The organism is Gemmata sp. SH-PL17 (genome assembly GCF_001610855.1).
Taxonomy (GTDB): Bacteria; Planctomycetota; Planctomycetia; order Gemmatales; family Gemmataceae; genus Gemmata; species Gemmata massiliana.
In genome coordinates this window covers 633,691-749,033 of the sequence record NZ_CP011271.1, presented here as the reverse complement: position 1 = coordinate 749,033, position 115,343 = coordinate 633,691, and the positions used below count along the sequence as shown (strand labels likewise).

The 115,343-nt window shown below is 65.1% G+C and carries 96 protein-coding genes, 1 tRNA gene and 2 pseudogenes (2 of these 99 only partly in view); 54 read left to right on the top strand and 45 right to left on the bottom strand.

What is annotated here, in order from left to right; all coding sequences use genetic code 11:
• The 3 genes from VT84_RS02990 to VT84_RS02980 all read right to left on the bottom strand — a co-directional run.
• A protein-coding gene (locus tag VT84_RS02990) for an RNA polymerase sigma factor (RefSeq protein ID WP_052553550.1) crosses the window boundary here: on the bottom strand, nucleotides 1-554 show its 5' portion. Its footprint begins 16 nt before the window's first position; 554 of the gene's 570 nt are visible here — the first part of the coding sequence; it begins with the start codon at nucleotides 552-554; its stop codon lies off the left edge, out of view.
• Nucleotides 555-900: 346 nt separating this feature from the next.
• A complete protein-coding gene (locus VT84_RS02985) occupies nucleotides 901-1,830 on the bottom strand; it encodes a reverse transcriptase domain-containing protein (protein WP_082838448.1) in 930 nt (309 codons plus the stop codon).
• Nucleotides 1,831-1,832: 2 nt separating this feature from the next.
• Complete coding sequence (locus tag VT84_RS02980; protein WP_082838447.1) at nucleotides 1,833-2,570, bottom strand: slipin family protein; 738 nt, start codon at nucleotides 2,568-2,570, stop codon at nucleotides 1,833-1,835.
• A 526-nt stretch (nucleotides 2,571-3,096) separates the two neighbouring features.
• On the opposite strand from VT84_RS02980, the gene VT84_RS02975 reads away from it, so the two are divergent.
• A complete protein-coding gene (locus VT84_RS02975; RefSeq protein ID WP_082838446.1) occupies nucleotides 3,097-5,328 on the top strand; it encodes a tetratricopeptide repeat protein in 2,232 nt (743 codons plus the stop codon).
• Nucleotides 5,329-5,550: 222 nt separating this feature from the next.
• On the opposite strand, the gene VT84_RS02970 is transcribed toward VT84_RS02975, so the two are convergent.
• Entirely contained in the window at nucleotides 5,551-6,582 is a 1,032-nt protein-coding gene (locus VT84_RS02970) for an IS630 family transposase (protein WP_157469131.1), read from the bottom strand.
• A 200-nt stretch (nucleotides 6,583-6,782) separates the two neighbouring features.
• Nucleotides 6,783-7,136: a transposase gene (locus VT84_RS02965; RefSeq protein WP_157469129.1), complete on the bottom strand. Its 354-nt coding sequence runs from the start codon at nucleotides 7,134-7,136 to the stop codon at nucleotides 6,783-6,785.
• 276 nt (nucleotides 7,137-7,412) lie between these two features.
• On the opposite strand from VT84_RS02965, the gene VT84_RS02960 reads away from it, so the two are divergent.
• The 4 genes from VT84_RS02960 to VT84_RS40435 all read left to right on the top strand — a co-directional run bounded on the left by VT84_RS02960 (nucleotide 7,413) and on the right by VT84_RS40435 (nucleotide 10,503).
• A complete protein-coding gene (locus VT84_RS02960; RefSeq protein WP_082838444.1) occupies nucleotides 7,413-8,399 on the top strand; it encodes a hypothetical protein in 987 nt (328 codons plus the stop codon).
• A 363-nt stretch (nucleotides 8,400-8,762) separates the two neighbouring features.
• Nucleotides 8,763-8,912 carry a hypothetical protein gene (locus VT84_RS37995; RefSeq protein WP_157469127.1) on the top strand — a complete coding sequence of 50 codons (150 nt, stop codon included), beginning with the start codon at nucleotides 8,763-8,765 and terminating at the stop codon, nucleotides 8,910-8,912.
• Between the two features lie 499 nt (nucleotides 8,913-9,411).
• Nucleotides 9,412-10,341 carry a hypothetical protein gene (locus VT84_RS02950; RefSeq protein WP_082838442.1) on the top strand — a complete coding sequence of 310 codons (930 nt, stop codon included), beginning with the start codon at nucleotides 9,412-9,414 and terminating at the stop codon, nucleotides 10,339-10,341.
• Between the two features lie 45 nt (nucleotides 10,342-10,386).
• Nucleotides 10,387-10,503 (top strand): EF-hand domain-containing protein, encoded by a 117-nt coding sequence (locus VT84_RS40435; RefSeq protein ID WP_239465652.1) that lies wholly within the window; start codon nucleotides 10,387-10,389, stop codon nucleotides 10,501-10,503.
• 25 nt (nucleotides 10,504-10,528) lie between these two features.
• On the opposite strand, the gene VT84_RS02945 is transcribed toward VT84_RS40435, so the two are convergent.
• The 4 genes and pseudogenes from VT84_RS02945 to VT84_RS40430 form a co-directional block, all read right to left on the bottom strand.
• Nucleotides 10,529-11,047 carry a hypothetical protein gene (locus VT84_RS02945; RefSeq protein WP_082838441.1) on the bottom strand — a complete coding sequence of 173 codons (519 nt, stop codon included), beginning with the start codon at nucleotides 11,045-11,047 and terminating at the stop codon, nucleotides 10,529-10,531.
• Nucleotides 11,048-11,129: 82 nt separating this feature from the next.
• On the bottom strand, nucleotides 11,130-13,199 hold the full coding sequence (locus tag VT84_RS02940) for a catalase (protein WP_082838440.1): 2,070 nt from the start codon (nucleotides 13,197-13,199) through the stop codon (nucleotides 11,130-11,132).
• A gap of 504 nt (nucleotides 13,200-13,703) precedes the next feature.
• Nucleotides 13,704-14,032: pseudogene (locus VT84_RS42100) on the bottom strand (cupin domain-containing protein).
• An 18-nt stretch (nucleotides 14,033-14,050) separates the two neighbouring features.
• Nucleotides 14,051-18,745 carry a PAS domain S-box protein gene (locus tag VT84_RS40430; protein WP_239465648.1) on the bottom strand — a complete coding sequence of 1,565 codons (4,695 nt, stop codon included), beginning with the start codon at nucleotides 18,743-18,745 and terminating at the stop codon, nucleotides 14,051-14,053.
• Nucleotides 18,746-19,124: 379 nt separating this feature from the next.
• Here VT84_RS40430 and VT84_RS02925 point away from each other — a divergent pair, with 379 nt between their 5' ends.
• From VT84_RS02925 to VT84_RS02910, 4 genes are all read left to right on the top strand, one after another.
• Nucleotides 19,125-20,300, top strand: coding sequence for a zinc-dependent alcohol dehydrogenase (locus VT84_RS02925; protein ID WP_082838438.1), 1,176 nt, complete (start codon nucleotides 19,125-19,127; stop codon nucleotides 20,298-20,300).
• Between the two features lie 22 nt (nucleotides 20,301-20,322).
• Nucleotides 20,323-21,234, top strand: a complete 912-nt coding sequence (locus VT84_RS02920) for an SDR family oxidoreductase (protein WP_082838437.1) — start codon at nucleotides 20,323-20,325, stop codon at nucleotides 21,232-21,234.
• Nucleotides 21,235-21,344: 110 nt separating this feature from the next.
• On the top strand, nucleotides 21,345-22,133 hold the full coding sequence (locus VT84_RS02915; RefSeq protein WP_082838436.1) for an isochorismatase family protein: 789 nt from the start codon (nucleotides 21,345-21,347) through the stop codon (nucleotides 22,131-22,133).
• A gap of 59 nt (nucleotides 22,134-22,192) precedes the next feature.
• Nucleotides 22,193-22,759, top strand: coding sequence for a ferritin-like domain-containing protein (locus VT84_RS02910; protein WP_082838435.1), 567 nt, complete (start codon nucleotides 22,193-22,195; stop codon nucleotides 22,757-22,759).
• A 71-nt stretch (nucleotides 22,760-22,830) separates the two neighbouring features.
• Here VT84_RS02910 and VT84_RS02905 read toward each other — a convergent pair whose 3' ends face one another.
• The 5 genes from VT84_RS02905 to VT84_RS02885 all read right to left on the bottom strand — a co-directional run bounded on the left by VT84_RS02905 (nucleotide 22,831) and on the right by VT84_RS02885 (nucleotide 26,108).
• The gene (locus VT84_RS02905; protein ID WP_082838434.1) at nucleotides 22,831-23,151 is read right to left on the bottom strand and encodes a hypothetical protein; all 321 of its coding nucleotides are present in this window, start codon (nucleotides 23,149-23,151) and stop codon (nucleotides 22,831-22,833) included.
• Between the two features lie 89 nt (nucleotides 23,152-23,240).
• On the bottom strand, nucleotides 23,241-23,900 hold the full coding sequence (locus VT84_RS02900; RefSeq protein ID WP_082838433.1) for an HAD family hydrolase: 660 nt from the start codon (nucleotides 23,898-23,900) through the stop codon (nucleotides 23,241-23,243).
• Between the two features lie 8 nt (nucleotides 23,901-23,908).
• Entirely contained in the window at nucleotides 23,909-25,063 is a 1,155-nt protein-coding gene (locus VT84_RS02895) for a Gfo/Idh/MocA family protein (RefSeq protein ID WP_082838432.1), read from the bottom strand.
• 127 nt (nucleotides 25,064-25,190) lie between these two features.
• A complete protein-coding gene (locus VT84_RS02890; protein WP_082838431.1) occupies nucleotides 25,191-25,742 on the bottom strand; it encodes a general stress protein in 552 nt (183 codons plus the stop codon).
• 129 nt (nucleotides 25,743-25,871) lie between these two features.
• Nucleotides 25,872-26,108 carry a hypothetical protein gene (locus VT84_RS02885; protein WP_082838430.1) on the bottom strand — a complete coding sequence of 79 codons (237 nt, stop codon included), beginning with the start codon at nucleotides 26,106-26,108 and terminating at the stop codon, nucleotides 25,872-25,874.
• A gap of 228 nt (nucleotides 26,109-26,336) precedes the next feature.
• On the opposite strand from VT84_RS02885, the gene VT84_RS02880 reads away from it, so the two are divergent.
• A complete protein-coding gene (locus VT84_RS02880) occupies nucleotides 26,337-28,907 on the top strand; it encodes a CheR family methyltransferase (protein WP_082838429.1) in 2,571 nt (856 codons plus the stop codon).
• A 22-nt stretch (nucleotides 28,908-28,929) separates the two neighbouring features.
• Here VT84_RS02880 and VT84_RS02875 read toward each other — a convergent pair whose 3' ends face one another.
• On the bottom strand, nucleotides 28,930-29,487 hold the full coding sequence (locus VT84_RS02875) for a response regulator (RefSeq protein WP_082838428.1): 558 nt from the start codon (nucleotides 29,485-29,487) through the stop codon (nucleotides 28,930-28,932).
• A 208-nt stretch (nucleotides 29,488-29,695) separates the two neighbouring features.
• On the opposite strand from VT84_RS02875, the gene VT84_RS02870 reads away from it, so the two are divergent.
• From VT84_RS02870 to VT84_RS02855, 4 genes are all read left to right on the top strand, one after another.
• Complete coding sequence (locus VT84_RS02870; protein ID WP_082838427.1) at nucleotides 29,696-30,742, top strand: chemotaxis protein CheB; 1,047 nt, start codon at nucleotides 29,696-29,698, stop codon at nucleotides 30,740-30,742.
• Nucleotides 30,743-30,765: 23 nt separating this feature from the next.
• On the top strand, nucleotides 30,766-31,890 hold the full coding sequence (locus VT84_RS02865) for a PAS domain-containing sensor histidine kinase (RefSeq protein WP_162271568.1): 1,125 nt from the start codon (nucleotides 30,766-30,768) through the stop codon (nucleotides 31,888-31,890).
• Between the two features lie 151 nt (nucleotides 31,891-32,041).
• Nucleotides 32,042-32,521, top strand: a complete 480-nt coding sequence (locus VT84_RS02860) for a response regulator (RefSeq protein WP_082838425.1) — start codon at nucleotides 32,042-32,044, stop codon at nucleotides 32,519-32,521.
• A gap of 132 nt (nucleotides 32,522-32,653) precedes the next feature.
• Nucleotides 32,654-33,322: a response regulator gene (locus tag VT84_RS02855; RefSeq protein ID WP_082838424.1), complete on the top strand. Its 669-nt coding sequence runs from the start codon at nucleotides 32,654-32,656 to the stop codon at nucleotides 33,320-33,322.
• Between the two features lie 306 nt (nucleotides 33,323-33,628).
• Here the strand turns inward: VT84_RS02855 and VT84_RS02850 are convergent, their stop codons facing one another.
• The 3 genes from VT84_RS02850 to VT84_RS02840 all read right to left on the bottom strand — a co-directional run bounded on the left by VT84_RS02850 (nucleotide 33,629) and on the right by VT84_RS02840 (nucleotide 35,852).
• Nucleotides 33,629-33,838 (bottom strand): hypothetical protein, encoded by a 210-nt coding sequence (locus tag VT84_RS02850; RefSeq protein ID WP_082838423.1) that lies wholly within the window; start codon nucleotides 33,836-33,838, stop codon nucleotides 33,629-33,631.
• Between the two features lie 412 nt (nucleotides 33,839-34,250).
• Entirely contained in the window at nucleotides 34,251-34,634 is a 384-nt protein-coding gene (locus tag VT84_RS02845) for a hypothetical protein (RefSeq protein ID WP_157469123.1), read from the bottom strand.
• A gap of 873 nt (nucleotides 34,635-35,507) precedes the next feature.
• The gene (locus VT84_RS02840; RefSeq protein ID WP_082838421.1) at nucleotides 35,508-35,852 is read right to left on the bottom strand and encodes a response regulator; all 345 of its coding nucleotides are present in this window, start codon (nucleotides 35,850-35,852) and stop codon (nucleotides 35,508-35,510) included.
• Nucleotides 35,853-36,117: 265 nt separating this feature from the next.
• Here VT84_RS02840 and VT84_RS02835 point away from each other — a divergent pair, with 265 nt between their 5' ends.
• The 3 genes from VT84_RS02835 to VT84_RS02825 all read left to right on the top strand — a co-directional run bounded on the left by VT84_RS02835 (nucleotide 36,118) and on the right by VT84_RS02825 (nucleotide 40,252).
• Complete coding sequence (locus tag VT84_RS02835) at nucleotides 36,118-37,170, top strand: hypothetical protein (RefSeq protein WP_082838420.1); 1,053 nt, start codon at nucleotides 36,118-36,120, stop codon at nucleotides 37,168-37,170.
• Between the two features lie 90 nt (nucleotides 37,171-37,260).
• A complete protein-coding gene (locus tag VT84_RS02830; protein ID WP_082838419.1) occupies nucleotides 37,261-37,521 on the top strand; it encodes an excisionase family DNA-binding protein in 261 nt (86 codons plus the stop codon).
• A 148-nt stretch (nucleotides 37,522-37,669) separates the two neighbouring features.
• The gene (locus tag VT84_RS02825; RefSeq protein WP_157469121.1) at nucleotides 37,670-40,252 is read left to right on the top strand and encodes a hypothetical protein; all 2,583 of its coding nucleotides are present in this window, start codon (nucleotides 37,670-37,672) and stop codon (nucleotides 40,250-40,252) included.
• 156 nt (nucleotides 40,253-40,408) lie between these two features.
• Here VT84_RS02825 and VT84_RS37965 read toward each other — a convergent pair whose 3' ends face one another.
• From VT84_RS37965 to VT84_RS02815, 3 genes are all read right to left on the bottom strand, one after another.
• Nucleotides 40,409-40,897, bottom strand: a complete 489-nt coding sequence (locus VT84_RS37965; RefSeq protein ID WP_157469119.1) for a hypothetical protein — start codon at nucleotides 40,895-40,897, stop codon at nucleotides 40,409-40,411.
• Between the two features lie 451 nt (nucleotides 40,898-41,348).
• A complete protein-coding gene (locus VT84_RS02820) occupies nucleotides 41,349-41,744 on the bottom strand; it encodes a hypothetical protein (protein ID WP_082838126.1) in 396 nt (131 codons plus the stop codon).
• 17 nt (nucleotides 41,745-41,761) lie between these two features.
• Entirely contained in the window at nucleotides 41,762-42,163 is a 402-nt protein-coding gene (locus tag VT84_RS02815) for a transposase (RefSeq protein WP_082838127.1), read from the bottom strand.
• A gap of 111 nt (nucleotides 42,164-42,274) precedes the next feature.
• On the opposite strand from VT84_RS02815, the pseudogene VT84_RS42095 reads away from it, so the two are divergent.
• A pseudogene (locus tag VT84_RS42095) lies at nucleotides 42,275-42,595 on the top strand (tyrosine-type recombinase/integrase); the annotation flags it as partial.
• Between the two features lie 273 nt (nucleotides 42,596-42,868).
• Here the strand turns inward: VT84_RS42095 and VT84_RS02805 are convergent.
• A tRNA-Asp gene (locus VT84_RS02805) sits at nucleotides 42,869-42,942 on the bottom strand.
• Nucleotides 42,943-43,301: 359 nt separating this feature from the next.
• On the opposite strand from VT84_RS02805, the gene VT84_RS02800 reads away from it, so the two are divergent.
• The 3 genes from VT84_RS02800 (at nucleotide 43,302) to VT84_RS02790 (ending at nucleotide 46,794) form a co-directional block, all read left to right on the top strand.
• Nucleotides 43,302-43,784, top strand: a complete 483-nt coding sequence (locus VT84_RS02800) for a GNAT family N-acetyltransferase (RefSeq protein ID WP_052553564.1) — start codon at nucleotides 43,302-43,304, stop codon at nucleotides 43,782-43,784.
• 76 nt (nucleotides 43,785-43,860) lie between these two features.
• Nucleotides 43,861-45,693, top strand: a complete 1,833-nt coding sequence (glmS, locus tag VT84_RS02795) for a glutamine--fructose-6-phosphate transaminase (isomerizing) (RefSeq protein ID WP_082838417.1) — start codon at nucleotides 43,861-43,863, stop codon at nucleotides 45,691-45,693.
• A 192-nt stretch (nucleotides 45,694-45,885) separates the two neighbouring features.
• Complete coding sequence (locus tag VT84_RS02790; protein ID WP_082838416.1) at nucleotides 45,886-46,794, top strand: acyl-CoA desaturase; 909 nt, start codon at nucleotides 45,886-45,888, stop codon at nucleotides 46,792-46,794.
• Between the two features lie 27 nt (nucleotides 46,795-46,821).
• On the opposite strand, the gene VT84_RS02785 is transcribed toward VT84_RS02790, so the two are convergent.
• Both VT84_RS02785 and VT84_RS02780 read right to left on the bottom strand, forming a co-directional pair.
• Entirely contained in the window at nucleotides 46,822-47,598 is a 777-nt protein-coding gene (locus VT84_RS02785) for a hypothetical protein (RefSeq protein ID WP_082838415.1), read from the bottom strand.
• A 37-nt stretch (nucleotides 47,599-47,635) separates the two neighbouring features.
• Nucleotides 47,636-49,324 carry a glycosyltransferase family 39 protein gene (locus tag VT84_RS02780; protein ID WP_052553572.1) on the bottom strand — a complete coding sequence of 563 codons (1,689 nt, stop codon included), beginning with the start codon at nucleotides 49,322-49,324 and terminating at the stop codon, nucleotides 47,636-47,638.
• A gap of 204 nt (nucleotides 49,325-49,528) precedes the next feature.
• Here VT84_RS02780 and VT84_RS02775 point away from each other — a divergent pair, with 204 nt between their 5' ends.
• The 5 genes from VT84_RS02775 to VT84_RS02755 all read left to right on the top strand — a co-directional run bounded on the left by VT84_RS02775 (nucleotide 49,529) and on the right by VT84_RS02755 (nucleotide 55,189).
• Entirely contained in the window at nucleotides 49,529-50,350 is an 822-nt protein-coding gene (locus tag VT84_RS02775; RefSeq protein WP_052553574.1) for an HAD family hydrolase, read from the top strand.
• 65 nt (nucleotides 50,351-50,415) lie between these two features.
• Nucleotides 50,416-51,201, top strand: coding sequence for a polysaccharide biosynthesis/export family protein (locus tag VT84_RS02770; RefSeq protein ID WP_052553575.1), 786 nt, complete (start codon nucleotides 50,416-50,418; stop codon nucleotides 51,199-51,201).
• A gap of 453 nt (nucleotides 51,202-51,654) precedes the next feature.
• Nucleotides 51,655-53,688: a WD40 repeat domain-containing serine/threonine protein kinase gene (locus VT84_RS02765; RefSeq protein ID WP_052553577.1), complete on the top strand. Its 2,034-nt coding sequence runs from the start codon at nucleotides 51,655-51,657 to the stop codon at nucleotides 53,686-53,688.
• A gap of 55 nt (nucleotides 53,689-53,743) precedes the next feature.
• A complete protein-coding gene (locus VT84_RS02760) occupies nucleotides 53,744-54,910 on the top strand; it encodes an SMI1/KNR4 family protein (protein ID WP_082838414.1) in 1,167 nt (388 codons plus the stop codon).
• Entirely contained in the window at nucleotides 54,911-55,189 is a 279-nt protein-coding gene (locus VT84_RS02755; protein ID WP_082838413.1) for a hypothetical protein, read from the top strand.
• Nucleotides 55,190-55,278: 89 nt separating this feature from the next.
• Here VT84_RS02755 and VT84_RS02750 read toward each other — a convergent pair whose 3' ends face one another.
• Together VT84_RS02750 and VT84_RS02740 are read right to left on the bottom strand one after the other, a co-directional pair.
• Nucleotides 55,279-56,637, bottom strand: a complete 1,359-nt coding sequence (locus VT84_RS02750) for an acetyl ornithine aminotransferase family protein (protein WP_082838412.1) — start codon at nucleotides 56,635-56,637, stop codon at nucleotides 55,279-55,281.
• Between the two features lie 797 nt (nucleotides 56,638-57,434).
• Entirely contained in the window at nucleotides 57,435-58,937 is a 1,503-nt protein-coding gene (locus VT84_RS02740) for an aldehyde dehydrogenase family protein (protein ID WP_082838410.1), read from the bottom strand.
• A 193-nt stretch (nucleotides 58,938-59,130) separates the two neighbouring features.
• Here VT84_RS02740 and VT84_RS02735 point away from each other — a divergent pair, with 193 nt between their 5' ends.
• Nucleotides 59,131-60,330: a lactate racemase domain-containing protein gene (locus tag VT84_RS02735; protein WP_052553585.1), complete on the top strand. Its 1,200-nt coding sequence runs from the start codon at nucleotides 59,131-59,133 to the stop codon at nucleotides 60,328-60,330.
• Nucleotides 60,331-60,347: 17 nt separating this feature from the next.
• On the opposite strand, the gene VT84_RS02730 is transcribed toward VT84_RS02735, so the two are convergent.
• From VT84_RS02730 to VT84_RS02720, 3 genes are read right to left on the bottom strand one after another with little or no spacing between them, the layout of a single operon-like run.
• Entirely contained in the window at nucleotides 60,348-61,106 is a 759-nt protein-coding gene (locus tag VT84_RS02730) for an SDR family NAD(P)-dependent oxidoreductase (protein WP_052553587.1), read from the bottom strand.
• A gap of 2 nt (nucleotides 61,107-61,108) precedes the next feature.
• Entirely contained in the window at nucleotides 61,109-61,621 is a 513-nt protein-coding gene (locus tag VT84_RS02725; RefSeq protein WP_052553589.1) for a DUF1802 family protein, read from the bottom strand.
• A gap of 32 nt (nucleotides 61,622-61,653) precedes the next feature.
• Complete coding sequence (locus tag VT84_RS02720) at nucleotides 61,654-62,652, bottom strand: NAD(P)H-dependent glycerol-3-phosphate dehydrogenase (protein WP_082838409.1); 999 nt, start codon at nucleotides 62,650-62,652, stop codon at nucleotides 61,654-61,656.
• A 228-nt stretch (nucleotides 62,653-62,880) separates the two neighbouring features.
• Here VT84_RS02720 and VT84_RS02715 point away from each other — a divergent pair, with 228 nt between their 5' ends.
• Nucleotides 62,881-63,105 (top strand): hypothetical protein, encoded by a 225-nt coding sequence (locus VT84_RS02715; protein WP_052553846.1) that lies wholly within the window; start codon nucleotides 62,881-62,883, stop codon nucleotides 63,103-63,105.
• Between the two features lie 199 nt (nucleotides 63,106-63,304).
• Here the strand turns inward: VT84_RS02715 and VT84_RS02710 are convergent, their stop codons facing one another.
• Both VT84_RS02710 and VT84_RS02705 read right to left on the bottom strand, forming a co-directional pair.
• On the bottom strand, nucleotides 63,305-64,051 hold the full coding sequence (locus VT84_RS02710) for an ABC transporter permease (protein ID WP_082838408.1): 747 nt from the start codon (nucleotides 64,049-64,051) through the stop codon (nucleotides 63,305-63,307).
• On the bottom strand, nucleotides 64,052-64,837 hold the full coding sequence (locus VT84_RS02705) for an ABC transporter ATP-binding protein (protein ID WP_082838407.1): 786 nt from the start codon (nucleotides 64,835-64,837) through the stop codon (nucleotides 64,052-64,054). It abuts the gene before it with no gap.
• A gap of 299 nt (nucleotides 64,838-65,136) precedes the next feature.
• Here VT84_RS02705 and VT84_RS02700 point away from each other — a divergent pair, with 299 nt between their 5' ends.
• The 7 genes from VT84_RS02700 to VT84_RS02670 all read left to right on the top strand — a co-directional run bounded on the left by VT84_RS02700 (nucleotide 65,137) and on the right by VT84_RS02670 (nucleotide 73,259).
• Entirely contained in the window at nucleotides 65,137-65,778 is a 642-nt protein-coding gene (locus tag VT84_RS02700) for a hypothetical protein (RefSeq protein ID WP_052553597.1), read from the top strand.
• A gap of 10 nt (nucleotides 65,779-65,788) precedes the next feature.
• A complete protein-coding gene (locus tag VT84_RS02695; protein WP_082838406.1) occupies nucleotides 65,789-67,072 on the top strand; it encodes a GIY-YIG nuclease family protein in 1,284 nt (427 codons plus the stop codon).
• A 275-nt stretch (nucleotides 67,073-67,347) separates the two neighbouring features.
• Complete coding sequence (locus tag VT84_RS02690) at nucleotides 67,348-68,601, top strand: hypothetical protein (RefSeq protein WP_082838405.1); 1,254 nt, start codon at nucleotides 67,348-67,350, stop codon at nucleotides 68,599-68,601.
• 620 nt (nucleotides 68,602-69,221) lie between these two features.
• Nucleotides 69,222-70,253 carry a methyltransferase gene (locus tag VT84_RS02685; RefSeq protein ID WP_082838404.1) on the top strand — a complete coding sequence of 344 codons (1,032 nt, stop codon included), beginning with the start codon at nucleotides 69,222-69,224 and terminating at the stop codon, nucleotides 70,251-70,253.
• A gap of 61 nt (nucleotides 70,254-70,314) precedes the next feature.
• On the top strand, nucleotides 70,315-71,328 hold the full coding sequence (rfbB, locus tag VT84_RS02680; RefSeq protein WP_082838403.1) for a dTDP-glucose 4,6-dehydratase: 1,014 nt from the start codon (nucleotides 70,315-70,317) through the stop codon (nucleotides 71,326-71,328).
• Nucleotides 71,329-71,427: 99 nt separating this feature from the next.
• Nucleotides 71,428-72,156 (top strand): sugar phosphate nucleotidyltransferase, encoded by a 729-nt coding sequence (locus VT84_RS02675; protein WP_082838402.1) that lies wholly within the window; start codon nucleotides 71,428-71,430, stop codon nucleotides 72,154-72,156.
• Between the two features lie 446 nt (nucleotides 72,157-72,602).
• Nucleotides 72,603-73,259, top strand: a complete 657-nt coding sequence (locus VT84_RS02670; protein WP_082838401.1) for a hypothetical protein — start codon at nucleotides 72,603-72,605, stop codon at nucleotides 73,257-73,259.
• Between the two features lie 134 nt (nucleotides 73,260-73,393).
• Here VT84_RS02670 and VT84_RS02665 read toward each other — a convergent pair whose 3' ends face one another.
• Nucleotides 73,394-74,458 carry an NAD(P)/FAD-dependent oxidoreductase gene (locus VT84_RS02665; protein ID WP_052553609.1) on the bottom strand — a complete coding sequence of 355 codons (1,065 nt, stop codon included), beginning with the start codon at nucleotides 74,456-74,458 and terminating at the stop codon, nucleotides 73,394-73,396.
• A gap of 198 nt (nucleotides 74,459-74,656) precedes the next feature.
• Here VT84_RS02665 and argA point away from each other — a divergent pair, with 198 nt between their 5' ends.
• Nucleotides 74,657-75,952 carry an amino-acid N-acetyltransferase gene (gene argA / locus VT84_RS02660; RefSeq protein WP_052553610.1) on the top strand — a complete coding sequence of 432 codons (1,296 nt, stop codon included), beginning with the start codon at nucleotides 74,657-74,659 and terminating at the stop codon, nucleotides 75,950-75,952.
• Nucleotides 75,953-76,066: 114 nt separating this feature from the next.
• On the opposite strand, the gene VT84_RS02655 is transcribed toward argA, so the two are convergent.
• Nucleotides 76,067-77,062, bottom strand: coding sequence for an AAA family ATPase (locus VT84_RS02655; RefSeq protein ID WP_162271567.1), 996 nt, complete (start codon nucleotides 77,060-77,062; stop codon nucleotides 76,067-76,069).
• Nucleotides 77,063-77,384: 322 nt separating this feature from the next.
• Between VT84_RS02655 and VT84_RS02650 the strand changes: the two genes are divergently transcribed.
• The 3 genes from VT84_RS02650 to VT84_RS02640 are packed head-to-tail and all read left to right on the top strand — an operon-like array spanning nucleotide 77,385 to nucleotide 81,861.
• The gene (locus tag VT84_RS02650) at nucleotides 77,385-79,127 is read left to right on the top strand and encodes an Hsp70 family protein (protein WP_082838399.1); all 1,743 of its coding nucleotides are present in this window, start codon (nucleotides 77,385-77,387) and stop codon (nucleotides 79,125-79,127) included.
• Nucleotides 79,124-80,443 carry a hypothetical protein gene (locus VT84_RS02645; RefSeq protein WP_082838398.1) on the top strand — a complete coding sequence of 440 codons (1,320 nt, stop codon included), beginning with the start codon at nucleotides 79,124-79,126 and terminating at the stop codon, nucleotides 80,441-80,443. The genes VT84_RS02650 and VT84_RS02645 overlap by 4 nt, the downstream gene beginning before the upstream one ends.
• Nucleotides 80,443-81,861, top strand: a complete 1,419-nt coding sequence (locus tag VT84_RS02640; RefSeq protein WP_082838397.1) for a J domain-containing protein — start codon at nucleotides 80,443-80,445, stop codon at nucleotides 81,859-81,861. Before VT84_RS02645 ends, VT84_RS02640 begins: the two co-directional genes overlap by 1 nt.
• Before the next feature lie 79 nt (nucleotides 81,862-81,940).
• Here the strand turns inward: VT84_RS02640 and VT84_RS02635 are convergent, their stop codons facing one another.
• From VT84_RS02635 to VT84_RS02625, 3 genes are all read right to left on the bottom strand, one after another.
• Entirely contained in the window at nucleotides 81,941-82,804 is an 864-nt protein-coding gene (locus VT84_RS02635; RefSeq protein WP_082838396.1) for a tetratricopeptide repeat protein, read from the bottom strand.
• Nucleotides 82,805-82,916: 112 nt separating this feature from the next.
• Complete coding sequence (locus VT84_RS02630; protein ID WP_052553620.1) at nucleotides 82,917-84,170, bottom strand: PQQ-binding-like beta-propeller repeat protein; 1,254 nt, start codon at nucleotides 84,168-84,170, stop codon at nucleotides 82,917-82,919.
• Nucleotides 84,171-84,294: 124 nt separating this feature from the next.
• Entirely contained in the window at nucleotides 84,295-85,503 is a 1,209-nt protein-coding gene (locus tag VT84_RS02625) for a lysophospholipid acyltransferase family protein (RefSeq protein ID WP_052553622.1), read from the bottom strand.
• A 230-nt stretch (nucleotides 85,504-85,733) separates the two neighbouring features.
• On the opposite strand from VT84_RS02625, the gene rpmB reads away from it, so the two are divergent.
• The gene (gene rpmB / locus VT84_RS02620) at nucleotides 85,734-85,994 is read left to right on the top strand and encodes a 50S ribosomal protein L28 (RefSeq protein WP_052553624.1); all 261 of its coding nucleotides are present in this window, start codon (nucleotides 85,734-85,736) and stop codon (nucleotides 85,992-85,994) included.
• Nucleotides 85,995-86,069: 75 nt separating this feature from the next.
• On the opposite strand, the gene VT84_RS02615 is transcribed toward rpmB, so the two are convergent.
• Both VT84_RS02615 and VT84_RS02610 read right to left on the bottom strand, forming a co-directional pair.
• Nucleotides 86,070-86,462 (bottom strand): hypothetical protein, encoded by a 393-nt coding sequence (locus VT84_RS02615; RefSeq protein WP_052553626.1) that lies wholly within the window; start codon nucleotides 86,460-86,462, stop codon nucleotides 86,070-86,072.
• Between the two features lie 100 nt (nucleotides 86,463-86,562).
• Nucleotides 86,563-86,847, bottom strand: coding sequence for a hypothetical protein (locus VT84_RS02610; protein WP_052553627.1), 285 nt, complete (start codon nucleotides 86,845-86,847; stop codon nucleotides 86,563-86,565).
• 445 nt (nucleotides 86,848-87,292) lie between these two features.
• On the opposite strand from VT84_RS02610, the gene VT84_RS02600 reads away from it, so the two are divergent.
• The 3 genes from VT84_RS02600 to VT84_RS02590 are packed head-to-tail and all read left to right on the top strand — an operon-like array spanning nucleotide 87,293 to nucleotide 91,386.
• Nucleotides 87,293-90,268, top strand: a complete 2,976-nt coding sequence (locus VT84_RS02600; protein ID WP_082838395.1) for a hypothetical protein — start codon at nucleotides 87,293-87,295, stop codon at nucleotides 90,266-90,268.
• Between the two features lie 57 nt (nucleotides 90,269-90,325).
• Nucleotides 90,326-90,850 carry a dual specificity protein phosphatase family protein gene (locus VT84_RS02595; RefSeq protein ID WP_052553633.1) on the top strand — a complete coding sequence of 175 codons (525 nt, stop codon included), beginning with the start codon at nucleotides 90,326-90,328 and terminating at the stop codon, nucleotides 90,848-90,850.
• Nucleotides 90,851-90,870: 20 nt separating this feature from the next.
• Nucleotides 90,871-91,386 carry a dual specificity protein phosphatase family protein gene (locus tag VT84_RS02590; RefSeq protein ID WP_082838394.1) on the top strand — a complete coding sequence of 172 codons (516 nt, stop codon included), beginning with the start codon at nucleotides 90,871-90,873 and terminating at the stop codon, nucleotides 91,384-91,386.
• Nucleotides 91,387-91,446: 60 nt separating this feature from the next.
• Here VT84_RS02590 and VT84_RS02585 read toward each other — a convergent pair whose 3' ends face one another.
• Nucleotides 91,447-91,872 (bottom strand): hypothetical protein, encoded by a 426-nt coding sequence (locus VT84_RS02585; RefSeq protein WP_052553636.1) that lies wholly within the window; start codon nucleotides 91,870-91,872, stop codon nucleotides 91,447-91,449.
• Between the two features lie 211 nt (nucleotides 91,873-92,083).
• On the opposite strand from VT84_RS02585, the gene tssA reads away from it, so the two are divergent.
• The 8 genes from tssA to tssG all read left to right on the top strand — a co-directional run bounded on the left by tssA (nucleotide 92,084) and on the right by tssG (nucleotide 101,652).
• Entirely contained in the window at nucleotides 92,084-93,208 is a 1,125-nt protein-coding gene (gene tssA / locus VT84_RS02580; RefSeq protein WP_052553638.1) for a type VI secretion system protein TssA, read from the top strand.
• A gap of 117 nt (nucleotides 93,209-93,325) precedes the next feature.
• Entirely contained in the window at nucleotides 93,326-93,841 is a 516-nt protein-coding gene (gene tssB, locus VT84_RS02575) for a type VI secretion system contractile sheath small subunit (protein WP_052553640.1), read from the top strand.
• A 148-nt stretch (nucleotides 93,842-93,989) separates the two neighbouring features.
• Nucleotides 93,990-95,486, top strand: coding sequence for a type VI secretion system contractile sheath large subunit (tssC, locus tag VT84_RS02570; RefSeq protein ID WP_082838393.1), 1,497 nt, complete (start codon nucleotides 93,990-93,992; stop codon nucleotides 95,484-95,486).
• A 122-nt stretch (nucleotides 95,487-95,608) separates the two neighbouring features.
• Nucleotides 95,609-97,186: a type VI secretion system contractile sheath large subunit gene (gene tssC / locus VT84_RS02565; protein WP_082838392.1), complete on the top strand. Its 1,578-nt coding sequence runs from the start codon at nucleotides 95,609-95,611 to the stop codon at nucleotides 97,184-97,186.
• A 41-nt stretch (nucleotides 97,187-97,227) separates the two neighbouring features.
• Entirely contained in the window at nucleotides 97,228-98,019 is a 792-nt protein-coding gene (locus tag VT84_RS02560; protein WP_082838391.1) for a type VI secretion system accessory protein TagJ, read from the top strand.
• A gap of 2 nt (nucleotides 98,020-98,021) precedes the next feature.
• Nucleotides 98,022-98,510, top strand: coding sequence for a type VI secretion system baseplate subunit TssE (gene tssE, locus VT84_RS02555; protein WP_052553648.1), 489 nt, complete (start codon nucleotides 98,022-98,024; stop codon nucleotides 98,508-98,510).
• Nucleotides 98,511-98,671: 161 nt separating this feature from the next.
• On the top strand, nucleotides 98,672-100,549 hold the full coding sequence (tssF, locus tag VT84_RS02550; RefSeq protein WP_082838390.1) for a type VI secretion system baseplate subunit TssF: 1,878 nt from the start codon (nucleotides 98,672-98,674) through the stop codon (nucleotides 100,547-100,549).
• Nucleotides 100,550-100,605: 56 nt separating this feature from the next.
• Entirely contained in the window at nucleotides 100,606-101,652 is a 1,047-nt protein-coding gene (gene tssG / locus VT84_RS02545; RefSeq protein ID WP_082838389.1) for a type VI secretion system baseplate subunit TssG, read from the top strand.
• A 3-nt stretch (nucleotides 101,653-101,655) separates the two neighbouring features.
• Here the strand turns inward: tssG and VT84_RS02540 are convergent, their stop codons facing one another.
• Both VT84_RS02540 and VT84_RS02535 read right to left on the bottom strand, forming a co-directional pair.
• Entirely contained in the window at nucleotides 101,656-102,465 is an 810-nt protein-coding gene (locus tag VT84_RS02540; protein WP_082838388.1) for a HEAT repeat domain-containing protein, read from the bottom strand.
• A 112-nt stretch (nucleotides 102,466-102,577) separates the two neighbouring features.
• Nucleotides 102,578-104,005 (bottom strand): 3' terminal RNA ribose 2'-O-methyltransferase Hen1, encoded by a 1,428-nt coding sequence (locus VT84_RS02535; RefSeq protein WP_082838387.1) that lies wholly within the window; start codon nucleotides 104,003-104,005, stop codon nucleotides 102,578-102,580.
• A gap of 153 nt (nucleotides 104,006-104,158) precedes the next feature.
• Between VT84_RS02535 and VT84_RS02530 the strand changes: the two genes are divergently transcribed.
• Nucleotides 104,159-105,136 (top strand): hypothetical protein, encoded by a 978-nt coding sequence (locus tag VT84_RS02530; RefSeq protein ID WP_082838386.1) that lies wholly within the window; start codon nucleotides 104,159-104,161, stop codon nucleotides 105,134-105,136.
• Nucleotides 105,137-105,894: 758 nt separating this feature from the next.
• Here VT84_RS02530 and VT84_RS02520 read toward each other — a convergent pair.
• From VT84_RS02520 to VT84_RS02505, 4 genes are all read right to left on the bottom strand, one after another.
• Nucleotides 105,895-106,779 (bottom strand): DUF58 domain-containing protein, encoded by an 885-nt coding sequence (locus VT84_RS02520; protein WP_052553660.1) that lies wholly within the window; start codon nucleotides 106,777-106,779, stop codon nucleotides 105,895-105,897.
• A 64-nt stretch (nucleotides 106,780-106,843) separates the two neighbouring features.
• Nucleotides 106,844-108,505, bottom strand: a complete 1,662-nt coding sequence (gene glpK / locus VT84_RS02515) for a glycerol kinase GlpK (RefSeq protein WP_082838384.1) — start codon at nucleotides 108,503-108,505, stop codon at nucleotides 106,844-106,846.
• Between the two features lie 93 nt (nucleotides 108,506-108,598).
• Nucleotides 108,599-111,745 (bottom strand): bifunctional serine/threonine-protein kinase/formylglycine-generating enzyme family protein, encoded by a 3,147-nt coding sequence (locus VT84_RS02510; RefSeq protein ID WP_082838383.1) that lies wholly within the window; start codon nucleotides 111,743-111,745, stop codon nucleotides 108,599-108,601.
• A 131-nt stretch (nucleotides 111,746-111,876) separates the two neighbouring features.
• Nucleotides 111,877-112,473 (bottom strand): sigma-70 family RNA polymerase sigma factor, encoded by a 597-nt coding sequence (locus VT84_RS02505; RefSeq protein ID WP_315850295.1) that lies wholly within the window; start codon nucleotides 112,471-112,473, stop codon nucleotides 111,877-111,879.
• Nucleotides 112,474-112,774: 301 nt separating this feature from the next.
• Here VT84_RS02505 and VT84_RS02500 point away from each other — a divergent pair, with 301 nt between their 5' ends.
• Both VT84_RS02500 and VT84_RS02495 read left to right on the top strand, forming a co-directional pair.
• The gene (locus tag VT84_RS02500) at nucleotides 112,775-114,013 is read left to right on the top strand and encodes a serine/threonine-protein kinase (RefSeq protein WP_082838382.1); all 1,239 of its coding nucleotides are present in this window, start codon (nucleotides 112,775-112,777) and stop codon (nucleotides 114,011-114,013) included.
• A 200-nt stretch (nucleotides 114,014-114,213) separates the two neighbouring features.
• Nucleotides 114,214-115,343 carry the 5' portion of a thiamine pyrophosphate-binding protein gene (locus tag VT84_RS02495; RefSeq protein ID WP_082838381.1) on the top strand. It continues 763 nt past the right edge of the window, so only the first 1,130 of its 1,893 coding nucleotides appear in the window; the start codon lies at nucleotides 114,214-114,216; its stop codon lies off the right edge, out of view.

Sequence of the window (115,343 nt, the reverse complement as noted above, 5' to 3'; positions counted from 1 at the left end):
GGTGAGGTGCCGCGCGAGAGGAGCCGCCGGACGAGGCGCTGAACGGTCTTTTCGGACAGTTGGAACATGGCGGCGGTGTCGGCGTGGGTGTGTCCGTCGCGCAACATCTGGAGCATCTGCCGCTCGCGGTCCGAGAGGCCCGCCGTCAACCGCTCCCACTCGTCGTCGGCGAGGACCGTTTCGCTGGGGGTCGGACCGCGGCCGGTCGGGTCACTGACCTGGGACACCGGGACGTCGCGGTTGAGCCCGACCTTCTGCGTCGTCTGGTGCCGATATTCCTCGGTCACCTTGTGCCGGGCCATCTGAGACAGGTACGCGACGAGCCCGCCCTCGTCCCGGAGGTCTTCTCGGTCGATCGCGGCCCGGAAGAAGGACAGCCACACGTCCTGGGCGAAGTCCTGGGAATCGAACCGCATTCGCATGCCCGCTGCCAGTCGACGCCGAACGGCCGTCCGGACGTGCGGCAGGTACCGGCGCACCAGTTCCGCGGTGGCAGCGGGGTCGCGCCGCCGACACGCTTCCAATAGCGACAGCAGGTCGTCGTTTCCGGACATGTGGAAGGTGTGATGCGGGGTGAAGAGCGAGCTTTATATAGTTTGGTGATCTCGCTCGCAAACGCAAGCGCGTTTGGATGGATCTCCGGAAGCCAAACTAGATCATAATTTCTGTAAACGCTACCCCTCTCACGTCCCGCGCCGATACGCTCACAGCAGAACCGCGTCGCAGGCACCTCGCAGCGTTGAAGTTACGCTTCACGCGCCCGTTCAATCAATACTTTCGCTCGACTGTTGAACACAGCGGAGCCTTCGTTAAGGAAAATCGCGCGGGAAAACTTCCCCGCGGCCGATTATCAGTTCATCCGCAACAGGAATTCCGGGTAAACACCAACGCCGCTCGGGTTTACCCACGGCGAGGCGGGCGCGTGGCGACCATCGCTGCGTACCCGCGGTAACCTTTCAATCGCTCGGTGTCGGCCGGGGTCGCGCGGCGCGCCAGCGCCCGCATTATTTGCCGAATGCGTTCCGGCAAGCGCACGCCCCCAGAACGGGTCAGAACCGCCCCTGTCACCTCCGGCTCGTCACCCCGGCGATGCATGTGCCACCCCTTCTTCGGGTGCAACTCGTAACCGAATTCGTGGAGTATTGCACGCACCCCGCGCTCGAAGTCCGAGGGCGGGTCGAACCCCGCGGGCCAACTGAACGCCAGGTCGTCGCAGTATCGTGTGTATCGCGCGCACGCGGCCGTCGCACGTCGGGTCAGTTTCGCGTCCATTTCGGTGTTGAGGAAATTACTCAGTCCCGGGCTAGTGGGCGCCCCTTGCGGAAGTCCACCACAATCGGTCGTAAGCAGCGTCAACAGCCGGGCCGTCTCGCTATCGACGCGCTCGCGCCACCACATCTCGACACGATCGGCCCGCGTACTCGGGAAGAAGTCCCGAATGTCCGCGGTGATTACGATTTCCGCGCCGGCGTGTGCCCACACATGGTCCGCGGTGGACTTGCCCCTCTGGTACGCGACCGCCGCGGGGTGCGGTTGCTCGGTCGCGAAATACCGAGCGACGATCTCGCACTGGAGGCGCTTGAGACGCGGGTCCGGCTCGGCAATCGCGCGCCGGCCGCCGTCGCGTTTCGGTTTGTGGAATCGCCGGTAGCGGAAGTGTGGGTGAAGCGCGTCGGCCGCGATGATGTTGCGCAGCATCTCTGTCGGAAGGCCGAGGCGGGCGAGCCGCTCCGCCCAATCTGCCTCACAGGAAACGGAAGCCCGATCACCCGTTCGCCCCGAGCGCCCGCCCGTGAGCGTTCGCCAAAACGGGGTGAAGATCGGCCACATGGTTACCCCTCGTTTCGGTCGCGGCGCGGAGCGAACAGATCGGCCAGGTTGGGCAGCACGACCACGTTACCGCCCTTACCGGCCAGAGCCAGCAGCGCGTCGAGTTCCTGCATCCGGGCGACTTCGGGGTTCTCGGCCAGGAGCTTCGCCGTGTTCGCTCGCGCCCGCGCTGCGGCCACTTCGTGCCGCGCCTTGACGAGATCCGCGCGCCCGGTTCGGTCGGCTTCCACCTCCAGCATCAGCACGCGCTGGACCTCACGGGGGAGAATCACGTCCCGCAGCCCCACGCGACTCAGCTCGACGCCGTAGCGCCGGGCCGGTTCCGCCGCCAAGCGGAGCAACTCGGTTCCGATTTCCGCGCGCCCCTCCAACAACTGATCGATGGTCCGAGCGGCGACGACGTCGCGCAGTGCCAGTTGGAGTTCCTGGTGCAGTTGTTCGGAGTAATTCTCAACCGCGTGCAGCGCCAGCGCCGGATCGGTGACGCGGTATTGCGCCACCAACGTGACTCGCACTTCAATGCGATCCGCCGTGAGAAGCCCCTGCCCCGGAACGACGTGGCTCGTCTCCCGGAGTGAGACTTTGGCGACCTCCACGCGCTCCGACCGCCCGAACTGATAGCGCCCCGGTTCGAGCGTGCGTTCGAGGCGCCCGTCCCGGTAGAGCAGGCCGCGCTCGAACTCGAACACCGTGATCTCTTTGCGGAACCCGAACGTGGTCCGCTTCATCGGGGCCATCATGTGTTCGATTCCGTGTTTTTTAGCCGAGCCGGACCGACGGTCGCGTGAGCACGTACTGCGAGGGGACACGGGTTGACGCCGCGGACTCCGAACCGCGTGGCGGCTGGATATCGGCGGCGGGTATCCCCCGTGGCGCAAGCCCGGTTTCCGTGTCGCCCGAAGGCAAAAGCGACCGAACGATCCGGCTCGGAACGCTCCCCGGCCGCATCAAGCGGTCGGGGAGAACAAGTGGCCAATGCGCGGAACACACGACCCGCATTCGGGGTGCGCCGCTTCCACCACGCTCACTTTAGATGCCCCTTCGAGACGGGACAACGGAATGTGTTCGTGAAAGCGCGCCGCTCACCGAGGTTCTCGCGATCCCTATTGTTCCCCGATTTGACCGGTTTCGCCAGGGGCTCGTTTGCGGCTCCTTCATCGCACGGGTTTCGCGACCGAAGCGCTCGGTGTTCGCGTTGGCACGCGGACCGATCGCGGCTATTATCCAGCGACTTGCGGGCGCGTTCCCTACGCAGCGAGAATCGCTATGGTCGCGAGCTTGTTTGTCGGTGCCGTGCTGTGTGTATCGGCCGAACCCGCTGCGCCGGGGATGACCGAGGCCCACCGCGACGCGCTCGCGCGATTCGGCGCGGGCATCTGGAACCTGCGCCGCGAGCGCCTGCTGACCGCCGCCAAACAACTCGAAGCCGCCGCCAAACAAGACCCGGACGCGGTCGAACCGCTCCGGGAACTCGCCAAACTCTACGCTCAACTCGGGCGCGACCCGGAAGCCATTAAACTCGCGCGCAAGATCATCGACAAAGACCCGGACGACTACGATACCGCCCTCCTCCTGGGGCGCGTACTCTCCAACGTGGGCGAAACCGAAGGCGCACTGATCGCGGTCAAGCTCGCGTGCCAGAGCAAAGCCCTCACCGAGCGCCCGGAGAAAGCGGTCCGTGCCTTCCGCGATCTCGCCGCGCTCAGTGAGAAGGCTCAGGAGCTCCCCACGGCCGAAGCCGCGCTCCGCAAAGCAGTGGGCCTCGTCACCGAGGGGCGCGCGGCGGTCGTCGCGCTGGCCGCGTTCACGCCGAAGGAGGCCGATTCCGAGGCCGCTGACTGCCTCGAACAACTGGGGCATCTGCTCGTGAAGCGCCGAAAGTTCGCTTCGGCGGTCGAGGCATACACCGACGCGGCCAAGCTCTTCGCGGACCCCAAGAAGGCCGACGACGCGCTCAGCGCCGCGCGGCTGAACTGGAACCTCTCGGGCGCGCTCCAGGCCCAGGGTGACGCCACGACCGCACTCAAGCACCTCGAAGATTTCCTTAAGCTGCGGCCCCAAGCGCCGGAACCGTACCAGCGGTTCGCGAAACTGCTCCGTGCCGCCAATCGTAGCGACGACGTCGTTCCGCAACTGCGAAAATTGGCCGAGCGCGACGAAAAGAACCGCTCGCTCGTCGCGGTCCTCGCGGCGGAAATGGCGAGCGACCCGGCTTCGCGGCGCGAGGCGGACGAACTGTTCAAGGCGCTGACGGGTCTCACGGCCGATCCGAAAGTGATCGCCGTCATGGTGCGCGCGCACCTCGACACGCGCCGGCCGGGAGAGATCATTGCGGACCTCGATCGCTCGTTCGTGCTCCTCGAAGAGAAGAAGAAAGACAAGCCCGAGGCGCCCGTCACGGCCGAAGCGAAGGCGTTCGCGGCGGAGAAGGCGCGAGCCATCGCCGATGCGTTCCAAAACGACGCGGCCGGCGTTTCCGCGCTGCTGCGTGCTGCCGCCGAGGAACTCCGCGCCGGCACCAAGCGGAACCACGGCACGTACTACTTCCTGGGCACACTCGCGAGCCGGCACCATCGACTCGACCTCGCCGCCGCACAATACCGTCAGGCCGCGCTCCGCGCCCCGAAGGAGTCGCAGGTCGATGCGTACTCGGCGCTCATTGAGGTGCTGTGGTTCGCGGGGAAGCCGGGCGAAGTAGAAACCGTGTGCCGCGACGGATTGGACTCGCCGGGCATCCAGATCGCGCCCGTGTTCTTCAACTACCATCTCGCCCGCGCCCTGGCCGAGCAAGGTAAAGCGAGCGCGGCCATCGCCACCGCGGACAAAGCGATTCTGCAAGCCGCCGACACGGATCGCCTCGCGGTGCGGTTGGGGAAGCACCGGGTACTGCGCATTCTCGGCCAGTGGAACGACGCCATCGACTACGGTAAAAAACTCACCGAAGAATTCGATTCACCGAGCGATCGGCCGAAAGTGCGGTACGCACAATCGGGGGCCTATTGGGGCGCGAAGAAATCGACTGAGGCCGAAGCACTCTTGCGAGCGATCCTCGACGACGACGCGGACGACGCGACCGCGTGCAACGATTTGGGCTACCACCTGGCGGAACAAGGGCGCAACCTTGATGAAGCCGAGCGCCTCGTCCGACATGCGATCGAACTGGACCGCATCGAGCGCCGGAAGTCCGGCAGCGTCGAATCGGATAGCGCCGCGTACCGCGACAGTTTGGGTTGGGTTCTTTTCCGCCAGGGCAAGTTCGTGGACGCGCGGGCCGAACTGGAAAAGGCACTCACTCTCTTCGGTGGAGACACGGACGCGACTGTCTGGGATCACCTGGGCGACGTCCTGTTCCGGTTAGACGAGAAGCCGAAAGCCAAGGGCGCCTGGGAGAAGGCCAAAGAACTGTACGAAGCGGACCTCCGACCCTCGGCACGCGGAAGGCAAGACGGGCGGCTTGATGAAGTGAAGCGGAAGCTGGCCCGCATTCCACGGGAGTGACGAAACCCGTCTCAAGCAGATCGCGAAAAAACGAGCACCTTTATGACTCGGCGCACGCAACAATTCGTGCCGAATCGTGTGGAACGGTCAATTCTTCCCGTAGCCGGTTTCTGCCGACGAATTTCAATCCCGTGAACGAATGCGCGGAGGTTGCGGGCGGTCTTCTCGTAGCGGGTGACAACACAGCGATATTACCGGTTCCCGCGTGGGGAACGTTCCCAATCAAGCAGTGAGTGTTAAGCCGGGTAGTCGCGTTTCTTCGATGAACGCTCTCAACAGGTCCGGTCGATGTTTTACGGTGATCAGCTCCTCGACCACATGATCCCAGAGCTCCTGCTTGTCGTTGGCCGCTAGGTTTGCCAATCGACCGTACTTGGTCCAACCCCAGACGCCCTCGTCCGGGTTCAACTCCGGGACGTAGCCGGGGAAGTCCTCCACCACCACGCCCGGGTGCTCCGCCAGCCACGCCTGGACCGCCTTCGATTTCGAGTGGATCGGGTTTCGGTCCCAAATCACCGTCAGCGGACCCAACCGCCGGTGCAACGTCTTCAGGAACGCGACCATGTCCTCGCCGTGAACGTTGTGGTCGAGCAACTCGAAGTACAGGCCCGGGCGCCCGACCACCGGGCGGAGTGTGATGCAACTGATGGCCGACCACTTGTCCCGCCGGTCCCAGGCGCTCAACACCGGCGTCTTCCCCCGTGGGGCCAGCGTGCGCCGGACGGTCGGGGTCAGGAAGAACCCGGACTCGTCGAGGAACACGTAGTACGCCTTGCGCCCGAACGTTTCCCGGACGATCCGGGGGAACTCGTCGGCGACCCATCGGGCCACCTCCTTGTCGTTGCGCTCGCGGGCCTTGCGCCGGGGCTTCTGACTGGTCCACCCGAGGCGCCGCTTGAGGATCTTGCGCACGTGCTCGGGGTGATACTCGATCCGGAAGTGGTGCTCGATCAGCCGTGCGACCCGCGCGGCGGTCCACAACTCGTTGTGCCATCCGTTGGCCTTGGCTCCCCGGACTAGTAAGGCCTCCAACGTCCGGAGGTCGTCGTCGCTCAGTCCGGGTGCCGGTCCGGATTGGGGCTTGGCAGCCAAGCCACCCGGCTCCCGCGCGGCGCGCACCCACCGGGAAATAGTCTTGATGTGAACGCCCAGCACCTGGGCGACGGTCTTTCGGGATTGACCGTCGGCTACGGCTTGCACGGCCCGCTTACGGCGGCGTTCCAGTTCCTCAGCGGTTCCAATTGGTCGGCTCATATACGGTTAGAGGCACAGAGCAAGCGGAGGGTGCGTTACCAAAGCTGGAGCCGGTAGTTGGCCTTCGACCAGAACCGCTCGACCGAGTTGCGATCCTTGTACCGGTCCCTGCCGATGTCTCGTTGCACGGTTCGGTTCTTCCGACCGGGAATCATCGCCTCAGCCCGCCGGCCTCGATGCCGTTCACTAACTCTTGCGGCTCATGAGGCATCAGAGGTGATCCGGAGGATAATTCTCAGTGTGTCCGGTACGGCTTCTTTGAGGTTGTAGGCCCACTGAAAGATGGCGACGTACTGGTCGAGGTAGTGCTTGCTAATCCCTCGGAAGGTGCGCAGCGCGGTCCACAATCCTTCGCGCGTGTTGTCATGCACTTCGCGAATCCCGTCCCCGTCGTCATCTCGAGCCCGCTCCCGTTGACCGGGGGCGTGGTTCACCGTCGCGCGCCCGCGGTTGTTCCGAGCTAACCGGGCGTACCCGTTCCACTCGTCCGTGTACACCATCGCCCCTTCAACCGTCGACGGGGTGCCTATTGTTTGGGGCGGTGTTGAGCTCACGCTGACCGTCGAATACACCACCGAAGCCGAGCGCCTGCAGTACGAGCGGGCGATCGCCTACGTTCAGGAACGGAATCGTTTGGGAGCCACCGCTGCTCCCGGCACCGTTCTGGACACGTGCGAACTCTTCGCCCTCGAACGGGGTCGCAAACTCCTCCGCGAGAACCTCGCGGGCACCCTTCAGGCCCGCATCGACACCTCCCCCAAAAAGTCCCCGACTATCGCTCCAAAGGGAAGACGCGCCGGGGCGCGACCACGGCCCTGGGGCCGGTCAATGTGCATCGCCCCTACCTTTGGGATCCGGCGCAGGGCGGGCTGTTCCCCGCCGATGAACTGTTGGGCGTGGATGGGTTACTCACCCGGCACGCCCGGCGCTTGGTCACGCTCGCGGGGATCGACCACTCTTTTGCCCGCGCCCAACAGGTGCGGGCCGAGTTCTGCGGTTGGGAGGTGGATGACGACGTGATTCGCCAGACCACCCACGCCGAAGCCCGACGGGTGGCGGACCAACGCCCCGAACGGAACGACGCGATGCCGTTCGAGAAGGCCGACGGGGAGATCGACGTGTTGATCGATGCGGGCAAGGTACACGCTCACGGGGTGGCGGGATGTGAAGTGCGGCTTTTTTTGAAGCGGAAGCCGGGTTCGGGCGCCACGCCCGACGAATGGGATCAACGCGACCTTCCGTCGCCGACCGTTCGGGCGGTGGTTGCCGCCATCGAAGAGGCCGAGCATTTCGGGCACCGGTTGCGTCGGGAATCGGATCGACTGAACGTCACGACGCACCCCTCGGTGACGGTGCTGGGCGATGGGGCGGAATGGATTTGGAATCTCGCTTCGGACCACCTCCCGCAAGCGGCGGGGGTGTTGGATATTTACCACCTGTTGGAGCACGGTGGCAGAGCGATGAAGGGGATGGGCGGGAGTGAGGAGGTGATCCGAACCCGGTGCGCGCCGGCGCGGCGAGCGGTGCTACGGGAGGGGAAATCGGGCTTCGAGCGCTGGTTGGGGGGAGCGTTTGCGGAGCTCTCGACGGCGACTTCAATGGAGCCGCTGTTGGACCTGGCGGCGTATGCGGCGAAGCACCCGACGCGGTCGGGTTATGCGGAGCGCTTTGCGCCGGGTCGAAGTATCGGCAGTGGGGCGGTGGAAGGGGGGATCAAACAGTTGTTGAATCTGCGAATGAAGCGGACCGGCGCGCGTTGGCGGGTCGAACATGCTGGCCCGTTGGTTAAACTCCGAGCAATCAATCAAATAAATTAACGACAATTACTCTGGAACGCCGCTTAACAAGAACCGACCCAAACAATAGGGGCACCCGCCTCATGAGCCAACTTTTTTGAAAATCCCGTAGGTGGTACCATCCGACCCCGGCCAAACGACCAAGGCCCCTGTTCCTCTCGACCGTGTCATTTTCGTGCCCACGGTTCAGTGCCCGATTCCCCGTTGGGCCGAGAAAACGTCGGAGAGCCCGAATTCTCCCTCAACCGGCTCAAGTGGTGGCTTCAGGACGAACTGGCCGACTTCAACGCCGTCCACCCGACCGGCAGCGGGTCAAGGCGCACGATTTCCGCCGGGCGGTGGCCGAGGCACGGAAGCTCGGCATCCCCCCTGGAGATGGCGGCGATGGCGTTCGGGTACAACCCGATGACCATGCGCGCGCACTACATTGCCCTGGACGAGACGGCGGTCGCCGACGAAGCCCTCACCGCCATCGCCGGGACCACGCGGGTACCGACCGTACCTGCACCGCCCGAAGTTCCGAAGGCGGGTTGATTCACCGCCGGCTTTCCGTCGCCACTCGCCGCCGAGTTTGGCGGGGACTCACAGGGAACGAGGGGGATTGCCGGGGAGCGTTTTTATTTGAGGGGGATTCTCGGCGGCGGGGCAGATTCGGGCAGAAATCGGGAAACGAAAAACTCCGCAAGTGCTTATCCTTGCGGGATTTCTGTTTAGCGAGGACGACGGGACTCGAACCCGCAACCACCGGATCGACAGTCCTCTGACAGCGCAACTGATTTCCAAGAAATCACTGCACTTCAACAGATCTCGTCTGTGAATTTGCACATAGTTTGCACGGACATATCCGAGGCTATCCCTTCCGCACTCGTGACCGCTTTGTTGACACTAACCGAGTGCTTAACGCCTGTCGAGCGACGCACCCTTGCTCACTTACTGCTCGCAGGCACGAAGACAGAGCAATAGGCCCTTGAATGAATTGATCGAGCGGGCAGCGGGGCATTTGCGCAGAACGTAGTACACACCGGGAGCAAAAATGGGCTGGGAGGTACGACACGGCGGGCACCGATACCTGTACCGGAACCGCCGTGTGAACGGGAAGCCGGTCAAGGAGTACCTCGGTGCCGACGATCGGTTCGGGACGGGCGTGCTCCTGGCATGCCAACTTGAGCAACTTCAGGCTCGCGCCGCGGAACGGCGCCGGCTTCTTCGCGACGCACACACCGCGTTCCGGGATCGAATCGACGACCTGCTCCACGCGACCGCTTCCGCCAACGCCGACCTGCGCACGCTGACCGAGGGCACGCTTTACGCACTGGGGTACCACAAGCACAATCGGGGAGAATGGCGCATGTCGCGCGAACTGACGCACCTGAAGAACGCGCTCGAGAAGTTGAAGCACGGCACCGAGGGACCGAAGCCCCTCATCCGGTTCGAGGCACCCGAGAACGACGCCCAAGCGCTCGCGTTGTTCGCGAAGGCCCGGGCTGGGGACGCTGAGGCCAAAGGGAAGGTCGGTACACTGCTCCGGGAGCGCCGGTGGGTGGATTCGTTCGGGAACTTGGGGCGTCAAGCGACCCGGCAGTTGATCCGCAAAGCCGCGGGCGGTGACCCGATCTGGGAAACCGCGATCACCGAGCACATCAGCGCCATGCGCACCGAACTCCTCGGAACGAATCCGACCGCGCTCGAAGAATTGCTCGTGCGCCGGGTTCTCAACGGGTGGATCACAACGCACGCGCTGGAACTGGAACTCGCGATTCGCCCGCCGACGAGTGAAAAAGGGTTCGAGTACCTGGACCGCGCGTTGGGTCACGCACAGAAGCGGTTCACTGAAGCCGTGCGCGAGTTAGCCCGGGTGCGCCAGCTCCGTGCCCCAGCGATCCTCGCACAACTGAACGTCGCCGCGGCCCAAACCGTCGTAAACAACGTACCCAATAACCATCCAGGGTTTGATTCTCGATGAACACCCGGCGGGTGAGACGTGGGTTGGGCGTCGAGAAGCGATCGGGTGGCACACATCCGATCGACGTGGGCGAACGAGATCATGGGCGAGGTGGACCGGGACGGCGACGGGGCCATCTCATGGGCCGAGCTCGAGTCCGTGTTCCGGGCCAACAAGTCCTAGCGGCCGATGCCGCGGCCCGAGCCGGTCATTCGCCCCCCCGACGATCGCGCTCGGGGCCTGGGACGTTGTCGTTATCGGCCAGCTTCTTCGCGACGAGGATCGGCGCGGGGGGAATCAGGGCGAAGTTCAGCGGGCGCCCCGGGAACGTACCCTCTCGCGCTCCGACCAGCGCGACATCGACCGTGGCCACATACAAGCGGACCCCGTGAACGATCGAGCCGGGGCCGGAACCGAACCGCACGATCCGCAGGTGCCCCGCCGGGAACCCCGCGAACGGCCGGTCGTTACAGCACCCCTGGACGTCCATAAGGAGTTCCTCGGCGTGTCCGATTTCGATACGGTGGCATAGCGCCTCGCCCGGAATGGTTACGGATGGCAAGTGCGTTCCTGACGCGAACGCTTCGCGCACGGCTTCCTCGAACGGGCGGAAGCGGAGCGCGGGCACCGGACCGGCTGCGGGCGTTGCCGCAGTCAACCGAGGGCCGAGGCCGAACGGGAGCGCCAGCCCGATGGTGGCGAGAACGGAACGCCGGTCGTGAGCCATTGTGATTACTCCCACGAAAACGCGAAGAGGTGTGAAGTGGGGCCAGAGGCCAGACGCGGCCCCCGGCCCGATGGAGGTCGGGTTACCGTTCCGCGGCGGCGCGGTCCCAGAACCGGAGCTTGCGGCACGCCGCGACGAACGTGTCACAGTCGCCCGCCTTGTTCAGTGGCACGAACCCTTCGTCCCGCGCCACCCCGGCCTTCTCGAACAGCGCGGCGGCTCCCGCCGAGTACCCCACGAACTTCCGGTGCGCGGTCGCGTCGGCGATGAAGTCCCGGGCCGCCGGCAACTGGGCGAGGGCCGTCGCTCCGTCCTTGGACGGCAGGACCACGACGGCGTCGAACAGGACCGACGGTCCGCCCTCGAGCTTCTCGTCCGCGTCGTGCCAGGTGCCGGCCGAGTCCTTCACTCCGCCCACCTCCGGGGCGACGAGTGCGAGCACCGCGCCCTCGGCGGTCAGCGTCTTTTTAAGGGCACCGAGTATCTCGGCGTCGACCCCGTCGGTGACCAGCGCGCCAACCTTGCGCCCGGCGAAGTTCTTGGGGCCGTTCTTGAGGATGCTCAACTTGTCCGACGGCTTCAGGTCTTGGCGCGTCATCTTTGCAGCCGGGGCCGGCTTCGGCATCTCCTTCAACCGCAGCCCCTTGGCCACTGTGTCGGCGAGCCCGGTGTCGATGTTCAGCAGGTGCGAGACCATCCGCGCGCGGATCGCGAGGGTCTGCACCTTGCTCAGCTCGAACACGAGCGCGTTGGCGATGTGGGCCTGCTCGATCGGGGTCTGGCTGATGTAGAACTGTCGGGCCTGACTGTAGTGGTCCGCGAACGTCTCCGACCGCGCGCGCACCTTGGTGCCCTCGACCGGCTCGGGGTAGCTCCTGTACCCCCGGTCCGGGGCCTCGCGCGGGCCGCCGGCATCGCCCCACGAGTTGGGCTCGTAGTTGGCGCGCCCCTTGGGGTTGCGCATCGCCATGTGCCCGTCCTGTTGGAAGTTCAGGACCGGGCACTTCGGGGCGTTGATCGGGATGTGCGTGAAGTTCGGGCCGCCCAGCCGCTTGAGCTGCGTGTCGAGATACGAGAAGTTCCGGCCCTGGAGGAGCGGGTCGTCGGTGAAATCGATCCCGGGCACCACGTTCTGGGTGCAGAACGCGACCTGCTCGGTCTCCGCGAAGAAATTATCCACCCGGCGGTCGAGCACCATGCGGCCCACGATCTTCACCGGCACCTGCTCCTCGGGGACGATCTTGGTCGGATCGAGCACATCGAACTCGAACGCCTTGGCGAACGCGTCGTCGAACAGTTGCACCCCGAGGTCCCATTCCGGGAACGCGCCCGCGCCGATGGCGTCCCACAGGTCGCGCCGGTGGAAGTCGGGGTCGGCCCCGTTGATCTTCACGGCCTCGTTCCAGACCACCGACTGGAGCCCGAGCTTGGGCTTCCAGTGGAACTTCACGAACGTGGGCTTGCCCGCCGCGTCCACGAGGCGGAACGTGTGGACCCCGAACCCCTCCATGAACCGGAACGAGCGCGGGATGCCCCGGTCCGAGTACACCCACATGACCATGTGCATGGACTCGGGAGTGAGGGAGATGAAGTCCCAGGCATTGTCGTGGGCGGTAGCAGCCTGGGGGAACCCGCGGTCCGGCTCCTCCTTGAAGGCGTGAACCATGTCCGGGAACTTCATCGGATCTTGGATGAAGAACACCGGGATGTTGTTGCCGACGAGATCCCAGTTCCCCTCCTTCGTGTAGAACTTGGTGGCGAACCCGCGCACGTCGCGCGCGAGGTCGGCCGAACCCTTGCTCCCGGCCACGGTCGAGAACCGGACGAACGTGGGCGTCTTCTCGCCCTTCTTGAACACCGCGGCCCGGCTCACCGCTTCCAGTTCGCCGTTGCTCTCGAAGTACCCGTGCGCGCCGAACCCGCGGGCGTGGACCACGCGCTCGGGGATGCGCTCGTGGTCGAAGTGGAACAGCTTCTCGCGGAAGTGGAAGTCCTCGAGCAGCGCCGGCCCGCGCGGACCGGCTCGGAGCGTGTTCTGGTCGTCGGAGACGGGGACGCCCTGTTGGGTGGTGAGAACCGGAGTGTTGCCCTGCGCGGTCTGGTGCGTTTCGCCACCTTTGCTCCCGGCCGGAGCGCTCTTCGGTTGGGTCATATCGGTAGTCCTGCTGGAATATCGGTGCGAGTTGAAAAACGGGTGACGAACGGGTTGCAAATCGCGCTCCCAATGATCAGTCGATCGTGTCAGGATTTCGAGCAGCGGGTGATTCAGTTCCGCATGAAGGGCGCGCGATGTTTGCAGATAGGGATGTAGTTGACTGTGATTCTGTGTAGCGGCGCGCCACACGATAGGAAATGTTCGAGAGGCGTGTATGCGGCCGGGCCGACGATCTTCACGGTCTTGTCGTACCTTCCAAAGAAGTACGAATTTGTGGGCGGTGTTTGGGCAGTATCGTTCTCGATCTCGTGGAGCACGCCTTATCAGAGTGCTTCTCGGCTTCGCGGTACGGCACTGTGATTACTCTCGGTGTTCGAACGTGCTGGCAGCCGATCGCCCAAGCCGATGGCTGAGGCCAACGCGGTAGATCTCGACACGTTCGAGGAGATCGTTGGCACGCCCGTGTAGCAGCAGATGGAAGACGAGTTCAGCGAGTAGTCCTCAATCCGGTTTCCCTGCAGGTAGTTCGTCGCCATCGGCCGTGTACGCCGGGGCACGTACACGTTGAGCGTCCGGAGCGGCGCGTCTCCCGTGTTCCTGACCTCGTGTCGCTCGCCTCGCGGGATCAGTACCAGCGTTCCCTCGCTCAGTTCTACCCGCCGACTTTCGACAACGGCCACGCCGGTGCCGCTCGTGACGTAGAGCCACTGGTCCGTTCCTTCGTAGCAATTGTCCGGCCCGCCCCCGGCTTCACCGGGCGCGAGCGTCATCTGCGCAGCCTGGGAGTGCGCGTCCCCGAGGACCACTTTGAACCCGTGGCCGAACTGCAGGTGCGCGTGTTGCGTGTGTCACCCCCTCGCCTGTACCCCGGCCACGATGCGGTCCAGTTCGCCCGGGGCGGCCGGTTTCGTTAGGTGGTGGTCGAACCCCGCCTCCCGGGTCCGGCGCCGGTCCTCGTCCTGCCCCCAGCCCGTGAGTGCGGCCAGCGTTATTCCTTGCAGTTCTGCACTCTCGCGGACGCGGCGTGCGACCTCGTACCCGCTCATCCCTGGCAACCCGAGATCGAGCAATATGAGTTGGGGGCGAAAGGTGGCGAGCAATTTAAGAGCTTCAGGGCCGTCGTGTGCGGTTCGCACCCGGTGCCCCGGTATCTCCAGCAGCATGGCCATGCTCTCGGCCGCGTCCCGATTATCGTCCACTACCAGGATGTCGAGCGGGCACCCCGCGGTCCCGGTCCCTGCCACGTGCGTAGTCGTCGAAGTCTCGGCCGGGATGACGGCCAGTGGCATGCGAACGGTGAACGTGCTCCCTTGGCCGAGCCCGGGGCTCTCCGCGCGCACGCTCCCACCGTGCATCTCGACCAGGCGCTTGACCAGGGTCAGCCCGATTCCCAGCCCGCCCTGGCTCCGCTCCAGCGATGTGCCCACCTGGGCGAACATCTCAAACACTTTCGGGAGCATGTCTGCCGGGATGCCCACTCCCGTGTCCGCCACCTGGACCACCGCTTCGGCCCCATCTCGCTGTGCGGACAGCACGATTCGCCCGCCCAGGGGCGTGTACTTGGCAGCGTTGTTCAAGAGGTTCGCCAACACCTGAACCAGTCGGGTGCGGTCGGCGCTCAGAGTAAGCGGCTCGGCCGGGATTCGCAAAACTAACTCGTGTCCACCGGCTTCCACCGCTTGCCGGCTCGTCTCCACTGCGGCGTCGACCACGGTCCGGATAGGAAAGAGCTCCTTCCGCAGCGCCACCTTACCGCTCGACACCCGGGCCACGTCCATCAGGTCGTCGATCAGGTGGGCCATGTGCCCGAGTTGCCGGTCCATCATGGTCAGGGCGCGCCCGGCGGCCTCTCCGGTCGCCCCGCCCAGGCGCAGGATCTGTACCCCGTTGCGGACCGGGGCGAGCGGGTTCCGCAGTTCGTGCGCGAGCGTGGCCAAGAACTCGTCCTTGCGCCGGTCCTGCTCCTGGAGGGCGCGGTAGAGCTGAGCGTTTTCGATCGCGACGGCCACCCGCTCGGCCAGGTTCTGGGCCACGCGCAGCTCGTCAGGCCCGAACCGGCGGCGCGGGGACGAGCTGAGGAACGTTATCCCGCCGATTACCCGACCGCGGGATATGAGCGGCACGCACAAGTACGACCGGATGCCCAGATCGCGCAGTTTCGCGAGCCGCTCCGGACCCTGCGGGGCGGTAGCTGGGTTGGTTTCGGTTATGTCGGGCACCACCTCCGGCTCGCCCGTTCGCAGAACGTGTGGAACGACTCCCGCGGCACCGTCCGCCGGGCGGAACGCCAAGTCCGCGTTCCGGGCGGAGGACACGTCATTCGATTCGGCGGCGGTGACCGCCAGCCGCTCGCGCGTGCCGTCCTCGCCGATCATGTCGACCACGCACCAGTCGGCGAACCCACCGACGGCCAGGTTCGCGATCCGGTTGAGAGTGCTCTGGTAGTCCACCAACTCGGCCAGCGAAGCGCTGGCATCGACTAGGAACTGCACCGCCTCTTCCGCCCGTTTTCGAGCGGTCACGTCTCGGAACACCTTGCCGAACCCGTGCAGTGCCCCGTCGTCTCCCCTTAACGGAACCATAACCCCGTCGGCGAAGAACTGGCTCCCGTCCTTCCGCACGTGCCACCGCTTGTCTTCTGCACGCCCCTCGCGGGCCGCCTGCTCCATCTCCCTCGCGGGCATTCCGGCCGCCCGGTCCTCGGGTGTAAAAAGCACGTCGGCCGGCTTCCCGAGCACATCGGCGGGGCCGAACCCGGTGATGCCCTCGGCCCCACCGGCCCATTCGATTAATCGCCCGTCCCGGTCGGTGACCACTACCGCGTAGTCACGCGCCCGGTCGACCAGGAGTTGGAACCGTTCGTCCTTCTCCCGTAACCGCGCCTCGGACCGTTTGCGGTCCGAGATGTCGTTGAACAGTACCCCTACCTGCCGGCCCCCGGGGTAGCCGACCCGGAACGCGGACACGTCGTACCACCGGTCGAGGTCCGCCACCCGGTCGGTTCGGCGGAACGGCTCGCCGGTCTCAGCCACCCGCGCATAGGCCTCGATCCAGTGACCCTCGTGGGTGGGCATCACTTCGCGCGCCGTCTTGCCGACGACGTTTCGCAGTCCGGTGTGGGCTTCGAGGGCCGGGTTGACCAGCAGGTAACGGTAGTCGACCGCCCGGCCCGCCCCGTCAAGCACCGGTTCGACCACGCAGTACCCCTCGTCCATCGACTCGAACAGAGACCGGAACCGCTGCTCGCTCTCGCGCAACCGTTCCTCGGCCCGGCGCCGCTCGGTTACATCCTGCATCGCCCCGACCAGGCGGACCGTCTTCCCGTCTTCGTGGATCGCGTACCCGCGGTCGAGTACGGTAGCGTAGGTGCCGTCGGCCCGCCGGAACCGGTACTCGTCGGACCAGTTCGCGCCACCGTGATCGATGATGGCGTGAATCCCGGTGACCACCCGCTCCCGGTCGTCCGAGTGGATGTGCTCGTACCACCACGTGGCGTCCGGCCCCACGTCCCCCGGGCGGTAGCCGAACAGCGCGCCGACGCCCTCGTTCCACCACACGGCATTGGTCCGCATGTCCCAGTCCCACACGGCGTCGTTGGTCGCGCGGGCGACGATGGCGAATCGGTCGTTGCTCTCGCGGAGCGCGGCCTCGGCCCGGCGCTGGTCGGTCACGTCCAGGGTCACCCCGTCGAACCGCTTCGGCGCGCCGGTCTCGTCGTAGTATGTACCCCCGATCGCCCGGATCCACTTCTCGGCCCGTGTCTCCGGGTCCACCGTGCGGTAGTGGACGTCGTACCCGGTGCGCGCGGCGACGCTGCGCTCGATGGCCACCCGGGTCGGGCCGCGGTCGTCCGGGTGGATGCGGTCGTAGAACGTGTCGATCGTGACGCGGGCCTCTGGCGGCAACCAGAAGTGCGCCTTGACCCGCTCGTCCCACTGGAGCACGTCGAACGGTAAGTCGCAGTACCAGAACCCGATTCCGGACGCCCGGACCGCGTAGTCGAGGCGCGCGCGACTCGCGGCCAGGGCGTCCTCGGCGCGCTTGCGGTCAGTGATGTCTACCACTACCCCGGCCCACCCGACCGCCTCACCACCCGCGGCCCGCTCGACCGCCCCGCGCGCGAGCAGCCACCGTTCTCCGGTCGGCCCGGTCACCCGGTACTCGCTGCGGAACGGCGCGTCGGTGTCGAGCGTGTGCCGGATCTCCGCGCCCACTCGGCCCCGGTCGTCGGGGTGAATGGCGGCCAGGAAATCGCTCACCGGGGCGGAGGCGTGTTCGTCCGCAGTGACCCCGAAGAGGGCCACGAAGTTGCGGTCCCCGGTAACGCGGTCGGCGGTAACGTCCCAGTGGTACGTGCCGACCTCACCGGCCTGGAGCGCGGCCGTCCGCGCCCGCTCTACTCGTTTGGCGGCGGTCACGTCGCGGGCGATCTTGGACGCCCCGATGATGTAACCCTCGACGTCCCGGACGGGGGAGATGGTCAGTGACACGTCCAGTCGTCGGCCGTCCTTCCGCACCCGCTGCGTCTCGAAGTGTTCGATCCGCTCGCCTCGCCCCAGGCGCTCCAGAATGCCCCGCTCCTCATCGAGCCGGTCGGGCGGGACGACGAAGGTGATCGACTTCCCGACGGCCTCGACCGCGGTGTACCCGAACACGCGCTCGGCCCCGCGGTTCCACGACCGGATGGTGCCGTCCAGATCCTTGCCGATGATGGCGTCGTCGGACGATTCGACGATGGCTGCGAGCCATGCTTGGACGGCCTCCGCCCTCTTGCGCTCGGTAATGTCACGGAACACCAGCACCGCGCCGTCGACGGCGCCGTCCTCCCACCGGATGGGTGCCGCCGAGTCGTCGATCGGGCGCTCGGTGCCGTCTCGGGCGATGAGGATCGTGTGGTTCGCCAGCCCGACGATCGTCCCGGTCCGGAGCGCCCGCAGGGCCGGGTTCTCGACTTCCTTTCGGCTCGTCTCGTTGACGATGCGGAACACTTCGGTCAGCGAACGCCCGCGGGCGTCGGTGGTCGGCCACCCCGTGAGGTGCTCGGCTACCGGGTTGAGGAACGTGACGTGCCCGGCCGCGTCGGTGGCGACGACGCCGTCACCGATGCTGGCCAGCGTCGTCCGCCAGAGTTGCTCACGCCTGGCCTCGCGGGTACGGCGGGCCAGTTCGACAAACACCGATACCTTGGCCCGCAGGATGACGGGTATGAGCGGTTCAACCAAGCAGTCCACGGCTCCGAGCGCGTATGCTTTCTCGACTGAGAAGCCGGTGCTCGCGTCGGAGCCAAAGAAGATGATGAGTGCCTGCCGCCCACGGCCGTGGGCGCGGATCTGCTCGGCCACCTCGAACCCGGACAGGCCAGACATCTGGACGTCGAGGAGAATGACTGCGAAGTCGGCCTCGAGCACCCGCTGGAGAGCTTCTTCACCGGAGCCGGCGCGGACGAGCGTCTGGCCGAGGGCGCCGAGCGCGGTCTCGAGGGCGAGCAGATTTTCCGGCCGGTCGCCGACGAGCAGGATGTTGGCTGGGGCGCTGTTAATCACCGAATCCTCTGCCGGGCGGGTCATTACGGTGCGGCCACAGGATCGAACGTGCGACCGGTGCGCGGAAGGATCATTTTACTGGCTCGTGGCGGCCCCTCAACGGTGCGTTGAGGGGGCCTCGCGTCCCGTGAGGCCTCGTTCCTGTCCCGGCCGTTCGCATTTTCCGAGAACCCGACTTCTCACACGACCGAAACGCGCTGTTGCGTGGCCGCCGGCTCGAGCCACTGCGGACCGATTAGGACGCGCGGCGTCAGGATAAACCGCGTTTCTGCCAATGTCGTGCCACGGGCGCAAATGTTGCGGAGGTGAGCCGCTTACCCCGGTCGGGCTGCGGGGCGCACCGCTTCCGCGGAACTCCCAGCCCAGCCGAGGATCATCCATGAAGGCGCTGTGCTGGCACGGCAAGGGCGACGTGCGGGTCGATACCGTCCCCGACCCCAAGATCGAGAGCTCCCGCGACGCGGTCATCAAAGTTACTTCTACGGCCATTTGCGGGTCGGACCTGCACCTGTTCGACGGCTACATGCCGACGATGGAGTCGGGCGACATCCTCGGCCACGAGTTCATGGGCGAGGTGGTCGAACTCGGCTCGGCCGTTACCAATCTGAAGAAGGGCGACCGCGTCGTCGTCCCGTTCACAATGGCGTGCGGCTCCTGCTTCTTCTGTAAGAAGCAGCTTTTTTCCTGCTGTGACAATTCCAACCCGAACGCCAAGGTTGCCGAGGAAGCGATGGGCCATTCACCCAGTGGCCTGTTCGGGTACTCGCACATGCTCGGCGGGTTCTCCGGCGGGCAGGCCGAGTACGTCCGCGTGCCGTTCGCCGACGTCGGGCCGTACAAGGTTCCCGACGGGCTACCGGACGAGAAGGTATTGTTCCTCACCGACATCTTGCCCACCGGGTACATGGCCGCCGAGCAAGCCGACATCGAGCCGGGCGACACGGTCGCCGTGTGGGGGTGCGGTCCCGTGGGCCAGTTCAGCATTCAGAGCGCCTGGCTGTTCGGGGCCGGGCGGGTAATCGCCATCGACTGCGTGCCCGAGCGCCTGGAAATGGCCGAGCGGCTCGGGAAGGCGGAAGTGATCGACTTCATGAAAGTCGAGGGGAGTGTGTACGACCGGCTCCAGGAGCTGACCGGCGGGCGCGGCCCGGACCGGTGCATCGACGCGGTCGGAGCGGAAGCCCACGGCTGGGGCAGCACCCCGGCGGTGGTGGACCGGGTAAAGGCGGCGGTCGGCCTGGGCACCGACCGGCCGGCCGCGTTGCGGCAAGCGATCATGTGCTGTCGGAAGGGCGGCACGGTGTCGGTCCCCGGAGTGTACTCATTCGTGGACCAGATGCCGATGGGTGCGTTCATCAACAAGTCGCTGGTCATGAAGACCGGGCAGACCCACGTCCACCGGTACCTGAAGCCGCTGATGGAGAAGATCCGGAAGGGCGAGATCGACCCGTCGGCCATCATTACCCACCGGCTCCCGCTGGCCGACGCCCCGAAGGGGTACACGACGTTTCGGGACAAGAAGGACGGGTGCGTCAAGGTCGTCCTCAAGCCGTGACCATTCCATTCAGAGGAACCCCATGTCCACGAAACTGAAGAAGATCCAGGACCAGGTGGTGGTCGTCACCGGCGCGTCGTCGGGCATCGGCCTAGCGACGGTCGAACTGCTGGCCGAAAAGGGTGCGTCGGTCGTCCTCGCGGCCCGGAGCGGGAACACGCTGAACGAGGTCGTCGCCCGCATCACCACCAAGGGCGGGAAGGCAGTCGCTGTTTCGTGCGACGTAACCGACCGCGCACAGGTGGAGAAGCTGGCCGCATCGACGGTCGAAAAGTACGGCCGAATTGACACGTGGGTGAACAACGCTGGTCTGGGTGTGTACGCGCGGGCAGACGCGGATCAGGACGCCGACGCCCGCCGCATCTTCGACGTGAACTTCTGGGGCGCGGTGTACGGCTGCCAGGTGGCACTGCCGCACCTGAAGTCAGGCGGGGCGCTCATTACCGTGGGCAGCGAAGTCTCCGACGCCTCTGCCCCACTCATGGCGATGTACGTAGCGAGCAAGCACGCCATCAAAGGGTACGTTGACGTGCTTCGGCTGGAAGTGGAGGACGTGGATAAGTTGCCGGTCGCGGTCACACTGATCCAGCCGACGGCTGTGGACACGCCGTTCCCGCAGCACGCCGCCAACCACCTGGACCGGGAGCCGAAATTGCCCGATCCGATGATCGAGCCGAAAGACGTGGCCGAGGCGATTCTGCACGCGGCCGAGCACCCGACGCGGGAGAAGAAGGTCGGGGCCATGTCGGTCGTCGGCACCACGCTGGCGAAGCTCCTGCCCGGAGTGCTCGACACGATGGCGGCCGGGCGGACCGGCGACATGATGTCCGACGAGCCGCCGCGGAATCCGGCTGGTGCGCTGCGACAATCCAGCGAGGTGATCGGTACGGCCGGCCGGACGCACGGCACCAAGGAGCCCAAAAAGGGAAGTTAGCACGGGACTGTTCTCCGCTTCAGTCAAAGCCGCACCCGAGGTCACGCCGGCTGCCGCGACCGCGGTGATCGAGGCCGCGAATGAAGAAGGCCTAGGCGCTCGGCGTTCCGATGAACGTCGCAGTGGTAGACGAAGGTGCCAACCTGGTGGCGTTCGTCCGTATGGATGGGGCGTGGCAGGGGAGCATCGAGATCGCCCTGAATCCCGAAACAACTGCGAAAGGTCACCACTTGCTGCTGTCGAGCGGGTACGCAGCTTTGCTGCGCTGGGAGCAGTTGCCCGAGGAGCGAGTCATGCCCGGTATGAGCGAGAACTTACACGGGAGCGCGCCGGACCGTAGTCCGGTAGCCCTGGTTCTGGTCGACGTCATCAACCCGCTTGATTTCCCGGAAGCCGATCAGTTGCTCCGGTTCGCGATTCCTGCTGCGGACCGACTGGCTGAACTGAAACAGCGCGCGAAGCGGGCCGGAGTGCCGGTGGTGTACGCGAACGACAATTTCGGGCGCTGGCGCTCGGACCTCTCGACCGTGGTTGAGTGTTGTCGGGAACCGGGGTGCAAAGGCGCCGCACTTGTTGAGCGCCTCCGGCCCGAGCGCGACGATTACTTCGTGCTGAAGCCCAAACACTCGGCGTTCTTCTCGACCACGATGAACACGCTCTTGCGGTACTTGGGCGTTCGGACCGTGGTGCTGGGCGGGTTCGCGGCGGACATCTGCGTCCTGTTCACGGCCAACGATGCCTACATGCGCGACTTCCGCATCGTGATCCCGAGCGACGGGGTGGCATCGAACGATTCCGCTGACCGGGACGCGGTCCTCGCTCTGATGCGCCGGGTACTGAAGGCCGAAACGCCAAAGGTCGACGAGATCGACTTCGTCGCTCTCGCGAAGGAACCGTGATCGGTCCACGAAATGCTGAACGACACGCCGGTCGATTTCGCCCGTTATCGGAGTTACATATGCCTCTCGATTCGCTCCACGACCTGTACGTGAACGAACTCAAGGATCTATACAACGCGGAGAACCAGCTCATTAAAGCCCTCCCGCGGATGGCCAAAGCCGCGACCGCACCAGAACTGCGCGCCGCGTTCGCCGCGCACCTGGAGGTGACGCGCGGACAGATCGAGCGCCTGGACCGGATCTTTAACGGCCTCGGGGTCAGCCCGAAGGGAAAGAAGTGTAAAGCAATGGAGGGCCTGATTGCAGAGGGTAAAGAGGTGATGGAAGAGGACGGCGAGGACGAGGTCATCGATGCGGCCCTGATCGCCGCGGCCCAGCGGGTCGAGCACTACGAGATGGCCGGTTACGGGTGCGTCCGCGCGTTCGCAAACCTTCTCGGGTACGCGGACGCGGCGGCACTACTCCAGAAAACGCTTGATGAAGAAGGCGAGGCGGACAAGAAACTCACCGAACTCGCCGAGTCCGTCATTAACGTCGAAGCCGAACAAAGTGACGGCGAAGAGCACGAACCTGTAAGTAAGACTGCGCGAGGCGGGCGTTCCCGGCCGAAGGTAACCCGGAAGTAATCGTAACTGCCTCCGAGATGCGTCGGAATCGCGCCCCGCTCCATGTTCGTTTGGAGCGGGACGCGTCGCGTTCACACGGCGAGTTTTAACCCCTGGTACCACTCTCGGTACGGTGTGTTGACCGCCATGTGCCGGTTGTAGTCGGAGGCGCCGTCCGTCCACCAGACCGGCCCGCGTTCACCGAGCCCCACTTTCGCGCTCTGAACTTGGCGCCGCGCCCGACGTCGTTCTGCTTCTGGCGCGTGGGCGGATCGGCGTAGTGCGGCGCGGGCTCGCCCCAGTTCCCCCATCAGGCGCTCGCGCTCGTCTGCCGCGAGCGCCGGGTTGGTCATCCGCCAGAGGCGCCCGCGGACGACGAAGTACCGCCCGTCCGGGGTTACGGGATACATCATTGTTGACCTCGCTTTCCGCTTACATCTGAGAAGGTGCTGCGTGTCGGGTGATAACTTCGGGAAGCACCGGACCGGAGCTACTTTCTACCTCACGACGCGAGCGGCGACTGGTTGAGGTGACGGGTTAGATCGGCCGGGTCGTCGAACACCGCATCGGCTCTGAGATCGATGTCGCTCCACCCACCGCACCGGAGCGCGATTACCCGCACCCCGGCCTTGCGTGCGGCTTCGACGTCGTAGGGCGTGTCCCCGAGGAGAGCGACTTCGTCCGGTGCGAGCCCGATTTCACCGAGAGCCGCATGGACAATGTCTGGGTCCGGCTTGGACCGCTCCGCGTCGTCCGAGGACGTGGCAGTTTCGATCACCCGGTCCGCGCCGCACACCTTGAGGAGCGGGTCGAGTTCGTCTTTCTTGGCCGAACTCGCCACACCCAGTTTCAGCCCGCGCGCTTTGAGTTGACGGAGCAGTTCCTCCGCACCGTGACACGCGCGAAGTTTGGGAAGGTACTCGCTCAAGAAGATCGCGGCACGCCTGTCGCCGATCGTCTTCCCCTCTCGGGACTCGGCGTCTAACCCGCACACCTTCGGGAGCAACTTGTCTCCGCCCATCCCGATCAGCGGGCGGACCGTTTCAAATGCAACTACCCGTCCACTCTCACTCAGAGCCTTCACCCAGGCGTGCGCGTGTGCGTCGTTGCTCTCGACGAGCGTGCCGTCGATGTCCAGCAGTACCCCACGAACGGATCTCATCGGCGCCCTCAGCGTTTGACTTTGACCGCACGCCCGTTCGCTGCGGACTCGTGAATTGCTTCGATTGCCAGCACGTCCGCAAGCCCTTCTTCGCCCGGCGTAACCGGTTCCTTGTTCTGGAGAACGCACTCGGCGAAGTGGTCCATCTCGGCCGCGAAGTGGTTCACCGGCTGTACTTTGATCTCTTCCCGACCCGACGATCGCGCCACAGCGAGCTTTTGCCCGCGGTACCCGAATGCGTTGTCCAGTTCGATGAACCCGGTGCTCCCGTTTACTCGGAACCACCGGCTCTCGGCCGCATCGAACCCGCAGTCGCAGTGGGCCAGCGCGCCGGACGGGAAGCGCAGCTCGAACGCGACGCTTCGAGGTACTTCGCGGAAACGCGGATCGTCCTTCGGCTCGTCGGCGAACGCGGTGACCTCGGTCGGTTCCTCGCGCGTGATGTACCGGGCCGCGTTCAGGCAGTAGATGCCCACATCCCCGACCGGTCCGCCCCCGAGCGCCTTGCTGAGCCGGATGTTCGGTGCCTTCGTCACCTGGCAGTTGGTCGCGAGAATGGTACGCACGGCGCCGATGGCATTGTCGGCACACAGCTTCATTGCGGCCCGGTTGAACGGCTCGTAGTGGAGCCGGTACGCGATCATCAGCTTCCGCTTCGCGTCCTTGGCCGCGGCGATCATCGCCTTACAGTCGGTCGAGGTCGGTGCCATCGGTTTTTCGCACAGCACGTGCTTGCCCGCCTTGAGCCCGCGGACCGTGTACTCGGCGTGCATGCTGTTGGGCAGCACGATGTATATGGCACCCACGGCGGGGTCGTCGCGGAGCCGGTCGTAGCTCTCGTAGTCGTAGATGTGCTTCGGGTCGATGCCGTAGGCCGCCGCGACCCGCTTCGCCTTGTCCGGGTGCCCGCTCACGAGCGCGGTAGGGCGCGCGAGCTTGCACTGCGCGAACGCGGGCATGATCTCTTCCAGGGCTAGTTGGCCCAATCCCACGATCGCGAACCCGACCGTTTTCTCGGCCAGCTCGGGCAGCTTCAGATCGGGCGGTTGCTTGTCCGGCGGAGCGAGGGGCGGCTCCTCTGCGCCCGCGAGGAGTCCCGTTCCCACGAGTCCGGCGGAAGCGGCCATAAAGGTGCGGCGCGTGTGATCGGCGGAAGCGGCCATAACGAACGGACCTCGCGTTGGTGGGCTGTGGTCCGTGTGCAACTCCCGCGCCCCGGTCCCATCGGGAAAGTGAGTACGGTGAACTGGGCGATACATCTTTCTTCCCAAGCCGCCGAGGACGATTGCCTCAGTACGGGGTAGCCGGCAGTGCGTTGCCGGGAATCGAGGTTTCGGCCGATGGGCGGTTGATCGCGCCGTGCTCGTCGAGCAGGTTCCGAACGTGAGCGGCGTTCATCGTGCGAACCGTCACGACCACGCGCCCGGTTTCCAGTTCGGATGCGTGCCACTGAGCTTCGTCTTCGGGAATCCCCGCTCCCACCAGCGCGCCGACGATTGTGCCGATACTCGCACCGGCCCCGGCGCTAGCGAGTAATGCCACGATTGCTCCACCCGCGAGTACCGGCCCGAGCGGAGACATCAGCCCCGCGGCGACGGCCGTTCCGAAACCCAGCCCGGCGATCCCACCGACCGCGGCCCCGATCCCGGCGCCCTCTTCCCATTGCGTGTTGGTCGGGTCGCCCGAGAACCCCAGCCGGTCGTCCGGCCCGAACACGCCGATCTGTTCATTCTGGTACCCCGCTCCCCGCAGCGCCTCAATCGCCCGGCGAGCTTCCGTGTAGTCGGGGAACACCCCGGCCACGGTGACCATTTCCGCACTGCTCATATTGCTCTTTTTCATGTCATTGTCCTTCTCACCCGCTGCGGAGCCGCGCCCGCGTGAGAAACGCGAACCGCCCCACTCAATCGGTGTGCAACCTGGGAGCCAACACGGGCGGTGGTTCACCGAAACTGCTACTTGGACCCGGTATCACACCCGGTCGCGCAGAGCGGTGGCCCCGACGTGCTTGGCGCAATTCGCGCAGCAGTAAACGATTCCATCGTGTTCGACGCCGTGGCCAACGACCCGGCAGCCGCAATGTGCGCACTCCGGAGCCAGCGCGTGAATCGCACACTCGAACGAGTCGAATGTGTGCGATTCGCCCGTGGTTTCGGTAACGGTGAAGGCTTTATCGTACTCGTTGCCGCACACTTCACACTTCCCCATTGCTCGTCCTCCCAGTGAGTGGCCGCGCTTGCGACCGATATCGTGCGATGACAGCCACAAGCATGGCGCAGCAAATCACGCGCCCGCAGATTCGTACTCGCGGTCGCCAAATCACGCGCCTCGACGAGATACCTCGTCGTGGTCTGAAGTAACGGCTTGATTCCAGATTCCGGGCCGTAAAAAAAGTACAAGGCGCTATAGGCGCCCGTGCCCCATCGGAGCCCGTTCATGTCCGCTACCGAGCTTCCCACACCGGACGATCAGCCTGGTAATCCGTTCCTCGTCGCCGGTGTTGGCGCTTCGGCCGGCGGGTTGGAAGCGTATACCGAGTTACTCGAAGCACTTCCGGCCAGCCCGAACTTGTCACTGTTACTGGTCAGTCACCTCGATCCGGGGCAAAAGAGCCATTTGGTCGAGATCCTTTCGCGCGTCAGCCGGATGCCGGTGCAGGAAGCGGCCGAGGGAATGAAGGTCGAGGTCAACAGCGTTTATGTGATCCCGCCGGGCACCACAATGACCCTCGTCGATGGGCACCTGACGCTCACCGCGAGGCCGCCGCGCAACGTTCAGCACATGCCCATCGATCAACTGTTCCGGTCGCTCGCGGCCATCCAAAAGAGCCGCTCGGCCGCGATCGTTCTGTCCGGGAACGGGAGCGACGGGGTGATCGCGTTGCAGGCGATCAAGGCGGCGGGCGGGGTAACGTTCGCCCAGGAAGAGCAGTCGGCCAAGCACCCGAGCATGCCCCGGGCCGCCGCGCTCGATGGCAACGTCGATCACATCCTGCGCCCACGCGACATCGCACGCGAACTGGAACGCATCGCCCGACACCCCTACGCCCAGACCGAAGACACACCACCCGACGCCCCCGCGGTTCCCGCGCGCGACCCGGTCGCCGACATCATCGATCTGCTGCGCAACCGGACCGGGGTAGACTTCACGCACTACAAGCAGACGACCATCCGCCGGCGCATCATGCGCCGGATGGCGCTCCGCAACTTCCAGTTACCGACCGAGTACCTGGCTCTGCTCCGCACCGACGCGACCGAGGTCCAGAACCTGTACCAGGACTTCCTGATCCGCGTCACGCAGTTCTTCCGCGACCCGGAGGCGTTCGAGGCGATCAAGGAGAGGGTGTTCCCCGCGCTACTGAAGAACCGGCCAGCCGGCAGCCCGGTGCGCATCTGGGTCGCCGGGTGCGCGACGGGGGAAGAAGCGTATTCGTTGGCCATGTGCCTCCTGGAATACCTCGACGGCCGCGCGGAGGTCACCAGCGCGAAGATTCTGGCCACGGATTTGAACGAGGTGGCGCTGGAGAAGGCCCGCGCGGGGCTGTATCTGGACAACATTGAGATCGACGTCTCGCCGGAGCGCCTCCGCCGGTTCTTCGTTCGCACCGAAGGACACTATCAGATCAGCAAGGCGGTGCGCGAGTTGTGCGTGTTCTCCCGGCACAACATGGCGACCGATCCGCCGTTCAGCCGGATCGACCTCGTGAGCTGCCGGAACGTGCTGATCTACATGGACGCGGCCCTCCAGAAGCGGGTAATGCCGCTCCTGCACTACGCGCTGAACCCCTACGGGATCTTGTTCTTGGGTTCGTCGGAAAACGTCGGCGGCGCGGCCGATCTGTTCGAGGTCGTGGACGCCAAGCACCGATTGTTCGCCCGCAGCTCGGCCGCGAGTATGCCGCTGGACTTTAACGCGAGCGTGTCCGCCGAGGGGCGCCCGCGCCCGGTCGGGCGCGAGGAGGGGCAGCCGTTGTGGACCGCACTGGACGTGCAGAAGGAAGCCGACCGGGTACTTCTGGCCCGGTACGCCCCGGTCGGCGTCGTCGTGGACGAAACGATGACGGTGCTCCAGTTCCGCGGGCGCACCGCGTCGTACCTGGAACCGGCGCCGGGAATGGCAACGCTGGACCTGTTCCGCATGCTGCGAGAAGGGCTTCTGGCCGAAGTCCGGGCCGCTACCAATCAGGCCAAAGCGGAGAATGCGGTTGTCACCCGCGAGGGCATCCAACTGACCGAGGGCACGACCGCACGCACGGTCCGCGTTGAGGTTGTACCGTTTAAAGTTCCGCCGTCCGGCGTGCGGTTCTTCCTGATCCTGTTCCAGGACGCACCCCAAGCCGATCGGGTACCGTCCCCACCCGCCGAAGCTCAGCCGACCCAAAACGATCTCAAAGTGGCCCAACTCCAACAGGAGATCGGTGCCCTTCGCGAGTACCTCCAGTCGGTCATCGAAGAACAGGAGAGCACCAACGAAGAACTGAAGAGCGCCAACGAGGAGATCCTGTCGGCCAATGAGGAGCTACAGAGCACCAACGAGGAGCTTCAAACCGCCAAGGAGGAAGCACAATCGGCCAACGAGGAGCTCTCGACGGTGAACGAAGAATTGCGGCACCGCAATTCCGAACTGGCCCGGGTAAACAACGACCTCGTGAACCTGCTGAGCGGGGTTGGGTTGCCGATCGTCATGGTCGGGCGCGACCTGCGCATCCGGCGATTCACTCCCCTTGCGGAGAAGGCATTCAACCTGATCGCGACCGACGTCGGGCGCCCGATCAGCGACATGAAACCGAACCTGCGGCTCGACGACTTCCCGGGGATGATCGCCCGCGTGATCGATTCCCTCACTCCGTTCGAGGGTGAAGTCCAGGACGGGAGCGGGCACTGGTTCTCGCTCCGCATCCGGCCGTATGTCACGCTGGACAGCAAGATTGATGGCGCGTCGATCGTGCTCGTGGACGTCGATGCCATCCGCCGCCAGATCGTACCCAAGGAAGCACCCGGCTCCTGAATGAGTGCGCGTATGCCCAAAACTATCTCAGTAGAGTTCGCAACGCGGACACGAGTTCTTCAGGGTCGGGGAACGGTTTCGGGATCACTCGGACGGCGCCGAGTTCGCGTAAATCCCGTGCCGAGTACCGGTCCCCGGAACCGGACATAAACACGGCCCTTACGTGAGGGGCGATTCGCTTCAATTCCGCAAAGGTTCGCGGACCGTCCCACAAGTCCGGCATCTGGACATCGATCAAAACGAGTCCAATGTTGGTCCAGGCCCGGTACCGCGTAACGGCTTCGGGACCGGAAGTCGCGGAAAGCACATCGAACCCGGCGTGTACGAGCACGCGAGTGAGGAAACGCAGTACGCCCCCCTCATCGTCCACGACTAGGACGACCGGGCGCGGGACACCACACATCTCGACGCGCTCGGTAATCTCGCGCCGGCGCGCGTCCATCGCGTCGGTCATTTGTCGGATGAGTGCGGTCGCTCGCCCGAGGGCGTCCACAGATTCGGACCAGTGCCCCTCCTGGCGCAATGTCGTCGCAGTGCGAAGTAACTCGCACGCTTCGCGCGTAAGTGCGGCGTGATCCATCGGGGGAAATGTCGGGGAAGAAATCCGGGTGGACAAGTAGCCCTTTCAGAATTGGTACTCGGACCGAAGAGGCAAGTCGGGAGAGTCCCTCGCCCGCGTTTTTGTAAGCCGCACCGATATCTTGTGTTAGACAATTTCGGCAGGTTTTTTGCTACTTTCTATCGACGTGGTTTCGATCACGAGTACGCCGTTGACGGGCGGAAAGGCGATGACGGTTCGCGATATTATCGTTGTTGGTACTTCGGCCGGCGGAACCGATGCGTTGGTTCATCTCGTGCGCGGACTCCCCGCGGGGTTCCCTGCGAGCCTGTTCATCGTGTGCCACATCCCTTCCGGCGGGCGCAGTTCCCTGCCCGAGATCCTGAGCCGGTCCGGATCGCTCTTAGCTACCCACGCCGAAACAGGCGAATTCTTCCCCGGTCACATCTTCGTCGCGCCCCCGGACCACCACCTGGTCCTGGAACCGGGGGCACAGATGAAATTGATGCACGGCCCGCGCGAGAACAGCCACCGGCCGGCAATCGACCCGCTGTTCCGTTCGGCCGCCCGGCACTACGGCACGCGGGTCATCAGCGTCATCCTCACGGGTTCCCTGTCCGACGGGACAGCGGGCACCCTGGCGGTGCGCGGCGCGGGCGGAATCGCCGTGGTGCAAGACCCGCGGGACGCCCTCGTCGCGGCCATGCCGCAAAGCGCCAGCCAGATTGCCGGGGCCGATCACGTCGTTCCTCTAGTGGATATGCCCGAACTGCTGATTGATCTCGTGCGTGGACCTATGCGGGTACAACCGGGAGCGGGTACCATGAGTGCGCAATCGAACGACCCGATCGAGCGCTCGTCCGAAATCGTCGAGCAAACGATGCGGTCGCAAGCCCACGGCGAGCGCCGCGGACAGGTGTCCATGTTTACGTGCCCCGAGTGTGGCGGGGCGCTGTGGCAAACGGACGAACCGCGCCTGATCCAGTTCCGCTGCCACGTGGGTCACTCGTATGACGCCGAGGTACTCCTCACGGAACAGACGGACGCCCTGGAAGCCGCGCTCTGGACCGCGGTGCGGACTTTCCGGGAGAAGACCGTGCTTACCCAACAACTGGCGACCCGCGAGCGCGAGCGGGGGAACGAAGACGGTGCCAAGCGGTTCGAGGAACAGGCTTCGCAAACGGCTCGGTACGCGAATCTGATTGTGGAGCACGTTCTCCACGCGAGCGGGAGTAACGGTGTTTCCCCTCCCGACGTTGACGATCGGGCACCATAAATTCCGCATTGGGAGACGGAATAGTGGGTCGAGGCGCAGAACCACTCACGGCGCACGAAACGGCGGGGCCGGACGAACCGTCAGCGGACTTGTTAGCTCAGAGCGTGCGTTTCCAAGAAGCTTTTGAGTTCGCTCCGGATTGCCAACTGGTGACGAACCCAGTGGGGCTTATTCTGGAAGCGAACCACGCCGCGGTCGCGCTCATCGATCACCGGAAAGAGTTCCTGATCGGCAAGCCGCTGCCCCTGTTCGCAGCCGAAGGCTCGCGGTCACGTTTTTACGAGTGTATCTGGCGCCTCGACCAGGGCGCGCCGAATGATGCGTTCGAGTCGCGGGTGGTGCGCCGGGGTGACGGTCCACGCGACGTCCACGCGGTGGCACGAGCCGGTGAGCGCCGGCCCGGTTCCCGAACCCCGGCAATGATTCACTGGATCATTCGAGACGTGACGGAGTGGCGCCGGTCCGAAGCGACCCGGGCCGAGCTCCAGCGCCGGCTGACCACGGCGCAAGAAGACGAGCGCCAGCGCGTGGCCCGCGACCTCCATGACGGCACCGGTCAGATGCTCACCGCACTGTCGCTGGGCTTGCGCGCGGTCCGGGACGCCGGGCCACTCACCCAGGAAGCCCACGCTCGTTTGGACCACGTGCAGCACCTGATCGACGAACTGGCACGACAGGTCCACGATTTGGCGACGGCTCTCCGGCCGGCCGCTCTGGACGATTTGGGGCTCGAAGCGGCTACCCGTCAGTTCGTCGTGAACTGGTCCAAGCGGGCCAAGGTGCCGACCGATTTTCAGATCATCGGGCCGCACGGTCGGCGCTTTCCTCCTGAGATCGAAACCGTCCTCTTTCGGGTCGTACAGGAGGGGCTCACGAACGTCGCCAAGCACGCCGGCGCGGGCCGAGTCGCGGTGATGATTGGTTCAACCGCCGAGAACGCGGTCGCGGTTGTTGAAGACGACGGTACCGGTTTTGACATGGAAGGCGTAGCCAAAATGTTACTCCCGGGGGAAGCGCCTACGGGTCACGTCCAGCTCGGAATACTCGGGATGCGCGAGCGCGTCGCGCTCGTTGGAGGAACATTAGAAATCGAAACGACTCCCGGTCGCGGTACGACTGTCATTGCCCGCCTTCCTCTACAGCCCTAGCGCTCGAAACTCCGACCACAGCTCAGGTTGGAGATTGTCAGGATTTTCCCGACGCACTTTAGTCCCTTCCCGACAGACAAGCGATTGCAAGCAGGCCAATATGACTTGAGTTCTCAAATTGCCCCCTCTCGCACGGCAACTTGGATCACACATGTCAAGTCACCCATTCACGCAGTACCCGCTCCTGGTACTAGTCGTCGACGACGACATAGATACGGTCGAGAGCCAAGCCGATCTCCTCAGCCTTCAGGGACACACAGTGCGCACGGCCCGGAACGGCGAAGAAGCACTAACCTGTGCCGAGACCGAGCGCCCGGACGTTGTGCTCCTTGATATCCGGATGCCGGGTCAGAACGGGTGCGACGTGGCGCGCGCCATTCGTAAGAACTGTGCGGGCAAGCGGCAGCCGATTATTATCGCCGTGACCGGGTGTAGCAGCGAGGACGATCTGCGCCGGTCGGAGGGCGCGGGGTTCGATTTGCATCTGGTGAAGCCGGTCGAACCGGCGATACTCGTTGGTGTGCTCGAACGAATCCGGCGCCTCCTCACGCCGCCGATCCCCGCGGCAGAGCTCGATCACCCGTCCGAAGATCCCCCGGACGGTTGGCAGGGGCGCCACTGCTGCGTTTAGTCCCCCAGCTTTACTGCTCGCCCTACCGACGGCGCGCCGACAAATGCCTTTCAGCACCTCGCGTGACCGGGACGCCCATTCCGAATCCGGCTGCTGATTCCCTTCGATACCGCAACCATTCCGGGTGTCGTTATGAATCGAATCCGCGTATTCCTGGCCGACGACCACGCCGTTGTTCGCGAGGGCCTCAGATCGCTCATCAATTCACAACCCGATATGGAGGTCATCGGTGAAGTCGCCGACGGCGCAGAAGCCGTGGGGCGTGCAATTGAACTCGCTCCCGATGTCGTTGTAACCGACGTGTCGATGCCCGGGTTGAACGGCGCCCAAGTGACCGAGCGCCTGCGCGCCGCGCGCCCGGGCCAAAAGGTTCTCGTTCTGACGGTTCACGAGGACAAGGAGTACCTGCGCCGCCTCCTCGAAGCCGGCGCGGTCGGGTACGTTCTGAAGCGCGCGGCGTCAGTCGACCTTGTTAGTGCGATTCGTGCCGTTGCCGAAGGAGGGACGTACCTGGACCCGTCGCTCGCAGGGAGCGTCGTGGATGACTTCGTTCGCCCCGCGTCCGACCCGGTCCCCGCGGACCTCAGCCAGCGCGAGGAAGAGGTCGTCCGGTTGATCGCGCTCGGGTACAGTAACAAGGAGATCGCAGCGCAACTGAAGCTCTCGGTCAAGACGGTCGAAACGTACAAGGCGCGCTCGATGGAGAAACTACAGATTGAGAGCCGCGTGGGGATCGTGCGTTACGCGCTCCGGCGCGGGTGGCTCACCGAGCCGAACGAGGGAACCACAACTCACCCGTAACCACTCGCCGGACACACGAAGGCAACCGACGTGTGTGATGAGCTCACGCTGTTCTTACCGCGATGTATCGTTCCGTGGTCAGTAACGCTTCGCGAACAGTCGCGAAGGTCGGGACGTTCCACGCTGTCGGCCGCGCGCACATGCGCAATTTTCTCGGGCTAGCACCTTTGTTGCCGAGAAACGCGCATATTAGGTCGCACTCGGCTGCCTACAAGTCATTCCGCCTCAGCCATCGCTCGCCCACTCGACTCTGCCGGACTCAAACTTGCCCCTTACGAAAAGACTGGAAGCGCAATGCCTCCCAATTCAATCTCCCTGTGGGTCAGGATCCGGAACGAGATCGTCCTCGTGTTCCATCTTTAACTCGCTCACCTCCCAGTACACCCACCAGTGGTTCAACAGCCCCGTCGAAATGGGAACCGGGTCGCGCACAAGGCCGCGCTCAATAATCGCCGGGTTCCCGACCCGGATTACGTAATCGCCCGCACGAAACTTCGGCTCTCCGGCATCGCTCATACTATTTACACTCACACGACCAAGGACCGAATCGGCATATTTCATGCACCTTGATCCGCCCAAACGTGCAATCCAAATGCCAAATGATTGTGCCTCTCGGCGGACGTGTTTGCGGCGATAGTCGCGCCACTGGGAGGACGTTGCGTGACAGCAACCCGTACCCTCTCCCGGCCAACCACCAACTGCCACTAGAGCCGCGAGGAACTCGCGTGCGATCTCTTCTGACTTAAGGCCCCACTAACGCGAAGAGCCGGCGGGAAACGCTCCCGCCGGCCAAACGCCCGTCCCGGATAAAAACGGGCGGCTCCAAGAGACAAGCCCATAGCAAGAAATGTGCGGGGCACTGTCAGGAAAATCCCGCTCCCCTGATCTATTGTTGCGCACTTGGCACGCGGGCGGAGATCCTGGTGACTCACGTCAAGGTGTACTGAAATTGCCGGAGCAGTGCTACGAGCGTGTCCGTAGCGGCGGGCGGTCTCACGATCGCGTCGAACCCGAAATCATCGGCCAACCGCAGCCCGGCCTCATGAGCGCCGGTCAGGGCTATGAATGCGTGCAGGTGCCCGCGCAACCGCCGCGCAACCCGCGTGATCTCGAACCCATCCAAACCGTGCACGAGCAGACCCGTGAAGATCACATCGGGCAAGTCGCCAGCGATCTCGCGGAGCGCGGCCGGTCCCGCGGTGACACCTTTCGCACGGTAGCCACAGAGAGCGATATCAGTTCGACGCAACTCCCGGCGTGTCCGTGTCGTCGTCCACAACCAGAACGTGTGGGTGGTCGAGAACTGTGGCACGATCGGCTCGGCGCGCACCAGTTTGTTGTCCGCGATGACCCTTTGGGCTGATCGGAGTGTCTGGTCGCGCGCGGCGCGTTTCGGATGGCTTGGCAATGTTGGAATGGCAGAGGCCCCCGCTCGCGAGCGGAGGTCCGCGAGAAACGTGCCGGTATCCAGTTCGATACAGGGCGCTAAGGGCAGCGCTCATCAGACTCTAGGGGAACAGCGGGCGCGTCCCGGCATTTCTTCGGCGTGAAACAAATCTGGCCATTGCGTTTATTGCACGAGATCCGCAACAACGATCACGTGCGTGTGGACGGTGTCTCTGCATGGGGATCTGAAGGCCGAATTTGGCTGCCGCCTTCTCGGTGCATTTGGGGCATCGGTACACGGTGTTGCGGCTAAACTTCCCGGTGCCCGCATACACCCCCCGCATCTCGGTCAGCGTCACCAGTACGAACACCGCCACTTTACCACAATGGCACCGGCGCTCGAACGGGCCGGACGGGAGCCGCGAAAGTGTGCGCGTGACCGGTGCAGACGGGAGGAGCGAGTACGAACGGGTCGGCGGGCGCTTCTCTTGGACCGGCCCCTCCGACCAAGCCATCGCGGCCTCGAACCGATCCGCGTCCCGCACGAGTCGGCCTTCGGCAATTACTCCGCGTGATTGGCGGAGCAGTAGGTCGCTTTCCTCAATGGCCCGCCGCGCGTCTCTGAGGCATGCCTCCCTCGAATAGCGAAGAGCGTTTAAGCGGTCGAGTAGCGCCACCGGTAAGACGTCATTGGTGGGAGGCACGACGCGCCTGCGATACGAGTAGCCTTTGCGACAATACGCTGCACTCATCATGACCGATCAAATGCCCGCGGCAAGTGGAACGCCCACAAGATCGATTACACACGATCAACCAGTGCGAGCAATTTGACCGGTTCGACTGGCTTGACTAAGTACCGGTCGAACCCGGCTGCCTTGATCCGCTCCTGACTCACGTCGTTATCCAACGCGGTAACGGCCACCTGCATCAGGGGCAGGGCACCCGTTTGGGTTCGCAGCCGCACGGCCAGTTCGTCTCCGTCCATTTCGGGCATAGTCAAGTCGAGCAGGCAGAGTATGGGCCGGAACTCGGTCGCCGCGACGAGAGCGGCCTTGCCGGAGTAACACGCGCGAGCCCCGAGCCCGACGACGCGGAACAATTCGACGGCCGAGTCAGCAACGTCGGAATTATCGTCCGCGCACAGGAATCGCCGGGCGGACTCGGGGCGCGACCTTAATCACGCCACGAAAAAAACTACTGACATTCCACGATCATTCAGCAGCGGGCACAATACAAATTTCATTCACCTAGCGTCGGATGTCCCGAGTAGACACAAAATGACGCACCACGTCAGGTTTTGTCACGAGCACACTTGCAAATATACATAATGTCAGTTAACTTTTGTTGTCGGGTTCGAGCCCACCAGACGGCGTGAAGAGGCGCCCCGGCGCAATTACGGAGGTTCCCCCGTGTCCGCCCAAGTTGCGAACCCGGGGATCACGGACGTTCCCCCGCCCGTTTTCCAATTACTGCCACCCGTGACCGACGACCTGCACGTCGTGCATTATGTGGCAGGTCCGCGGGTCGACGAGCACGCGCCGACACCGCCGGTGGCTGCAATCGTTGTGCAGCACATGCTCACCGGTATTCGGCCAACGTTCACCGCACTCACTGAGGCCGAGGTCGCCGGAATATCACCCGGCGAGTTCGCGGCCCGGCTCCCCGACCTCGAGCGCGAGGTGCTCGGCACGTTTGCCGATTACACAACCAACCGGCCCCGTGCGGTGTGGGTACACTGGCGCATGCGCGACGCGGTGTTCGGGTTCGACGTTCTGGCCCAGCGCGCCCGGGTGCAGAACGTCCCGGGTCACGGCATCCCGCCGGAGCGACGGTTCGATCTCTCGTACTACCTGTCGCGGCGGTTCGGGGACGCGTTCGCCCCGCGCCCGCGCCTGTGGAACGCGGCCCGGCGGAACCTGGGCGAGATCCCTGACCTACTCGAGCCCAGAACACAAGAACTGGCCTGGGAGCGCGGTGACCACGCGGCGGTATTACGGGCGGTGACGGCGAGTGTGGAGGCCATCTCCCGGTTGTTCGATCGGGTCCGGGCCGAGCAGTTCGTGAGCGGCGAGGGGGAACCAGATCAAGGAGCCGATCCACGTGTTCCTGTCGATACGATCTCACGCACGAGCCCCGCACTGATCCGGCCGGACCGCCTCCCATCGTCTCCGGGGCCGCACATCAAATTGCACCGCGACCTGTTCGACCCCACCCGGCTGACCGAACGGCACCGGGCCCTCCTCGCCGAACTGCTCCGTGCAGAGGCGTTCGACCGCAGTTCGTGTGTGAGCACCCGCGATCTGGCCCGCGCGGTCGACGGTCCGAGCGCAAAGGAGACTTCGTTCAAGCACCCGGTGTCCGAGCTACGTGGCTGGGAGTGTATCGATACGGCGGAAGGGCGCGGGGGCGGCGCGTGGCTCACTCCCACGGGCCGAGCCATTGCCGAGGGCGCCGGCCCCTGAGTAAACGGTGCGCGAAACTGAGCGCTCCGTTCCACGAACCGTGCGCTCAGTTTCCTGCCTGTTTGTGAGACACGGTTCGGTCGAATACCTGTGTACCGGGGGCACACGACCCCGGCCCCCGACACAGGAGCCCGTTGTGAACCCGCCCCCGCCCCCTCCGACTTCGTCGGGCGCCCCCCGCGCCCACACGGTTCGCCCTGGCCGCTCGACGAGGCCGCGGCCTACCTCCAGATCTCCGCGCGTCACTTACACCGCCTCCTCGACGCCAACAAAGTCCGGTCTGTGCGCCTCGGGCGCCGCCGGCTGATCCCCGATACCGAGGTCCAGCGCCTCGCCTGCGACGGGTGCTGAGCGCCGGGCACACCACTGATCCGCTCAGATGACTGCGCCCAACCAATCAAAACATATCCGCCGGGTCGCCACAACTACCGAGGCCTGGTGCTCTACGCACCGGCGCAACGACGCGCCGTTCATTACGGATTCAGGGACGATGAGTCACATGCGACGAGAGAAACTGACCGCGGTCACACCCGAGAGCCCGTGCCCGGTGTGCGCGGGCGACCATAAGTGCTCCGTGGGCGACGAGGGACTGATCCTGTGCGGGCGGCGCGACGGCCCGGTAACGGGATTCGACCACCGAGGGCCGTCCCCGGGCGACGCGCAGTTCCACATCTACCGCCGCTACGATGCGTCAACCCCGAACCGGCCAAGCAAACCCAACAAACCCAATACATCTCGTGATTGGGGTGTGATTGCCCGCGACTACGCCGCGCGGTTCGACGCCGACGCACGCGCGGAACTGAGCACACGCCTCGAACTGCCGCCCGAGGTGTTCGGCGCGCTCCCGCTGCTCGGCGTGTGCGGCCGGTCGATGAGCGGGCGCACGTACACGTTCCCGGAGTGCTCAAGCGACGGGCGCGTGATCGGACTGTCCACGCGCGAGCCGAACCCGGACGGCCCCGACACCAAGAAGATGATCGCGGGCGGGAAGCGCGGGCTGACGATCCCCGACGGATGGCGCGAGCGTACCGGGCCGGTACTCCTGGTCGAGGGAGTGTCCGATACGCTGGCGCTGACTGCGGCCGTGTTACCGGCACTCGGGCGTCCCTCGAATACGGGCGGCGTCGCTCATCTGGTCGCGCTACTCGGCAACGTGTCACCCGAGCGCCTGATATACGTGATCGGCGAGAACGATCAGAAGGAAGGAGGCCCCTGGCCCGGGCGGGAAGGGGCCGAGCGCACGGCCGCGGCGCTCGGGGCCGCACTCGGGCGCCCGGCGCTGGTTGCGATGACCCCGACGGGCGCCAAGGACGTGCGCCAGTGGCTCGCGGCTCGCACGCGCGCGGGCGCCACGTGGGACGTTGCCGGGCACGAACTGGTTGCGGAACTTGGGCGAGCCGCGGAACCGCCCCCGCGGCGCGAGCGCCCGGAAATCGTCGTCACGACCGAAGAACACGTGGTCAATGACGCGGCCGCGGACGCACTGGCAGGTGCCGACGGGATCTACCAGCGCGGCGGGCAATTGGTGCGCGTGTTGCGCCTCGACGAACCGACCCCGTCCGGGGCCGCGGTTCGGGTTCCAGCGGACGCGACCGTAATCCGCGAGCTGGGACCGGCCCTGCTGCGCGAGCAGTTCACCCGGGTCGCGAACTGGGTCAAGGTGGTGCCGGACAAGGAGGGCGGTACGGAATACACCCCGACGCACCCGCCCGCGTGGGCGGTCCAGGCGGTTCACGCGCGCGGGTCGTGGCCCGGGGTGCCGCGCCTCGACGCGGTGGTCACGCACCCGGTCCTGCTCCCCGACGGAACGCTCCTGGCCGCGAGCGGGTACCACCGCTCGATCGGGGTGCTGGTGTGCCTGCCCGACCGCATGACATTAACGGTACCCGACGTTCCGACCCGTGCCGACGCGGAGGCCGCGGTCGCGCGGCTCACGGACACCGTGTGCGACTTCCCGTTCGAGCGCCCCGAGCACCGTGGGGCGTGGCTCGCGGGCCTGCTCACCCCGCTCACGTGGTTCGCGTTCGACGGCCCGGCCCCGTTCTTCCTCATTGACGGGAACGTGCGCGGGGTGGGTAAGGGGTTGCTGGCGGACACGATCGCGCTCCCGGTCTTGGGGCGCCGGTTCTCGGCGATGACCTACACCCCGGACCGGGAGGAGCTGCGCAAGCGCATCACGAGCGTTGCGGCCGAAGGCGAGCGCATGGTTCTCCTCGACAACCTGGCCGGCCCGATCGGGAACGACCAGCTCGATGCGGCGCTCACCGCGGACCGGTGGAAGGACCGGTTATTGGGCGGGAATCGGGTGTACGACGGGCCGCTCAACGTGGTCTGGTACGGGACCGGGAACAACTGCGAGTTGCGCGCCGACACGAGCCGGCGCACGTGCCACATCCGCATGGAGTCGACCGACGAGCGCCCCGAGGACCGGGGCGGGTTCAAGTACCCGCGCCTGCGCGAGCACCTGCGCCGGAACCGGGACGCACTCTTGTCCGCGGCGCTGACGATCCTGCGCGGGTGGGTCGTCGCGGGGCGCCCGGCAGACGGGTTACCGCCGTGGGGCAGTTACGAGTCGTGGTCCGAGGTGGTGCGCGGTGCGGTCGTGTGGGCCGGATTACCGGACCCGGCCCTGACGCGGATCGCGCTCCAGACGGCCGCGGACCGGAACGCGCTGGCGATGGGCGCGCTGTTGCGGTGCCTGCTCCGGCGTGACCCGGAGCGCCGGGGACTGACCACCGCAGAAATCGTAGAGGCTGCGAAGGCCGATCCCGAGCTGCGGGCCGAGGTCGAGGATCTGGCCGGGCGGTTGGACGCGCGGCCCTTGGGGTACGCGCTCCGGTCGTTCGCGCGGCGCAACTTCGAGAACCTGTTCCTGGACCGGGCCGCGCACACGGGGCACGGGGTCCGGTGGGCCGTGTACCCGATGGGCGAGTTCCGTGCCCCACGCGCCCCATCGTCACCATCACCACCATCGCCACCCGAGTACGACGAACCCGATGATGATGGTGATGGTGGTGATGATCCGGACGAGGCTCCACTCGCCGATTGCTTGTTCGATGACTCCCCCGGGCTCCCGGATTGATCAGGCTACCACTCCGCGGAGTGGAAATAATCGTCGTACCCGCGCAATACCTTGGTAGAACGCACGGCACCAAGTAGGTACGATTCATTCACCCCGATCGGTTTGAGTTGCAGGTTCGAGAACTTCGCACTGAACCGGTTGATGCCCCCCAAGGAGTCAATTCCGATGGCAGCGAAGCCGTTCAAGAAACAGACGACTGTGTGGAAACTCAATGGCAAAAAAGTGGCTCCGGATACGCCCGGGGCCGAGAAAATTACTACTGAATCCGCCAAATGGTACGGCACGGTAGCGGGCCGGCACGTTCCTTTGTGCCGCGACAAACAAGCGGCCGAACGCACGCTGCGGAAACGGGAGACCGACACGGCGCTTGCGAGCGTGGGGTTGACGAACCCGTTCGCCGCGCACCGCCAGCGCCCGCTCGCCGACCACCTTAAGGACTTCGCCGCGCACCTCCGAGCGAAGGGCGATACCGAGCCGCACATCCAACTCACGATCGGCCGCGTTCGTGGCATGTTCGATGGGTGCAATTTCAATCGCCTCGAGGATATCGATTCGGTCCGGGCGTCGGAGTGGCTGACCGCGATCCGGCAACCCGCCGCTGTGATCACGATCCCGCCCCGGGCCACTGAGTTCACGCCCGCTCAAGTAGCCGGTCTACTGGGGATCACCGGGGCGGCGGTACGGGCCGCGATCAAGCGCCAGGGATTAACAGTAACGGGACAAGGAAAAGCTCGGAGGTATCCACGAGCAACTGTCGAAGCACTGGCCGAGCGCGTGACCCGCGGCGTCGGGCCAGAAACCGTGAATCACTACGTCCGAGCGGTGCGTGGGTTCTTTCGGTGGATGATCCGGGCAAAACGAATTGGCGCGAACCCGTTGGAATCGCTCTCGCTGATGAACGCGCAGGTGGACGTGCGCCGTGCCCGTCGCGAACTGACCGCCGAAGAGCTCCGAAACCTTTTTACCGTGACACGCGCAAGTGCCCGAACGTTTCGCGGGTTGACAGGAAATGACCGTTATCACCTGTACCTCGTGGCGGCGACAACCGGTTTCCGGGCCAACGCGCTCGCGAGCCTCACCCCAACCGACTTTAGGACTACCGGACAAAACCCGATCGTAAGAGGATCACGCAAGCCGCCATCTGGCACCAGCCGAGGTAGTTGCGCGCGTTGCGGTCGCGCCGCCTGCGGACCCGGCCGAACTGGGCGAAGAAGTTGTGACACCGCTCGACGGCGTTGCGCACCTTGCCGACTCCGGGGCGCTTCTGACCACGGCCGGGAGCGTACAACCGGAACCCCTGGGAACCGGCTCGGCCCCGCGACGGTTCGTTCCCGTATGCACCGTCCGCTCGGGCGGTTGGTCGGCCCCGCTCGTCGGTCGTGTCGGTCGGCACCTCCGGGGCCGGCGCACGAACGACCAGGGCCGCCAGCACCTTGTGGGTCTGGCAGCCGTCGTTGGCCCCGGCTTTGGTGACTACGACCGCCAGGGGCATGGCTCGCGCGTCGCTCGCTATGTGGATCGCCGTGCCCGACTTGCCGCGATCAACCGGACTCGGCCCCGAAGCTTCGCCCCCTTTTCCGACGGCTTCTTGGACCCGTCGAGGAGGATCTGGTCCCAGTTGATCCCGTGCAACCGCTGGTACCGCTCGGCCAGTTGTTGCCACGCCCGAAGAAACGCATCCTCGCGGAGCCAGTCCTTGAGTCGGCGTTGGACCGTCTTGTACGACGGGAAGCACCACGGGAGCAACTCCCAACTAATGCCCGAGGCCAGGACGTACAACAGCGCGTGAAGGCATTCCCGATTGCCGCACGGCGGGCGACCGTTGCCGGACCAAACCTTGGTCGGCAGGACCGGCTCAAAGACCGCCCAGATGCCTTCCGGTAGTTCGCGGGCCAGATCCTTCAGTTGCATGGACCGAATCCTGAGCAGAATGGGTGCCGATCAGGATAGGCGACTTCGTAGTTTTGTCCGGTAGTCCTTAATTTTGCCGCGGAGGGAGCCACGGTAACTCTTGCGGCCCGGTTCAACAAAAGCCGAAAACCCAAGGTGCAACCCCTGACGATTGACGTCGCGACCGAGCTCAAATCGTTTTTGCGAAACAAACCCAAGGGACAACTGGTGTGGGCGGGGACTTGGGCACGAGACCATCGCGGGGCCGAAATGATCCGGGGAGATTTGGAAGCGACGGGAATTGCTTACGCGGTCGAGGGGTCGAACGGTCCGGAATATGCCGATTTTCACGTGCTGCGCCACTCGTTTTTGACGCTGGGTGGGCGATCGGGCATCGATTTGCGAACGCTTCAGGAATTGGCCGGACACTCGAAGCCGGAACTAACCGCGCGGTATTCGCACCGCCGCCTTCATGACCTCGCTGGTGCGGTCGAAAAAATGCCTAACATTCTGTCTGCAAACGAGATAATTCCCGAACAGATGGAAGTGATAAGCGAGTCCTCGGTTTGCACGCAGCTTGCACGGACGGAGTGCAAATCCGTGCAACTTCAGTCATCTCCGGGCGGGGAACCGGACGGTAACGAGGAGAAACCCAAAACGAACAAACCCCTGATTTCTCAGGGGTTTCGTCAGGGTGAGGCACCCTCTGGCATCATCAGTCTTAAGCGAGGACGACGGGACTCGAACCCGCAACCACCGGATCGACAGTCCGGTACTCTAACCAATTGAGCTACGTCCCCAAATCCTTGTCTTTCCAGGTTTTTCGAGCCTTTCGGCTTTCTCACCTCTCAACCTTTAACACCCGTGTTGGGCCGTCACATGTCTAATACAAATTCTACCGCCAGTACACCCAACGGCAAGCCCCAGAAGCTGAACAAGCTGTACCCGGAATTCCCATTATTTTCCCACATCACCAGCCGCTGAGCGAAACAGATCCTAGAAATTTGCCATTCACCCATTCCAATCTGGGGCGAATTACGAGCATTTCTATTAGGATCCGACAATCAGCCTGCAAATTCGTTGCAACCCGCACCTTCGCTCGGTAGCATTCCTCCGCCCCGCCATCCGCGACGCTCAAGGCCGTTCTCGGAACCGTGCCATGTCTTCTGACGCCGAACTGCACTACATCTGTCAACCGACGGACCTGCGGCCGGTCGCCCAAGCGATCGAGTTCCTCACGACGCAGGAGTTACTCGCCGACGAACCGGCGTGTCAGCGATTGTGGGATCTCATCGAAACGCAGTTCCGTACCCGTAGTAAGTTCCTCGCGGTGTGGGGCGGGGTGCGGTTCGTGGCGGTCCACCGCAACACCGACGACCGCGCGGACGGGTTCCTGCTCGTGAACGCGCCGGTAAACTGGCAGATCGACTACGTCGTTGTCGGCCCCGAGGCGCGCGGGCAGGGGATCGCGTCCGCACTCGTGGTCGAAACGGCCAATCAAGCGTTCCTGCGGGGCGTGCCTTACGTCATGCTGACCAGCAAGGCGAGCCTGCGGCCCCTCTACGAAACGTGCGGGTTCATCCCGATCGAAGACCCCGCGCCCGAAACCGCGGACCTGTCGGACGATCTGCTCGAAAACTAATGCCCACGCGCATTGGCCTTCCACTCTCCTTCTCAGACCCACTACACTCTTCTGCCCAGCAGAAGGAGACACGCCAATGTGCGGCATCGTCGGATTCACCGGGCGCCGGGAAGCGTCACCGATCCTGCTCGAAGGTCTGCGCCGACTGGAGTACCGCGGGTACGATAGTGCGGGCCTCGTCACGAGCACCGGGAGCCAATTACACCTGCGCAAGAAGGCCGGGCGCCTCAGCGAGCTCGGCAAGGTCGTCTCCGGGCACCCGGCCCCGGGCTGTCATGGGATTAGCCACACGCGATGGGCCACTCACGGCGGCGCCACCGACAACAATTCCCACCCGCACCTGAACGAAACGAACGACATCGCGCTCGTCCACAACGGCGTGATTGAGAACTTCGCCGCGCTGAAGCACCAGCTCCAAACGTCGGGCGTGCAGTTCCGCTCGGACACCGACACCGAGGTACTCGCGCACCTCATCAGCCACTACTACCACGGCGACCTCGTGACCGCGGTGCGGCAGGCGCTCGCGCTGGTGAAGGGCACCTACGGCATCGCGGTGATTGCGAAGGCGGAACCCGGGGTGATTGTCGGCGCGCGGCTCGGCAGCCCGCTCGTCGTCGGGGTCGGTGCGGACGGCACTTATCTCGCCAGCGACGCGAACGCACTGGCCGGGTTCGCCGAGAAGGTGGTGTACCTCACCGACCGGCAGATTTGCGTGCTCTCCGAAACGGACTGGGAGGTCCGCGATCAGGATCTGTCACCGGTGTCGGTGTCGGTCAGCGACATCAAGAACTTCCTGGGTGATGGCGACGCGGAAAAGGGTGCGTTTCCGCACTTCATGCTGAAGGAGATTTACGAGCAGCCCGAGACGCTCGCTAACGCGATGCGCGGGCGCCTCGAAGCGGACAACGCGACCGCACACTTCGGGGGGCTCAACCTGGGCGCCCAGCAGTTGCGCCAGATCGACCGGGTAGTGATGACCGCGTGCGGCACCAGCTACCACGCAGCACTCGTCGGCGAGTACCTGTTTGAAGAGTTCGCGCGGGTGCCGGTGGAAGTGGAGTACGCGAGCGAGTTGCGTTACCGGAACCCACCGATGGACCGCAACACGGTCGTGCTCGCACTCACCCAGAGTGGGGAAACGGCCGACACGCTCGCCGCGCTCCGCGAGAGCAAGCGCATGGGTCACACGACCCTGGCCATCTGCAACGCGGTCGGCAGTTCGATCGCGCGCGAGGCCGACGGCGGAGTGTACCTGCACGCAGGTCCGGAAATCGGGGTCGCGAGCACCAAGGCGTTCACCTCGCAAGTGGCCGTGCTCGCGATGCTCGCGTTGTACTTAGGGCGCACGCGGCACCTGTCGAGCACCCAGGGCCAGCGCATCATCGCGGACCTCCAAGCCCTGCCGGATGTGATCCGCAAGACGCTGGAGTGCCACGACCAGGTGAAGCTCGTGGCCCAGAAGTACGCGGGCGCCAAGAACGTACTGTACCTGGGGCGCCAGTACCTGTACCCGGTGGCCCTCGAAGGTGCGCTGAAGCTCAAGGAGATCAGCTACATCCACGCCGAGGGGTACCCGGCCGCGGAGATGAAGCACGGGCCGATCGCGCTGGTCGACGAGAGCACCCCGAGCGTGTTCCTGGTCCCGCGCGGCAACGTGTTCGACAAGGTCATGTCCAACATGCAGGAGATCAAGGCGCGCGGGGGGCCGGTGATCGCCATTGCCAGCGCCGGGGACCACGAGGTTTCGGCCGTGGCCGACGACGTGATCGAGATCCCCGACGTGCCCGAGTACCTCCAGCCCATCGTCACCGCGATCCCGCTCCAGCTCCTCGCCTACGAGATCGCACTGCTCTGCGGGTGCGACGTCGACAAGCCCCGAAACCTCGCCAAGAGCGTCACCGTAGAGTGATTCCTACCGAGCCCGGCGCAAGTCGCCCGCACCGGCTCAAATACCGCAGATTACTAAATGCGCAAAAGCGCACGAGCGCGATCGATTTGCGAGTACCCATCGAGTACATTCTCCAAACAAAGTTGATCGTGGGGGCGCCAACCACGACCCGCGACCCGGACGGCCGGGGAACTCTGACCCGGTCATCCGTAAATGCAGACCGTTCTCGTCGCGCCGCCGGTCACCGGCACGCTCCGCCCGTTTTGGTACCGCGCCACGCGCGTCGCACTCGCGCTGTGCCCGCTGATCGCGGTCCATCTCGCGCTTTTCGCGATCCCGTTCGTCGAGTTCACCGTCTGGTCGGTCGTGGCCATCTTCGTCGTCACCCGGATCACCGGATTGGGGATCACCGCCGGGTTCCACCGTTACTTCTCGCACCACTCGTTCAAGACGTCGCGCTGGTTCCAGTTCCTGCTCGCGGTTGCGGGTTGCACCGCGCTCCAAAAAGGGCCGCTGTGGTGGGTCGCTCACCACCGGCTCCACCACAAGCACTCGGACACGCCCGCCGACCCGCACTCACCGGTCGTGAACGGGTTCTTTCACGGGCACGTCGGGTGGTTGTTCACGCGCGACCTGATGAAGCCGGACGAGCGTCCCGTTCGCGACCTCGCGAAGTACCCGGAACTGGTCTGGCTGGACCGGTTGTGGATGATCCCAGGCGTACTACTGGCGGCGGCGTGCTTCGCAGTCTTGGGGTGGAACGGGCTGATCTACGGGTTCTGTCTGAGTGTGGTGCTGGTGTTCCAGGTCACGTTCGCGGTGAACTCGATCGGGCACCTGTTCGGTCGGCAGCGGTTCGACACGGGTGAGGGCAGTCGGAACAATTTGGTTCTCGGCTACCTCGCGATGGGCGACGGGTGGCACAACAACCACCACCGGGCGCCGTACTCCGCGCGGCACGGGTTCGCGTGGTACGAGTTCGACGTGTGCTACCGGTTCATTCGGCTACTCGCGCGGCTGGGGTTGGTGTGGGGTGTGAAGGAACCACCGGCCGAACTGCGATTCGGCCGCGTGGCGCCCGAACCAGAAACAAACGCGGAACCGGTGGCCGGGGGTTCGTGACGGTCGGTGGTATCGTGGGAATGTGTGTCACGCCGGTTTGCGCCGGAGGACGCGCCAGCAGAACCGGGCCATGAAGAACTGACCGGCCGCGGCCAGTGCGCCAATGAGAGTGGTTCCGACAGCAGCTCGCCACGCCCACAGATCGACCGACCGCTTCGTGTCCGCGACCCGGGTCCGCGTGGTCGCGACCACGGTGGCCATTTGGTCGGTGAACCCGTGAGCCTGGGTGAGCGCCAGTTCGATCGTGTTCAACTGCTCCGCTGTGGGCGTGGTTCCCGGTGCGATGGGAATTCCGAGAATCGTTTGTGCCCGCTTCAGCTCGTTGGTCGCGGTGCTGAGATCGGTCCGAGTTTGGGTCAGTTGTTCGGGCCGAACCCCGAACCAGCTCTGAATCTCTTCGTCCTTGTCGAACATCTCCAGCGCGGTTTTCGCCACGACGACCGCGTCCGACGCGATGACAACGGCCGCGTTCGCGCGGTCGACGGACCCAACCAGTTCCTGCGACGCCCGTTTCGCGCCGATTCGCATGATCGGGTGAACCGGCTCCGGCGGCATGTTCGCAGCGCTCGTCCGCGCGTGCTTCAAGTCTTCCTCGGCCTGCCCGATCACCTCCTGCACGAACCCGACCGCGTGCTCGGCCGCGGCGGTGGCCGTGTCCGCGCGGGCCGCGAGTGCGTCCGTTCGCTTGTTCACTTCGGACTTCACGCGCCACACCCCGACGGCGGCGCCGGCAAAAAGCACGAACCCTGCGAGTGACACGAGCAGCCCGGTTGTGGCCAGCACCGTGCGGATCAATGCCCACATGCGCCAACCTCCGCAGGTGAAGATGAGAGAACCGGCGTCACTCACGCACTTGATAGATGTAGAAGTGTGTCGTGCGCGCGACGGGCGTCCGCGCCCGCACCCATTCGAGGCGCACCTTGTGCTGCGGCGTGGGCGCGGGATTGTTACTGAGAATAGCGACCGAAACCGCAACGAACTTCGTTTGGCAGTAGTGGGGCATGTCGTCGTCCGACACGAGCGGGAGCCAGCTCAAGTTCAGCCACACGAGCGGCGGGTACATGATGTCCGGGTCACTGCCGTAGTACCAGATCGCGAGCGGCTCGTCGTTATTGTGCTGCGTGTTCCACGCCCGCAGTTCGGGCAGCCCGTGCCCCCAATCGTAGTTCGAGTCGTGGAGGAGCGTGTTCCCGACCGGCGTCCCGCCCCACGCCTGATTGAAGTAGCTCAAGCCGTGCGGCCACACCCACGCGGCGGTCCCGGCGAACGCGGCGAGCAGAGCCGCTACCAACCAGCGCGGCACGACGCGCCCACTCCCGCCCGCGCGCTGGTCGGCCCACCCGCGCGCAATCGCGATGCCGGTCGTGATGTACGTGAGGGCCATGAGCACGAACACGAACCGGATGCCGATCTGCACGCGGCAATTCGGGGTGAACGCGAGCAGGATCAGTGCGACGCCGATCGGCGGTATCAACAGCCGGCGCGGGTGTACGACGAGTGCGGCGAGGAGCAGTGCGATGGCGGGAAGCGGAACCTTCATGCTAAGGGCGAGCGGGAAGTACACCGGCGTCGCCCGTGCGTGCCACTCACCGAGCAGGTACGTGCCATGCCCGCGCACGTTGTGCTTGATCTGGTGAACCAGCGCCTCGCCCGCGTTCGTGAAGATCTTCAGTTCGCGGCTGACCGGCACCATGACCCGCTTCAGATCGCCTTCCGGGAGCGTGTCCGCCCACTTGATAAACGTCGGCTCCGTGCCCCAATCACACCCGCAGTAACCGAACACGAACACGAAACCGATGAAGCCGATCGCGACCGAATCCTTGCGGAACTGGTACGTCGCGTGCCACAGGTGCGCGACTTTATCCCAAAGCGAGCTTCCCGGGGGCGGAGTGAGAACACCCGCTTTCGCGAGGTTCCACAACCCGAGCACGATCATCGCCTGCGTTCCGAACACCATTGCCGAGGCTTTAGCGGTGATTGCCAGTCCGTACAACAACCCGGGCACGAGCACCCGGCGCTTCCAACTGGCATCAGGCGTATAGCAGTAGGAGAAGTGGTAGACGAGCATCAACATGCACGCCAGGAGCGCAATATCCGTGGTGGCGAGGGCCGCGTGCCCGAGAAAGTTCGGGTCGCACGCGACCAGAGCGACCGCGAGCCGCCCGCCCCACGACCCACCGAACGCGCGCCCGAGGCGCATCGAGTAAATCAGCGTGAGCCACCAGAAAACGAGGTTCGTTGCGCGACAGACCGGCAGAACGCTGTGCAGCTCGAACAGCGGGTCGAATTCGTGCCCGCGGTACTGCTCCCACACGAATACCGGCAGCGTTTGAACGTCGACCGGCAGCGGCATGGTACCGGCGCGCATAAGCAGCTTGTTGCTGCCGGTGCGCCAACTGGTGAGACCGGCTTTGACGTAGAGCGGCTCGTCGAACGTGGCCCCGAACTGCGCCGCGGCGGTCAGGCACCAGGCCGACGACGCGACCCCGAACGCGAGCAGCCACAGCGCATCGACCCACCGACCCCGCATGACCGCCTCCTTTGGGTAGAATGCGGGAGATACCGCAACCCGGATTTCTGAGCAACCCCGAACGAATTTTAGTTTCAGAGTTCCAAGTTCCAGAGTTCCAAGTTGAATACCCGTTTGTTCCAAGCCTGTGATGTGAGGCTTACGCCGCGGGTTTGGAACTCTGGAACTCTGGAACTCTGGAACTTGGAACTTCGGAACCAACGAATGCAACTCCCCTCTTCCGCCGAACTCATCAACCCCGCCGTGCGCCGCGGAGCGTTCCGGGTCGCGCTGTTCGACTTCGACGGCACGCTTTCGCTCATCCGCGAGGGGTGGCCCCGCGTGATGATCGACCTGATGCTCGACCGGCTCCGCGAACAGCGCCTCATCACCGAACCGGAAGCCCAGTGCGCTGCGCACATCGAATCGTTCGTGATGGCCCTGAACGGGCACCCCACGGTTCGGCAAATGGAGCGGTTCGCGGTGGAAGTCACCGAGCGCGGCGGCACCCCGGCGGAACCGACCGCGTACCTCCAGCAGTACATCGACCGTCTGATGAGCGTCGTTCACGGGCGGTGGGACGCGATCGAATCGCGCCGCGCGCACCCGCACGAGTGGGTCGTCCCGAACGCGCACGGCATTCTGGGCAACCTGCAAGAGCGCGGCGTTCCGCTGTTCGTGGCCAGCGGGACCGATCTCGCTCACGTTTCGCGCGAGGTGGAGCTGCTCGAACTGCTGCCACACGTCGGCGGGCGCGTCCACGCACCGAAGGACAACGATGCAACCTTCCGCAAGCGCGACGTGATCGAGCGCGCGGTCCGCGAACTCGCGGTCCGCGGGGACGAACTGATCGGCTTCGGCGACGGCGTGGTAGAAACGCAGGAAGTGAAGCGCGCAGGCGGAGTTGCAGTGGGCGTGGCCAGCAGCGAAGCCGGGGTGCGCGGGGTGAACGCGACCAAGCGCGAAACGCTCATCGCGGCCGGCGCGGACATTATTATCCCCGATTACGAGCACGCGAACGAGTTACTCGCGTGGCTGTGGAATTAAGGATTCCCGCGCCGCGAACCGCTTTCCCGTCAAGCTGTGCAGACCGTGCGGTCGATAACGGATGTGTGGAACTTCGCACCGCGACCGCCGGTTTGCGCCACCGTCCCCGTTCGGGGGCCGCGCGCAGCGCGTTCGTTCTCGCGCTCGTACTCGCGGGCTGCGCGGACACCCAATTCTTGCGCCGGACCTGTCCCACTCCGCCCGACCCGAAGCACGCGGCCGAACGGCCCGCACCGACTGCTGCGTATCAGGTCGGCTGCCCCGATGTGCTCGAAATCACGTTCCTCGACCACCCCGCATGGGACGCGGTCGCGGTCATTGATGTGGACGGGCGCCTGCCACTAGAACGGCCGGGCGCGGTTCGCGCTGACGGCCGCACGCTCACGGAGATCCGCGACGAACTCGCGGCCCTAGCGGGGTGCTCCCCCGAGCGCGTGACGGTCGCTCTCGCCGCTGCACGCAGCGCACGGGTCGTGGTTTACGGCCCGATCCGCGGACGGGCACGCATTGTGCCGTACCAGGGACCGGAACCGGTAATCGACTTCCTGAAGCGAATCGGCGGGCTACCGCCCGGCTCGAAACTGAACCAGGTTTACGTGGTGCGCCCGAACGTGGCAGCAGCAATGCGCCCACAGGTGTTCCGCGTGGACGTGGCCGCTGTGCTGGTCGATGGCAACCAGCGCACGAATGTGACGCTCCGGAGCGACGATCAGATTTACGTCGGGGAAACGAAACTGTCGAGCTTGTCGCGCCTGATGCCGGACTGGTTGGGTATTGCGTACCGCCGCGTTACGGGCCTGCTCCCGGACGACTGGTGGCCGTTCTCGAAATCGCGCTCGTTAGTCGAGTGACCATTCGCAACGTACCCCCGCCGGCCAGGGCGGAGCCGCGCAGACCCCAGATCCAACCAGACCTCTTCACCGGCGCTCAAAGCCTCTACCATCCTCACGGACCAGTTCACTCGCGGTCCAAAAGTTGAGGAGTCACAAACATTTAGAGCTATCGGTGGTTGCGCAGTCGACTATAAAAGGCAATCAAATTCGCTGTTCCAACCGGGGTTCTGCTCCTTCTGGCGATTGTAACTCGCGTGTAACGCCCGGAAGTCACAACCGATGTTGTAATCCGGTGGTCTGTGTGTTGGGGTAATGCGTTAGAATAGGGTTGTGTTTCGAGTTCGAGGTGTCCCGATCTCGGCCTGATCCAGAAGACAAGACTCCAGCCCGCTGCGGCGTCTTCGGTGTTCAATCGGTAACTCGGAACCTGGAACCCGGAATACGAATCTTCGCTCCGCCCCGGAACAGCGAATGACCACGCGACGCCTCACATGCCCCTGCGGAAACGCCTGGGATCACCCGGTTACCGAACCGGTCCCGGGCGACGTGCGTCTGATCTGCCCCGCCTGCACGATCGCGGGCGAAAATACGCGCCACCCCGAATCGTCCCCCAATGACGACGCTCCCCCGTCCGGTACCGTGGTGACCAACGCCGAGGCCGCCGCGAACGCCGAGCGCCTGCGCCGCGAGGCCGCCCAAGCGATCGGTCCCGGGCGCATCATCTCCGGCTACGAGATCATCGGGGAGATCAACCGCGGCGGTATGGGCGTGATCTACAAGGCGCGCCAGCCCGGAGTGAACCGGCTCGTGGCACTGAAGGTGATCGCGCCCGGCAAGCTCGACCAACCCGGCACCCGCGCCCGGTTCAAGCGCGAAGTACGAGCGTCCGGGCGGCTCAGCGACCCGTGCATCGTCACCGTCTTCCAGACCGAACTGGACGGCCCGATCCCGTTCGTCGCGATGGAGTACGTGCCGGGCATCGACCTGTTCCGCCTCGTGCGCCAGACCGGGCCACTCCCGGTGGTCGACGTCGTGTACTACGCGCGCCAGGTCGCCGAGGGGCTCCAGCACGCCTACGAGGTTCACCTCGTTCACCGCGACATCAAGCCTTCCAACTTGATGGTCAGCCCGTCCCCTCTCGCACCGGCCGAGGGACGCACCGGTCGACTGCCGAAGGTGAAGGTTCTCGACATGGGGCTGGCACGGGTCGTTGACAACAGTCACTCGGACCCGGAAACGGACGACCTCACGCTCCCGGGGGTGTTCGTCGGTACGCCGGATTACGTCGCGCCCGAACAGGCCGAAAACCCGCGCGCCGCGGACACCCGGTCCGATCTCTACAGCCTCGGCGGGGCGATGTACTACTGCCTCACGGGGGAGGTGCCGTTTCCGGGCAAGACGCTGGCCGCGAAGCTCCGCAAGCAGCTCACCGAACCACCGCCCTCGGCCGCAGCCAAGCGCTCCGACGTGCCCGTCGCGGTGGACGCCGTCATCCGCAAGTTGATGGCACTCGACCCAAATGACCGTTACCAGACCCCGGCCGAACTCATGGCCGTGCTCGACGCGGTCCTGAAAGAGGCACCGCCGAAAACGGGCGCCAAGGCCGCGCCGACGGTCTCATCGGTGTTCGCCAAAGCACACGACGGCGGCGTCAACGCGATGGCCCCCGCCCCGGACGGCTCGTACCTCCTCACCGGGGGCGGCGACAGCGTGCTGAAATTCTGGCACCCCGGAACGCTGAAAGAACTCCGCACGATTACCGGTGACATCGGCGCGATCGAGCACCTCGTGATCGCCCCGACCGGCAAGTGGGCCGCAACATGCGCAATTCGCTTGAGCGCGTCCGATATGGGTGTGCAGTTGTGGGATCTGAATACGGGGAGCGAGGGGAAGCGGTTCCGCGGGCCGACGGACAACATCTCCGGCGTCGCGATCTCGCCCGACGGCAAGGGCGTCGCAGCCGCGAGCGCTGACAAGATGGTGTGGCTGTGGTTGCGCGACGCGACCGGGCCGACGACGGCGTGCATCAAGGGGCACACGGGAGCGGTGACGGCGGTCGCGTTCGTGGCCACCGATTCGCTCCTCTCGTCCGGGGTCGACGGTACCGTGCGCCAGTGGGATCTGAAAACGGGCAAGACGAAGGGTACACTCTCGGCCCCGGTCGGACCGATCGCGGCGCTCGCGTTCGCGGCCAAGCGCGTGGCCGTGGCGGGGCGTGATGGGCTGGCGATTCGGCAGCCGGGCGCGGCGACGTTCCAGAAGTTCACCGGGCACGACGGCTCGGTGTCGTGTTGCGCCCTGATGCCCGACGGCACACTTCTCGCGAGCGGCGGCACGGACCACACGGTCCGCGTGTACCGCGTCGAAGACGGCCTGCAACTCGCGACCTACACCGGGCACGACAAACCGGTGCGCTCGGTCGCGTTCGCTCCGACCGGCGACGCGGTCTACTCCGGCGACGTGGGCGGGATTCTGCGCCGCTGGCCGGTTCCCAAGGCGAAATGAGCCGACCGCCCCCTTCGGTAGCCGCTCCGAGGGGAATTCCATCCGCGGAGACCGCATGTCGACCCGCGCCAAAATCCACGACACACTCGAGCGCCTGGAACGCTGGCTCCGCGAGCACCAGCCCGCGCTCCTCGCAGCGATGCGCCCCGGCGCGACCGACACCGAACTCGACGACCTCGAACGCGCCATCGGCCGCCAACTCCCGGACGACGTCCGCGCGTTCTATCGCTGGCGCGGGGGGAGCGAAGACGAGTACAGATCGGAATGTCCCCTTTGGCAACGGCCGCTGACGCTACCTGAGATTCAACACCAGTACGAAGAGTGCTGCAGGTTTGCCGAAGCCGATTGGGAAGATCTCGGGCATCCCGGTTGGTGGCATCCAGTTTGGGTGCCGATTATGTCCAACGATAACGGCGATTTCCTCTGTGTGGACACCGCCGGAGTGTGGACCGGTGTCCGAGGCCAGATCGTTCGATTCTGGCACGAGTACGAATCGCGCGCGATTGAAGCCGGAAGCCTGGGTGATTGGCTCCGTGTGTTGGTTGCTGATCTGGAGAGAGGGCGGATATCTACGACGGATGGCACGTACACCGATGACGCCCGGCGCCCTTACGGATACCCCAAGCGACACGAGGCAACCGAAGAGCCGGTTGTCCCCGAGCCGCATCCACCCACCTCACCTCCGCCACCACCAAGCGGCGCCGAATCGTTTCTTCTTGGGGATCGAGTCCGGGTCACAGAAGGCTCATTTCGTGAGGCAGAAGGTGAAGTAAAACGCCTTGAGGCCGGAACGTGGCGAGTAACGGTGGTCGTGATTTTTTGGGGCCGCGCCCTCGATATTGATCTCGAACACTGGCAGCTCACGTTAGTCGCGCGGTCGCAGCACGCCCCTGTTCTTGGTGACTGGGGCGGGTGCGAGGACGCGAGTCAACTGTTTGGATTACTCGGCTTTGCGGTGAGTGCTCGCAAGCTCCGACTGTTCACCGAGGCGTGTTATCGGAACCTTCTTGGCGCCCGGCCCGAAGCCGATGCCGTGCTTGTGGCTCTTGAGGAAAGTATCGAGAGCGGGAACGTATCAACGGCGATCAAAGAAGCGGTGGAAGATTTCTGGTACGAAGTCGGCATACCTTCTGATGCTCCGGAGAATTTCGGAGGCGCGATCCAAGCACTACTCGGAGTCGTAACTTCGCACCTGAACACACTCGAAGCGCTCGCCCCGTAGATGATTCGATTCGGTTTTGGCACACTCGCACTCATCCACGAAATCTTCCCCAACCCCTTTGCGCCCCCTCGCTTCGATCCGGCGTGGCGCACGGCGGATGTCGTCGCGTTGGCACGCGGCATTTACGACGACCGCGCGTTCGAGCGGATGCCGATCTTGGCCGACGCACTGCAAGAAGCCGGGTGCGATAATGCCGACATCCTGGCTCACTGTCGCGACGCCAACCAGGTCCACGTTCGGGGGTGTTGGGCGCTCGACCTGTGCCTTGGCCTTGAGTGATACTGCGGCAAGATCGAGCTACCACAACCCAAACCGCGGGAGCGGCATCGAGAAGGTTCGGTGGGTGGTTGAGCGTACCAACCGTTGGATCACGAGGCCGCGAAAGCTCCGGAGGCGCTACAACCGACCCGGAGTGGTGTTGGTTCGATCGTATCGAGGACGCCGTCGAGGATCGTGAGCGCGGTGTCTACCTGGGTCGCGGAAATGCACAGCGGCGGGCAGAAGCGGAGCGCCGTTTCGCCACACCCGAGGAGGAGCAGCCCGCGCTCGAACGCGGTCTGAATCACCTTTTCCCGGGCAGCACCCGACGGGAGATCGGCCGCGGTCATGAGACCCAGCCCGCGCACGTTGGTCAGCCCGGCGTGCTTCTGGGACAGCTCGCGCAACCCGACCCGGAGATGTTCCCCGCGGATAGTTGCGTTCGCCATGTACTCGCGTTCGAGTAACTCGATACTCGCGAGCGCGGCCCGGCAACTCACGGGATTCCCACCGAACGTGCTCGCGTGGCTACCGGGGGGCCAGTCCATAACTTCGGCCTTCGCGATGATCGCACCCAGCGGCATCCCGGACGCGATCCCCTTCGCAGAGCAGATGATGTCCGGTTCCACGCCGTAGTGTTCCACCGCGAACATCTTCCCAGTGCGGCCCATCCCCGATTGCACTTCATCGACCACCAGCAAAATGCCGTGCTTGTCGCACAGCGCACGCAGCGCGGGGAGGCACCCTTGCGGGATGGGGTGGTAGCCGCCCTCGCCCTGGATCGGCTCGACGAAGATCGCCGCGACTTCTTCCGGCGGGCAGGTCCGTTTGAAGATCGTGTCTTCGACATTCGCGATGAGCCGGCACTTGTCGGCGCAGGTTCCGCCCTCGGGACAGGCGCGCGGGAAATCGACGTGGTGAATGTCCGGTACGAGGGGGGAGAACCCGCGCCGGTGAACGAGTTTCGAGCCGGAGAGCGACATCGCCCCGTAAGTGCGACCGTGGAACGCGCCGAAGAACGCGACCACGCGGTTCCGCTCCGTGTGCCAGCGGGCGAGCTTCAGTGCGCCCTCTATCGTTTCGGCCCCACTGTTCGCGAAGAACACCTTCTTGGGGCTGGGGCCGGGGGCGATCTTCGCGAGCTTCTCGGCGAGGTCGATTTGCGGGCGGTAGTAGAAATCGGTGCCGCTCATGTGGAGCAGCTTCGCGGCCTGGTCCTGAATAGCCGCCACGACTTCCGGGTGGCAGTGCCCGGTGTTCGTGACGGCGATACCCGCGGTGAAATCGAGGAACAGGTTGCCGTCCACGTCCCGGATCACGGACCCGCTCCCGACGTCGACGAACAGCGGGTACATGGGCGTGTACGACGGCGACACGTACAGCTTGTCTCGCGCGAGCATCTCCGCCCCGTTCGGCCCCGGGAGCGGCGTGCGGATATCGGGCACCGTCAGGTGATCGAACTGGAACATGAGAGTCTCCAGGCGAACCCCGCCCGCAAGGGCGGTGGGTGTTGAATCTGAGCCCGACTGTGTTTATCCGATCAGACCTAACGAATGTGCAATGACCCAGCTACCTGCCAGGATGAGAACCCCAGCGTTACTGAGTGTTATCAGGTAGTGGATCACCGTAACTTCACGGGTAGCCGTGAACCGATCCGCAAACCCAAATCGCTCGCGCTGCCATTGGGACGCCCGGCGCAAATCTTCAGCGGCGCTACGAAGTACCACAAGGGTGTACACGCCCGCCAGACACAAACACCCACCGGGCAAAACTCGGTACCAAGTCGGGAGCGCGTTGTAACTGACAAAAAGTCCGCGCGCCATGAGTAGCACGAACGCGCACATCACCAAGGCGTACACGCCCTTCAAACCCGCCCAGCGCCACGCGAATGGATTTGGTTTAACTTCGCGCCGCGTCCCCGTTTGTCTATTCACGCCGACCCCAGGTTATTTCGTTCGCCCTACAATCATTTCCCAGCCTTGTGCGGAGTGGTAGAACCCAAACGTTACCTCGTTATCAAAGTGCTGGTGATCCAGTTGCGATTCCGGAGCGGCGAGCGCAAGTAGCCACGTTGCCAGTGCCGTCAGCCCTTCGCGATTCGCGGTAATGCGCACCTGCTTTGGTTGAGGCGAAATCGACCTCGAAGCGACTGTGGAATCTGGTTCGTGGACCGATAGTTCCAGGTGCGCACGGGCCGGTACATCGAGGATCGGACACCCGTGCTCATTCCACACCAGCGGGACGGTGACAACTTTGCTCGGGCCGCTCACGCCGGCCCTCCGTCGATCGCGGTCGTAAGCCCTTGGGCCATCTTGATGTCGGTGCCGTGGTTCACGGTCCACGCGGTCTTGTGCGTGACGGCTTCGATGAGCGCTGCAGCTGACGGGTGGCCGTTACCGCTCTTTTTTACGCCGCCGAATGGCAGGTGAACTTCCGCGCCGATCGACGGTAGGTTCACGTAGCCCATGCCGTATTCGCACTCGTCGCGGAAGAACCGCATCCGCCGGTAACTCTCGGTGATGACCGCCATCGAGAGGCCGTATTCCGTGTCGTTGTAAATGCGCGCCGCGTCCTCGTCGGTTTTGAACGGGATCAGCGCGACGTGCGGCCCGAACACCTCCTCGTGCGTGACGCGGAGGTTCGGCTTCGCGTCGGTGCGGTACACGAACGGCGGCAGGAAGCACCCGTTCCCGTTCGCCGGTTGGTCGGGCGCCAGCAGTATCTCCACGCCCTCGGACTTCGCGAGCGCGTTGTAGCTCAAGACCTTTTCGACCCCTTTGCGGTTCACGAGCGGTCCCGCAAAGTTCTTCGGGTCGAGCGGGTCGCCGAACCGGAGCCGCTTGGCGGTATCCACGAACGCCTTCGCGTAGCGGTCCATGAGTGATTCGTGGACGATGATGCGGCTCGCGGAGACGCACCGCTGGCCGGTCGTTTTGAACGCGCTGAGGATGCCCGCGTTCACGGCCAGATCGAACCGCGCGTCATCACACACGATGACCGCGTTCTTCCCGCCCATTTCGGCCGCGACGATGCGGTCCGGAAGGGCCGCCGAGAGTTCCTGAATGCGCCGGCCCACCGCGTAGCTGCCGGTGAAACACACCACATTCACGCCGGGGTTCTTCACCAGTGCTTCGCCGACTGTGCCGCTACCCTGAACCAAGTTCACGGTCCCACCGGGGAACCCGGCTTCCGCGAACAGTTCGACCAGCCGTTGTGCGATTCCCGGAGTTTCCTCGCTCGGTTTGAACACGCACGTGTTGCCTTCCAGCAAACTCGGGCCGAGCATCCACAGCGGCACCGCGAACGGGAAGTTCCACGGCGTTACCACTGCGACGACGCCCCACGGCTTTCGGCGCGTGAATGCGTCCTTTTCGGCGATCTCAGATGCGACTACTTCGCCGTACACGCCGGTGCGACCCGAGCCGAACACCCACTGCACCATGTGCAGCCCTTCGATCACCTCGGCGCGGCACTCGGTGACGTTCTTGCCGCACTCACGGGCCATCAACGTGGCCAGGGCGTCGGTATCGCGCTTGATGAGCTGCGCCAGCCGATCGAAGCACTCGGCGCGGAGGATACGCGACGTTCGGCGCCACCCGGGGAAGGCGTCGCGTGCGGCACTCACCGCGGACGCGACCTCGTCGGGCGTCGCGTTCGGGAACGTGCCCACCACTTCGTCGAGTTTCGCCGGGTTCAGGTCCGCGAAATCGTCTCGCGGCGCGAGCCACTCGCCGCCGACGAACAGGCGGCCGGAAACGGGACTGGTCATGGCACTCACCCCCTCAACGACGTGACGCTGCATTCTACGCCAATCTGGTTCGCAGTTTCCACCCTGTGCTGCGAACGAATGTTCCCTCCGAAATCGGAGCGAATAACTCGGACGGCTTCCCCTCGGGGCGAATGACGGTGTTTCTGTGGCCTGCGTATAATTCAAAGATGTGGGACATTATCGAGGAATCTTCATGTCGGAAACGACGGAACTGATCGTTGGCTCTCAACCGTGGGCACTGACGGTGCCGGCCGAACGCGCGGCGGCCGTTCGGCGTGCGCCCGTCACTGCGCCCGCTGGTTCGCCGCAGGAACTCGTTCGGGCGGCGCTCGAAAAACCGTTCAACTTCGAGCCGCTCCGCCGGGCGCTCACGCCGGATGACCGTGTCGCGATCGTTATTGACCCCCGGCTCCCGCACTTCACCGAGATGTTGGTGGAGGTGCTTCGGCACGTCGGCACCGCGGGAATCGCCCCGACCGCGATCACGATCGTTTCGCCGCCGAACGCGCCGCAAATGTGGATCGATGAACTACCCGACGAGTTCGCGGACGTGACGGCCGAAACGCACGACCCGGCCACCGAGCCGAAGCTCATGTATGTGGCGACCACGAACGGCGGGCGCCGCGTGTACCTGAACCGCTCGGTTGCGGAAGCGGACTTCACGATCGTGCTCGCAGGGCGCCGGTACGATCCACACGTCGGCTACGCAGGCGCGGAAACCGCTCTCTTCCCGGCGCTCTCGAACGAAGAAACGCGGGCCGCTTTCCTGGGCGAATTCACATCGTCCGCGCCGACCGGGAACCGCGAAACGGAAGCCGCCGAGGTCGCGTGGTTGCTCGGTACCCCGTTCTTGATTCAAGTGATTGAGGGAGCGGGTGATACGATTCAGGATGTTGTTGCGGGGCTGTTCGACAGCGGAGTGGAGGGTATCCGCCGACAGGATGCGCGGTGGCGCGGCGCGATCGAAGAAGAAGCCGACACCGTGATCGCGTCCATCAGCGGCGAACCCGGCACCGTGACCTTTTCGGACCTCGCGAAGGCCGCCGCGACCGCGGCTCGCGCGGTGAAGAAAGGCGGCCGCATCGCCCTCCTGACGACCGCCGCGCCGGACCTGGGACCGGGGGCCGAACTGCTCCGCAAACTCGACGGCCCGACCGGAGCGAAAAAGCTCCTCGCCCGGGAGAAGCCCGAGGATTGGGCCGCGGCCAGCCTGTGGGTGTACGCGGCCAAGTCCGCGAGCCTGTTTCTTGCGAGCGACTATCCCGATTCCGTGGCGGAAGAACTGTTCGCCACGCCGATTCGCACGCCCTCGGAAGCCCAGCGACTCATCGACATGGGCGGCAGCGTGCTCCTCATCCCCGACGCGCACAAGGCAATGATTACGGTGGGGTAAGTGTGTTCGCGCTGGGATCAATACCCGTTCGCGAACACGCTCCGGCCGCCATCGACCGGGAGGGACGTCCCGGTCACGAAGTCGTTGTCGAGGAAGTGCAGTACGGCCTTTGCGATATGGGTCGGGCTGCCCTCGCGCTTCACGAGCGTGCCCGCGATCACTTCGTCGCGTTCGGCTGCGCCCACTTCGGGGGGCAGCATGACGGGGCCGGGGAGTACCGCATTAACGCGCACGTTCGGGTTGCGCGTGCCCAGTTCTACTGCGAACACGCGCGTGAGCCCCGGGATCGCGGCCTTACTGGGGAAGTACGCCGCGAAGTCCTTATACGGGCGCACGTCGGCCCAGTCGCCGACGTTCACGATGCACCCGCCCGTCGGTTGCGAAACCATCGCCAGCCCGACGTGCTGACACATCAGGAAGGTGCCGAGCAGGTTCGCGTCGAAGTGTTCGCGGACGTCCGCCGCGGTCACGTCTTCGAGAGTCTTGCGGTTCCAGATCGCGGCGCAATTTACCAGCGCATCAATGCGGCCGAACCGGTCGCGTGTTGTACTCACCAGGCGCTTCACAGCGGTTTCGTCAGCTAGGTCGGCTTGAACCAGGAGCGTCTCGATGCCGAATTGCGCTTCCAGTTTCGCGGCAGTTTCCTTCGCTTCGGTTTCGGACGTGCGGTAATGCACCGCAACGGCGAACCCGCGCTGGGCGAGCGCCTCCGCGACATACGACCCGACGCGCCGTTTGCCGCTCCCGGTAACAAGGGCGACCTTCTTCTCGCTCACGCTCACTCCTTCGCAACGGGCGCAGAGCCGGTGGTGTCGATTGGTGCGTCGAGGGTGACCCACGTCTTGCACCCGGCGAATTCCGGGCGCTCGGTCACGACGTGTGCTTCGGGAAGCTGGAACACGCGGACGTTCAGCACGAACAGGCCCGGGGTGCGGTAGTGGAACCGCTGCTTCACCACGTCCGACGTCCACGCATGTTGCGAATCCAGTGCCAGCGCGTCGTCGAGGTTCGTGAGGTGCGCGACGGATTCGACGCGCACGAAATGCGTGAAGCGAATCGTACCCATCGGGGACTTTGTTGCTTCCGCGTGTTCGAGTAGCGGCAGGAATTCTGGCTTGATGCCGGCTTTGTGTTCGTGGAAGTGCGTCGGGTACAGGAGGAACTCGCTGTGCTCGGGCCGGAACACGCCGCCCTCTTCCGCGATGCCACCCTTACGAAGAATAAGCGACTGGCGACCGGACGCGAGCGCCTCGCAGATCACGGCCCACTCTTTAAACGCAATCGACAGCATCGTTCTTCTCCTCTTGTAGGCGCTATGAGTGGCTACACGCGCTCGTGTTTCGGGCTTCGGGTCATGAGATCCTGGACGGCCGCGAGCGGCGGTTTGCCGTTGTGCAGCACTTCGTAGACGCCCGTCATAATGGGAGCTTCGATTCCGCTCCGCGACGCGCGCTCGAACACGCTCTTGCTCGTGAGCACGCCCTCCGCGACTTGCGGACCCGCGAGGACGTCCGCGAGCGCTTCCCCCCGCCCGAGCCGATAGCCGACGCGCCGATTCCGCCCGTGCGGGCTGAAGCACGTCGTAATCAGGTCGCCGGTCCCGGCCAGACCGGTAAAGGTCGCCGGCTCCGCGCCGTGCGCGACGCCGAACCGCGTCATCTCGACCAGCCCGCGGGTGAGCAGCGCGGCCTTTGCGTTGTCGCCGAACCCCAAGCCGTCGCATATGCCGGCCGCGATCCCGATCACGTTCTTCAGTGCGCCGGCCAGTTCCACGCCCACCAAGTCGCCGTTCGTGTACACGCGGAACCGGTCCGTGACGAACCGGTGCTGCACCCACGACGCGAGGCCGCCGTCGCTCGCCGCGACCACGAGCGACGTCGGCATTCCTCGCGCGACTTCCTCCGCGTGGCTCGGTCCGCTGAGTACCGCGATGTTTTCGGTCTTCAATGTTTCGCGAATGATTTCTGAAGGACGGCAGAAGGTTGCGATCTCCAGCCCTTTTGTCAGGCTTACGACAGGAGCATCGATTGTTCGGAAAGAAGCGAACGGAGCGAGTGCGCTGCGTAAGTAAGCAGTAGGAATTGCACTCACCCAGCAGTCGGACCCCGCAACTGCGTCGGCCGGATTGTCTGTGATCTGGAGCGAATCGGGCAGCTTTATTCCCGGAAGGAGCCGAGTATTTTCGCGCGCGGCGTTCAGTTGCGCCGCGTTTTCGGGATGCGCGCTCCACAACTTAACGGAGTGTTCCGGATTTTGTGCGAGCAGGGCCGCGATCGCCGTGCCCCACCCACCGCTACCGAGCACCGCGAACTTGGTCGGCATGGTACAAATTTCCACCTACGGAGATGGCGCCGGTTCGCGCCCTGGTACATCTTATCTAGTCGTGTGCTCGATCTGCCCCGGTTCCCGGCTCAGGTTGAAGTACGCCTTTTGACTAGCCGATTAACTGGTGTGAGTCGTTCTGGATCGCCGGAGCGGTGCGTGCGGGTTGGGGACTCGCGCGTGACCTCGGGGAACCGGTGCCTGAAAACTCTCGCCAAGGAGGATGACATGGCCACACGACTGAAACTCTACACTCCTGCGCCCGAAGAAACCGAACAGAGCACCGAACCGGACGTCCGCGTGCGCCTCGGGGACTTGCTCCCGCTCGTGGCGATGGCCCAGCGGATGAACTTCATCTGGTTGAAAGACTTCCTCGACGACGAAGTGGTCGTCAGCACCGATCTGTACGAAGTGATGCAGGCGTTCCGCAGCAGCCGCCCGACGTCTGCCTGATTTTGTCAGTTAGATACGTTCATTGAACCGCCCGGCGCACCGACTCTTCCGAGTTGCCGCGCCGGGCGATTCGTTTTGATAGCGAAATTGAATCGCTAACTTGGAATTGCCCGAGCTTTGATCCGTATCGTCGCGTCATTGCGTTTCCCGTTGCTCACCGACGGCCAATCACCTCATCTACCAGCGGTGTGCAGTTCCACTAAACCTGGAGGCGCGAAAACGCCCGCGCGCCGAGCGCGAGGAACACCCCGGCGAGGACCGCCAGGACCGCGAAGTCGGTCCCGAGCCCGAAGTGCGACTGGTCGATGAACGCGCCGCGCAGCCCGTCCACGCCATACGAGAGCGGGTCCAGGCGCGTGGCCACGGTGAGGGCCACCGGTAGGTTCGACAGCGGGTACAGGGCGCCCGAGAGGAAGAAGATCGGCATCACCAGGAAGTTCATGACCAACTGGAACCCCTGCATGTCCTTCAGCGTCGCCCCGATGATGGTGCCCAGCGCGGCGAACACGATCGCGATCAGCGCCATGAACCCGGCGCCCAGGAGCACCCCGGTCGCGTCGTGGGGGCGGAACCCGGCGATCAGGCACACCGTCAGCACGAGCGTGCCCTGGGCCAGCGCCGTCGTCGCGCCGCCGAGCGTGCGCCCCACCATGATCTGGATGCGCGGCACCGGGGCGACGAGCGTCTCCTTGAGGAACCCGAACTGCCGGTCCCACAGCAGGCCCGCGCCCGAGAAGATCGAGGAGAACAGGATCGTCATCCCGACCACGCCGGGCGCGACGAACTGGAGGTAGTTGCCCTGGCCGGCCCGCTCGAAGACCGGCCCCAGGCCGAACCCGAGCACCAGCAGGTACATCAGCGGTTGGCCGAGCGACGCGAGCACCTGCGCCCGCGAGCGCAGGTACCGCTTGATCTCCCGCAGCCACAGCGCGTATACCACCGCCATTCACTTCCTCCACATCCGCGCCATCTGGCGCATCTGGTCCGCGGAGCCGGCGGACTCGTCGCGGATCGACGTGCCGGTCAGCGCGAGGAACGCCTGTTCGAGCGACCCGGTCCCGGTCTGCTGCTTTAGCTCCTGCGGGGAGCCCTGGGCCACGATGCGCCCGTGGTCCATGATCGCGATCCGGCGCGCGACGCGCTCGGCCTCGTCCATGTAGTGCGTCGTCAGGAACACGGTAACGCCCTCGGTGCCGTTGAGGTGCTTCACGTGGGTCCAGAGCTGGTTGCGGCTCTGCGGGTCGAGCCCCAGGGTCGGCTCGTCGAGGAACAGGATCTTCGGCGTGTGCAGCAGGCCGCGCGCGATTTCCAGCCGGCGCTTCATCCCGCCGGAGAACGTCTTAACGCGGTCGTTGCGCCGGTCCCAGAGTTCAAACAGTGTGAGCAGCGTCTGGGTGCGCTCGGCGCGGACCTTCCGGGGGACGTGGTAGAGGACGCCGTGCAGGTCCATGTTCTCGCGCGCGGTCAGCTCGTGGTCGAGGCTCGGGTCTTGAAACACGATCCCGAACCGGCGCCGGACCTCCAGCGGGTGGGTCGCGGGGTCCAGGCCGTCGATGGCAATCGTGCCGCTCGTGGGGCGCAGGAGCGTCGTGAGCATCTGAATGGTGGTCGTCTTGCCCGCCCCGTTGGGTCCGAGGAACGCGAAGATCTCGCCCGGCTCGACGGCGAACGTGATCCCGGCGACGGCGGTGACCTCGCCGAAGGTCTTGGTCAGTTCATGCACGCGGATCATCGGCACCTCCCGAGTGTGAATCCTAGGCGGCCCCGGGCCGCGCGTCCGCGCGACGATCGGGCGCTTATTGGCGCAATCCGATCCGCTCCACGAACGGGGCGATCCGCCGAGCGGCGCGTGAGTGCGTGGCGGCCGACGCGCAACAAACCTGCCGCCCGATGAATCCAAAAAGGCGCCGGGCTATTTGCGCCGCCCTGGGCCGCGGCCCGGCGCAGAATCGGCACTTGAAACGGCCTGGATGCGTCGCGACAATATCGCTCTATAAACTGAGATGATGTATTGTCTTTGGCTCGAAGCGAATGGCAAAGAAGGTCGAACTCGAGCACGTGTACAACCAATATCGGCGCTCGTGCGCGATTGCGATCGGGGCCGTTTCAGCGGGAGACTTCCAAACCGGGATTCGCGAGGCAGAGTCCAGTCTCCCGCACGTGTACCCGACGATTACCTACCAGAAGCGGTTCCTCAAGACCGAGCCCGACGCTCCCACTCTCGATGTGCTCCTGCGTTACGCCCCTCCACTGTTCTTGGGGCCGGCAATCGACGCCGTCGAGCGTTGGTACCTGTCGGGCACGCGGACCGAGCGCGGGAACCTGCCCGACGTCTCCGAGCGCATCGCGAGTGCCCGTTCGCGCGCGACCCTTGCCCGTGAGCTGTGGTCGGTCCTGGACGCCGCCCCCGACGCGCATCTCGCTGTTTCCAACCGCAACCCTGCCGAACTTGAGATCGTGCGCACGTGGCTCCGCCTCGGTGCGGTGGCACCAAGCACACGGTACGGCCCGCAGCAGTATGAGCGCGTGAGCGATCCGCGGCGCCTCGCGTGCGGCCGGTGTTCCGGTTGCGGCTACACGATCACCGCGACTCTGTCCCGCCTACTCGACCCGTTCCCGTGCCCGGGGTGCCGGCGCGAGCACCCGTTCGTGCTCCTGCGCTACACCGCTTGAAGGGGAGTTCATGTTCGCCGTCGCCCTGATCCTCTTAGCCCTCGCGGGCGGGAGTACCGTCACCTATTTCCTCATGGACGCCCCGCGGCGCCGGGCCGAACGGCGGTTGCGGGATCTGCGGCGGGATGAAATCGACCTGGATTTGGAGCGCGAGGAATTGGACGAACGCGGGCGCCGGCTCGACGAGCGCGCCCGGCAGTTGGCCGCCACGATCGCAGCGACGGACCGGCGGAACGCGGAATTGACGCAGCGCGAGGGCGAATTCGGGCGCCGGGTAATCAGTTACGACGAACTCGTAACCCAGAACCAGTTCCTCACGTCCGAACGCCGGAACGCCTTGCTCCACACATCATTCCTGGAGCAACAGCAGCACGCGAACCGGTCGGGAGCATCGGCGGTCACAGAGCAGCGTGATCGACTCGGCCGGGCGTACTTCGACGAAGTGCTCTCCACCGCGAGCCGGCAGATCATACCAACAAACTTCACGACCATGACCCGGCGAATCGAGGACGCCGCCGCGATCGTCCGCGCAGCCGGTTACGATCTGTCTCGATCAGACGAAAATACGGCTCGCGCCCGGTTGCTGGAACTATACACTCAGGCGGTCCGCGCACAGGCGCTGCGAGAAGAACAGTCGCGCGTCCGCGAACAGATGCGAGAGGATGAGGCTCAACGGCGCCTAGTCGAGGCTCAAACTCGCGAAGCAGAGGACGCCGAACGCGCGCGTTTAGCGGCTCAAGAGGCTCTGAATCGTGCCGTCGAGGACGCGGCCGGACGGCACGAAGCCGAGTTGCAGACTCTTCGAGATCAATTGGCCGTAGCCGAAGAACGATTGAGGCGAGCAACTCCACTGGCTCAACTAACTCGGGTCGGGCACGTGTACGTGATCTCGAACATCGGATCGTTCGGTCACGGTGTGTTCAAGATCGGGATGAGCCGCCGCAAAGACCCACAAGAACGGGTTGATGAGTTGGGCGATGCCTCGGTTCCGTTTCCGTTCGATGTTCACATGATGATTAGGTGCGACGACGCCCCGGCCCTCGAAGCAGCGCTGCACCATACGTTCCGGTCTCGGCGCGTGAACCGGGTAAACCTTCGCAAGGAATTCTTCCAAGTCACAGTTGAGGAGATCGTGGCCGCGGTTCAAGAGCACCACGGCGAAGTCAAGTACGTCGCCGAGCCGGAGGCGCTCCAGTATCGGGAGAGCCAACGGACCACAGACGCTCAACTCCAGGTAATGGAGCATGTCCACGACGCGATTGCCGCAGAGCGCCCGAACGCGACCGACGAGTGAACTCAAGAGGTGTCACGTTCCAATCACTACCGCGCCCCTACCGCAGCCCCTTCCGCCTCACGAGCTCGCGCGTTCTTACCCCCGGCACCGTCGGTCCGATCCATTCGGATCGCCCGGACCCCGCCTCGTTGCTAAAAGCCGGCCGGACCGGAAACTCGCCGCTCCGCACACGCGGTTCAAAGGTTACGCGCCGTGACCGGCGGTTGTGTCACCGGTGCCGGCAGCGCACAATGAGAGAGAGGGCGTCGCTCCCCTTGCTGCCACACGGATGAGCCATGCGCTGCTTCAGCCTCGCGTTCGCGTGCGCGTTTCTTGCTACCGAGTTCGCGGAGGCGACCTCGCCTAACCCAGCGGACCTCGCCGTTGTGCCCGAGATCCAGGTAAAGGCCCGGGCACTCGTGCGCCAGTTGGGAAGTGAAGACTTTGACGAGCGCGAGGGCGCCGAACAGCAACTCGAAGACCTCGGCCGGCTCGCGCGGGCGGCACTCACCGCGGGCGCGACCACCAATCCAGACCCGGAAATCCGGTCCCGGTGCCAGCGGCTCCTGCCCCACGCGATCGCGCTCGACACCAAAGCGCGTCTCGACACGTTCCTGGCCGACACCAAAGGTGAGTACGAGCACGATCTCCCCGCGTGGAAAACGTTTCGCTCGGTCGTCGGGAGCGAATGGGCCTTCTTCGGGCTCAGCGTGTGGTCGGACCGGGAACTCGACGCGGCCGCGCGCCGCGTGTTCACCGAACTCGTCTCCACCTCAGCCAACCGGCGCCTGCTACTCGCTGTGGACGGCCCGCGCACCGCACTCGCCGACCTCGTTGTGTGGCGCCGACTGGATCTGTACAACCTGCGATCCGTGCGGACCGACGGGGAACCCCGCGAACCGACGCTCGAAGACGTCACCGCGTTGCTGTTTGCTGAAAGCGGTGTGGGGTCGCAGTACATGCTGCAGCGCCGAGGGTCCACCAGCTCGCTGATGTCTGAATCCGGGTTCACCCGCGCGGTTCGCGGGAAAGACGAAAAGAGCCTGGTGTACCGGGCGGTCCTGATCGCGTGGCTCGATTCGCGGGACGAGTCGCGCGAGATGTCTCAGGCTCTGAACATCGCCCAGAACCTCGACCTCACCGACCAAGCGTGCGGACTCGCGGCCCGACTGCTCACCACATCCGCCATTAACCCCAGTTCGCGCGGGCGCGGCGCAACCAGTTTGGCCGCCATTGGGAGCAGGAAACACCTTCCACTATTGAACAAAGCCCTGACCGACACACTAACCGTGTACACCGTTCGCCCCGTCACGTCGACCGGCGAGGCCGAAGCCGCGACCTACGATGTTCAGGTCCGCGATCTCGCGCTGGCCGTCTCGATCCTCCTCACCGAACAGAAACTCAGCGACTACGGCTTCGTTGACCGTTTCGGCACCTCTTCATCGGCCGATAGGCTCTCTTTCTCGTACACGCGGCACTACTTCCCGGACAATGCGGCCCAAAAAGCTGCGTTCGCAAAGTGGGAAAAGTGGTGCAAGGCGAGCGAATAACCGGAAGCAGATAAGAGATTTCCCAGCGAAAAGCACTCGCCGCGGATGCCGAAGTGTAAGCAACTGCTGACATGCCTGCAAAATTGTCGCAAATTAGTCATAAAAACGCACAGTAATCATTGCAACAATTCCCAGCGGGAGATAATTTTGATTTGACGCGCGTAAAGGGGACGCGCGACACAGCGCCGGTGCGTGGACCCCGCCGGCGCTGTTACTTTTTCTCTCCTATCACCGCTCCTTGCCCAACACCAGATCAACAACTCAGCGTGCGATCGCGGTAAGAAGACTTCATCGCGGAGAGCACGAGAGGGCGCGGAGCCGAACGAATCACGGCCGCTCGTTTTTCTCTGCGTTCTCCGCGCCCTCTGCGGTGAACCCTCTTGCGCACAGTGACGCTCTGAAATTCAAATTCAAGCAGCAGCAACTCTTGCACCGTCCGATGTTCAATTCGGCGCATCGGAGCGATACAAAATCGCCCGCTTTTTAAGGAATTTTGTAACGGCTCTCAAAGTGCCATGTTTCAGTTTTGTGGCGTGAGTAGAATCCAGGGCGGTTCGCCCACCGAATGGACATTCGCCGGGCCGGTTGCCCGGCACTTTCTCCTTCAGGAATGAACTTCGATGACGTCACCGGCTCCCCAAGCGGAACCACTTCCGCCACAGATGGTGCTGATGCAGATGCTGTTCGGCAAAGTGGTTACGCAAGCCGTCTCCATAGTGGCCCGATTCAAGCTCGCCGACCAGATGGCCGCCGGCCCCAAAACGGCGGCCGAACTCGCCGGTCCCGCCGGCCTCAACGCCAAGCACCTCTACCGCGTGCTCCGCGCACTGGCCGGATTGGGTGTACTGAAGGGGGACGACGGCGGGCGGTTCGCGCTCACGCCCGTGGGCGAGTTGCTCCGGACCGACGTTCCCGGTTCGATGCGGGCCATCGCGACCTACGTGTGCGATCCGTGGAGCTGGAAGGCGTGGGGCGACCTCGCCGGGAGCGTGCGGAGCGGCCAACCCGCGTTCGACCACGTGTTCGGTGAGGGCGTCTTCGACTACCTCGGCAAGCACCCCGACGAGTCCGCAACGTTCAACGAGGGCATGACCGGCTTCTCGCAGCAAGCCGCCGCCGCGATGCTGAAGGCGTATGACTTCGCCCCGTTCAACACGATCGTCGACGTCGGGGGCGGGCACGGTGCGATCCTGTGCGCGGTTCTGGGCACGAACACGAAGGCCCGCGGGATCGTGTTCGACGCGCCGCAAGTGGTGGCCGGCGCGGACGCCCCGATCAAAGCGGCGGGGTTGGCCGATCGGTGCCGCGCGGAGGGCGGCGACTTCTTCAAGTCGGTGCCCGCGGGCGGCGACCTCTACGTGCTGAAGCACATCATCCACGACTGGAACGATGCGAAAGCGACGCAGATCCTCAAGTGCGTCCGCGCCGCGATCCCCGCAACGGGCAAACTGCTGCTCGTGGAACTCGTGGTGCCGCCGGGCTTCGCGCCGAACTTCGCGCACGTCCTCGATCTGGAAATGATGGTGGTGTGCGACGGCAAGGAGCGCACCGAACCGGAGTACCGCGAGCTGCTCGCCGGGGCGGGCTTCAAGCTCGCGCGCGTCATCCCCACCGAGGGGCCGCACAGCTTAGTCGAAGCCGTGCCGGTTTGACGCGAGCGGTGGAATGACTTACAACCCCCTTCGGGCGAATGTGTCGCCCGAAGGGGGTTTCATGCCGACAGTTCTGGTTACCGGCGGGGCGGGGTTCATTGGCTCGAACTTCGTGCGCCACCTGCTCGCTACGGACGCGACCGTTTCGGTCATTAATTTCGACGCGCTCACATACGCCGGCAACCTGGCCAACCTCGCAGACCTCGTCGGGCATCCGCGGTACACGTTCATTAAGGGCGACGTCACCAACCGAGACCAAGTGCGCGCTGCGATTCAGCAGAACGTGACAGACATCATTCACTTCGCGGCAGAAAGTCACGTCGACCGCAGCATTCAGGATAGCGGCCCGTTCGTGCGCACGAACGTGATCGGCACCCAAGTGCTCCTCGACGCGGCCCGCGAGTTTCGGGTCAACAAGTACGTTCAAGTTTCGACGGACGAAGTGTACGGGAGCCTCGGCGCGACCGGGTTCTTCACCGAAGAAACGCCGCTCCACCCGAACAGCCCGTATTCCGCGAGCAAGGCCGGCGCGGACCTCCTGGTGCAAGCGTACCAGCACACGTTCGGGCTACCGGCCGTCATTACGCGGTGCTCGAACAACTACGGCCCGTACCAGTTCCCCGAAAAGCTCATTCCGCTGTTCGTGACGAACCTGCTCAGCGACATCCCGGTACCGGTGTACGGCGACGGCCAGCAAGTGCGGGACTGGATTCACGTGCTCGATCACTGTCGCGGGGTCGAGGCCGCGTGGCGAAAAGGCACGCCCGGCGAGGTTTACAACTTCGGCGGCCGGTGCGAGATGCCGAACCTCGAACTGACGAAATTGCTGATCCGTTTGCTCGGCAAGCCCGAGTCCCTCATCCGGTATGTGGAAGACCGCCTCGGTCACGATCGGCGCTACGCGATCGACTGCGCGAAGGCCGAGCGCGAACTCGGCTGGTCCCCCCAAGTGAGTTTCGACGCGGGGCTGGCGGAAACGATCGCCTGGTACCAAGCGAACACAGCGTGGGTCGCGACGATCAAGAACAAAGATTACATGAGCTACTACGAGAAACAGTACGGCAGCAAACTTTAACGGGCGAGCGGCCGGTGTCAGCCAGCCGGTGAACGGGCAGCGCGGAGTGCGTGTTCGTCTCACCGGCCGGCTCACACCGGCCGCTCGCCGGAGACCCACATGTCCATTCGCGGCGTAATTCTGGCGGGCGGTAAAGGAACCCGCATGGGCGAACTGACGCGCGTGACGAACAAGCACCTGCTCCCGGTCGGCGCGTGGCCGATGGTGTACCACCCACTGAAGAAGCTCACCGGTGCCGGCGTGCAGGAGGTTCTGCTCGTGTCGGGCACCGAGCACATGGGCGACTTCGTGGAACTGCTCGGCTCCGGGCGCGACCACAACTGCCGCCTCACGTACCGGGTCCAAGACGAGGCCGGCGGGATCGCCCAGGCACTGGGGTTGGCGGAGCACTTCTGCATGGGCAGCCGGTCGCTCGTACTCCTCGGCGACAACATCTTCCGCGACCCGCTAGTTCCCCTCTTGGAGAAAGCGAACACCCGTCCGGATTGGGCGTGGATCGGTTTGAAGCAAGTGCCGGACCCCGGGCGTTATGGCGTGGCGGAATTGAAGGGCGATCAAGTTGTGGGAATTGAGGAGAAACCCGAAAACCCCAAGAGTGACTTCGCGGTCGTCGGGATCTATATCTACCCGCCGGACGTATTCGGCCTCATCAAGACACTTAAACCGAGCCGCCGAAATGAGTTGGAAATCACAGATGTCAACAATCACTACATCAATCAGGGACGAATGGGTTGTTTTAGGCTGGATGGGTATTGGACTGACGCCGGAACTCTCGACAGCCTTGATTATTCAAACGAACTGGTGCGTAAAGAGCCGCCCCGGTTCTGATCCTACCGTAGAACACCTCCCAGTTTTCGCCTTACAGTAAACACTTGACAGAAAATTGCCGGCTTTCAAAAGCCGGCACACACCTTGCGATCCGACCCGTTATAGTTGAGTAGTCCCGCCTCCGTATCTGTTTGCGCTTGAGCTTATTTTTGAGGTCCGTGTCAGAATCTGATGCGGAATCTGTCTGTTCACGTATTTGCAACCGTCATTCTGTGGCCGAGCACCGCTCGAACCACCGAATCGCAATCGCGTGTCGACTTCGAGTGCAAGTAGTTGGTTCACGGGTCGTCCCTGTATCGGTTCCATTGGAACTTGCCCCCTCTACCGCTCCGCTAAACCCGGAGGGTATCACGATGATGAGCACACTTTGTTGCCGGGGTCTCAAACTCGTCTTGGGCGCTGCACTTGTGGCTTTCCTGACTCAAGGAGAAGCCCGTGCCGCATTCATGGTTACGGTTAATGGCTCAGTAGTCGCCATCGATGGCGGTGCGGGTGACCTGAACCCGACCGGTCACGAAGTGACGTTCGCCGGCACCGTGAATGGGTACAAGATTCAGCTTCAGGCTCGCTCCCAATCTGGGGGAGGAAGTGGTGGTGGAAGCGGGAGCAGTGGATACCGAGCCGGAATCGATCTCCTGGATCTCCAGGTCATTGGAGACAACCCCACCGGCCCGCTGACGATCACGCTTTCGGACACCTATAGTCTTCCGGGAAGCGGACTTGGGACTTACGATCTAGTCAGCCAACTGAACCGGGATTCGACCCCGGGCTACTCCACCTCGGGCACGGTGTCACTCGCCACAACCGCCACTAGCGGAAGCGGTTCGGGGGGAGGGTCGACGCCCGACGTCTCGCTGTCGCCGGGCCAAAGCTCCGGAACGTCGAGCGGCTCGTTCCCGTCAACATCGAACGATTACAACCTCGGCCAAACGGTTGTGGTTGATGGTCTCGGTAACGGCGACGGTGTGCAAGTGAGCGGCGGAAGTGTGGTTCACGCCCCTGCCCCCGCATCCGCGGTCCTGCTGCTGAGTGGGGCGCCGTTCTTGATGATGTTCCGCCAGTTCCGCCGCGGGCAGAATCGCTCGGTTCAGCCGGTTATCTGACTGAGCAACAATTTGCACAAGTCTGTGCGGGCTGGCTCTCAGTCCGCATGTGGTGCTCGTTGAATGGACGCCCAAAAACGAACGAGCGGCGACCTTGTAGTCGCCGCTCGTTCGTTTTTGTACCCCGCGGATGTTCAAATCAGCCCGTGGTGCCCCAGGTAGCGTTCGGCGTCGAGTGCGGCCATGCACCCGGTGCCGGCCGCGCTAACGGCCTGGCGGTAGTAATCGTCGGCCACGTCCCCGGCCGCGAACACGCCTTCCACGCTCGTGTAAGTGCGAGCCAGCGTCGTCCACTGGATGTAACCGCTCGCGTTCAGTTCCAACTGGTCGCCGAGGAACCCGACGTTCGGCGTGTGGCCGATCGCCAGGAACAGGCCGCTCGCGGGGAGTTCTTCCTTTTCACCGGTCTTGTTGTTCTTCACGCGAACGGCGGTCACACCCTTCTTGTCGTCGCCGATCACTTCTTCGACTTCCGTGTGCCACTTGATGCCGATCTTCGAGTTCGACGCCGCACGCTCGGCCATGATCTTGCTCGCGCGGAGCACGTCGCGCCGGACGAGCAGGTGAACGTTGCTGGCGAACTTCGTGAGGTACCCGGCCTCTTCCACCGCGGTGTCGCCGCCGCCAACAACGACGATCGGCTGGTTCTTGAACCGCGGCAGCGCCCCGTCGCACACCGCGCACGCGGACACGCCCCGGTTCTTGTACTTGTCCTCGCTCGGCAGCCCGAGGTAGTTGGCCCGGGCGCCGGTCGCGATGATGAGCGTGTGCGCCTGGGCGGTGCTTCCATCGTGCAGCGTGACCGTGAACGGTTTGTTCTTCAGGTCGACCTTCACCACGTCTTTCGATTCGACGCGGGTGCCCACGTTCCGCGCCTGCTGCCGGGCAAGAGCCACCAGTTCCGGACCGTTGATGCCGTGCGTCGGCTGCTCCTTGTTGGCCGTCACCCAGTACGGCTGGTCGTCTTCCTTCAGGGCGGTCTTCAGATACTGCCGAGTGTCGCCCGCGGGCCACGTCGGGAAGTTCTCGACTTCCGTCGTGAGCGCGAGTTGACCGAGCGGCAGCGTGCCGTTCTCCTGGTTCTTCTTGTCGTAGGGGTTCCCCTCGAACACGAGCGGGTTGAGGTTCGCGCGGGCGGCGTAGATGGCGGCCGTCCACGCGGCCGGACCGGAACCGATGATGATGACGTTTTCGGGCATGGGTGAGGAGTTTTGGGTGTTTGGTGTTAGTCGCTTCGCGGGCCGCAGCCATCCAACGGAGTCGGTGTCGCCGCACGGAGCCGTCGTGCTATTCTAGAGGGACACGGCACTATGTCTGAATCGGCGTTGCATAGGCGAACCATCGGCGTCTGCCAACAGCAGAAAAAATTCACCCCGAACCCCCCGAACCCTCCACTGATGCACGAGCGCCTGACCCACTTCCGCGAAATTCTCCGCTACGTCCCCCGGTTCCGCGACCGGGTGTTTGTCATCGCGATCGACGGCGCCGTCGTCGAGGACGACAACTTCCCGAACCTGCTGCTCGACATCGCGCTGTTGCGCAGCCTGAGCATCCGCGTCGTGCTCGTCCACGGCGCCGCCCACCAGGTGAGGCGGTACGCGGAACTCATTAAAATGACCCCGTCGGACGTGGACGGCACCGGCATCACCGACCGCGAAACGCTGAACGTCGCGATCAGCGCGGCCAACCGCGTCACGCACGAGATCCTGGAGGGTCTGTCGGCGAACGACCTCCGGGCCGCGTGCCCCAACGCCGTGGTCGCGCACCCGGCCGGCATCCTCGGCGGGGTCGATCAACTGTTCACGGGGCGCGTCGAGCGCGTCGACACGGAGCTGCTCCAGACGCTCCTCGAGCGCGACATCCTGCCAGTGGTCCCGCCCATCGGTATCGACGGGGCCGGGGCATCGTATCGACTGAATTCCGACGCGGTTGCGGTGGAAATCGCAAAATCCCTGCGCGCGGTGAAGCTCGTGTACCTCAACACCGAGGGCGGGGTCTCCGACGCGAAGGGCGTGATCCGCCAGATGACGATCCAGGAAGCGGATGCGTTCCTTAAAAAGAGCCGCCCCGACCTTCCGCCGGGGGCCAAACTGCCGCATACCAAACTGACGCACGCGCTCCGGGCCTGCAAGGAGGGCGTCGAGCGCGTCCACATCATCGACGGCCGCGAGCAGGAGGGGTTACTCGGTGAGGTGTTCTCGAACGAGGGCATCGGCACGCTGATCTACGCGAACGAGTACCAGGCGATCCGCGCGGCCCAGAAAAAGGACGTGCGCGCGGTCTACTCGCTGATCCAGCAGGGCACGCAGAACGACGAACTCGTGAAGCGCACGCGCGCCGAACTCGAAAAGGTCATCGGCGATTACTTCGTGTTCGAGGTGGACCGGAACGCGGTCGCGTGCGCGGCCCTGCACGTGTACCCCGAACAGAACATGGCGGAACTGGCGAGCGTGTTCGTTGACGCCCGGTACGAGAACAAGGGCATCGGGGTGAAACTGATTCACTTCACCGAGGGCGTAGCCCGTGCGCGCGGGATCGCGAAACTGTTCTGCCTCTCGACTCAGGCGATCAACTACTTCATCCAGAAGGGCGGCTACAAACTCGGCACGCCGGACGATCTGCCCCCCGCGCGACGGGAGAAATACGACCAGAACCGGCGCAACTCGCAGGTGCTCATCAAGATGCTGAACTGAGCGCGCCACCGCCGCGAGCACAATTAAAAACGAAATCGCGGGAGCGCCCGGCGTCCGATTCGTTCGGCGCACCGCACACACCCGCAGAAGTTACCCGATCACCTGCTCCGGCAATCAGTCCGACATCCCGGAGCGCGAGGCCGTCGGGAACAGTTCATCGTCATCGTCCGGCAACCCCGGCAGTGCCTTCGCCCCCACCCCCACAGGTGTGGGGGCCGGTCCGTTGGCTTTCATCTTCGTGGCCAGAACTGCCTTGCGCCGATCCTTGTCGTCTGCGAGCCGGGCCTGAAGCCCCTTGGGGATCGCGTTCCAGGCCGTGGCCAGGTCCGTGAGCGTCTTCGCCGCGTTGAGCTTCTGGCGGTGCTGATCCTCGGGCGAAATTGCGTCGACCGGTTCAGCCGAGAGCCACCAGTCGAACAGCGGCTTCCAAAATGTCGGGCCGGGGTGATCGCACGTCTTCCCGTCCATCGCGGTACACCCACGAACCTTCTCGACGCGGGCCGCGTGGTTCTCGACCTCCAGCCGGATCACCGCGTCGAACTCGTACTCGGTGTTCTCGCGCTGGTCGGTCTTCATCCCGACCTTCTTGATCTTGGCCTTCCCTCCGTCGTCAATGCGCTCGTACTCGCTCTTCACGCGCATTGTGGCGATACAGTGCGCCCGCGGGTCGGTGAGCGTGGTAAGCATCTTCCGCTGTTCCGGGGTGATTTTGGCCCACCCGCCGAACTTGTCGCCCTTGTTGGCCCGGGCGAACGCATCCACCTGCTCCATCGCACCGTGCCAGGCGTGCGAGAGCGAGTCGAAGATGACGATGTCGAACCCGGCGCCGACGAGGTACTCGTAGCACTCGGCGTAGCCGGCCGGGTGCTGTTTTTCGTGCGGGATCGGGCACACCTCGTACTCCCACTTCTCGCCGTCCATCTGGACGCCGTCGTAGAGACCGGCTGACTCGTTCTCCGAGTCAGCAATCACGATCTTCTTGCCAATGCCCGCGCGCTTGAGGGCGAACGCGAGCCGGAGCGCGGTAAACGTCTTGCCCGAGCCGCTCAACCCTTCGAGCGAGATCTTCAGCGGGCGGCGCTGGCGTTTTGCTTTGCGGACTTCAAACATGGTGTGCATCCCTCTCGGGCGTCAGGAACGGGAACAACGGAACGACGGAACAACGGTACGCACCCATCCTCCCCGCGCCCCGGTCGGCAAAATATGTCCGCAAGTCCAGTAGTGGACGCAAAGGTGAAAACCGTGCCCGCAAAATCGGAACGCGCGCCGTTCTCGGGACCGCGGTCCCAGGAAAAGCAGAGAAAGGCGCTCAAACGATTCGCTGCTTGGCAGATCATTTCTCGTCAGCGATAATACTCGCGGTCGAACCTTCGACCGGAACCGGCGGTCCCTTGATTGAGGTACGCCGCCCCGACCACACTCGGACGCCCGCATGGACCCGGTCATCGGCATCGACCTCGGCACGACAAACTCCGCCGCCGCGTTCCTTGGTCCGGACGGGCCGCAGATCATCCCGAACGCCCTCGGTGGGCGCCTCACCCCCTCGGTCGTCGGGGTGGACGAGTCCAACAAGGTGCTTGTCGGGGCCGCGGCCCGGGAGCTGCAAGTCCTCCACCCAGATCGCTGCGCCAATCTGTTCAAGCGGTACATGGGTACCGATCACAAGCTCACCGCCGCCGGGCGCGAGTTCACCCCCGAAGAACTGTCCGGGCTCGTACTGCGTGCGCTGAAGGCCGACGCGGAAGCGTTCTTCGGCCACCCGGTCGCGCGCGCGGTCATCACGGTGCCCGCGTACTTCAACGACCGCCAGCGGAAAGCGACCATTGCGGCCGGCAAGATCGCGGGCTGGACGGTCGAGCGCATCCTGAACGAGCCGACCGCCGCGGCCATCGCTTACGGGTTCCACGACGCGGGCGCGGACAAGAAGCTCCTCGTGTTCGACCTCGGCGGCGGCACGTTCGACGTGTCCGTAGTGGAACTGTTCGAGGGCACGCTCGAAGTGAAGGCGTCGAGCGGCGAGAGCGCGCTGGGCGGCGAGGACTTCACCCGCGCGTTCGCCGCGCGGCTCCTCGGTACCGTCGGCGCGTCCTACGAGCAGGCCGAGGCCCGCACGCCCAAGCGCGTGTCGCGGCTCGTTCAACAGTGCGAGCGCGCGAAATGCGTCCTGAGCCGCGACGAGAGCGTGACCGTGCGTATCCCCGACGCGAAGGGCGAGTTCCCACCGGACGCGCCCGAAGTGGTTGTGACGCGCGAACAACTGGACTCCTGGGTCGGCCCCACCCTGGCCCGCGCCGAACTGCCGATCCGCCGAGTACTCGGTGACGCGAAACTCACCCGCGACCAAATCGACGAAGTGATCCTCGTGGGCGGCGCGACCCGGATGCCACTCGTGATCCGGCGCGTGACCGAGCTGCTCGGCAAAGAGCCGCGGCGCCGGCTGAACCCGGACGAGGTCGTCGCACTGGGCGCCGCGGTGCAAGCGGGCCTCGTCGGGCGCGCGGCCGCGGTCGAGGAACTGGTGGTCACGGACGTAGCCCCGTTCACGCTCGGCGTCGCGATTTCCAAACAGCTCGGCGGCGACATGCGCGACGGGTACTTCGACCCGGTGATCGACCGCAACACGACGATCCCGGTCAGCCGCGTGAAGCGGTACTCCACCGTGCACCCGAGCCAGACGAGTATCATCGTCCGCGTGTTCCAGGGCGAGTCGCGCCGGACCGACGACAACCTGGCACTCGGTGAGTTCGAGGTCCGCGGTATCCCGACCGGCCCGGCCCACCAGTCCGTGGACATCCGCTTCACCTATGACCTGAACGGGGTTCTCGAGGTCGAGGCGACTATTGTGGCGACGAAACGAAAAGTGTCGCACGTGGTCGCCCGCCACGCCCAGGGGATGAGCGACGCCCAGATCCGCGCCGCGGTCGCAGCAATGGAGAAGCTCAAAACGCACCCGCGCGACGAGGAAGCCAATCGGTTCGTCCTGCTCCGCGCCGAGCGCGTCTTCAAAGAACTCCCCGCGGAACTGCGCGACGTACTCGGGGAGCTGCTCGACGTATTCGAGGCGGCGATGGAGAAACAGGACGCGGCCGTGATCGCCTCGCACCGCGAAGAACTGGAACGGTTCCTGACCCTCTACGACCCGCACGGGGACGCCCCGAATAAGGACGAGCAATGACAGCCACCGACCCACGCGCTCAATGGGCCGAACTGCTCTCCCTTCCCGCCGGCGCGGAACCCGGCGCCGCGGTCGCGCAGTTCCTCCGCGCGCTGCCCGGCGCCGACTTCGTTCCGGGGATGGAACGGGTCGCGGCCGTCAACGCACTGGCAGAAACCGCGCTCCCGACCGCTCCCGACGAAACCGTCGAACAGATGCTCCGCGCGGAAGTGGAAGCGTTCGCGGAGTACTACTGGGAACTGTCCCCGGCGGAACGGTTAACGACCTGGGTGGAACTGTCGCGCCGCGGGGCACCACCGACGCGCTTGCGCGAACTGGAACGGGGCCTGGACGTCCCCGTGACGCGGTTGATCGACCCGGTCGCGGAGGAGCTGGCGGGGGTGTTCCGGACCCTGTTCGTGCTCCCGCCGCGCGAGCGCGCCATTCGCCGGAACACGTGGCTCCTGGAGCACGCGGCCGACGCGGGCCGCTGGTGCTCGGCGCTCGCGGTCGTCCAGCGCGATTCCGCACCTCTGCTCGCACTGGAACCGAGCTTGCGGACCGCACTAAGCGCTCATTTTGCTCCCGCCCTGGCCGCGTTCGTCGAGGGGGCCACCACAGCGCCACTGAAATCCCCTCCCACTTACACGGACCGCGTGACGCGCGCATACGAACCGCGCCGCAAGTCCAATGACGGGTGGAAGGGCGGCGGGGTGCTCGGCAGCGGGGCGCTGATCGGTGTGCTAATCGCGTTCAAACTGATAGTGGCTCTGGCCGGTTCCGGGAACTCTTCGAGCCGTTCCAATGTCCCCGAACTTCCGCGAATGAACTTCCCGGTTTACGCACCCTCTAAAGGGGCGCCAACCTCGATACGCACGTTCACATCCGAGGAAGTCGCCGAATTTCAACGTTACGAACGAGACACGAAACAACCTCCCAGGGAAACTGAGGCCTACGCCTTGTGGGTGTTCGCTGGGCGTCCCGCGGGTACTCACATCAGTGGGCACCCGTCGGACGAGCTTATTGAGAAAATGCTCACGCCCACGGACATTACTGCGTGCCAACGGTACGAACGGGAAAAAGCCCAAGGGCGTAACGTCGACCCGCCCCGAGCTTACGCCGTCTGGGTACTCCTTAAGCGCCCGGAGGTACCCGATGCTTCTCGCCCCAGGCAACCGACTGGTCAGCGCATTTCGTTCGATTCCGCGCTCATTCGGGCGTGCCAAGAGTACGACCGAACGATGGCCGGCTCGAAACCGATCTTCTACGAGTTCTGGGTCAAAGCCGGGAGACCATCCCGACCCGGTGATTACACCCTCCCCACGGACCGGAACTGATGGACGCCCCGCCCCTGCCCGACGACCCGCGCGACTGGCCGACCGATCCGTTCGCCCTGTTGGGCGTTCCGCGGTCGGCGAGCGAGGCCGATCTGAAGCGCGCGTACACGCGACTCATTCGGAAGTACAAACCGGAACACGCGCCGGACGAGTTCCGCCGCGTCCGCGAGGCTTACGAATCGGCCGTCGAGCAGAGCCGCTGGTACCGGGACGCGCCGCCGGTGCGGGACACGTTCCGCGACTTCCCGCTCGGCCCGAGTGCCTCACCAGTACCTCCGGAAGCCGGGACGGGTGAGGCGCCCGGGCAACCGCACGAAACACAAATCGATCCGCCGGTGCGCCCCGCGGTCGTCGACCCGGTCGAAGAGGCGTGGGCCGATGCCGCGGCCGGGCGCTGGGCGGACGCATACTTCGCGCTCGTGACGCTCGCGAACGCGCACCCAAACCGGGCGGACCTTCCACTGCGGCTGTACTGGCTGCTCGCACTCCGCCCGACACTGGACGACGGTCGTACCCGACACGACTGGCTCGCGGCCGCACTCGCCCGCGCGCACCTGAGCGGCCCGGCCGCCGAACTGTACCAGCGCGAACTCGTTACCGACCCTCAAACCGCTCTGTACGGGCCGTATTCTCAACTGCTCGAAATTCCCGGGGCGAGCGGGGTGAGCCTGTTGGCCCTGGCCGGTCAGCGGCTCGCGGCCGCGGCCCCCGAGGGGCGGTGGGCGAAAGTCGAACTCGATCTGGCGGCACTCGTTCCGCGCGCGGCCGAACTGGACGAGGTCCAGTGGCTCGGTTACCTCGTGGATCTCGCCGGGCGCACCGCGTACCAGCGCCCGGCGGTCGCCGCCCGGTGCGAGGCGCTCCTGGCCGGGTTGAGGCACCTGGAGTTGCGGCACTCGTGGGCGTTCGACCGGGTCGACGAGCACCGGGCGGCGGCGGGCGTGTGGCAGCGGGCAACGGAGGTTCCGGAACCGATCCGTCGGGCGGTCGCGGCGGCGTGGGGTGGGACCGACTTGCGCGGGCCGCTGCGAGCGGCGTCCGCGTGGGCGTCCGCCGCCCCGGACGAGGCGCTCAAGAAGTGCGACCAGGTGACCGGCGAAGGGGTCGCTATTCTCGTCGCGTTCGCGCGGGTACTGGAATCCAAGCACCTCTCGGCGCCGACCGGACCCGAGTTCCCGCCCGGCTTGATCCGCGGACTGGTCCGCGGGCACCTGGCGAACCGCGGTCCGCACGACCACGACTACATTATCGTGCGCGGGTCTCTGATCCGGCTTTTAATCACCGAGCGCATCGACCCGGACGAGTTGGCGGAGGCCTGCGCCACGGACGCGAACTACTTGGTGCGCGCGATCGCCGAGCACACCCGCACGGACGGGGCGCTGCGGTTAGTGTACCGGGCGGCAACGGTGTCCGATTGACCGGGCGGAGCGAGAACGGATGTGTTAAACGAATCGAGCCGGTAAAGACCGGCTCGATTTAACAGACAACGTGGTTACTCTAGCGCGGGATATCGGCGTCGTTGACGGGCACTTCGAGCGTCAGCCCCTTCGCGTAGTTCATGGTGTACTGCCGCGACTTCCCGTTTGCCATAATGGTGTAGCGGATCGAGCGCGCGGTGATCGGCTTCCCCTGATAGGTCAGGTACACCGACGTGTTGCCGGAAATCTGGAACTGGTAACCCTTCGGGAGCGTGCCCTCGGTCCCGTCCGGCGTTTCGTACTGGTCGACCTTAAGCGCGAACGGCGAGCCGCCGTTGTTAACCACCAGAACGTCCCCGCCCTTGATCCGCGCCGCGTAATCGGGTTCGAGCTTGAGCGCCTGCTCGCGGTCGCGCCGGTAGTCCTCGCGCTTGTTGAGTCGGTCGGACAACTCGCTGCGGAGCCAGTACGCTTTCGCGGTCAAACCGGGCTCCAGTTCCTGGTGGATCAATTGCATGTATTCGGTGCGTGCCGCTTCGAGCCGGCCCATCCGTTCGAGGAGCGCGGCGCACTCCAGATAGGCTTCGCTCGAGCGCGGGTTCGCGGCTTGGGCGGCTGTGTAGGCCTTGATTGCCTTCTCGTCGCTCTTCTTGGCGGCATACGCCCGTGCGAGCGCGAGTTGCGCCTCGAAGCCACTTTCTTTCGCGGTTACGGCCTTCTCGAAGTGCGCGATGGCGTCGTCGGTCTTCTTCGCGTCGATCGCCTTTTGTCCCGCTTCCAGTTGCTCGCGGTACTCGTTGTCCTTCGCGACCTGAACCGGGTCCGGAGCCGGTGGTTCCGGAACGGCCATCGTCGAAGGTCCGGCCTCGGCCGGTCCCGAGCACGCGGCGACGGGGAAAAGAAGCGCAGCGCCAAAAGCCGCGCGCAGAAGGTGCCGGAGCATAAGTTACCTCAGAATGGGCGCTCCAAATGAAGCACCCGTTCCGGCCGGTGTCAAATTCCCGGCCCAGGCAACACGCCCCTTCATCGAAAATAAACCCTGGCACCCCAAATAGTTACTTCGCCATTACATCGTAACACCAGAGCGTATCGAGTTCGCGAACGTAGAACCGACCGCCGACCACGACCGGGTGCGCCCAGGTGTTGTTCTTCCCGTTGGGAACCTTGAACGCGCTGATTTCGGTGTACTTGTCCGCGGTCGCGTCCACGAGCGCGACCCAGCCGTCGGAGTAGCGGATGTAGAGCTTCCCGTCGGCGTAGGTGAGCGACGCGGACCCGCGCCCCTCGCCGCCCTTGCGGGTCCAGAGCACCCGCCCCGTCTTGAAGTCCGCACAGAACGGGTTGCCGCTATCGTCGCGGTCCCCGAACAGCTTGTCGCCGACCAGGATCACGCCGCCGTGCTTGTTGGTCAGCGCCTTGTTCCAGTACACCTCCTCCACCGCGAACCGGTCGCCGTCCTTAGTCACCTTGAGGAGCGCGGCCCCGCGCCCGTACCCGGCCGCGGCGAACACGAACTCGCCGCTCACAATCGGCGTCGGAATGTTCGCGGTGTTCCCGCCGAACCGGTCGCTCTTGGTGCCGTACCGCCACAGCATTTTGCCCGTTTTCGCGTCGAACGACACCAGCCCGTTGGCCATCAGTTGAACGTACTGCTTTACCCCGCCCAGGTTCGCGATCACCACGGACGAGTACCCGGCCGCGTCGCCGCCGTCGATTGACCCCGCCCACACCCGTTTGCCGGTTTTCTTCTCCAAAACAACCATCGCGGCCTTCGGACCACCGGGCGTCACAACGAGGCGGTCCCCGTCGAGCAGCGGCGATTCGGCGAAGTTCCACGGACCGACTTCGCCACCGAAATCCTTCGGCAAGCTCTTGCGCCACACCTCTTTCCCGCTCTTCGCGGACGCGCACACGAGATCGCCGTGCTGCCCGAGCGCGAACACGAGTTCGCCGTCGGTCGAGGGCGTGCAGCGCGGCCCCTGGTAGTTCCCGCCGGTCTTGCCCACTTTCAGCTCCCACAACTTCTTGCCGGTCTTGCGGTCGATTCCGAACAGGAAACAGTCCTTGTCCGCGTCGCCCATCGTGAACACCTTGTCGCCGCTCACGGACACGCTGGAGAACCCGACCCCGATCTTGGTCGTCTGCCACGCGAGCGGCGGGCCGTCCGCGGGCCACTCTTTGAGCAACCCGGTGTCCTTGGACACGCCGGTCCGGTCCGCACCACGGAAGATGGGCCAGTCGTCGGCCCCAATCACCGGTACGGCAAACACAAGACCGGCAAGAAGTAACGCAAAGAGAACGCGAGGCATTGGTGCTCCCAGAGAGAGATGGAGGCGGGAACGGTGGCAGGTCGAACGGCGACGGCGAGTCGCGCCGCCATTCTACTTCACGCGGATTCACAGCAGAACGATCTTCTTCACTGAACTCGTGGTCTCACCCCGGCTCGTTCTCCGCGTCGTCCGCTTTCGCGGGTAGCTCGAACGGGGGAAGCGGCACGAGCCCCAAGTGTTCCCGCGCCGCACTCACGAGGTTCATGAGGCGGGTCCGCGTAAGGAGATGCGCTTCGAGCACCTCCGGCGGAATAACGACCGCGGTCGCCAGCCCCACTCCCAGCGGTCGGCGAAAGTCCGGCTTCTTGTTCTTCGTCGGAGGGCCGTTGAAGTACGAGGTGTAGCTCCCCCAACCGCCTTCGATCCACGCCGCAAAAACGGGCGTGTTCGGGCGCGCCTTCAGGATCTGCCACACGCCCTGACCGAACCGGCGCAGGGGCCGATCCTCGGACCGGCGCAGGTAGCCCTCGGGGAAAATCACGACACACTCGCCGCGGTCCAGCGCCGCGATCGCTTCCAACAGTTCGGGCGCGTCCTTCTTGAGCGCCTTTTCCGGTACCCGAATAATGCCGAACGCAGCCATGAGCTTTCGGAAAAGTGGCAGATCGTAGAACTTCGCGGTCATCATCGGCGTGAGCGGGCGCGGGAGCACCTTCGCCAGGAAAATGGGGTCGAGCCAGCAGGCGTGATTGGCGATCACGAGACACGCGCCGGTTCGCGGGAAGTCCGTGAAACCGGGACCAGCTCGCCGAACGCGGTACATCACCCACAAGACGGGCTCCACCACCAACTCGAACAGCGGCCGGAACAGCCGCCCCCACGACCAACCGACGAGCACTACGGACGCGAGCAAAACGAACCCCTGCGGGACATCGAACGGGCGCCCGCGTTCCACGCACGCCCACGCGATCCCCCCTCCGGCGAGAGCCGCGCCGAAGAGAACGGCGGTTTCTGGCCAGGGCTCCTCCCCTCGGCGCCCGCGTGCGAGCGCGCCGATGATGAGTCCGAGCGGGGCGCCGTGTGCCCAGCCGGGCCACTCGCCCCAATACACACCGTGCCCGACCGCGGCCAACCACGCGATCGCAGCTAGCGGTACCAGTCCCAGTGCCCGGTACGGCGACCAGTAGAGGAACGGGAGCAGTGCGGACCAGACCGCGGTCCCGACGAACCACAGCCCGTTCGCTCGGCGCACGTCTGCGGGGACATCGACCACGAGGACCGCCAGCGCGGGTACCGCGAGGCACACGAGCACGGCCGCGCCGAGCGCGCTGTGTCGGTCGCGGCGGACTTGGGGCGAGTCGGATTCGGGCATGACGGCTCCGCGAGTGGGTGCGGGCCATGTATATCGCGAGATTGGAATCCTTGCCACAGCCGGACCGACCACTATAGTAAAAAAGTCATAAAGCCCAGAAGTCGCAAGCCATAAAATCGAAGACCGGTAATTTAAACGTCTTCGGTTCTAGCACTTACGACCGGCGCCTTGAGACTTGGAAGCTCCGCGTTCGCCTCGGACTACCGGGGCAATGTTATAGGATCACGGTCATGGCCAAGACGTGCGTTTTCACCGGCAAGAAGGCGGTTTTCGGGAACCGCAAGAAGTACCGCGGTAAGGCGAAGTACCTCGGCGGTGTCGGTAAGAAGATCCTCGGCACCAGCCGCCGGAAGTTCAAGCCGAACCTCCAAAAGATGCGCTGCGTCGTGGACGGCGTGGTGAAGAAGGTATGGGTGTCCGCCTCCGCGATCCGCAGCGGGCTGGTGGTGAAGCCCGTGAAGGTGAAGCCGTTCGAGAAGGTCAACGTTTAGTCGTTGCTTCGGAATAAATCAAAATAAAGGCCGCACGCGAATTCGCGTGCGGCCTTCGAGCATTTCGTTCGGTGGTTACTTCTTCAGCTTGTACTCGCCTTCGAGTACGTCCTTCGCCTCGTCAGCGCCCTTCAGTTCGGAGAGCGTCGCGACAGCGTCCTTCACGACCCACTTGAAGCTGATCTTATCGCCCTTCTTCGGCTTGCTGGGGAAGCTCCCCTTCTCTTCTACGTCGGTGAATTCGGCCGTCACAACGTCTTTTTCCTTCGTGAGCTTGGCCTTCACGATGATGCCGTTATCGCCGCTGAAAACGTTGAAGGTCGCGGTGTCTTTGCCGAACTCGAACTTGAGGTCGATGCCGTTGGCTTCGCGGAGCCACGTCGCGGCCTTGTCCGCTTTCTTGTCTTCGGCGCCGGCACTGAACGCGACGAGAGCCAGAACGCAACCGGCCACCAGAAGTCGGAACATGGAGAACTCCTTGAGACGGGGAAGTGTGACGGCTCGGGCCGTCGTCGCCAGAGTAGCGGAACGCCCCGCCCCCGCCCACCGGTTCACGAGAAACACACGGTCAGTTCGTGGGGGTGGCCGTCTGTGTGTCGATCTCGGAGAGCGCGTTCTGTAACCACCGAGTGACGCCCTTCTCGGCGGCCTTTTCTTCGAGGTGGCGGAGAACCGCTTCGTGGGACTCGCTCCCAGCGGCGACCTGTCCCAACTCCAAGGCGGTTGTGTGGAACAAATCGGCGAGGTGAAAAACGGCCTTGTTCCCCGTATCCCACCCCTGTTCGCGGATCTCGATAAGTGCACGGTACAAGAGCCGGTACAGAACATCAGCCGCGGATTTCGTTGTGGTCATCGGGTCAATCCAGGTCGGGAAACATGGACAGATCGGGCGTGTAGGGGAACACGGGTACGAGCGCGTCCGGAGAAATAGTGCTACTCGAATCTCCCGCGCGTCGCTGAAGCTCGTGGGCACGGCCGTTTCCGTCCACAAGCCTGCCGGTTTTGGTGTTCTCCGTCAAGTAGTCCGCGTTTTTCGGATTTTGGACGCTTTCAAGCAACTCGTCGTCCGAGAGTGAACGGAGACCGGGCCGCGGTTTCGCGTGCGCAGACCCTTGAAGCGGTTTCAAATCTTTGACGGGGACGTACCGCATGGGCGACCCGGCGGTTCGTAAAGGCAACGGCCTTAAGATACTGCGTTCAAACGAAAAACGGAAGCCCTGTAACCCCGGTTGAGCTTCCGTTACGGAACACGGCGGGGTATATGACCGGCCCGTGTTCCGTAACGGAAGGAGCCGTTCGTGATACCGTGGCCCAATCGCAGGTGCGTACTCGCGATCGTCATGCTGGTCGTTATCGGGGCGGGATTCGCCCTGGTCCCCGTCTACGGGGAAACGATCCACCGGTTCGGCTTCGGTAACAAGAACACCGTCCTCGTGCGCGGGGACGCGAACGTCAAGGTCGAGGAGAAAGAGCACGACGTCTCGAACGATTCGTACCACAGCCGCCCGACCAGCGAGCACCTCCTGCTCGCGGCCGACCTCGCGACCGGCGACTCCGCGTTCATTCACTACCACTACGACACGCCCCACGCGCCGGTCACGGCCGCGCTCTCGGCCGGCGTGTACGTGAAGGCGACGAAGCCCGGCATCCAGCTCCGGGCGCGGGTCGTGTTCCCGAAGGAGCAAGACCCGGCGCACCCCGAGTCGTCGCTCACCACACTCATCGTCGGCGACACGTACACCGAGCGGGGCCAGTGGCAGAAGCTCACACTGACCGAGATCCCCGCGCTCATCGGGAAGCACCTGCCGGTGCTGCAAACCAAAATCGGGCGGGCCGTGAACAGTACCGGCGCGTACATCGACCGGCTCGTGCTGAACGTCTACACCGGGCCCGGCACCGCGCACATTTACATCGACGACCTCGACATCGGCCCGGTGAAATCGCCCGACGCCGCGGGCGGGGCGCCCGGCACGCCGGTGAAGAAGACGAAGACAGATGCGCCCGCGAGCAACGCGCGCGGGCGCATCTCCAAACTGGACAGCGGGCAACTGTTCGTGGACGGGAAACCGTTCTTCTTCCGGGCCGTGCGCCACACGGGGGCGCCGCTGCACGTGCTGCGCGACGCCGGATTCGACGCGCTGTGGGTGCCCGCGGACGTTCCCGACGGCGTCATGGAAGAGGCGAACCGCGAGGGCTGGCTGGTCATGCCGTCGATCCCGACCGCGCTGCCCGCGTCGGTGGCCGACAAGAGCGAGGCGGAGGTCGCCGCGCTGGACAAGTACTTCCGCAAGTTCTCCGGCTCGGACGTGCTGTTCTGGGATCTCGGTGGCGGGCGCGTCCAGGAGCAGACCCCCGCGGTCAAGCGCACCCAGGACTACATCCGCAAGTTCGACGGGAAGCGCCCGTTCAGCGCCGACGTGTGGGACGGGTTCCAGGGCTACTCGACGTTCCTCGGTGCTGTTGGTGCGCACCGCTGGCCCCTGTTCACCAGCCTCGAGCTCTCCGGGTACCGCGACTGGATCGCCCAGCGCATGGCCCTCAGTTCGACCCGGGCCGTGTTCTGGACCTGGGTGCAGAACCACGCGCCGGACTGGTACGTCGAGAACGTGGCCCGGGTCCGGAAGGAACAGTTCACCGATCCCATCGGCCCGCACCCGGAGCAGGTGCGGCTCCTCGCCTACATCGGCGTCGCGTGCGGGTGCCAGGGGCTGGGGTTCTGGTCCGACCAGTTCCTCGCGGACAGCCACTTCGGGCGCGACCGGCTCCAGGGAATGGCGATCCTCAACGCGGAACTGGAGATGCTCGCGCCGGTGCTGCTCGCGCGGAGCTCCAAAAACGTCCTGTGGCTCGACACGGACCACAAGGACGTGAAAGCGGCTCTGATCCGCGGCACCCGCGGGTCGCTGCTGCTCCCGCTCTGGCTCGGAAAGGGCAGCCAGTACGTACCGGGTCAGGGCGCGGTCAACTCGATTAAGGTGACCGTTCCGCTCGTACCCGACGGCGCGGACCCGTGGCGCATCTCCCCGGCGAACGTGGAGTGCCTGCGGAACAGCGCCGTCAAGAAAACGGGCGGGACCGAGCTCACGATCAACGAGTTCGACCTCGTGACCCCCATCGTGTTCACCAACGAGTTGCAGCAGGACGGGTTGGTCGCGCAGTGGCAGGACTTCAACCGCAAGAACGGGCCGCGCGCGGCGCGGTGGGCGATGGACCTCGCGGCCGAGGAGTACGAAAAGACCTACATCGTTCACTCGCGCCTCGCCCAAATGGGCGTGCACGTGCGCGACGCGGACGGCCTGTTCCAAAACGCGGCGAAGGCCCACGAAAGCGCCCGACGCGACAACGCCGCGGGCCTCCACGCCAAAGCGTTCGCCCACGCACAGGCGGCGCTGCGCCCGCTCCGCGTCATCATGCGGGACCACTGGGACAAGGCCGTCGCCACCCTCGATACGCCGAGCGCCAGCCCGTTAGCGGTGAGCTTCTTCAGCCTCCCCCAACACTGGGACATGTTCCGCGAAGTCCAGTCGTGCAAGCCCACGACCACGGTGCTCCCGGGCGGGTCGTTCGAGCCGGGGCGCGCGGACGTTCCGGACGGCGGGTACCCGGTCGACGCGGTCCCCGGGTGGAGCGCGCGGTTCGGGACGCTCGACCGCGTGAAGGTGGCCGCGGGGGTGGTGTCGGCGGCCAAACTCGCGGACAAGGCCGAGCCGAAGGTGCCGGCCTTCGAGGGGCCGAGAATGTACCTCCCGAGCCGCCCGATCGCGCGGCCCGAGGACGGCTACGTCCCTCCGGCCCCGGAACTGGGCCGCGGGGTGCTGAAGCTCGAGGTCCAGCGCCGCGTGGATCTCGCGGGAGACGGGAAACCGGCGGAAGCGATCGCCCGCCCGCTCGAGCGCACGTTCCTCGCGGTCGAGAGCCCGTCGGTGAAACTGCCCCCGGGCTCGTTGGTCCGCATCAGCGCGTGGATCAAGGTGCCGGACAGCATCGGCCTCACCGCCGACGGCGTGCTGTTCTACGACGACGTATGCGGCGAACCGCTCGCGGTGCGGCTCACAAACACGGAAAAGAAATGGAAGCAGTTCCACCTGTACCGCCGCGTGCCGCAATCGGGACAGATCGCGCTGACGATGGCCCTCACCGGTGAGGGGATCGTGTACTTCGACGACGTCCGCATCGAGCCGCTCGTCCCGGCCGCACAGGGCGCCGGTTACGCGGCCCGCCCGCCGCAACCGCAATCGGCGGTTCAACCGGCCGGCGGCGTTCGACAGCGATAAGATTGATGTGTCCGGGGAACTACACCCCGGACACGTTCGAGCCTCGCCCGGTGAGTCATGACGCGAGATTGGTGGCGATCCCAGGTTGCGCTGGTGGCGTTCGTGGCGCTCATCGTGACCTGTATTGCCTACCTCAGCGTGACAGTCGCCAATTCAAAACCTCCGAACTACACGCGGATCGAGGACGGGCTGTACCAGGGCGGGGCCGTCGCCTCACCCCCCTGGCGCACGCACGCGGTCCTCAACCTGAGCGAGAGCGCCGATCCCTACGAGAGCGAGGTACACGTCTGGGAGCCCATCCCCGACGCCGCACCCGCACCCGATCTCGAATGGCTCCAACGCCAAGTCGACTGGGTCGACGCCCAGCGCCGGGACGGGCGCCAGGTCTTCGTTCACAGTCACAACGGCATGAGTCGCAGCGGGATGGTCATCATCGCGTACCTGATGCGCAAAAACCACTGGTCGCGGGAACAATCACTGGACTTCGTTCAGAGCAAGCGCCCGATCACGCAACCGAACGAAGCCTTCATGGACCTACTCGCGAAGTGGGAACGGGTCGTACTGGAAAAGGAACCGCACTAAGACCCAACCCGTGAGCGATCATGCGCAGAAAGTGGCTGCGATCGCGGATCGCTTGGGTCGCCCTTACCGCACTCGCCGTCGCCGGTGGCGTTCACTTCGCCGTTCAAATTCTCACATCGGAACCTCCGAACTACACGCGGATCGAGGACGGGCTGTACCAGGGCGGGGCCGTCGCCTCACCCCCCTGGCGCACGCACGCGGTCCTCAACCTGAGCGAGAGCGCCGATCCCTACGAGAGCGAGGTACACGTCTGGGAGCCCATCCCCGACGCCGCGCCCGCACCCGACCTCCAATGGCTACAAAGACAAGTCGAATGGATCGGCGCCCAACGGAGCGCGGGTCGGCGCGTGTTCGTTCGCTGTCGTAACGGTGTGAGTCGCAGTGGGATGGTGGTCGTGGCCTATCTGATGCACAAAAACCGCTGGTCGCGGGAACAGTCGCTGGAGTTCGTGCGGAGCAAGCGCCCTGTGACAAGGCCCAATCCGGCGTTCATGGACCTGCTCGCTGAGTGGGAGCGAGTTGTATTGGGGAAATGACCGCGAAAAACGGAACCGGGGAGGCCTCAGCCTCCCCGGTTCCGTTTATTCACTTGGTTCTCAATCGCGGTAGCGAACGTCCACTGTGCCGTTGTTGCGGAACTCGATGTCCACGACCCCGTTCCGGAACTCGAACCGGATGGACCGGCGGTCCACCTCGAAGTCGCGGAGCGTGCCGTTCGGCAGCGCGAAGCACACGCGCACCGGCTGCCGCGTTGCAGGGTGGATGATCCACACGTCGTGCTGGCCCGGGGTCGGAGTGAAGAACCGCGAGAACTCGCTCAGCGTCACCGCTCGCGGCCCCACAGGAACGGGCACCACCGGGTTCACCACGACCGGAACCGGCACCACAACCACCGGGCGGTACACGGGAGCGGGCGTAATTTGCGGTTGCAGCGTCACCCGCGGCGCGAGTGTGACGGGCGGCGTGTAAACCGGCGGTTGGGCCGGGCTGGTCAGCGCGAGCGACAAGAGTAGCGGCGTCATGGTGGGTTGCTCCGTTCGTGCCTGTTGTGCCGGTGGAACGCCGCCCGCGCTCGGAACTTGCGCGCCGCTTTTGCCCGCTCTTCTCGGTTCGGGTGAAATAATCTCGGCCCGCGTTCAGTAACCATCCCCGAACACAGTGCTTTTTGCTTGTGTCGGCATCGGCTCTCGGGCAATCTGAGAGCCACCCCCCGAGCCGTTTTTGAGAGTGCCGATGCCGTCCGCGGACGTGCTGGATTTCGAGAAGTTACTCGCACCGATCCCCGGCGAGAAGCCGACCGGGGTGGACCTCCGGGTCAACGCCGGGCCGAGTTCCCCCTATTACCAGGTGAAGGACGGGCGGAGCGCGGCCCGCGCCGCCGAGCGCCGAATCGAGGGCGGACAGGACGAATCGCCCCCGGACTGGAAGCCGGTCGTCACGGCCGCGACCAAAGCGCTGGGTGAGAGTACGAAAGACCTCGAACTGGTCGCGTACCTGATCGAAGGCCTGTGCCGCACGCAGGGCGTCGCGGGCATTCGTGACGGGTTCAAACTCGCCCGCGGACTGGCAGAGAACTTTTGGGACGGGCTACTCCCCGCGCCCGACGAAGACGGACTCGCGACCACGCTGGGGCCGCTGGCCGGACTGAACGGGGACGACGCCGAAGGGACGCTGATCGCGCCGATCAACCGGATCGCGATCACCGACTCGGCCTCGTTCGGGAAACTCACCACGGCGGTGTACCTGCAAGCGGTGGCGGTGGCGAAGATCGTCGATCCCGAGGCGCGCGAGCGCCGGATCGCGGCCGGTTCGCCGAGCATGGAGATGGTGCAAAAGGCGGTCGACGAGACGCCGGCACCGTTCTACCGCACGCTGGTTGAAGACCTGACCGCGGCCCTCGAAGAATTCGCGAAGCTGAACGCGGTTCTCGACGAGAAAGGCGGCCGATTCGCCCCGCCCTCATCCGCGATCCGCAACGGGCTCGAAGGCGTTTTGGCCGCGATCAACGACGTGGCACGCGGAAAACTCGCCGTCACCGCAACGGCCGCGGCCCCGACGAGTGACGCCCCCTCGGGTACGGACGCGGGCGGCCAACCCAACACGGGCACGGGCGGGGACAGCGGCGCGGGGGGTGAGCGGCTCCCGACGGTCCGCACCCGCGACGACGCCCTCAACGCGATCCTCCAGTTGAGCGACTATTTCCGGCGCACCGAACCGCACTCGATGGTTCCCTACGCGCTCGAACAGGCCGTGCGGTGGGCGCGGATGCCGCTCCCGGAACTGATGACGGAACTGATCGACGACGACTCCGCCCGCCGCGCGCTGTTCAAGCAGGTGGGCATCCGCAACGACAGTTGATGCGGCCGGGCGCCCGCGGCCGAAGCGCAACAATAACGAGAGCGCCACCACCGGTGAACGCTCGCCGACCGGGTGACACCGGTCACGTGCCCGAATCCCCCTCACCACAGGTGCCGCATGGGTAGCGAGAGCTTGCAGAAGAAGTTGGACCGGGTCCGCAAGCCGCGGGTCCACATCACGTATGACGTGGAGACGGAAGGCGCGCTGGTGGTCAAGGAGCTGCCGTTCGTGGTCGGCGTCCTGGGCGACTTCTCCGGCCAGCCGACCGAGCCGCTCAAGCCGCTGAAGGAGCGCAAGTTCATCCAGATCGACCGCGACAACTTCAACGACGTGATGAGCCGGATGACGCCCGGGTTGAACCTGAAGGTGAAGAACACCCTCAAGGACGACGGGTCCGACCTCGGACTGCAACTCAAGTTCAGCAACATGGACGACTTCTCCCCGGAGAAGGTCGCCCAGCAGGTCGATCCCGTCAAGAAGCTCATCGAAACCCGGGACCGGCTCCGCGACCTGCTCACGAAGGTCGACCGCTCCGAGGATCTCGAAGGGCTCCTCGAAAAGGTGCTCTCGAACACCGAAGAACTCAAGAAGCTGGCCGATCAGGTCGGCGCCCAACCAGCCGACGGGCAGTAAGAGAAGGGCCTTTGGCGCAGAAGCCCGGGACGAAGGGTGAGGGGCGGATCGGGGTCAAATCCCGGCGCCCGGCACCCCCAGTGCCCCCGTCTTCTCACCCTTCACCCGTTCATAATAATTTCCCCTTCTCTTAACCGGGACACAAACAATGGCCAACGAACAACAAGCGGCCGGGGCCGCGGGCGCGACCACAACCGTTGAGGCCGGCAGCCTGCTCGACCAGGTGCTGACCGCGACCAAGCAGACCGAGCGGACGCGGGCCGAGGAACTGATCCGCACGCTCACCGAAGAGGCGCTCAAGGGCACGGTCGCCTACTCGAAGAACGTGACCGTGACCATCAACCAGGCGATCAAGGCCATCGACGCGGCCGTGTCGAAGCAGTTGAACGCGGTGATGCACCACCCGGACTTCCTCAAGCTCGAGGGCTCGTGGCGCGGGCTGCACCACCTCGTCATGAACAGCGAGACCAGCCCCAACCTCAAGTTGAAGGTGCTCAACGTCTCCAAGCGGGAGCTGTTCAAGGACGTGGACAAGGCGGTCGAGTTCGACCAGTCGCAGATCTTCAAGAAGCTCTACGAGAACGAGTTCGGCACGCCCGGCGGCGAGCCCTACGGGTCGCTCATCGGCGACTACGAGTTCACCAACCACCCCGAAGACATCGAGCTCCTGTCGAAGATGTCGAACGTGGCGGCGGCGGCGTTCTGCCCGTTCGTCAGCGCGGCCGACCCGAAACTGTTCGGGTTCGACAAGGGCTGGACGGACCTCTCCACCCCGCGCGACCTGTCCAAGGTCTTCGACTCGGCCGAGTACGCGAAGTGGAAGTCGTTCCGCGACTCGGACGACTCACGGTTCGTGTCCCTCACGATGCCTCGGGTGCTGGCGCGGTTGCCCTACGGCGCAACCACCAAGCCGGTCGAAGCGTTCGGCTACGAAGAGGGCGAGTTCGATAAGAACGGCTCCCCGAAGGCCCTGGACCACGCGAACTACTGCTGGATGAACTCGGCCTACGTGATGGGCACGAAGCTCACCGATGCGTTCGCCAAGTACGGCTGGTGCGTGGCGATCCGCGGGGCCGAGGGCGGCGGGAAGGTGGAGGGGTTGCCGGCCCACGTGTTCAAGAGCGACGACGGCGACCCGGACCTGAAGTGCCCGACGGAAATCGGCATCACCGACCGCCGCGAAAAGGAACTTAGCGACCTCGGGTTCCTCCCGCTGTGCCACTACAAGAACACCGACTACGCCGTGTTCTTCGGCGCGCAAACCGCTCAGAAGCCGAAGAAGTACGACAAGCCGGAGGCCACCGCGAACGCCGCGATCTCGGCGCGCCTGCCGTACATCATGGCCAGCTCGCGCATCGCCCACTACCTGAAGGTCATGGCCCGGGACAAGATCGGCTCCTTCATGGAAACGAAGGACTGCGAGGACTGGTTGAACCAGTGGATCAGCCAGTACGTCAACTCGAACCCGAACGCGGGCCAGGAGATGAAGGCCAAGTACCCGCTGGCCGAAGCGAAGGTGTCCGTGGCCGAGATCCCGGGCAAGCCGGGCTCGTACAACGCGGTCGCGTACCTGCGCCCGTGGCTCCAGTTCGAGGAGCTTACCACCTCGCTCCGCATGGTCGCCCGCATCCCGAAGATCGGGTGAGAAGGTGCCCCCGTCCACAAGGACGGGGACTCCGAATTAGTGCCGATGCCCCGCATTGCGAGTGGGGTTATTGCTGACACCCCCGCCCTTGTGGACGGGGTTCACTTTGTCGCTCGCACCTCATGAACAGACCCGCGTTCACCTACGAGACGCAGTTCGCCGACGCCCCCGCGGCGCCGGCCGCAGCGCCCTCGTTGCTCGACGCGGTGCTCGCGGCCACCGGGGACATCCCCGGCTCGAACGAAGCTCGGTCCGCGCCGCACGCGGTGGGCCGGCTCGACCGGTTCCTCGCGGCCACCGACCTCGGCGAATCGCTCCGCGAGTGGTTCGGTACGATTCCGGAGGCGTGGACCGGTGATTTGAAGGGAAAGATCACACGCGCGCTCAACCGCGACGTGGCCCGCGTCGATGAGTTACTGAACACCCAGTTGAACGCGGTCCTCCACCACCCCGCGTTCCAGAAGCTCGAAGCGTCGTGGCGCGGGTTGCGGTACCTCGTGGACCAGGTGCCCGACGGCGCGAACGTGAAGGTGCGCGTGCTCCCCGCGACGTGGAAGGATCTGGTGCGCGACCAGGACCGCGCGCTGGAGTTCGACCAGAGCCAGTTGTTCCGCAAAGTGTACAGCGACGAGTTCGGCACGCCCGGCGGCGAACCGTTCGGGCTGCTCGTCGGTGATTACGAACTGACGCACCGCGCGTACCCGGACCACCCGACGGACGACGTCGCCGCGCTGCGAGGCATCAGCGGGGTCGCGGCAGCAGCGTTCGCGCCGTTCATCACGGGCATCGATCCACGGTTCTTTGAACTCGATTCGTTCACCGAACTGGAAATCCCGCTCGATTTAGAAAGAACTCTGGCCCAATTGGACTACTTGAAGTGGCGCGCGTTCCGCGACACCGACGACGCACGATTTTCCGGTCTTCTGCTCCCGCGTGTGCTGTACCGCCGGCCCTACGGCGACGATCCCGGGAACGGCCCGGGCTTCGCGTTCCAAGAAGACACGGCCGATCCCACCCGCAAGGGGTACTTGTGGGGCAACCCGTGTTTTGCGTTCGCGGCGGTTGCGGCGCGGGCGTTCGCGCAGTCGTCGTGGTTGGCCGACGTGCGCGGGGCGCGCCCGGACGCGACGAACGGCGGGCGCGTGATGGGCTTGCCCGGCGTGGGGTACGGGACCGGGCACGGCGAAACGGCCCGCAGCGTGGTGGACGCGCACCTGACCGACGCGAGAGAGAAAGAGCTGAGCGACCTGGGGTTCGTCCCGCTGTGCCACATGCCCGGGGTGCCCGAGGCGGCGTTCTACTCGACGCCGAGCGCGCAGAAGCCCAAGGCCCTCGATACCGAGGGCGCGAGCGCCAACGCCCGACTCTCCACGATGCTGCACTACATGCTGTGCGTGTCGCGGTTCGCCCACTACCTGAAGGTGATTATGCGCGACCGCGTGGGCGCGTTCACCTCGCCGGCGGAAGTGGAACGGCTGCTCTCGGACTGGCTCGCGAACTACGTGGCCAGCAACGACGACGCCAGCCTCGAAACGAAAGCCCGCTACCCGTTACGGGAGGGCAACGTGCGGGTGTGGGAGGTATCGGGTAAGCCGGGCAGCTACCAGTGTACGATTTACCTCCGCCCGCACTTCCAGTTGGACCAGTTGACCGCCGGGATCCGGTTGACGACGCAGTTGAGCACACGAGCGGACACGTGACGGCGCCGCCCGCAAGGACGGGGCACCCTGAAGGGCCACCAATGACACCGACCGAAGCCTACAAAGCCGGCAAACTTGGCGACGCGGTCTCCGCGGCACTCGAACAAGTGCGCAGCGCCCCCACGGACCGCGGTAAGCGGCTGTTCCTGGCGGAGCTGTGCTGTTTCAGTGGCGACCTCGACCGCGCCGACAAGCAGCTCGACGTGCTGTTCACGCCGGACGCCGCGGACATCATCCAACTCACGCTATTCCGCCAACTCATCCGCGGGGAAACGGCCCGACGCGAGGTCTTCACTCAAGGTCGCGTGCCCGAGTTCCTCGCACAGCCGTCGGACGCGCTCAAGTTACGGTTGGAAGCGCTCATCCGCGTGCGCGAAGGTAAGACGGGCGAGGCCGCGGAATTGCTTACGAAAGCGGAAGAACAGCGCCCCGCGGTCGCCGGGTCGTGCGACGGTGTCGCGTTCGACGACTGGCGAGACCTCGACGACGTCACCGCGCCCGTACTCGAAGTCATCACCGCGAACGGCAACTACTACTGGGTGCCGCTCGAAGCGGTCGAGGCACTGGAGTTCCACAAGCCGGAACGCGCACGTGACCTCTACTGGCGCCCGGCGCGCCTGATCGTGCGCGACGGACCGGACGGCGTGGTGTACGTCCCCGCGCTCTACTTCGGCTCGCACACCGCGCCCGACGATGAAGTAAAGCTCGGGCGCCGAACCGACTGGCTCGGGGGCGAAACCGAACCGTACCGCGGGCGCGGGCTGCGCGAGTTCCTCGTCGGCGACGGGTCCAAGACGGTGCTGGAAATCGAGAAGATCGAAGGGGCGAAGTAGCCGTGCCGCCGATCCGCTCCGATCAACCGCTGGTGCCCTCGGTCCTCGACCGGTTGCTCGACGACGAGCCGGGCGTCAGCACCGAACCGCCCCGCAACCGCTCGCAGCTCCTCCGCGAACTCAAGCTCTCGGTCCGGCGCGACATCGAGAGCCTGCTCAACGCCCGGCGCCGCAACGTGACGCTCCCGCCGGGCCTGTCCGAACTCGCGAACTCGCTCCTCACTTACGGCGTACCCGACTTCAGCGGCGCGGGGCCGGCGACCGAGGACCAGCGAAACGCCTTCTGCCGGATGCTGGAAACGGTCCTCGTCCAGGGCGAGCCGCGCCTGCTCCGCGTGGGCGTATCCCTGGCGGGCGATGTCGATACAGCCGACCGCACGCTGCGGTTCCGCATCGACGCCCTGCTCCGCGCGGATCCGGCCCCCGAACCGGTGGTGTTCGACTCCACGCTCGAACCCTCCACGCACCAGTTCGCCGTACAGGGTGGCTGAGGAGACAGAGGGAGAAGAACAGCCACGGATGAACACAGATAAACACAGATCGAACAAGAAGTATAATAGGTGATTCAGTTCCGGTGAATGTGCCTTTAATACTGTCTCTCGACTGATCCGTGTTATCTGTGTTCATCCGTGGCTGATTGTTGGAACTGCTAATGACTGAAGACCTGCTCCCGTATTACAACCGCGAGTTGTCGTACATCCGCCGGCACGCGGCGCGGTTCGCGGAGGCGCACCCGAAGGTCGCGGCCCGGCTGCGCCTCGGACCCGACGGCAGCGAAGACCCGCACGTCGAGCGCCTGTTGCAAGGGTTCGCGTACCTCACGTCGCGCGTGCGCCACAAACTGGACGACGAGTTCCCGGAGATCACCCAGGCGATCATCGGCACACTGTACCCGCACTACCTCGCGCCGATCCCGAGTTGCGCGGTGGTGCAGCTCGATCTCGATCCGGGGCAGAACGAACTCACGAGCGGGCTCACCGTCCCGCGCGCTCAGGCGCTCGAAAGCGAACCCATTCAGGGCGAACCGTGCCGGTTCCGCACCGCGTACCCGGTCACACTGTTCCCGATTGATGTGCGGGTCGCGTCGCTCGCGAGCGCGCCATTCACCGCGCCCCCCACGCCGCGCGCGAACTCCGCGCTCGCCGTGCTCCGTATCGGTCTGGGTACGCGCTCGGCGAACGTGCGGTTCGCCAACTTCGCGGGGATGACGAAGCTCCGGTTCTTCCTCCGCGGGCAACCCCAACACACCCAGCGCCTCTACGAACTCCTGCTCAACCACGCGGTCGAGGTCGCGTTCGCGAAGCGCCCCGACGATAAGGGCGCGATCGCGGTCGGTCCGGAGGCGATCCAGCCGGTCGGGTTCGCACGCGACGAGGGGCTGTTCCCGTACCCGGCACGGTCGTTCATCGGTTACCGGTTGCTCACCGAGTACTTCACGTTCCCGCAAAAGTTCCTGTTCTTCGACGTGACCGTTCCACAAGCCGCGCTCGCACGCACCGATGGCGTGCTTGAACTGTTCGTCTACCTGAACCGGCAGGCCGCGGACCTCGAACCGAACGTCACGGCCGACACGTTCCGGCTCGGGTGCGCGCCGATGGTGAACCTGTACGAGCAACCGGCCGAACCGATCCGGCTCACGCAGCAGCAGTTCGAGTACCGCGTGGTGCCGGACCACCGCCGCCCGCTCGCGCACGAGGTCTATTCCGTCAACAAGGTGACCGCGACCGCGGCCGACGGGCGCGAAACGGAATACGCCCCGTTCTTCGCGGTGAAGCACAGTGGTTCGGGTTCGCGGCGCGAGGGTGCAGGTGGCGCGGGAGAAGCGGCGCACCCGTACTGGCACTCGGCCCGCCGCCCCGCGGCCGATGCCGCCGAACCGCGCCCCGATTCGACGGCCGTCGATCACGGCACCGAGATGTATCTGTCGTTCGTGGACATCGGTTTCAACCCGGCCGCACCGATCGACCGAACAGTGTTCGTGCATTGTACCTGTACGAACCGCGACCTCCCGGCTCGGCTCCCGTTCGGGGGCGGGCAACCGAAACTCCAACTCACCGAGGGCAGCGGACTCGTCACACGGATCACCTGCCTCACGCCTCCGACACCAACGGTCCGAACGCACCTGCGCGAAGAGGGCTTATGGCGGTTGGTGTCGCACCTCACGCTCAACCACCTGTCGCTGACCGACGGTCCCGACGGGGCGGACGCGCTGCGCGAGATCCTCGCGCTATACGACTTCACGGAATCCGCCGCGACCCGCGCGCAGATCGAGGGCGTGCGTGGCGTGAGCGGGAAGCGCGTTTTGGGGCGCGCGAACGGCGCGGTGTGTCGCGGGGTGGAAGTGGGTATCGAGTTCGATGAGGACCGCTACACCGGCAACGGGATGTACCTGTTCGCGAGTGTGCTGGATCGCTTCTTCACCCTGTACGCGAGCGTGAACACGTTCACGCGCACCGTCGCGACGGTCGCCCGAAGGGAAGGCGTTTATAAACGTTTCCCGTCCCGGGCCGGCGACCAGATCGTGCTGTAAGCTCCAGTAAAAGTGTCGTACGCGTTATTTCTCGTCGAACAGATTCGCGTGTTGAGATGAGTTCCACTCCCCACCCCCGTTCGCCGCTCGCCGCGCTGTTCGCCGCGCCAGGGAAGTTCGACTTCTTCCAGGCGGTACGGTTGCTCGAACGGCTCGCTTCGGCGGAGGATCGCACGGCGGTCGGAGGCGACACCGCGCCCGAGCAGGAAGCGGTGTCATTCCGCGTGCTGCCTGCGCTACGTTTCCCGGTGGGATCGGTGTCAAAGGTCGCGCCCGAACGCGACGGGCCGCCGGAACTGGTTACCACATTCGGCGGACTGACCGGGCCGGACGGGATTCTACCGCAGCATTACACCGCCCTCCTCATCAGCCGATCGCGGCTAAAAGACCACACGCTCCGCGACTGGCTCGACATGTTCCACCACCGGCTCCTGTCGCTCTTCACGCGCGCGTGGGAGAAGAACCGATGGGCCGCGGTCGTGGACCGGCAGCGTGCGGAGGGCGCGACTCGCGAGGACGCCGCCACGCGCGCGGGGTTCTCGGTCGCGGGATTCGGTACCGGCGGGCTGCGCGAGCGGCTGAAGCTCCCCGGCGACGTGCCCGTCTTCTACGCGGGGCTGCTCTCGCGCCAACCGAGCACCGCGACGGGGTTAGAGCAGATTCTCGGCGACTTCTTCGGCTGGCCGGTCCGCGTGGAGCAGTTCGCGGGTCAGTGGCTCTACCTCGACGCCGAGAACAAGGCGGAACTCCCGCGCGAGGGGCGCCCCGGGCTGAATTGTACCCTCGGGCGCGACGTGGTGATCGGGCGCCGCGTGTGGGACGTGCAGGGGAGCGTCCGCGTCGTGGTCGGGCCGCTCGACGGGCGCGCGTTCCGCAGCCTGCTCCCCGGCGGGGACGCCCGGGGGCCGGTGTGCGAAATGGTTCGCCTGTATTTGGGCCTGGAGTTCGACGCGGAGGTTCAGGTAGTCATCGAACCGGACGCGGTACCGGTCACCGCACTGGAGTACGACGAACGCGCCGGTCCCCGACTCGGCTGGAACACGTGGGTCCGCACGCACAACTTCGGCGCGCCTGTGAGCGACGTGAAGTTCGCGGTGAAGTGAGCCTCAGCCGTTCGTTGCGCACGCCGCGATCGCGCGCTCGACGTACCTGTCTCCCGGGTGCCGCACGCGCAACCGTTCGAGCGCGGGTAACACGCACGGATCGGCCAGAATCTCGGCCGCTTCGACCGCCGTAAGATACGGGTCCGGGCCGTCCAGTTCGGCAACGATGGCTTCGGCCGCGCGCGCGTCCCTGCGGTGAACCAAACCCTTGAGTGCCTCACCGCGCGTTACGTCATCTACGTCCGCGGTACGTGCCCACAATGCCGCACGAAGTTCCGGGCTGTCCCACTCGGTCTGGCTCCCAAGGGCAAACGTGGCCCAATCGCGGACCAGCGCACTCGTGTCGTCGGTGAGAGCGATCAGCGTGGCGATGGCCCGTTCGTCGTCCAAACCAGCAAGCGCATAGGCGACGCCGTAGCGAATGTGGTCGTCCGGATAGCCCACAAATCGCACGGCGCTTGGCAAGCATTCGAGCTGGTGCAGGTGCCCGAACGCGATCAGCGCGTCGTAAATAACGTCTTCGTTTTTCTCAGTTCCTAGCAAGTTCGCAAGCAGTTGAACTGATTCCACCGCGAACGGTTTATCTTGCTTGTAACCGAGTTGAGCGTGAATGTTCACACCGAGCGCGCGTTCCATTGGGCATGCGCTGGTGAGCAAACGAGTTGCGGTGTCGAACACCTCGCGCGTTCCGCGCCCGTGAAGTATGCGGATGACTTCCCAATGTGGATCACCATCTTCATCCGTCGGCGGATGAGACAGCGCGAACGAAATCAGTTCGTCCGTCGACCACGTCGGATCAAAACCGGCGTTCATACACTGCCTTGCTGTGTTGAAGTTTGTCTTGTGTTCGTGGCACAGGCCTCTGACCTGTGTGAGCGCCTCCACAGGCCAGAGGCCTGTGCCACCAAACCAAATACTCCGCGCCTCAATTCAACACCGCGCCGCTGCCTCCGGCGTTCCGCATGAATACCGCCATTTGGCTCGGCGCGCCGACTTCTGCGTCCACGTCGCCGAGCGGATCGATGCGGGCCGTGTAGCCGTGGGTGGCGCACACGCCTGCGCACCACGACGCAAACTCGGCGCGGGTCCACTCGAAGCGGTGGTCCGCGTGCCGGAACTTGCCGGCCGGCAGGTTCTCGAACCGCACGTTGTATTCGCTGTTCGGCGTCGTGAGCACAACCACTCCCGGCCGCGCGGCACCGAACAGCGCGCGCTCGAAGGCGCCCAACCGCGGCGGGTCGAGGTGCTCGATCACTTCCACCAAGGCCGCGGCGTCGAAACCTTCGAGTCGCGCGTCGCGGTACGTGAGGGCGCCGTGCAGGAGCTTCACGCGGTCGCCCAGATTGTCGGGCAGGCGCTGACGGTCGAGGCGCTGGCGCGCGATTTCCAGGCTCCGCACGGACACGTCGACGCCGACCACTTCCTTGAATTGCGGATCAGTCGCGAGCAGCCGGAGGAGCTTCCCCTCCCCGCACCCGAGGTCTAGCACGCGATTAGCACCGCTCGCGCGCAGAGCGGCATGAACAGTTGCGAGGCGCCGTTCGTGCAGGCTCACGCGGGCTTCCAACCGTTCTTCCGCCAGGTCTTGTGCAGCCGCGGCTTCATCCGGGTCGGTCACTTCGTCCCGCCCGAGCGAACTGAGCGCGGACTTCACCAATTTGCCCTGTCTGCGCAAGTACCGGGCCGCGATCTGTTCCTTTTCCGGGTGCGCGGCGAGCCAGTTCCCGCCGTGACGGAGGAGCTTGTCTACCTCATCGGTGCTGACCCAGTAGTGTTTCTCATCGTCGAGCACGGGGACGAGGACGTAGAGGTGCGAGAGCAGGTCCGCGAGCCGAACCGTGGCCGAGAGTTCGACCGTGAAGTACGGCGATTCACCCCACTCCGGGAAGTGTGTGTCGAGCGGGTGCCGCGTGGCCGAAACGTCGTATCCGAGTGGCTCGAAAAGTCTACGCAGGAAGCCCTCTCCTCCGCGCCGGCACGGAAGCGCTGTGAGCCGGGCGACCAGGGGTAGCGGGGTCTCGGCGAGTTCCGGCTTCGCCTTGCAGCTCCCGTTGAGTGCGCTGCCGAACACTTGTGACAGGGCGACGCTCAGGAACGAGGACGCCGCGTAGGGTCGGTCGTTGACGTACTGCGCGAGAAGCTCGTTACCAGTGCTTCGCCGCTGGCGCGCGAGTCCGACCGGGTCCACGTCGAGAACGAGAGCCGCGGTACAGCGCTCGTCGGCCGCCTCGGAATAGAAGACGTGAGCCTGCCCGAACGTGAGATCGAACGATTGCACCTTGTCGGGGTGCTTGTGCAGGAGCCAACCCAGGTCGGTCGCGGGGCTACGAGTCGTCGTTACAGTCAGGAGCATGTGTCGTCCGTTCAGGGCGCCTGTGTCGGTTGTTTCGATGAAGGGGACCGCACACTCTGGCGATGGAGTAACTGTTGCGGGGACCAGTTGGCCCGCAGTGTCCCTTGAGACATATTGAGAAGTGGCCGCCGCGCCGGGTTCACGGAGCCGCCAATGTTTCAGATCGCCGCGCTGTCGTTGGCACTGTCGCCCGGGTTCGGGGGGGATCCGGTGGGGCCGAAGCGCTACCCGCCCGTCTACATTCCGGTCGAAGCACCGAGCGGGTATCTGTACCAGCCCACTTACGACGTGCGCACCGCGGTCCGCTTACCCGCCACTCAATACGCGCCAAAAGCCGGCGACGTGCTGCTTCTGAGCGACACCACGCCGTTCTGGACGACCCTGTACCGACTCGTGTTCAGCGGGCGCCCGGGGCACTCGGCCCTCGTGGTGACGATGCCGGACGGGAAACTCGGGGTACTGGAAGCCGGATTCAACGACACGATCTGGACCCGACTTACACCGCTCGACTACCGGCTCGCACAGTTCCCCGGTTACATCTGGGTGCGCCAGCGCCACGTTCCGCTCACGCCGGACCAGGATGCCCGGCTCACCGCGTTCGCGGTTTCGGCGGAGAACAAGCGGTACGCGGTGGGGCTGTTCGCGGCGCAAATCACCCCACTCAGCCCGCGCGGGCCGATCCGCACGGCGCTCGCGCCCGGCCCACGCGGACCGGGGCACCCGGTGTTCTGCACGCAAGCCGTTCTCGAAGCGCTCGTGTTCGCGAAGGTCATCGATCGCCGAACGATCCGCCCCGCGGCCACGTACCCGCAAGACCTCTTTTACGACCGCTCGCGGAACCCGTACATCGATCGGCACCCGCCGCTGCTCGACGGGTGGGCGCCGCCCGCACAGTGGACACCAGTCGTGGGTTGGTCGGTTGGGGGGAAGGACGTGCCGAAGCCGCCGTCAGCCTGGCCCGGCGGGGAGGCTCACGTGGTCCACCCAATCGGTGGCGGTGCGAATCAGCCTCCGACACCCGTCGTCGTCGGGCGTGTTCCCGGCGAACTTGGCCAGGTCGCACTCGTCGAGCACCGCCCGCAGCGCCTCGGACTGTTCGACCGGCCACCCCTGCTGAGCCGTCGCCGCTGAAAGCTCGGTGGTCGTAAGTTTGGTCGCCGGGACCGCGAACCGGCGCTCCACGAACTCGCGCAAGATCGCCGCGACCCGCTCTGCAACAACATCGCCGTACATGTCGCCGGCCTCCAGTCGCGCGAGAGCGGCCCGCGCCCACTCGGTCGGCGGAATCGGTCGACGCCCCCGCCGGCGCATCAAAATGGCGAGCCCCACGACCGCACACACGAGCACGCCAGCGCCCGCGATCCACGGAACCAAAGCCCGATCCGAAGACGTCGGCCGCTCCACGGCCGGAATGTCTTCAACAGCCGTAACCGAGTGCGGTTCCGGAAGCGGCGCGGACTCGCTGCTCGTGCGCTCGACCGTAACTTCCACCGCGGGCCACGTCACCGACTGACGGTTCACAGTCACGGGGTTGAACGTCGCGCGCAGCGGTTTCCCCGGCACGTAGGGATCGAGCCGGTACACCTGCTGCCACCGTTCGCGCCCGTTCGACAGCGGCTTGATTTCGGCCTCGCCATCGGGCCGGATGCGCCAGCTCGCGTCCGCGTCCGCGGTGAGCAGCGACTTCGGCAGTTCCATAGCGCCGCGCAGAGGAGCGGGGCCTTCGATCGCGAGCGTAACGCGGACCGACTGCGACAGCTTCACTTGAGTCTGGTTCACTTGCGCGGACGCAACGACGTCCGACGGCTGCGCCCGAACCAGCGCTGCACCAACGAACAGAAGCACCAGCGCCGGCACCGCGGCCCGGATTCCCGTCTGGGTCAGCATCTCTATCCGTGCCTCCGGCGGCGGTCGCGCTTGCGGAAGAAGTTCAACAGCGCGTCGAAGTGATCGCCGTCCGTTCCCGCTTCGATCAGATCGGCCTGGCAACCCCGTGCGAGCTTGGCGAACGCCTCGTCGCGTGCTTTGGTGGCGGCGGCGAACTGGTCCCGGACGCGCCGATCGCTGGTGTCCACCAGTACCTGCTGACCGGTTTCGGCGTCCTGGAGCCGGACCAGCCCCACCGCGGGCCACACGCGCTCACGCGGGTCGCTCGTGCGCACCGCGATCAGGTCGTGTTTGTGCGCGGCGCGGCGGAACGCGCCCTCGAACCCCTTCCCGATGAAATCGCTCATGAAGAACACGATGGCCCGCCGGCGCTGCACCTTGTTGAGGTAGTCGAGGGCCGCGGCGAGGTCGGTTCCCGGGTGTTTTGGGTCGAACGCGAGAATGTCGCGCAGCAGCCGAAGAACGTGGCGCGGGCCTTTGTTCGGCGGGACGAAGCGCTCCACCTCGGACGAGAACGCGAGCAGCCCGACGCGGTCGTTGTTGCTCACCGCGCACAGCGCGAGTAGCGCCGCGAGTTCCGCCGCGGCCGAGCGCTTCGTGAGCTGCCGCGTGCCGAACCCCTGGCTCGCGGACACGTCCACCACGAGGATCATCGTCAGCTCGCGTTCCTCGACGAACCGCTTGATGAACGGGTGCCCGACGCGCGCGGTCACGTTCCAGTCGATGGTCCGCACGTCGTCGCCGGCCTGGTACTCGCGCACCTCCTCGAACGACAGCCCGGCCCCCTTGAACGCGGAGTGGTACTCGCCGCCGAGGAGCGTTTGAACGAGCCGCCGGGCGCGGAGGTGCAGTCGGCGCACCTGACGAAGCACATCAGCAGGAAGCATGAAACCGAAGCTCTCGTGGGAACAGACTCTCGATCACATTAGAGACGCACCACGGTTCCGGCGCTCACTCCGCGGAGTAGAACCCGATCACCGCGCGCACGGCCCGGCGCCACTCCCGGAGCTTCTTCGCGCGATCAGGGGCCGGTAACTTCGGCTCGAACCGTGTCGCGGCCGACACCAGCGCACCGAGCGCGGGTTCGTCGGCGTGTCCGGCTCCGATGGCCGCGAGGAACGCGGCCCCAAGAGCCGTCGACTCGCTCTGGGCCGCCCGCGCGACCGGGCGCCCGAGCGCATCGGCCTGAAACTGCAAAAACCAGTCGTTGCGCGCCATCCCACCGTCCACACGCAGGAGCCCGCCTTCTCCGGTCCCTGATTCTTTCTCGAACCCCTCCCCAACCCCTCCCCCAAGGGGAGAGGGGCTTAAAACCACCGAGGGTTCGGTCCCCCCTTCCTTCGCCGCCGGTCCGCGAGAAGCTCCGCTGACAGGACCGGCGCTCGACGAGGCGAAGGGGGTTAGGGGGTTAGGTCCATACCCCCCCCGTTCCGCCGCGTCGATCAAATCCGCCACCTGGAACGCGACGCCTTCCAGGGCCGCGCGCCCCAAATCCGCCGCGGTCGTCGCCCGTGTCAGTCCGAAGATCACCCCGCGGGCTTCGGGAACCCAGTGCGGCGCGCCCAGACCCACGAACCCCGGCACGAACAGCACCGGTTCCGCGGGGTTCGATTCCTTCGCGAGCCGCTCCACTTCCGCCGACGACTTGAACAGGTGAAGCCCGTCGCGGAGCCACTGCACCGCGGCCCCCGCGATGAACACGGCGCCCTCAAGGGCGTACTTGGGGCGCGTGTCGGTCATCGCGGCCACGGTGGTGAGCAACTTGTGTTTCGACTGTACCGCGGTTTCGCCCGTGTGGAGCAGGTAGAACGCCCCCGTACCGTAGGTACACTTCGCCTCACCGGGGGTGAAACATCCCTGCCCGAAGAGCGCGGCCTGCTGATCGCCCGCGACGCCGCGGATCGGTACGTCGTCGGGGAGGAAATCCAGCCCCTTCGTGACACCGTACTCGGCCACGCTCGGCTTCACGTCCGGCAACGCGGCGCGGGGTACGCCGAAGTAGCGGAGCAATTCGTCGTCCCACTGCATCGTGTGGATGTTGAACAGCAGCGTGCGGCTCGCGTTGGTCGCATCGGTGGCGTGAACCGCGCCACCGGTGAGCCGCCAGATGAGGAACGAATCGACCGTGCCGAACGCCAGTTCCCCGCGGTCCGCAACGACCTTCAGCAGCGGCGCGCGGTCGAGGAGCCACCGGAGTTTCGTGCCCGAAAAGTACGGGTCGAGTACCAACCCGGTCTTCGCGGTCAGCATCGGCTGATCGGCCGCGTGCTCGCGGCAAAAGTCGGTGGTGCGGCGGTCCTGCCACACGATCGCGCGGTGAACCGGGCGCCCGGTGGCCCGGTCCCACGCGACCGCCGTTTCGCGCTGGTTCGTGATTCCGATCGCGGCCACGGATTTGGCGTCGCGCCCCGACCGCGCGAGCGCCTCGCGCACCGTGCGAGCGACCGAGTACCAGATGTCTTCCGGTTCGTGCTCCACCCAACCGTCGTGCGGGTAGTGCTGTTCGATTTCCTGCTGCGCGGTGCCGAGCACGTCGAACGTTTTTGCGTCGTACACCACGGCGCGCGAACTGGTGGTTCCCTGGTCGATTGCGAGAATAACGGGAGAGGACATCGAACGGCTCCGGCAAAGGTCCAGTGTTCGCGGCTCATGGTATCATTGCCGAGCCGCGGGCGACACTACCAATGCCGGTTCCTCACGTTCCGTTCACCCGACCGCGCACAGGAACCGGTCCGTTTTGTCGCGATCGTGAAGCGGCACGCGGTTCGGTGCCGGGGTCGGCACGCGGCGCGGTGTCGGAGCGACCGGGAGCCCACTTGGGGCGGGTTTGACTCGCGCCAGCCGCGACTTAGCCTCCGCGAGACGCGCGTCGGCGTGGTCCAGTAGCTCCCGACGATCGGCTCCAAGTTCGACGCGAAACGCGACCAGTTCGCGTTCCTCCGAGCGCTGCTTCACGAGTTCCTCGAGCCGTTCGATCACAGCCGGCTTGTCCCCCTCGGCTTCCGCCAACTTGATACGTGCCTCGGTCCACTCGGCCTCCGCAACTAGGGCATCGAGCTTGCTGGCGAGGCCGCCCTCGAACCGCTTCTTCACGTATTCCAGAGCGCGCCCTTTGGCCGCCACCGCGTCGCGCAGCGGTTGCACGACTTCAGAGGCAGGCGCCGATTTGGGCTCCTCGGATTTCGCCTTCAAGTTACTAATCGCCACCCGGAACCCACTGCGGGCGTGGCTGTACCCCGCTTTGCCGATCCGGAAGCGCGCCGCGGAACGAGACAGCCAGTACGAGGACACGGCCGTACCGCCGCGGTGAACCAGTTCACGGTTCGAGTCGAGCGCAAGTTCCGAAACGTTGCCCAACATATCGAACAAGCCGAACGGGTTGGGTTCCCTTCCGCCCACCGCGTGGCTCCGATCGTCAGAATTCGTCTTGATCCACTCGTAGGTTTCCAGCGCCGAGGGTTCCGCTCCGCAATACCAGGGAGTCGTGGTCCCCGCGCGGCACGCGAACTCCCATTGCCCCTCGGACGGGACGACGTAGGTCCGGCCCTCTTTTTGACTGAGCCAGGCGCAGAACGCTTGCGCGTCGGCCAGCGTTACGAACACGACCGGGTGCTTGCGCGAGGGCACATACACCGTGTTCTTCCAGGTGTACTCGGGCTTCTGAACATCCCGGCCAGTGTTTTTGTCCCAGGCCCAACCGCCCCGGCCGCTCGCTTCCGCCGTCGTGACGTAGCCCGTTTGCGTCACGAACAGCTCGAACTGCTCGCTCGTGACTTCGTGGGAACCCAAATAGAACGGGGCATCGATCGCGGTCACCGTGGTGGACGCCTCGCTTTGGATCTCCCGGTGCGCCCACTCCTCCGGGTCTACCATCCTGAGCACAGGTGCAGTCGCAACTGGCTCGGGTTTGCGGCCCTCCTGTACGCTCCCGGGTGGGATGAGCCGGAACTTCATACCGACGGAATTGGTGTGTTCGACCGGCAGAACGAGATGACGCGACCAGGCTCTTTGGTGCTCGTTCGCTTGAATCGCGTCGAACGGGGCAGTAGCGGGCGACGGTTCGGGGTCCGCGATGTGATCGGTGCGTTGAGGGTTGTCGCGCATGACGACCCGAATGGTGACCCGCTCGCCGCGCTTGATCTCGAACCCCGGTGCGCGGTCGGCGCTCGTCCGCGACGAGTGACCGGTGAGCACGCCGTGCGTCGCGATCTTCCAGTGCTCCGCGGTCCGCTTGAGTGAGGCGAACCCCGGTTCGAGTTTGTACTTGCCCGGCGGCAGTTTGATCTTCGGGTGCTGGCTCACATCGAACCAGTCGGTGACCGCGTCGTCACCCTGGTGAACAATCACCGACACCAGCTCGGGGTCCGGGACGATTTCGACTTCGCCCTGATTGCCCACGTACAAAGCAAGTGGACCGAACTCAACAACGCTGGAGCACACGATTAGCAAGGCCAAAGCCGCTACGAAAGGAACCCAGCTCCGCGGCGCCGGTGTTTTTGGGCGCGCGTGTTTGACCGGTGCCCCCGCGGGTACAGGCCCCGGCGACTTGGGAGAGGGAACCGACCCAACCGAGCGAAGCGCGATCGGCGCGCACACGAGAAGGGTGAAAACTGACAACGCCAGCCCCGGGTCCGGTATAAGCGCGGCTAAAGGAATGGCGAAGGCGATCACACCCGTGGCCCACATTGCGAGCCAGGGCGCGGTAGGCGCGAGTTTGCCGGCGGGAATGCGCGCGACGTCCACTAACGTGCTGTGTTCCTGTAACTGGCGCTCGCAGTCGGCGAGTACGGCGGCCACTTCCTTCGCGCTCTGGTACCGCTGGTCCGGGTCTTTCGCGTGCAGCTTCTCCACGATCCGGCACAGCCACTCCGGTATCTCGGGAATGACCTCCCGGATCGGGCGCGGGTCTTCGTCGCAGACGCGCTTCAGCACGGCCAGCGTCCCGCTCGCGCGGAACGGCGGGCGCCCGGCGCACATCACGTAGATCACGCTCCCGAGGCTGAACAGGTCCGCGCGGTGGTCGAGGGTGTCGCCCCGTGCCTGTTCTGGGGCCATGTACATCGGCGTCCCGGCCACGATCCCGCTCTGCGAAATGCTCGCGTCGTCCGCGGCCCGCGCGAGGCCGAAATCGGTGAGTTTCACGTGTTGGTTCGGGCCGCCGATCAGCACGTTGGAGGGCTTGATGTCGCGGTGAACCAGCCCCTGTGCGTGTGCGGCCGCCAGTCCCTCGGCGAGCTGCCGACTGATCCGCAGGATCTCCGCCACGTCCAACGGTCCGGCGCGGTCGAGGCGCTGTTGGAGCGTTTCGCCGGGCACGAACTCCATCACCAGGAACGGGAGCGGGAGTTCCTCGACCGCGTGGACCTGGACCACGTTCTCGTGTCGGATTTGGGCCGACGACCGGGCCTCGCGGATGAACCGCTTGCGCGCCGGCGACGTGGTCGCCATTTGCGGCGCGAGCACTTTCACCGCGACCACCCGTTGCAGCACGTCGTCGAACGCGCGGAACACGATCCCGAACCCGCCGCGCCCCAACACTTCGAGCACCTCGTAGTGCCCGATGCGCCCGAGTGAATCGGGGCGCGTAGGCGGTGCGAGAAACCGGAGCGCCTCGTCTGTGTCGGCAAGGCCAACGGCCTCGTGCGCCACGGTACGTGCATCGGCGCGGTCCGGATCGGGCGCAGCGACCGCGGGGTGTTCGAGGAAGGAGCCAGCGCCCTCGTGTGCGCTGAGCAGCCGTTCGATCCGCTGTCGGCGTTTCACGTCACCGGCACAGGCGCCAACCAAATACGTGGCCCGTTCGACCGGATCGGTCTTTTCGAGCGCGGCCGCGAAGATCGTTTCATCGGTCATGGCGGATTCCCACAAAGAGCGAGGCACCCTCAATGCGAGAACGGGGTCGAAGGTGGCTCACAGAATTTCGGAATCCCGCAACACAACTGCGCAACAAAGGCAAAATTGCCACGATTGTCGATGGTGCAGCGCTAGTTCGCCTCTTCTCGTTGCGGCAACTCCCCGCTCATCCGCTGATACAACCACGCCTTGCTGAACACCCAGTGACGTTTCGCAGTGGCCGGGGAAATCTCCATCGCGTCGGCCGCTTGCTCGATGGTCATTCCCACGAAGTACCGAAGTTTCACGAGTTCGGCTTTCTGCGGGTCGAGGAGCGCGAATTCGTTGAGCGCCTCATCGAGCGCGACCAGATCCTCGTCCGGGCGCGGGGCGGCGATGGGCACGTCTTCCGCGTCGAGGCGGTTCAGGTCGCCGCCGTGTTTCGCGGTCCGCTTCTTGCGGGCGGCATCGACGAGAATCCGGCGCATCGTTTCGGCCGCGGCCGCGAAGAAGTGCCCGCGGTGGTCGAATTGTTGGTCGTGCCCGAGTCGCAGGTACGCCTCGTGAACGAGCGCAGTGGCTTCGAGCATGTGCCCGGGCTTCTCGGACGCGAGCTTCGCCGCCGCGAGCCGACGCAACTCGTCGTACACGAGCGGGAGCAGTTCCGCGGCCCCGGCCCGGCCCGCCCGAACGTCGTCCAGAACGCGGGTGATCTCATTCATGGGATTGAGGATAAACGTCGCGGCCAATTCGAGCAACCACCACTGCGAACCGCGTCCCGATGATGAATGCGTCTTGAAAGGGCGGCGGAAGTTTGGCCCCGCGCGAACAAAAGATGAAAGTCAGCGCGGTTCTCACATCTAACGTTTGACACCGGCCCCCGGTTCTGGCATCCTGACTTTTACGCGGGCTCAACATTCCGCCCGCCCAACATTCAAAATTCAAATAGGGCCACAGCGGGTTGGCGGGTCGGCGTTTCGGCAATACCATCTCCCCCGAAGCGCTTGAAACCGAAACTCGCGCGGCAGCTATCACCTCAGGGTTCCCGGAATGCCCGAACCCCCTCGTACCGGCGACGCCGTTCTCGCACTCGTGCGGCGCGCAGAAGTCGCGGACGACGATGCACTCACCGGGTTTCTCACGCGGTCCGGACCGATCCCGTCCACCGCGCCCGATACGGCCACCCGGCTCATCCAGGCGGGCATTCTCACGCCGTTCCAAGCCAAGTTGATCCTCCAGGGCAAGCACAAGGGCTTCAAACTCGGGCCGTACCGCATCCTGAACCAGATCGGCGCGGGCGGAATGGGCACCGTGTACCTCGCGGAGCACGCGGCACTGCGCCGAAAGGTCGCACTGAAGGTGCTACCGGGTAAACAGTCGCTCGACCCGGCCAACGTGGAGCGGTTCTACCGAGAAGCCCGCGCCGCAGCCGCCCTCGACCACCCGAACATCGTTCACGCTTACGACGTCGTGTGCGATCGGGGTACGCACTTCCTCGTGTTCGAGTACATCGACGGCGAAACCCTCGATCGGCTGCTCGCCACACGCGGGCGGTTGCCCGTCGGCCAGGCCGTGAGTTACGTGGTTCAGGCCGCCGCGGGGCTCCAGCACGCACACGACAAGGGCGTTGCCCACCGCGACATCAAGCCCGCGAACCTGCTCGTCGGGCGCGACGGAATCGTGAAAGTCCTCGACCTCGGACTCGCGGAATTTTTTGAAGACTCCAGCACGAAACTCGGCGCGAGCAACAACGCGATGGGCACGACGGATTACGTCGCGCCGGAACAACTCCGCGGGTGTACCGCCGCCGATCACCGCGCCGACATTTACAACCTCGGGGCCACGCTCTACCACCTGCTCACCGGCCAGCCACCGTTTACAGGAACGACCGCGGCGAAGATGATCGCGCACCAGTTGTCGCCCGTTCCGCCGGCACACGACATCTGCGACGACGTGCCCGAAGCGCTGTCCAACGTCGTCGAAATCATGCTCGCGAAAGACCCCGCGGACCGCTACCAAACGGCTGCCGAAGCGGTTCAGGCGCTGCTGCCGTTCATGAACACCCCGGACCGCCGCGGGATGGCGTCCGGGAAGCTCCCGCCGCTCGCCGCGGCCGCTGTGCAAGAAAGTACGGCCGGGCTGGAAGTAGCGCCGATCCTCGAAGCGATCGACACCGCCGCCGCGCTCGCCCGGGCACAGCGCATTACGCGATGGGCCGTCACCGGGATGATCGCGGGCATCCTGTTCGGAATCATTTCGCTCACAGCGGCGCTCGTCATGTGCCAGTAACGGTAGCTCCGTAGCACGAATAATTACAAACCCTCGCCCTGAAATAAGATCCGCTATTCAGGGCTGTGACGCCGCGACCGCGTGCCGACGCAAAAGCTCCCCACGCCCTTTCGCTAAATCCGCACGTCCCGCATTCCGCGCGAATTCGCCCGCCCCCGAAAGCCGATACACCTTGGACATTGTGTCTTTTGAGGTGCGAAATGGACTTCGCGTTCTCCCGTCGTGGGCTGATGCAGGGTGCGGCCGCTGTGGGCGGAGCTTTGGCCGCCGGCGCTGCGAATGCTGGCCCCATTGCGCACGTCCGCGAAGCGCGGCACCCGGGCTGGGTGTTCGGCCGCATGACCGGCGCCGAAGCTCTGTGCGCGGCACTGCTCGCGGAGAACGTCGGGTGCGTATACGGCATCCCCGGTGCGCAAGAAAACGAACTGTGGGACACGTTCAAAGAAAAGGGCATCCCGTACCTGCTCGTCACCCACGAGTTCTCCGCTGCGTGCATGGCTGATGGCTACGCACGCAGCACCGGGAAGCCCGGAGTGCTGTGCGTCGTTCCCGGTCCGGGTGTGACTAACTCACTGACCGGATTGGGCGAGGCGCTGCTTGATTCTTCGCCGCTCGTGGCAATCGTCGGCGATGTGGCGAACGGCGAGAAGGCGAAGCCGTTTCAGGTTCACGCGCTGAATCAGGTCGATTTGCTCAAGCCGGTGTGCAAGTGCGTGTACCAGGTGCAGACGGTCGCGCAGATTGCAGCCGCGGTGCGCCAGGCGTTCATCACCGCCACTCAGGGCGAACCGGGACCGGTCGCGGTCGTGGTGCCGTACAACCTGTTCATCGAAGCACACGACTTCCGCACTCCCCCGCCCGCGATTCCGGCACCACCCTTCGATGACACTGCGTTCGAGCGCGCGCTGCCGTTCCTGGCGGACAAGAAGCACCGCGTCGGCATTTACGCGGGCGCCGGGTGCATGGAGTACGGGGCGGAACTCACCGCAGTCGCAGAACTGCTCCAGGCTCCCGTAGCCACGAGCGTCTCGGGGCGCGGGGTCATTAGCGACTCACACCCGCTCGCAGTCGGGTGGGGATTCGGCCCGCACGCCAGCGCGGTCGCGGAGACAGTGTTCGCTGGCGAAAAGAAGCATCCGCTGAAATCGGGCGTCGACACGCTGCTCGCGATCGGGGTGAAGTTCAGCGAAGTCTCCACCGGCTATTACGGCAACCCGCAACCCAAGCACGTCATTCACGTCGACGCGAACCCGTGCAACCTGGGCCGCATTCTGAAAACGGACGTGTGCGTCCACGCGGACGCGGGCACCTTCTTGGGACGCCTGCTCGC

Excerpts from the sequence above, each read along its gene's own strand:
- VT84_RS02985 (WP_082838448.1), bottom strand. The coding sequence starts at position 1,830 with ATGTGGCCGATCTTCACCCCGTTTTGGCGAACGCTCACGGGCGGGCGC.
- tssF (WP_082838390.1), top strand. The coding sequence starts at position 98,672 with ATGACTGAAGACCTGCTCCCGTATTACAACCGCGAGTTGTCGTACATC.
- VT84_RS02940 (WP_082838440.1), bottom strand. The coding sequence starts at position 13,199 with ATGACCCAACCGAAGAGCGCTCCGGCCGGGAGCAAAGGTGGCGAAACG.
- VT84_RS02760 (WP_082838414.1), top strand. The coding sequence starts at position 53,744 with ATGTCGACCCGCGCCAAAATCCACGACACACTCGAGCGCCTGGAACGC.
- rpmB (WP_052553624.1), top strand. The coding sequence starts at position 85,734 with ATGGCCAAGACGTGCGTTTTCACCGGCAAGAAGGCGGTTTTCGGGAAC.
- tssB (WP_052553640.1), top strand. The coding sequence starts at position 93,326 with ATGGGTAGCGAGAGCTTGCAGAAGAAGTTGGACCGGGTCCGCAAGCCG.
- VT84_RS02700 (WP_052553597.1), top strand. The coding sequence starts at position 65,137 with ATGGCAAAGAAGGTCGAACTCGAGCACGTGTACAACCAATATCGGCGC.
- VT84_RS02920 (WP_082838437.1), top strand. The coding sequence starts at position 20,323 with ATGTCCACGAAACTGAAGAAGATCCAGGACCAGGTGGTGGTCGTCACC.
- VT84_RS02815 (WP_082838127.1), bottom strand. The coding sequence starts at position 42,163 with ATGCAACTGAAGGATCTGGCCCGCGAACTACCGGAAGGCATCTGGGCG.
- VT84_RS02635 (WP_082838396.1), bottom strand. The coding sequence starts at position 82,804 with ATGCTCCGGCACCTTCTGCGCGCGGCTTTTGGCGCTGCGCTTCTTTTC.
- VT84_RS02500 (WP_082838382.1), top strand. The coding sequence starts at position 112,775 with ATGCCCGAACCCCCTCGTACCGGCGACGCCGTTCTCGCACTCGTGCGG.
- VT84_RS02695 (WP_082838406.1), top strand. The coding sequence starts at position 65,789 with ATGTTCGCCGTCGCCCTGATCCTCTTAGCCCTCGCGGGCGGGAGTACC.
- VT84_RS02585 (WP_052553636.1), bottom strand. The coding sequence starts at position 91,872 with ATGACGCCGCTACTCTTGTCGCTCGCGCTGACCAGCCCGGCCCAACCG.
- VT84_RS02785 (WP_082838415.1), bottom strand. The coding sequence starts at position 47,598 with ATGTGGGCATTGATCCGCACGGTGCTGGCCACAACCGGGCTGCTCGTG.
- VT84_RS02595 (WP_052553633.1), top strand. The coding sequence starts at position 90,326 with ATGACGCGAGATTGGTGGCGATCCCAGGTTGCGCTGGTGGCGTTCGTG.
- VT84_RS02510 (WP_082838383.1), bottom strand. The coding sequence starts at position 111,745 with ATGACCGATGAAACGATCTTCGCGGCCGCGCTCGAAAAGACCGATCCG.
- VT84_RS02910 (WP_082838435.1), top strand. The coding sequence starts at position 22,193 with ATGCCTCTCGATTCGCTCCACGACCTGTACGTGAACGAACTCAAGGAT.
- VT84_RS02825 (WP_157469121.1), top strand. The coding sequence starts at position 37,670 with ATGCGACGAGAGAAACTGACCGCGGTCACACCCGAGAGCCCGTGCCCG.
- VT84_RS02890 (WP_082838431.1), bottom strand. The coding sequence starts at position 25,742 with ATGAAAAAGAGCAATATGAGCAGTGCGGAAATGGTCACCGTGGCCGGG.
- tssC (WP_082838393.1), top strand. The coding sequence starts at position 93,990 with ATGGCCAACGAACAACAAGCGGCCGGGGCCGCGGGCGCGACCACAACC.
- VT84_RS02560 (WP_082838391.1), top strand. The coding sequence starts at position 97,228 with ATGACACCGACCGAAGCCTACAAAGCCGGCAAACTTGGCGACGCGGTC.
- VT84_RS02675 (WP_082838402.1), top strand. The coding sequence starts at position 71,428 with ATGTCCATTCGCGGCGTAATTCTGGCGGGCGGTAAAGGAACCCGCATG.
- VT84_RS02820 (WP_082838126.1), bottom strand. The coding sequence starts at position 41,744 with ATGCCCCTGGCGGTCGTAGTCACCAAAGCCGGGGCCAACGACGGCTGC.
- VT84_RS02885 (WP_082838430.1), bottom strand. The coding sequence starts at position 26,108 with ATGGGGAAGTGTGAAGTGTGCGGCAACGAGTACGATAAAGCCTTCACC.
- VT84_RS02875 (WP_082838428.1), bottom strand. The coding sequence starts at position 29,487 with ATGGATCACGCCGCACTTACGCGCGAAGCGTGCGAGTTACTTCGCACT.
- VT84_RS02775 (WP_052553574.1), top strand. The coding sequence starts at position 49,529 with ATGCAACTCCCCTCTTCCGCCGAACTCATCAACCCCGCCGTGCGCCGC.
- tssG (WP_082838389.1), top strand. The coding sequence starts at position 100,606 with ATGAGTTCCACTCCCCACCCCCGTTCGCCGCTCGCCGCGCTGTTCGCC.
- VT84_RS02630 (WP_052553620.1), bottom strand. The coding sequence starts at position 84,170 with ATGCCTCGCGTTCTCTTTGCGTTACTTCTTGCCGGTCTTGTGTTTGCC.
- tssA (WP_052553638.1), top strand. The coding sequence starts at position 92,084 with ATGCCGTCCGCGGACGTGCTGGATTTCGAGAAGTTACTCGCACCGATC.
- VT84_RS02850 (WP_082838423.1), bottom strand. The coding sequence starts at position 33,838 with ATGAGCGATGCCGGAGAGCCGAAGTTTCGTGCGGGCGATTACGTAATC.
- VT84_RS02905 (WP_082838434.1), bottom strand. The coding sequence starts at position 23,151 with ATGATGTATCCCGTAACCCCGGACGGGCGGTACTTCGTCGTCCGCGGG.
- VT84_RS37995 (WP_157469127.1), top strand. The coding sequence starts at position 8,763 with ATGGCGTTCGGGTACAACCCGATGACCATGCGCGCGCACTACATTGCC.
- VT84_RS02870 (WP_082838427.1), top strand. The coding sequence starts at position 29,696 with ATGACGGTTCGCGATATTATCGTTGTTGGTACTTCGGCCGGCGGAACC.
- VT84_RS02800 (WP_052553564.1), top strand. The coding sequence starts at position 43,302 with ATGTCTTCTGACGCCGAACTGCACTACATCTGTCAACCGACGGACCTG.
- VT84_RS02645 (WP_082838398.1), top strand. The coding sequence starts at position 79,124 with ATGACAGCCACCGACCCACGCGCTCAATGGGCCGAACTGCTCTCCCTT.
- VT84_RS02610 (WP_052553627.1), bottom strand. The coding sequence starts at position 86,847 with ATGACCACAACGAAATCCGCGGCTGATGTTCTGTACCGGCTCTTGTAC.
- VT84_RS02970 (WP_157469131.1), bottom strand. The coding sequence starts at position 6,582 with ATGAGCCGACCAATTGGAACCGCTGAGGAACTGGAACGCCGCCGTAAG.
- VT84_RS02670 (WP_082838401.1), top strand. The coding sequence starts at position 72,603 with ATGGTTACGGTTAATGGCTCAGTAGTCGCCATCGATGGCGGTGCGGGT.
- VT84_RS02690 (WP_082838405.1), top strand. The coding sequence starts at position 67,348 with ATGCGCTGCTTCAGCCTCGCGTTCGCGTGCGCGTTTCTTGCTACCGAG.
- VT84_RS02625 (WP_052553622.1), bottom strand. The coding sequence starts at position 85,503 with ATGCCCGAATCCGACTCGCCCCAAGTCCGCCGCGACCGACACAGCGCG.
- VT84_RS02615 (WP_052553626.1), bottom strand. The coding sequence starts at position 86,462 with ATGTTCCGACTTCTGGTGGCCGGTTGCGTTCTGGCTCTCGTCGCGTTC.
- VT84_RS02765 (WP_052553577.1), top strand. The coding sequence starts at position 51,655 with ATGACCACGCGACGCCTCACATGCCCCTGCGGAAACGCCTGGGATCAC.
- VT84_RS02520 (WP_052553660.1), bottom strand. The coding sequence starts at position 106,779 with ATGCTTCCTGCTGATGTGCTTCGTCAGGTGCGCCGACTGCACCTCCGC.
- tssC (WP_082838392.1), top strand. The coding sequence starts at position 95,609 with ATGAACAGACCCGCGTTCACCTACGAGACGCAGTTCGCCGACGCCCCC.
- VT84_RS02780 (WP_052553572.1), bottom strand. The coding sequence starts at position 49,324 with ATGCGGGGTCGGTGGGTCGATGCGCTGTGGCTGCTCGCGTTCGGGGTC.
- VT84_RS02740 (WP_082838410.1), bottom strand. The coding sequence starts at position 58,937 with ATGACCAGTCCCGTTTCCGGCCGCCTGTTCGTCGGCGGCGAGTGGCTC.
- VT84_RS02710 (WP_082838408.1), bottom strand. The coding sequence starts at position 64,051 with ATGGCGGTGGTATACGCGCTGTGGCTGCGGGAGATCAAGCGGTACCTG.
- VT84_RS02915 (WP_082838436.1), top strand. The coding sequence starts at position 21,345 with ATGAACGTCGCAGTGGTAGACGAAGGTGCCAACCTGGTGGCGTTCGTC.
- rfbB (WP_082838403.1), top strand. The coding sequence starts at position 70,315 with ATGCCGACAGTTCTGGTTACCGGCGGGGCGGGGTTCATTGGCTCGAAC.
- VT84_RS02855 (WP_082838424.1), top strand. The coding sequence starts at position 32,654 with ATGAATCGAATCCGCGTATTCCTGGCCGACGACCACGCCGTTGTTCGC.
- argA (WP_052553610.1), top strand. The coding sequence starts at position 74,657 with ATGCACGAGCGCCTGACCCACTTCCGCGAAATTCTCCGCTACGTCCCC.
- VT84_RS02715 (WP_052553846.1), top strand. The coding sequence starts at position 62,881 with ATGGCCACACGACTGAAACTCTACACTCCTGCGCCCGAAGAAACCGAA.
- VT84_RS02895 (WP_082838432.1), bottom strand. The coding sequence starts at position 25,063 with ATGGCCGCTTCCGCCGATCACACGCGCCGCACCTTTATGGCCGCTTCC.
- VT84_RS02755 (WP_082838413.1), top strand. The coding sequence starts at position 54,911 with ATGATTCGATTCGGTTTTGGCACACTCGCACTCATCCACGAAATCTTC.
- VT84_RS02950 (WP_082838442.1), top strand. The coding sequence starts at position 9,412 with ATGGGCTGGGAGGTACGACACGGCGGGCACCGATACCTGTACCGGAAC.
- VT84_RS02880 (WP_082838429.1), top strand. The coding sequence starts at position 26,337 with ATGTCCGCTACCGAGCTTCCCACACCGGACGATCAGCCTGGTAATCCG.
- VT84_RS02720 (WP_082838409.1), bottom strand. The coding sequence starts at position 62,652 with ATGCCGACCAAGTTCGCGGTGCTCGGTAGCGGTGGGTGGGGCACGGCG.
- VT84_RS02980 (WP_082838447.1), bottom strand. The coding sequence starts at position 2,570 with ATGATGGCCCCGATGAAGCGGACCACGTTCGGGTTCCGCAAAGAGATC.
- VT84_RS02725 (WP_052553589.1), bottom strand. The coding sequence starts at position 61,621 with ATGCTGTCGATTGCGTTTAAAGAGTGGGCCGTGATCTGCGAGGCGCTC.
- VT84_RS02860 (WP_082838425.1), top strand. The coding sequence starts at position 32,042 with ATGTCAAGTCACCCATTCACGCAGTACCCGCTCCTGGTACTAGTCGTC.
- VT84_RS02530 (WP_082838386.1), top strand. The coding sequence starts at position 104,159 with ATGTTTCAGATCGCCGCGCTGTCGTTGGCACTGTCGCCCGGGTTCGGG.
- VT84_RS02640 (WP_082838397.1), top strand. The coding sequence starts at position 80,443 with ATGGACGCCCCGCCCCTGCCCGACGACCCGCGCGACTGGCCGACCGAT.
- VT84_RS02655 (WP_162271567.1), bottom strand. The coding sequence starts at position 77,062 with ATGTTTGAAGTCCGCAAAGCAAAACGCCAGCGCCGCCCGCTGAAGATC.
- glmS (WP_082838417.1), top strand. The coding sequence starts at position 43,861 with ATGTGCGGCATCGTCGGATTCACCGGGCGCCGGGAAGCGTCACCGATC.
- VT84_RS02705 (WP_082838407.1), bottom strand. The coding sequence starts at position 64,837 with ATGATCCGCGTGCATGAACTGACCAAGACCTTCGGCGAGGTCACCGCC.
- VT84_RS02945 (WP_082838441.1), bottom strand. The coding sequence starts at position 11,047 with ATGGCTCACGACCGGCGTTCCGTTCTCGCCACCATCGGGCTGGCGCTC.
- VT84_RS02975 (WP_082838446.1), top strand. The coding sequence starts at position 3,097 with ATGGTCGCGAGCTTGTTTGTCGGTGCCGTGCTGTGTGTATCGGCCGAA.
- VT84_RS02925 (WP_082838438.1), top strand. The coding sequence starts at position 19,125 with ATGAAGGCGCTGTGCTGGCACGGCAAGGGCGACGTGCGGGTCGATACC.
- VT84_RS02900 (WP_082838433.1), bottom strand. The coding sequence starts at position 23,900 with ATGAGATCCGTTCGTGGGGTACTGCTGGACATCGACGGCACGCTCGTC.
- VT84_RS02790 (WP_082838416.1), top strand. The coding sequence starts at position 45,886 with ATGCAGACCGTTCTCGTCGCGCCGCCGGTCACCGGCACGCTCCGCCCG.
- VT84_RS02535 (WP_082838387.1), bottom strand. The coding sequence starts at position 104,005 with ATGCTCCTGACTGTAACGACGACTCGTAGCCCCGCGACCGACCTGGGT.
- VT84_RS02540 (WP_082838388.1), bottom strand. The coding sequence starts at position 102,465 with ATGAACGCCGGTTTTGATCCGACGTGGTCGACGGACGAACTGATTTCG.
- VT84_RS02650 (WP_082838399.1), top strand. The coding sequence starts at position 77,385 with ATGGACCCGGTCATCGGCATCGACCTCGGCACGACAAACTCCGCCGCC.
- VT84_RS02665 (WP_052553609.1), bottom strand. The coding sequence starts at position 74,458 with ATGCCCGAAAACGTCATCATCATCGGTTCCGGTCCGGCCGCGTGGACG.
- VT84_RS02685 (WP_082838404.1), top strand. The coding sequence starts at position 69,222 with ATGACGTCACCGGCTCCCCAAGCGGAACCACTTCCGCCACAGATGGTG.
- glpK (WP_082838384.1), bottom strand. The coding sequence starts at position 108,505 with ATGTCCTCTCCCGTTATTCTCGCAATCGACCAGGGAACCACCAGTTCG.
- VT84_RS02750 (WP_082838412.1), bottom strand. The coding sequence starts at position 56,637 with ATGTTCCAGTTCGATCACCTGACGGTGCCCGATATCCGCACGCCGCTC.
- VT84_RS02735 (WP_052553585.1), top strand. The coding sequence starts at position 59,131 with ATGTCGGAAACGACGGAACTGATCGTTGGCTCTCAACCGTGGGCACTG.
- VT84_RS02590 (WP_082838394.1), top strand. The coding sequence starts at position 90,871 with ATGCGCAGAAAGTGGCTGCGATCGCGGATCGCTTGGGTCGCCCTTACC.